The sequence below is a fragment of the Halomonas colorata genome (assembly GCF_014897985.1).
Taxonomy (GTDB): domain Bacteria; phylum Pseudomonadota; class Gammaproteobacteria; order Pseudomonadales; family Halomonadaceae; genus Vreelandella; species Vreelandella colorata.
The window spans coordinates 1-110,875 of sequence record NZ_JABUZA010000001.1 but is presented as its reverse complement, the minus strand read 5'-3'; the positions used below and the strand labels follow the sequence as shown (position 1 = coordinate 110,875).

Below are 110,875 nucleotides of genomic sequence, written 5' to 3'. Positions count from 1 at the left end.
CTTTCCACACAGGAAATGGCTGACCAGGCCAATGAGGCGAACGATATAGCCGAACGGGCACGCGTGGCGATGGAACAGATCGAAGAAGCCAACCAGCAAGTAACGGCGATAGTCGAGGCTATTGATAATATTGCTTTTCAAACCAACATCCTGGCGTTGAATGCCTCAGTAGAGGCGGCGCGCGCTGGCGAGCAAGGCCGTGGGTTCGCGGTAGTGGCCTCAGAAGTGCGTAATCTGGCAAGCCGAAGTGCAGAAGAAGCCAAGCAGATCCGAAAGCTTATCAGCAACAATGTCGACAGCATAAAAGAAGGCGGAAATCTGGTAACGTCCACCAGCGAAACGCTAAAAACTATTGCAAAACGCGCACAGCATACCGCTGCCTTAGTGTCAGAAATATCATCCGCGACCACTGAGCAATCATCGGGTATTGAGCAAATCAACCAAGCGTTGACTCAGTTGGAAGAAGTAACCCAGCAAAACGCGGCGCTGGTCGAGCAAGTGGCCACAGCAAGCCGCTCACTGGATGACCAGGCAGGCGACATGGCCAATATGGTGGGCCGCTTCAAGGTTAGCGAAGAGAATAACTCATTGGCATTAGCCCATTACGGCTACTAGCTCGACGAAAACGTATTCCTAAAGACATAGTAGCTATTCAGCAAGCCTTCAATACGCGATGTAAGCTTTTGAAGTAAGGCGGTAAGCGCTGGTTTCTCAAAACCGGCGCTGAAGCCTCTTCAACATTCTCAGCTTTCCTATTTCAGCCTATAGCTGACAGCGATCAACATAACCGCTAATAAGTTGCATTAACGCAAGCATATTAGCGTTTCATGTGATACCAATGGTTAGGCAACCCACTCTCTGTTAGGGAAGATTTGCCATGTCAGCCACGAACGAGAAAGTCTTCATCAGCCCCGGCCGCTACGTGCAGGGAGAAGGCGTTACCGCACGCGCCGGTCACTACGTCTCGGCACTCGGGAAAACGGCACTGCTGATTGCCGACGATGTGGTTTGGGACATCGCGGGCAAGGAGCTTAGCGCTAGTCTTAAAAGCGAAGGTATCAGTTTCGAGCGCGCAGTGTTTGAGGGCGAAGCCTCTAACCGCGAAATCGACCGCCTCGTTGAGCTTGGCCGCAAGCAGCAGGCAGACGTTGTTATTGGCTTTGGTGGCGGTAAAGCCATCGACACCGCCAAGGGTGTGGCTGAAAAGCTCGAAGCGGCCTGTGCCGTACTGCCCACGACCGCCTCTACCGATGCGCCCACCAGCGCCCTATCGGTCATCTACAGCGATGAAGGCGAGTTTGAGTCCTACCGCTTCTACAGCAAGAACCCCGACCTGGTGCTGGTGGATACCGGCATCATCTGCAAAGCGCCGCCGCGTTTTCTGGCCTCCGGCATTGCCGATGCACTGGCCACCTGGGTCGAGGCACGTGCCGCCATTCGCGCCAACGCCAACAACATGGCGGGAGGCAAAGCCACCCTACTGGGCGCGACCATTGGCGAGAAGTGCGAAGAGATTCTCTTCGAGCACGCCATGCTGGCCTACCAAGCTAACCAGGCGCAGATCGTCACGCCCTCGTTCGAGGCCGTGGTAGAAGCCAACACCTTGCTCAGCGGACTAGGCTTCGAAAGCGGCGGCTTGGCAGGCGCCCACGCCATTCATAACGGTTTCACCGCCCTGCACGGCGAGATTCACGGCCTGACCCACGGCGAGAAAGTGGCCTACGGTACGATGGCCCAACTGGTTCTCGATCAGACGCCCCAGGCGGAATTAGAAGAGTATCTGGACCTCTACCTGGCGCTGGGCCTACCGGTGACCCTGAAAGCGCTGAAGCTTGATCAGGCAAGCGAAGAAGATCTTTATCGTGTAGCCGAAGCGGCGCTGAAGGAAGGCGAATCAAGCCATAACCTAGCGTATGAGCTAACGCCCAAGCAGATTGTTCACGCCATTAAAGCGGTGGATGTGCATGCGCGGGCGTTTATGGAGAAGATGGGGGTGAGCGAGTAAAGTCTATAAGACGGGGCGCTGCGGCGTCTCGTTTTCATAGCCCTTTCCTATATCGGATCAAACCTTTACTACACGTTTAATCATAGCAACAACGCCTGAATCCGCCTTGCCGCTGAACTCAAAACCCAACGAATGATACAGATGGAAAGCAGGCTTATTTGATTCGTAAACCTTGAGCGTAAAAGCGTTTACGGAATGCTTGTTCCGTGTGGAGCCAGCTTAAAACCGTTGTGAGGTCTGCTGACTCTGCTCTTCGTAATATAATGTGGATTATCTTTCAACGTCGCGTCATGCATTATTCGAAAAGCGGGCCATATGGTATGCATTCACGTATTCACCACCCCTAAAAGCAAAAGCCACCGACTCACCTTCAATTTCAAAACCAAATTTCTTGTATAGATTAATGGCGCGCTCATTGTCTGTGTATACGGTGAGTTCGATGCGCTTGAGATTAAGCCAATTATCCGCCAGCTCGACCACCGTAGATAACAGCGCACTGCCAACCCCCTGCCCTTGGGATTTATCCTTCACCCCCATACCGAGCGACCCCACATGCTTGCGCCTTGGGTTTTGACAGACCTCAAAGCCCAAATTGCCCACGATTTCTCCATTAACCAGAGCAACATACCCGTAAACATTCTGTGGTGTATTCGAAAGACGCTGCTCCCAGAGGGCAACAGATGGATGGGGAAGTTGAAGAGTGCCCGAATAGGCATTTGGGCATTCGTAAATTTCTTTTACAGCGCGAGCATCTGACGGCTCGGCTTTTCTGATTTCAACGTCCATATATCTCTATCCCCTTGGTATAGCTTGAGCGATACATGGATGGCATTCCCCTAGTAAGCAGGTAGCGCTTTTCAAGATGGAAAAACCACCACGTCATCCCCCTCTTGCCATGGATGAAACTTGGTCATGGCCTGCAGAAAAAACGCGTGCTCCAACCAGTGCTGTAGCCACCGCTGCAGGTGCGGGTAAGGTAGGCTATAAAAAACATCGCGATCTACATGGGCGAATTGGCGGATAAAAGGCATGATGCCAATATCAGCAATGGTCGCGTTATCTCCCAGAAGATAAGGCTTTTGAGTCAGCTTCTCCTCTAAAACCTGTAAAAAAGCTTCACCCCGTTGCCGGTACTCTGCCTGGGTCATTTCGAGATGTCGGTCGGCGTATTTATAGCGATCCAACCAATGTTTAAATTCATTATCGTTTTGCTCGATAAGGGCATTGGCCTGAGTCCTAACCTTCGCATCTAACAGCCCTTGCGCATCTTGTTGCTCAAGCGCCCACACCATTATTTCTCGGCTCTCTTCGATCACAGTACCATCAAAAAGCTGTAAAACAGGCACAGTGCCTTTCGGGCTAATCGCTAGCATCTGGGCCGGTTTTTTCTTCAATGTGATCTCGCGCAGCTCCACCGGTAACTCAGCAAACAATAAGCCGAGCCGGGCACGCATGGCATAGGGGCAGCGACGAAAAGAGTAAAGGCGATGAAGTGATGACGTCATGGGCATTTTTCACAGTTGAATTGAAGTCAGTAGGCTCGGTGACCACTCTAAGGCGAGACGTTAGCCGTTCACGTTTTCTTCCGCCACCTGACGCAGCGCATCGACCAGCACCTCGGCAGGCTGGGCGCCGGAAATCAGGTAACGTCCGTCGAGGATGTCCCTCGGCACCGCATTCACCCCGGCGTCCATGAACCGCTGCTCTGCCGCTCGAACCTCGTTCGCGTACTGATCAGACCGGGCGATGGCCTCAGCGGTGTCGCCATCAAGCCCTACTTCGATGGCCTTCTCGCGTAACACATGTGGGCCTGAAAGGTTTTCCGCCTTACCGAAGTAGGCGCCACCCGAATAGTGCCAGTTGCAGGGGGCGTTTCCCGGTTCTGCGTGGCCGCCCAGGCAAGCACACGGTGAGCAGCGAAGGTATTGTTCGCCCGACGCTCCAGCGCACCAAGTCAATTCTCAACGCCTTCACTGGGTACCCCCTCATTCGATCAAACTGAAGAAAGTATGGTACGTGTCTATCGGGCGTAACGGCAGTACCGTCATGTAACGAATCAAGACGTTACTCGACGGGGGGTTCCGGTAACACCGGCGGCGTACTGTCCATATAGGTCAGGAAGTCTTGCCAGATGTCGTACGTTCGCTGTTTCGTTAACCGGGTAAGGCACGTAATGCCCATGACGCCGCGAATGGTTCCGTCGCGCCACTGCGTATAGACAGCGCCGCAATGGGCCTCGCTATACGCGTGCCACTGCTTCTGAGCTACCTGAATAGCTTCGACTAGCTCAGGGTCAGCCGCGTTATGTTCAACGCTCGTTTCCAGATAGTGGGTGAGTACGTCCTCGGCGGCCTCTAACTCGATAGCCGCGCACCGATTAGTCTCGAGCGTGTTCCTTATATTATTGCAATCAAGCGCCTCGTCGTCCGCCACGGCTGCAAGCGATAGCGAAGCGAGCACTATGAGTAGCCACTTTTTCATTTTTTCCTCAAACGCACATAAGGTGCTGGCCAAGCATGCACAACCGCCATGTTCTCACATTCGATACCAGGGAGATCATCTTTCGCCCTACTACTGATGGGCAGTGGCTAAGGCTTATAACGCGTCAGCGCAATACCGCAAGCGATCAGGCCAGAAGACACAAACCGCCATACGCCGAAGCCTTCTTTCAAAATGATGGTAGAAATAAGCGCAGCGAACAGCACGCTGGTTTCGCGAAGCGCCGAAACCATGCCGAGAGGCGCGTAGGCCATCGCCCAGATAACGATCCAATACGCACCGACCTGCATTCCACCGCCAGCGATAGCGGGTGCCAGGTTGCCACATACGACTTTCTTTATTTCCTTGGCTTTCCACATAAGCGCAATCGCGAACGTCAGCAAGCCATTGCCGAGCGTCAACAACACCGCAAAGCCGAGCACCGAACCCGCTTGCCGAGCGCCCAATCCGCCCACCAGCGTGTAGGAAGCGATAAAGGCGCCCGTACCGAGCGCAAGAAGGATAGCGCGGGGATTTCTGGTAATACCGGTGCTGGTATCAAATGCCAGCGACATCACGCCAACTCCAAGAAACAGCACACCGAGTAACGGGAGAAAACCCAACATTTCACCCGCGAACGCGGCAGCGCCAAGAGTCACGAGTAACGGCGCTGAGCCACGTGCGATGGGATAGACCTGGCCAAAATCACCATAGTGGTAAGCCATGGGCAAACTGAAGTGATAAGCCGTATGAATCAAGATGGCCAAGCCAAGAAGCGGCCAGCTGGCAGGATCAGGGAGCGCTACAAAAGGCAACGCGAGCGCAGAAACCAAACTGCCCAATAAAGTGATGACCGCCATAACGGCGATCCTGTCACCACTCACTTTAACAATCGCATTCCAGCTGGCGTTAAAGATGGCCGCGAGCAATACGATCATGGTTATTTCTAGGCTCATGTCATCTTATCCTTGAGCGGCAGGATGCAACGTTAAGAAAAAATAGTTTTCCCAGCATAGCGTAAATCCCTATACCCGTATGTTTTGCTACTTTCCGCCCGCATACCGCGTTCCCTTCACCACTGAACCCACACTGTTTTAGCCCCTGCTGCTTTAGCAAGCTAGCAGATGAAATGCGTTCAAAATAGGCGAGCGCTGACTATGCTGATTAGGGCCGCCACCAGCCGCCAATAACAATCACAACCTCTCAGCAAAGGAAGCCCTATGCGTCGCACACAACTATCCTCTTTCATACAACAGTCCTCTTTCATGATAGCGGGCCTTGGCCTGCTCATATCCTCCCCACTATGGGCGTGGGACGGCGTCGTCGAGAAGCAAACCTTTGAGATCGACAGCTTCACGACACAAAACGGCGAGACGATCCCCAACGTGACGGTAGGCTGGGAAGCCTACGGTGAACTCAACGAAGCCCGCGATAACGCCATTCTGATCACCCACTTTTTCTCCGGCACCAGCCACGCAGCAGGCCGCTACAATGCTGACGGTAACCCCACCGGCTACTGGGATGCCATTATCGGCCCCGGCAAAGCATTAGATACCGACGAGTACTACATCATCTCCTCGGATACGCTGGTGAACCTCGGAGCCCATGACCCCAACGTTACCACCACCGGTCCCGCGTCTATTAACCCAGACACCGGCGAACCCTGGGGCATGGATTTCCCGGTAGTCACCATTCGGGACTTCGTCGAAGTTCAGCGCGAACTACTGGAAAGCCAGGGGATTGAATCGCTGCATGCGGTGATGGGTGCTTCCATGGGGGCCCTGCAAGCGATTGAATGGGCCAGCGCCTATCCTGACCGGGTTGAGCGCTTGATTCCCGTTATCGGCGGTGGCATTGCCGACCCGTGGCTGTTGGCAACGCTGAGCTCTTGGGCCGCGCCAATCCGCGTGGACGCCAATTGGAACGAGGGTAACTACTACAACGGCGAACCGCCTACCGATGGATTAAAAGAAGCGCTTAAACTCGTTACGCTCAACGCCAACCACTGGCAGTGGGCCAACGAAACCTTTAACCGTGACTGGGCCGATGAAGAACGCGATCCCGCCCAGGATATCAGCGCCCGCTATGCCATTGAGCAAACGCTGGATGACATTGCCGCCGCCCGTGCGGAGCTTTCCGATGCCAACCACCTGCTCTACCTGGTACGCGCCAACCAAACCTTTATGGCAGGCCACGGCGACTCGTTAGAAGAAGGCCTGGCCGCCATCGAAGCCCCTACCCTAATGCTGTATAGCGAAAACGACCTGGTATTCGCTCCTGAAGGCGTGCGCCGCACCGCCGAGCTGATTGAAGCGGATGGCACTGAAGTGACGCTGGAAACCCTGGAAGGCAATCGCGGCCACTTGGATGGCGTGCTATCCATTGACCAAGCGAGTGATACGTTGCGGGCGTTTTTGCAGTAAGGCGGGAGCGCTGGCTTTGAGTCTTAAAGCCAGCGCTTAAGAAGTTGCGATATGAACCAGCCTAATTAGCCCCAGTTCAGGCCGGGGCTTCTAAAGCATTAGCGGCTAGCGTTTTCTTCAGCCACCTGACGAAGCGCATCGACCAGCACCTCGGCGGGCTGGGCGCCGGAAATCAGGTAGCGCCCATCTAGGATAAACCCCGGTACAGCGCTCACCCCTGCCTCCATGAACTGCTGTTGTGCCGCTCGCACTTCATCTGCGTACTGATCCGACCGGGCGATGGCCTCGGCGATGTCGCCGTCTAGCCCGACCTCAATGGCTTTCTCACGCAGAACCTCTGGGTCTGAAGGGTTTTTCGCCTCACCGAAGTAGGCATCAAATAAGGCCAATTGCAGGGGCGTCTCTCGGTTTGGCGTTGCGGCCCACGCCAGCACGCGGTGGGCAGCGAAGGTATTGTTCGCCCGCCGCTCTTGGGCGCCACGGAAATTCAATCCCAGCTCTTCGGCGACCTGCATGATCTCCCGCTGGGACTGCTCCATAGTGGCCGCGTCCTTGCCGTACTTGCGGCACAGGTGCTCAAGGATCGGCTCGCCCTCGGGCGGCATGTTGCGGTTGAGTTCAAAGGGCTGCCAGTGAAGTTCGATTTCGATCTCGCCCTTCAGGGTTTCCAACGCTTTTTCCAGGCGCCGGTAGCCGATGGCGCACCACGGGCAGGCGACATCGGATACCAGGTCAATTCTCAATTTCTGCATGATGGATCTCCTCGTCAGCTTCGGTCATTAAGGCTAAAACGCCAAGCCCTGGCTTGTATCACGAAAGACATAACCTTGGCTAAGGCTACCATCCCCCTTCCCCTCATATAGAAAGTCAATAAACGGCTTGGTCCGCCAAACCATCTGGGTGTATATTTGTACGGAATACCCGTACATAAAGGTGGCCTTATGGACACTATTAGCGTTAACAAGTTTAGAGACAATCTAAAAAGCGTCGTAGAGCAAGTCATCAGCCGTCACGAACCGCTGAAGGTAACTCGGCGTGCTGGTGAGGCTTTTGTGGTTATCAGCGCGGATGACTGGGAGAGGGAGCAAGAAACGCTCCACGTACTGCAAAGCAATAACCTTATGCAACAAATTGCTGACTCTCTTGAGACAAACCAACGCCGCCAAGGTTATCAACCGACCAAAGAGCAAATGGATGAGATCACTGGTATTTGAGGGGAATACCTGGGATGCGTATGAAGCCATGCGTGAAAAGGACAAACGCCTGCACAAAGCGCTCTGTAAATTGCTCAAGGAAATGCTACGTACTGACGACCCCGCCTCTGGCTTGGGCAAGCCTGAACCGCTCAAACACAACCTGACGGGGCTATGGTCTAAGCGAATCTCGCAAAAAGACCGCTTGATATACCGATTCGACGATACTGCCATTTATATCTTTGCTATCGGCGGTCATTACGATCAACACTAAAAGGGATTAGCTCTGCAGGGAGTCATGAGCTACTCAGCATTGTTATCACCATTCTCCACTCCTAGAAAAAGCCACTTTGCCTCTATCTCAGAAAAATGGCCCGTTTATCCAGGGTGTATTCGCCAAAATCACGCGCCAGATAAAGCGAACCCGAGTAGACGCGTTGGGCCTCATTTCGGATGTCCTCTATGGACGTCGAGGCAAGGGGATGAAGCGAATAACGGGGGCTAAAGTGCGTCAGCACCAGATTGGGAAGCTGTACAGACTCGGCAAACGCGGCGACAAGCTTGGCGTAGCTATGCCCTACATCACCGGCCTTCTGGGCCATCTCTTCGGTGTAGGTGGCTTCATGAACCAATACTTGCGCCCCTTCGCACGCCTTAACCAACAAGTCAGGTTGGTCATTATCCCCGGCAATCAGCACTTTCCTCGGCTTATTTTTGAAGATCAGGTAGTCATGGCTTTTTAACCGCTCACCCTCAAACTCAACATCAACCCCTTGCTTCAACTGCCCCCACAACGGCCCTCTTGGAATCCCCTTTTGCGCTAGTTTATCCACATCCAAGGCGGCGTCGACCTTTGTCTCCGTAAACCCATAAGCATAGGACGGCGCCCGGTGTGAAAACCTGTGAGTGCTAACCGCGATGCTCTCAAACGCAACGCTGGGCAGCTTGTCCGAGTCGATAAACTCCAGAGCAAAGGGCAAGCAAAGCTGCGTGGCCTCACAGGTAGCCTCCAACCATGCCTTGATGCCTGCGGGCGCCACAATGGTCAGCGGCGCTTTCCGGCCTCCCATTCCCGCACTCGCCAGTATGCCCGGCAGCCCATAGCAGTGGTCGCCGTGTACGTGGGTAATAAAGATGGCTTTCAGTGAATGAAACGACAGCTTGGTATGCAAAACCTGATGCTGGGTGCCCTCACCGCAATCGATCAGGTACCAGCCTTTCCCCTTGCTCTCGCGTAAGGCGACACCTGAGACGTTTCTACTTTTGGTGGGTACACCTGCGGAAGTGCCTAGGAACAGTAAATTCATTTCTTACGAAAGCCCTTTTACTCACTTTTTTTCGGAATAAGAAGGTGGACTGCTAGTTCGTTAAATGTAACCAATGTGGTTTTACAATGAATATTAGGCGCATAATTATGCAGTTGAGGCCTACCTAAATCCGCCTAGTTAGACTGACACAACTTGTTATTAAAGGATTAACTATTCGAGCTCAGCGACTAGGGCAAGCGCGAAGCGCTTTGCACTAGTCCGTTTCGAAGCCTTCGTTGAGCTTAGCTGTTGAAACTAATCCCTAACTAATACGCTTGAGAATCTGTTGAGATTGTTAGAATCCACCATCCGGCCCCAGCATCCTACTGCAAATATTCTCCTGCGCCGATTTTATCTTTGATAACTCCTCCCTAATCTGTGATTTTGTTAAGTAATCACCACCATCCGCCACCATATCTTTCAGGTGGGCTTCCATAACCATAGTCATGTCCCACAACTCTTCAGCGCCCATTCCAGGTGTCATCTGCCGAAACTGGCCTACCTCTTCTTCGAGATTATGGACTGCAACTACGACACGAAGAAACCGTTGGTTTTCTCGGTATGGCTTTGTCGCAAACTCATACCATGAAGCGTCGTAACTCGCACTTGCAACCAGCTCATTCATCTTCATGCAACTGCCCAGACGTTCTGAAGCTAAGGCATACTTAGCTGCATCTCGGGACGCTGATTTGGCTTCGAGAGTTTGCCAAACAGCAATGGTGGCGGCAGCGACAGCAGCCGTCACACTCACAATGCTTAAAATCGTCCTGAACTCTAGTCGTTGCTTAAGTGCCTTTCTAAGTGGTTGCTCTTCACTCAATTATCAAAACCTCACTGTCTTGAGACTCTCATTATATTTTAAGGGGCAAGCGTTACTCGCTCTTGACGGCCAAGCTTGGCATACTGTAATGCAGATCTGCCACGCGCCACCTAAGAATTACATATGAGATAGCGATCACGTCAGCCATCAACCAAGCGTTTTAAAAATCTCAGTTATTTTCCTAGAGCCGCGGGAAAACGCACGAAGGGTTGAAAGCACTAACCGCCGCCTATCATATGCACTACGTTGATCTAGATTGGCGACTTTTGTTGTCGAATTAGCTATTTTCCCACCAACTACGGCAGCTAGAGCTATATATAACCACCACCGTTGGTATCGACCTTGCTGATTGCTTGCGATAGCTGCGCTCGAATTTTTCTGACGAGCCCTAGAAACAACCAGCGTTGGTATGATGCATTCACTAGCGAGAGCAACCGAATGCGTCATGATATATTTATCTACTAACCCTTCCGGTGGATCGGGAAAAGAGGTGCAGAATTCAGATGGCACTTGTTGACAGACTCCAGACGGTCTAGCGTATCGCCGAATTCCCTCTCCAAGCTCTTCGACAGGACAAACCGTACGGTTATAACGTTCGATCTCATCACGGATTTCGATGATTTCTTTTTCTGACACTGAGCTTCTGATACCAGCGTAGATTTCAGCACTCTCAGTAGGACCGAAGAGATGAAAAGTGCCCGAACCGTAGGCCGCGTATTCATTCAATGTTTGTTGCACATCAGAAGCCCATATACACGAAGGTGTTTCTTTCAGGTCTTCTCCCTTACAAAAATGATCGTAGCTCCGCACTTGATTCAATAAATACAAGCTAGCTTCTCGACTTACTCGATTTCCTTCCGCAAGGTTTGAAGCATGGCGATTTCCAACAGAATCTGCCACAAAGAATATCCCAGCAAACAGCGCAGTTGCATACCAAAGATGATCATAGTAGCCACGAAATTTATCGTTTAGATTGAGAGTGTCGTAGGCAATTACTATTATGCACCATCCCGTTAACAGACTAATAATCAAGAGAGGAATAAGACCCAACGGACTCCCTAGCGCCCCACCTCCGCCAATAAAAAAGGAATCAGGAAGGTAGTTTATTTGAGGCCACTTCCCAGCAATATTCAATAATCCTGGGAGAGCTAATACAGAAAATACAACCATAACGCCCCGCCACCGGGCAATTACAAATCCTGCAGCTAAAAGCGCACCAATTAGGATAATGGAGTATACCAAAAGAAGGCCGAGAATCGGAGTTACTGCCTCTGCTGGGGACCAGTAACTTCCAACTATAACTTCATCATTATTTAGCTCTAAAAAATTCGAAGATGCTAATCCGACCCCCTCTAAGACCTGCTGAACGCTATACGCTGCACCGTAAAGAAATGCGATGTAAGGAATTAAAAAGACCAAATTCAAAACCACCTTATATTGTTACTCAAAATTATCACATGGATGACTACACAAACTCAAGGTTAAAATTTATTTCACATCCCTTTAAGCCTTCCCAATTAATTGTTTAACAACGGATGAAGTTACAACAATCAAATAAATTTCACCTTAGCTTTATTTTCAAATCATTTAACACTATGCCTTTGCAACAAACTTGTTGTAAAACCATCTGAAAAATGAAAATAACTTGCTATGAAAAATAATATTATCTGAGCGCAACCTAACCCCATAGTTGGCTTTGCAAGCATACCAAAATAAAATGCGACTGCAATCACAACAAATAAAAATCGTTTTGCTGTATATAAACCAAAATACTGCTGACTGGTCTTAATTGAACTGCTTGTGCTTGCTACCGCTTTAGAAACTTTCGATGTTATTTGGCCAAATATTAAACATGATGCCAGAGACCAATCTGGAGATAGAACTATATCTTTCCACGTACCTATATAAAGCCTCACACCAATGAGAAGCATGAAGGGAATAGCTATATAAATAAATTCAGTTTTTAAATCAGCGTATATGGACTTTATTTCAAGCTTAGTTGGCTCATAACTCATATTGATGACCATTATCTCGGTGCACATCTAGAATTTCTTTTATCCGAGCATTTCTTATTTGTGGCTGTCCCTTTCCTTTCGGAGGCGTATAAATGTCATAAGAAATATCTGCTTCGATAACGTCTTTTGGTCCAATTGCTTGTATCAACCCATTTTGATAACTCTCAAGCCACTCCTTATGGGTTATTCGAGCGCAGAACTTTCTGTCTAATGAGTGACTGCGAAAAGACCACACTGAATTGCCTTCATTCACTGAAATTTTCACAGACAGTTTGTCTCTATGTTCTTGGGGCTCTGTATATCCTCTAAACATGTCTCTAGGGTTACCAGTAAACCTCCATTTAGTATTTAAACTGCACTCTTGACCAGGTTCGTGACCAGATATTATTATTACACTTTCTCCCGGGTTTATTTTTTCGTTTGCAGCAGAAAACCCCTTAAGAACATACGCTAAATTCTGTCTATCGATATAAGGATCAGCAATTTTATACTCAAGATCATCCGCTAATACTGATTCAACACTTGCGGCAATAGATTCAACCTGATCTTCACTTTTTGTTTCATTTGTTTCTGTTAGAATTTGAAACAAACTATTCCCTGATGTATAAAATGCTTTTTCCAACATAGCGTCAATACTGTTCGGCAATGCAGAAAGCTTGCTCAATATAGAGCTTTTCTCAATATCATTGAGTTGAAACTGAAAATCTAATTTTAGACCCACAGAATTTGTAAGTAACTGCCCAAAGTCTTTGTATGCATTAATATATAGGGCCATCGCTTCAAAAACTTCAGCAGGGTTACTCCTATTCTCAAGGTATTTTAATTTTATCTGCAATTCTGGCGGCACTTTATCTCCTTATTATTTTCGATGTCGTATAGCAGGCGAAAGTGACTATATGGCTTATCAAAAACTCAGTTACGTTTAGCCGCTGAAGCAATGAAGCCAACTTATCCAACTCTATCCCATTGATTTGCCGCTAGGCAAAGTAAATATTTGCTGCCCATCGAATATTCTTGTTCCCTCACGTCTGACTATTTTCACCATCAGGCTGACGCCACAAATCTCACCTCCCCACCAAACCACTGCTGCTTCAACCCCCGCTGCTTTTCTAGCAGAAGCGTCAGGTAATCGCGCAGTGGATGGGCAACTGGCAGCGCAGCAAGGTGTTTGCGTAGCCTGCGCTGATAAGGAAACTGTTCCGCAGGCACATGCAATGGCGTGGCATTTTGGGTGAGCCATTCGATGGTGGGCAGGAGTAAGTGGGTGGCGTTGCTGTCAAGCGCTAGTGTGACGCCTTTTATATCGAAATCACCAGCGTAGATATGTGTTCGGCGGGTTTTGTGCCAAGCCTCAGCGAGTAAGGCAAAGCCGCCGCCGTAGTGGCTATCGCCGCGGTAGACGACCAGCGGGTTGGCATAGCCGCTTAGTGCTGGTAGTTCCGGCGAGAACTCATAGAAGCTGTCCAGGTTTTCGACCTGAATCAGGGCGCTGAATGCGCTCAGCTTTAGCGTCTGTAAATCCACATCGCGAATAGCTCGTGGTTCGATGGCAAGCCCTGCTATTGGCTGTGGGGGAAAGCTTACGAGTACCCGCCGTGCGCGGGGGCTTTCTCGGGTGGCTTTATCTTCTTCTACGCCCTCTTTTGCCTGGGCGCTACTGGTCAGGCCGCTGAGTGAGCGGCCTAGCGGCGCTATGCGGGCGCTATCTAATACATCGTTTATCTGTGCGAGCAAGGCGGAGTCAAAGCGCAGCGTTTTACTGTTAATTCGCGTGGCCAGGTCAATATCGTGCTGGTGGCACCAGGCGACCACGTCGTTTACCCATTGACCGCGGGGCTTCTCCACCGTGGGCTGGCGGAGCAGTTCGCGGGCCACACCGTTTAGCCCATTGCGGGCGCGGCTGGGTAGGTTCATACGGCCAGCTGTAGTTCAACGTCGTGGATCAGACGCAGGTGATTGAAGGCACTCGCCTGGGTCTCCTGCTGTTTAAGGCGAAACGCGCGCTGGTCGTTGCGCGGCAGGCCCTGGTACTCGGCAATCACCTGGAACAGCCAGATTTCATCGGGCCATTCGAGCGGGCTTTCGTGTAGGTATTTAAGGGCGCTGACCGGCTCCGCCTGGGGCTGGTCAATCACGCTTAAATAGAAGTGTTCAACATCCTGCTTGAGTGCCTGTTGGCGAGCGGCGGCCAGGCTGCTCTCTTGCGCTTGGGCAGGTGCGGCGGCTTCCACCGTTTGCGTGGTGTGGCGCGGCTGAGGCAGTTGATGCAGCAGGTCGGCGAGTACCTGGCACTCCAGATTGCGGTCTAGCGCTGGGGCGGCCGCGGCGTTTAGCGGGGCGGCTTGGTTGACCAGCGCGGGTACCTCGCTGCGCCGGGCATAGTTGCCGGGCACAAAGCCTGGGTGCTCGCGCATAAACGCGGCCATGCCGCTGATCAGGCGGCTGCGCGCCTGCTGCTTGCGAAAGCGCGCCATTAGCTCAATCAAGCGACGCTGCACCTCGCGCAGGCCGGTGTAGTGGTGGCTTAACTGCTGTTGAAGCTGGCTGATCAATAGCTTGCGCAGGCTGCCGTCGCTACCTACCAGCTCTATCAACTCGTCAAAGTTAATCAGTGCCAGGCCATCCAGAAGCCTGGCGATCTGTTTCTGGGCGCGGTCGTTTTCGCGGATTTTATCGTTGAGCTGGCTGACAAAACCAAAGTCGCTATTCAGCCGCTGCCATAAGCTGTCGATGGCATCGGCAAAGCGCCCGTTCAAGTCGTCAACTTCTTGGCGCAGGCGCATTAGCTGCTGTTCCAGCCGCCAGTGCTCGCCCCGGCTGCGCGCCTCGCGGTAGCTGTGTACCAATGAGCGAATCAACTCCAGGGTTTCTGCCACATCAGCGTTTACATGGCGGCGGGTCTCGTCGGCGAGCATTTCGGCGATCAGTTCGCGCACCTTGGGCGAAAGCTTCACACCGCTCTGCTCGTCCGGGCGCCACAGAATGCGCGCTGCCAGCAGCTTGCGTAGCGCGCTATCGCTGAGTGATTCCAGCGGCACTTCATCACGGGTGTAGGCCTGCATCAGCGCTTCAGAATGCTTACCCAATAGCGCCAAGCGCTCAGCGCCTGTTTTGAGCAGACGACTCTCCAGCTCGTTCACAAGAGGGCCTCCTGTGTGCCCTCTTCTCCTTCGGCATCAATCGGCAGGTTCTCTTCATCGCGGATAAAGCGCACCAGGTCCACCAGGTAGTCGATCTTGCCGGTGACCACGAATACCTGACGCTCTGAATGCGGCTGAAGCAGGTAGCCGTGCTCTTTCAGGCGCTTGAAGACCTGCTTTACCTGGGCATCTAGCTGGTCACTTTGCGAGCCAAAAAAGCTGTCGGTGGCCAGGCGTTCCAGGCGCTCGCGCAGGCTTTGGTTGTCTTCACACTTGGCGCTGAATTCGGCCGGTTTGAGCACATCGCCGGGGGCCGCCAGGGTATCGCGGCCCAGCGCTTCTTGAACCAGCTGCAGCCATTCCAGCAGCGGCAGCAGGCTGTTGAGCGTCTCACCCAGTTGGCGCGAGAGCTGATCCCGAGCGCTGTCATTGAGCTGTCGCCAGGCCAGAAAATACACGCTGCCCTCTTCGTTGCTTGCCAGCCGCCGGTTAAGTGGGCGCAGGTAGGTGTCGATCTCCTCGCGGGTTTCTGCGTTGCTCAAGTGGCGATAGCCGGTCTCATCGCTCACCGGGCAGACAAACTCCCCGGCCAGCAATCGCTCAAGCAGTGGGCCATGTTCGATCATACCGTCACCTCCTGCTGACGTTCCTGGAGCCGCTCGGCCAGGCGGCTTAGGCGCGGTTCAATACGTTTTAACACCCGCTTATTGGCGTTAGCGCTATCGCGGTCAATCAGGTAGCGATTGGCAAACAGCAGCAACACGTCGGACTCGGGGTTAGGGAACGCGCCGACGATGTGAATGCGGTTGCTGTCACAGGCGTCGAACAGTTTTTCGACGTTGTGATAGGCCAGCGTGCCAATCTCATCGATGGGCCAATGGATAGCGATTTCTGCATCGCCGCGCAGCAGGCGGGTAAACGCCAGCAGGAACTTGCACAGAATCAGATAGGCCATGCCGTGGCTGGAGGACTCCAGCAGCTGGCGGTCGTTCTTGATCACCAGGTCCGTGCCGCCTTCGTTTAAGTGCAGCTCCAAACGCAGCAGGCTTTCAAAGCTGTACTGCTGGTCGCTGCGCAGCAAGTCGACCACGTCCGCCAGGGTGTTCAGGTAGTCGTCGCTGGGCAGTGTCTGGCCGGATTCGCGCCACTCTTTATAGCGCTGAGCGAACAGCTTCAGCGGCTCCCAGAAGCCCAGCTCATCGATGGTGGACTGAATACGCACTTCGGCTTTGGTGATGCCTTCCAGGCGCAGGTCGTCGGCGACTTCTTCCGAAAGCCGACGGCTCTGGGCGCTGATGCGGCGGTTCAAATCGCGGAATACGGTAAAGAACTTATCCAGGTCGTCGCTCAGGTTGCGGCCTTCCTGAATCAACTGCTGCTGTTGGTCTTCGAGCAGTTTGAGCATGTCGCGCAGTAGCGGCAGCTGTAGGCGCGGGTTGTCGCTTTGCAGCTTGCTGCGCTCGCTCTCTAGCGCTTCGGCAAAGCCGCTGCTGGCGTCCTTGATCAGTTGGCTTTCAACCTCCAGGCAGCCACGGCGCAGCTGTTCGATCAACTGGTGGCGATTGCCCAGCGCCTGGCGGGCGCGCTCAATGCGCTCGTCTACATCGCCAAGCGGTGCCGCCGGGGCCTGGCCGTCGGGCTCAATGGCGAGGCCTTCCAACTGTGTCAGCAGAGGCTTTAAGGCTTCCAGGCTGGCGTGTTCACTCTCGCGCTGCGTTTTAAGCGTACTTACTGTGCTTTGGTGGGTTTTGCGCGCGGCCTGAAAGTCGTTTTTCAAGCGCTCTTTATCGCGCTGAAGCTGCTGTTCAGTTTGCTCCAGCTCGGCCTCTTGGGTGACCAGCTGCGGCTTATGCTGCCCCCACTCCACGCGCATAAAGCGGGTGTATTCGGTAAGTTCATCCTGACGGGCGGCGGTAACGCGGATGCGCTCCTCCTGGCTTGCCAGCCGCGCCTTGGTATCTTTTAGCTTGGCGGGGTCAACGCCCTGTTCGGCCAGTTCCTGGCTGAAGGCCTCTTCCAGCTCCGCCCGTTGGCGCTGGTGTTCTGCGTTGGCGTCGCTTAACTGCTGCTTATACTGGCGCAGCTGAGCATCCAGGCTGTCCAGCTGGCTTTGGCCATCGGCTTTTAGCTCTAACAACTGGCTTTGATGGGTTTCACCCAGCGCGTTAAGGGCTTGCTGTTTTTCTTCACGCAGCTCGGTTTGTGTTTGTTCCAAGCGAGCTAACGCGGTTTGATGGGTGGCGCGACGCTTCTGTTGATGCTTGGCGTGGCGCTCTTGCTGCTGGCGGCGCGCCTCAAGGGCAAACTCAACTTCCTGCTCGGCACGCTTATGGGCCATACGGCCTTGGTCTTGAGCTTCATCGGCTTTTTGGACGCGCTCGTTGTGTTGTTTAAGCGCTTTCTCGGCCGCTTGGCACTCTGCCTGCACGCGCCGTTTGGCGCTATCCGCTTCTTCAATGGCGGCGAGCAGCGTGGCTTCGTCCTGGGCGTAGTCGGGCAAGGCAATGGCCGAGAGATCCAGCGCCAGCCCAAACAGGTCGTCGCTGCCGCCGTCGGCTAGTTGAGGTGCTAAATCGCGCCGCTCCAACAGCTCCGGGGCAATGACTTTGCCTAACTGCTGCTCCCAACCGGGGCGGTGATAGCGCAGAAAATGGCGCAGGCTGCCTTGCTCGGGGTCACGCTGCTGGTAGAGCGCGTAGCTGCGCTGTTCGGCGCGCTCAAGCTGTTGGCGAAGCTGAACCAGTTGCTGCTCGGCGTCGTCCCGGGCGCGGCGGTTGCTTTCAAACTCGCGGCGCAGGCCATCTAGCGTCGCGGCCGATGCGTTACGCTCCTGCTGGGCTTGATCCAGACGCGCCTGGGCAAGCTCAGCATCAGCAGTTTCTTCGGCGGTTTGTGTTGAAAGTGAGAGCTGGGCTTTTAGCTCGGCCAACTGCTCAACGCCCAATTCAAGCTGCGCCTGATACTCGCCTTCCAGGCGCTGACGCTCCTGCTGGTAGCGTTCATTAAGCCGCTGCTCGGCTTCCCACTGCTGTTCACGGCGCAGGGCTTTCTCTTCCACCAGGGCGTCGATCAGTTCCTGGGCTTCGCCGGTCTGGCGGGCCAGCGCCTCGGAAAGTTCGCGCAGGCGCCCATCAAGCCGCGCCTGGCTCTCTTTTACCGCATCCTGCATGACGTTCAGGTGGGCACGCAGCTGATCGCGCTGCTCACGCCATTGGGGCAGCGCATTGATATCGCGCTCCAGGGCGGGCATGTCCGCCTCGAAATAGTGCTCGTACTGGGTTTGCAGATCATTGAGGCGGCGCTGGGTCTGCTGTAAATCGCTGACCACTTCGCTGTGGCGATCGTTGAGTTCGTCCCGCGCCTGGGCGTAATCGCTTTCCCGCTGCTGAAAATCGCGCTGATGGCGGGCAAGCTCGGCGTCCACATCGGCCATGTGCCGCTCGGCCTGCTGGCGGTCATCTTCAAGCTGGGGCTTAAGCTGCCAGAGGGTGGCATCCAAATGGGCAAGCTCTCGATCAATCCCGGCAAGCCGGGCGAGCGACGCCTGCAATGGTTCCAGGCGCATGGATTGGCGCATCTGGGCAATCCATTCACGCGCCTTGGTGTTACGAATCCGCGTGACCGGCAGCTCAACGCCATCCTCTTCGAAAATCGCTGCCAGCATGGTTTTGAGGGTATCCATCTTGCCCTCTTTGGCATGCACCGCCGAGACCAGCTTTTCAATATGGCGAATGCGCCGCTCGGGTTTGACCAGACTGAACTGCGCGGCGATCTGGCGCAGCTTGAGGCCATCGCGGCTATTGCCGTGCAGCTGGGTAAAGTCGTTCTGGATAACCGAGCGGAATTCAGACGTAGCACCGAGCTTGGGCGATACCGGCGTGCCGCTTCGGCGCAGGCCACTGGCCCACTGGGTGTAGTCGAGTGCGGCCACGCCCGCCTCGCTCTCCACCAGATAATCTTCCGGCCGATAGGGCCCACCCACAAAGCGATACTCCACCCCGCCTTCGGCTTTGCGGGTCAGCACCGCTTGGCAGATGTTGCCAGCCTCGCGGCGGTATTCATACACCAAGTAGCTATTGCGATGCGGCAGGTAAAACGCATCAAACTTCATGCGCGTTTTGGGCACCACCTTATTGGGTAGTTCGCCGTAAAACACCGGCACCAGGCGCTGAAGCGTGGTTTTACCCGAAGCATTGGTGCCGCAAATATTGGTGTGGCCGTCCACACTGAGTTCAACCACGCCTTCCAGGTGGCCGTGAATCATCACGATGCGTAGCAGGTGGGCCATGCCGTGTCCTTGATCGATAGAAATTCGAAAGCGACTATCTTGCCAGACACCTGAATGGCTTGTCCTACTCTTCTCACACGTTTAGCGGCGAGCGTTGCTGTGTGCCCAGCAATCCCTCAAAGAAACTTACCGCATTAGCCTCTAATCCTTCTAGGTAGTAGCCGCCCTCCTGTACTACCAGCGTGGGTAGATTCAACCCCGCCATCCGGCGGCCAAGCTCTGCAAACCCTGGAGTGGAGACGGCTACTTTGGCCTGTGGATCGCGCTCGTAAATATCAAACCCCAGCGCCAATACGATCGCGTCAGGCTCAAACAGCCGAATGGCTTGGCAGGCTTCGTCCAAGCGCTCAAAAAATACCGACTCCTTTGATCCATGGGGCATCGGCAAATTGAGGTTATAGCCCAACCCGGCACCCTCGCCGCGTTCGCTCTCAAAGCCGGTGACTGCCGGGTAGAAGTTGGTGGTATCGCCGTGGATCGAGATATACATCACATCGTCACGCGCATAGAAAATCTCCTGAATGCCCTGGCCGTGGTGCATGTCTGGGTCGAGCACGACGATACGCGCAAAGCGCGAGGTAAGATGCTGGGCCGTAATGGCCGCATTGTTGAGGAAGCAGAAGCCACCCGCCGAGTCGATGCCTGCATGATGGCCGGGCGGGCGCGATAGCGCATAGGCAAACCGCTCGCCCGTTAATAACGCCTCGGCACCGGCGACCGCGCTTTGGGCGGACCAGTAGGCGGATTGCCAGGTATCGCGGCCTATTGGCGCGCTGCCGTCTGCCAAGTAGCGCGCGGCCTCCGCCAAAATACCGCGTAGGGCGTTAGGCGAGCGGACGAAGATGTTAGAGATCACCTCTTCGCCCCAGTCTTCTCCCAGAGCGCGCCATCGGGAATAGGCGCTCTCCAGGAAGCGAAGATAAGCCAGCGAGTGCACGGCTCTCAGCGGCGCCACGCCATAATCCACCGGTGGCTGCACATCAAACCCCAGCCGTTTGGCCGCCGCTAGCAGGTGCATAGTGCGCTCAGGCACCTCCTGGGGCGTACGCATTTTCCCCCGCGAGAAGTAGGTCTGCGGATGATGAAGTGCTTGTTCGACGTGGTAAAACGTCTTCATCGTTGACTCTCCTAGCTCCCTGGCTCTCCTGGCTCCCCGACGCCGCGCACCACGAACTTTCGTGCTACACCGATATGGTAATCAATTGCCTCCCGGCAGGCCGCGGGGCTGCCGCTTGCCAGCGCTTCAAGCAGTTTGAAATGGCTGGTGGCAATAGTGTCCGGCGCGTCATGGGTTTTGGTAATCAAGGCGATACACAGGCGCAGCTCGTGGGTTAACCCATCAAATGCCTTTAGCAAACGCTCATTGCCTGCGTAGTGCAGCATTAAGCGATGAAACTGCAGATCTTCCTCGATTCGGCGCGTCTCATCATTGCCAAGAGCGGCTTCACACAATACCTCTACCTGCTGCTCCAGGGCGCGCTGGGCTTCAACGCTATAGCGCTCGGCGAGGTGTTCAATAGCGTGACGTTCAAGGCACAGGCGTAGATCGAAGACATCTTCAAATTCAACGGCGTTCAACGCCCTGACAAAGAAGCCACGGCGTGGTTTGGAGATCAAAAGCCCTCGGCTTTCAAGCAGCCTGGCTGCTTCACGCACCGGGGCGCGGCTCACCCCTAAATCTTTGGAAAGCTGTACTTCCGAAAGGCGTTCACCAGGTAAAAAGTGTTGCTGAATAATCGCTTGGGTCAAATAGTCAGCAACTTGCTCGACCAGGTTCTGATGTTGAATAAAGGCCTTGGGAGCCACGTGTGATAAGGCCATCGACATTACTCATGAAAATTATTGCGTATTTCAGTATGACGCAAAAAAGCATTCTGTCGATGGACGACTGCCGACTGTCGACAGTTTTATAAACCGGTGCTATGGTCAAAAAAGCCACCAATAACCAACACAATCGGGCTTTAGCTCTTAGCTTAAGCAATACGACGCCTCGCTCGCCTAACGATAACGTAAATTTAATTACGTCCTAATAACCGAGGAGCAGGAACAATGAAACACCCTTTGGCTTTGGCAATTTCCGCTGCAGCACTCGCGTTTACGACCACCGCACTAGCCGACGACCCTAAACAGGGCGGCATCGTTAATACCATCGTTCAGCCAGAGCCGCCTGGTTTGGTATTGGGCATGATTCAAAATGCCCCCACCCGGGTCGTGGCCGGTAATATTTATGAAGGCCTGCTGCGCTACACCACCGACTTGGAACCAATCCCCCAATTGGCCGAATCCTGGGATGTCAGCGACGATGGCCGCACTTATACGTTCCACCTGCGCGACAATGTTACCTGGCATGACGGTGAGCCGTTCACCGCTGACGACGTCGTCTTCTCTGCCGATGTTTTCCACCGCGAACTAAACCCCAGTGCGCGGGCTGTTTTGCAGCACGTGGAAAGCATTGAAGCTACCGATGAGCATACGGTGGTGTTTACCCTGGCCGAGCCTTTTGGCCCGTTCCTGCTCTCTTTTGAAGCGGGCACCTTCACCATGGTGCCGGAACACCTTTACGCAGGCACCGACTTCCGCAACAACGAACATAACGACCACCCTATCGGCACAGGCCCGTTTAAGTTTGCCAACTGGGAGCGCGGTACGGTGATTGAGCTGGTTAAAAACGACGACTATTACGAGGAAGGCCTGCCCTACCTTGATGGCGTCAACTGGCACATCATTCCTGACGGCGGTTCACGTGCGGTGGCGTTTGAAAACGGTACGATTGATGTGCTGCCCAGCGGCACAGTTGAAAACTTCGATATTCCGCGCTTATCCGAAATGGATAACGTTTGTGTCACCGAAGAGGGCCATGAGTACTTCAGCCCCTACTCCATGCTCTGGATGAACAACCGCGAAGGCCCCACGGCCGATAAACGCTTCCGCCAGGCGGTGATGTACGCCATGGACCGGGAGTTTGCCCGGAATGTTTTGTGGAATGGTTTAGGCAAGGTGCCTCTGTCGTCGTTCGGCTCTAATGCTCGTTTCCAGGATGACTCGCTGGAACCTTACGACTATAACCCCGAGCGCGCCCGTGAGCTGCTGGAGGAAATGGGTTACGACGGCGAAGAAGTCACTATCCTGCCGCTGCCTTACGGCGAAACCTGGACCCGCTGGGCCGAAGCCGTGCAACAAAACCTGCGTGAAGTAGGCATTAATGTCAGCACGCAAGCCACTGACGTTGGCGGTTGGAACCAGCGCCTGGGGGACTGGGATTACGATCTCGCCTTTACCTACCTGTACCAGTACGGCGATCCGGCACTCGGCATTTCGCGCACCTACCTTTCCGACAATATCGCCAAAGGTTCACCCTGGAATAACGTGGAAGGGTATGAAAATGAGCGCGTTGATGAGCTATTCAACGAAGCCGCTACCGCCTACCCAGACGAAGAACGCGAAGCGCTCTATAAAGAAGTGCAAGAGATCCTGCATGAGGATGTGCCCGTTGGCTGGCTGATGGAACTGGGCTTTCCGACCCTCTACCGCTGTGATGTGAAAGATCTCGTCAACTCTAGCGTAGGGCTGAACGAAGGCTTCAGGGATGCCTGGCTAGACCGCTAAGCCAAGCCCGCCCAGGTAGCGCAAGCTGCCTGGGCGCTCGATTGCTGTCAGGGAAATGCTCATGCTTTATGCCCGCTTAATTATCATGCGGCTTTTCAAAGCCGTGATAGTGCTGTTCTTGATCGTTATTCTTAATTTTCTGCTCATTCAGCTGGCCCCTGGCGACCCCGCTGCCATTCTGGCCGGTGAAGCGGGCGCCGCCGATCAGGAGTTCCTCAACCAGCTGCGCGAGCGCTTCGGGCTCGACCAGCCCATGTACGTTCAGCTGTGGCGCTATGTCTCGGGTATCGCGATGCTCGATTTCGGCTACTCGTATCGGCTTGGCGTGCCGGTTTTTGATCTGATCATGGCGCGGCTACCTGCCACTTTACTGCTCACCGGCACGGCTTTTCTGATCTCGCTGGTATTGGGCATTATCGCGGGCTCGATGGCCGCGGCGCGGGTTAAAAAACCCTCTGGCTCGATCATTATGGCGCTGGCGCTGGTGTTCTACGCCACACCGCTGTTCTGGGTCGCGTTGATGTCGGTGCTGGTGTTTTCCGTCTATCTAGACTGGCTACCGGCCTACGGCTTTTATACGGTGGGCGCTGGCTACACCGGTTTTGCCTTGATTCTGGATGTCGCTAAACATCTGATACTCCCCGCCACGACCCTTGCGCTGTTCTTTATGGCGATCTATACCCGCATGACTCGTACGTCCATGCTGGACGCCGCTCAGCAGGACTACGTTAAAACCGCCCGGGCGAAGGGCTTGAAAACGGGGATTATCCAGCGTCGCCACGTGCTGCGTAATGCGCTGCTGCCCATTATCACTCTGGCAGGCTTGCAGGCGGGGCAAATGGTGGGCGGTGCGATTCTGACGGAAACCGTGTTTGCCTGGCCAGGCATCGGCCGGCTGATGTTCGAGGCGCTTCAACAGCGTGACTACAACCTGCTATTAGGCATTTTCTTCTTCTCGGCCGCCCTGGTCATCGTCTTCAATATTATTACCGACCTGGTGTACCGCTTGGCTGATCCGCGTATCAAGGGGGCCTCATGAGCTTTTTCGCACGCTTTGCGCAGAACCGTGGCGCCCTGGTGGGGCTGATTATCCTGCTGATGATTATCGCTATGGCGATTCTTGCCCCGCTGCTGTTTCCTGAATCGCCCTGGCGCATGGTGCAACGCCCTTTCCTGCCGCCCTTATCTCAGGATGGTTTCCCGCTAGGCACTGATACCATGGGCCGCAACGTGGCCGCAGGCCTGATGCATGGCGCCTGGGTATCGCTGCTGATTGGCCTGGTATCCACCAGCGTGGCGCTGTTGATTGGCGTACCGCTAGGCGCCATTGCAGGCTATTACGGCGGGTTGATTGATGACATTCTAATGCGCTTCACCGAGTTCTTTCAGACCATTCCCAACTTTGCCCTGGCCATTGTGCTGGTCGCCATTATGCAGCCCAGCGTTACCTCTATAGTGCTTGCCATCGCTCTGGTGAGCTGGCCCCCCGTGGCTCGTCTGGTGCGCGCTGAATTTATGTCGCTGCGCCATCGCGAATATGTAGAAGCGGCCCGCCTGGTAGGGCAAACCAACAGCACCATCATATTGCGCCAAATCCTGCCCAATACGCTTTCCCCGATTATTGTGCTGGCATCGCTGATGGTGGCCACCGCCATTTTGCTGGAATCCTCTCTATCGTTTCTTGGGTTGGGCGATCCTAACGTCATGTCCTGGGGTTATATGATTGGGGCGGCGCGCACCGTGATTCGTCAAGCATGGTGGCTAAGCTTCTTCCCCGGCGTGGCCATTCTGCTGACCGTACTGGCGCTTAACCTAGTGGGCGAAGGCTTGGACGATGCCTTAAACCCCAAACTTTCCCGCGAGCGCTAGGAGCTTTTTATGTCTGATACAGCGACACAGACCGTACTAAGTATCCGTCAGCTTAGCGTGGCACTCCCCAAGGGCGCCGACCGGGCTCTCGCGGTTGAAGACGTCAGTTACGACGTTAAGCGCGGCGAAATCATGTGCGTAGTGGGTGAGTCTGGCTCGGGCAAATCCATGGCTGCCAATACGGTCATGGGGCTGCTGCCCAAGGGCGTTCGGCCCGTTCAGGGCGAGGCTATATTCGAGGGGCAGAATCTAATCACCTTGACCGAAAAGCAGCATCGGGCGCTGCGCGGGCTCAAGATCGGCATGATTTTTCAGGAGCCGATGACCGCGCTCAACCCGCTGATGCGCGTTGGGGCGCAAATTGCCGAGGTGTTCGAGGCCCACGGCAAGCTCACGCCTAAACAGCGCCAAGCCCGTGCTCTGGAGCTTTTAATTGAAGTGGGGATTCCCCAGCCCGAGAAAGCCATCCGCGCCTACCCTTTTGAGCTTTCCGGCGGGCAGCGTCAGCGGGTGGTTATTGCCATGGCGCTGGCGCTAGAGCCAGTGCTGTTGATTGCCGATGAGCCAACCACAGCGCTAGATGTCACCACACAGGCGCAGATTCTTGAGCTGATTCGCGATCTGCAACGCCGCCGGGGCATGGCGGTAATGTTTATCACCCACGATTTTGGCGTAGTGGCCGAGATAGCCAACCGTGTTTGCGTGATGCGCCACGGTCAGATTGTCGAAATCGGTGAAGCCAGCGAGGTGCTGGGTAATCCTCAGAACGAGTATACCCAAGCGCTGATTGCCGCAATTCCCAGCAATGCCGTACCGCCCCACCGAGAGGCGAACACCACTGCTCCGCTGCTCGACATCAAACGGCTTAATAAGGTCTTCCGCTCCCGCGGGGGGTGGTTTAAAGCGTCTCGTGAAGTGCGCGCGCTGGATGACGTTTCACTCACCCTGGCCCGGGGTGAAACGGTGGGCATTGTAGGCGAATCCGGCTCGGGTAAATCAACGCTTGGGCGCTGCGTGGTGCGATTGGAACACCCGGATGACGGCGAGCTACTGCTGGATGGTGTTAACCTATCGCAGCTTAAAGGCGATGCCCTGCGCCGTGAACGTCATCGGGTGCAGATGATTTTCCAGGACCCTTACGCCTCGCTTAACCCGCGTACTCGGGTGGGCATGGCGATTGCCCAGGGGCCGATCGCCAACGGTACGCCTAAAGCACAGGCCCTTAAGCAGGCAGGTGAGCTATTAGATATGGTCGGCCTGGGCGCCAGCGCCGTTGAACGCTACCCTCACGAGTTTTCCGGTGGTCAGCGCCAGCGGATAGGCATTGCACGCGCCTTGGCACTCAACCCCGAACTGATCGTTGCCGATGAGGCCGTCTCGGCGCTGGACGTATCGATCCAGGCACAAGTGCTGGAACTGCTTGAAGAACTCAAACAGAGACTGTCGCTATCGCTTTTGTTTATCACCCACGATTTACGTGTCGCCGCGCAGATTTGTGATCGTATCGTAGTGATGCAGCATGGCCGTATTGTTGAGCAGGGAAGCGCCGAGCAGATATTTTTACACCCTCGCGAGGCCTATACTCGCTCGCTGCTGGAGGCGATTCCCGGCCGAGGCGCACCGGTTGCCGCGACCGCGTAGCAGAAAGACCCATTAATTTTTAAGGATGATCAGTGCTAATAAGCCTAGAAACACTGCGCAACATAGTGGGCGCTGCCCATGTGATCACCGGCGATGATGTGACCAATCGCCAGGAAGACTGGATGACCGGTGCGCTTTGCCACGCAGGCGCCATTGTACGCCCCGCCGATACCGACCAGTTGGCGGCCGTCATGCGCGCCTGCTTTGAACTCAAGCAGCCCGTTGTTACTCACGGCGGGCTCACCGGTTTGGTACACGGCGCTGAAACCACCCCTGATGAGCTGGTGATCTCGCTTGAACGCATGACCGCCATTGAGGAGATAGACCGAGTTGGCGGCACGCTGACGGTACAGGCTGGCGCCCCGCTGCAACGGGTACAGGAAGCGGCAAGCGAGGCAGGACTGCAGTTCCCGCTGGACCTTGGCGCACGGGGCAGCTGTACCATCGGCGGCAATATTGCCACCAACGCTGGCGGTGTTCGGGTTATTCGCTACGGCATGATGCGCCAACAGGTGTTGGGTCTTGAAGCCGTAATGGCTGATGGCCGCGTGGTCAGCTCCATGAATCGCATGCTGAAAAACAACGCTGGATTTGATCTTAAGCAGCTGTTTATCGGCAGCGAAGGTACTCTGGGCATTGTGACCCGCGCCGTGTTGCGTTTGCAGCCGCCCATGCCGATTGAGCAAACGGCACTGGTCGCCTGCCCGTCGTTTGATGCCCTTACCGAACTGCTCGGCCATATGGGTAAAACACTGGGCGGCAGCCTCGGTGCCTTTGAAGTCATGTGGCAGAACCACTATCGCCTGCTCACCGAGACAACAGGACGCCACACTCCCCCGATTTCTACTGACCACCCTTTTTACGTGATCATCGAAGGATTAGGCAGTGACGAAGCCCGCCTTGAAGCACAGTTTAGTGAAGCGTTGGAGCAGGCGCTGGAACGTGAACTGATCGTCGATGCCGTGATCGCCCAGTCAGCCACACAGCGCGCTGGCCTTTGGGCTATCCGTGAGGATATTGAAGGATTGGTCAAAGGATTAGCGCCGGTACTGACCTTTGATGTCAGCCTGCCGATTATCGATATGCAGCGCTACACCGATACGCTGGAAGCACAGTTGTTGCAGCGCTGGCCTGACGGCCGCCTGGTCGTGTTTGGCCATTTGGGCGATGGTAATCTGCATATCTCTATCAGCGTCGGTAGCCATGACCCTGACGTGCGCCGCGCCGTCGAAGCGCTGGTGTATGAACCGCTTCAGGCTTTGGGCGGGTCCGTTTCAGCGGAACACGGTATTGGGATTGAAAAACGCGCCTGGCTTAGCACCTGCCGGACCAGCGCTGAAATTGACCTGATGCAGACGCTCAAACAGGCGCTTGACCCCCACTGCCTGCTGAATCGCGGTAAAGTACTTACATAAAGCACTTAAATAAAGTTCTTAGATAAAGTTCTTAAATAAAGCACTTAAATAAAGTTCTTAGATAAAGTTCTTAAATAAAGCACCTCAAGAAAAGTCTTGGCGTAATCATTAGTACTGTTTTTAGAAACTGTTTTTAGGATATCAACATGCCTCGCTACCCCGAGCACCTTACCGGTGAAGGCCCGGTTAACCCCTTTCCGGGTATTAAAGTACTCGAACGTCGCCTTGGCCGAGAGATCCCGCATCAGTTGGGGTCCAACGAAGGCCTGGATATGCCCCACCGGGCGCTGCGCGAGCATTTTGGTGATGCCCTGGCTAAACACGTTTACGGCTACGGCGATGCCGAAGCCCTGGGCGTACGCCAACGGCTGAGCGCGCAGCAGGGCATTCTCCTTGATCATATGCTGGTGGATGCCGGGGCTGACAGCCTGATTGCACTGGCCGTGCGCACGACCTGTGAACCCGGCGCCACGGTCGTGTGTACGGCGGGCACTTACCCCACCTTTGGCTATTTTGCCAAGGGGCAAGGCTGTCGGCTGGTTGAACCTAGCTACCATGAGGCGCCGGGCGTGTTGGCGCCTGACCTGGAAGCATTGGCCACAGCGGCGCATCAGGAAAACGCGCGCCTGGTGTATCTTGCTAATCCGGATAACCCCAGCGGCCATCTGCATAGCGATAGCGCAATTCTCAAACTGCGCGAGGCGCTGCCGGACACCTGCTGGCTACTGTTGGATGAAGCGTATGGGGATTTTCGTGATGATGCGGGGAGCGAGTTTGCGGCCCAAGCACTGCCCGGCGTAATTCGCCTGCGCACGCTCTCAAAAGCCCACGGCTTAGCGGGGCTGCGCATTGGCTATGCGATCGCCGAACCTGCCGTACTTACCATGATGATGAAGGTACGTATTCACTATGCAGTGTCGACACTGACCCTGGCCGCCGCCGAAGTAGTGCTCGACCACCCTGAAGAAGTGAATCAGCACGTCGCTGATGTAAAAGCGCGCCGCGAGCAGTTGGCCGAGCACTTTCGCGCTTTAGGCGCCGATGTGCTGCCGAGTGCCACCAACTTTATCGGCATCCGCCTACCCAGCGCTGACATCGCCGCGACGGTACATCAGCAACTGCTGGCAGAAGGCATTCTGGTTGCACGCCTGGCACACCCAGAACTTGCCAACGTAATACGCATTACCGCCGTGGCGGATGCTCTGACACCTGGGCGGCTGAAGATTCTTGAACAGGCCATTAAACAGCAGGCCTGACCCGCTTAGACCTGCCTAACACCCCGGCTTAAGCCGGGGTCAACCAATGCCTGAACTCCTCCAGCTCACCGCGCACTGCCTGGCGATATAGACGCTGCAGCTGGGCCGTCACGCTGTCTTGGCTAATCGGTTCACTGGCGGGCGGCGCGCCTGCGCGACTACCTATCCGGCGCCCATCAAGCTCTCTAAGTGGGAGTATTTCCGCAGCGGTGCCGGTTAAAAAAGCCTCATCGGCGGTATACAGCTCATCGCGGGTAATTCTGCGTTCACGCACTTCAATACCCAGCATCTGTTGCGCTAGCTGAATCACGCTATCCCGGGTAATTCCCTGCAGGCACGACGTCACCTCGGGCGTGTGCAGTACGCCGTCGCGCAGCAGGAAGACGTTAGCCGCCGAGGCTTCGGCTACATAGCCCTCGGGGTCAAGCATGATGGTTTCATCAAAACCGGCTTTCACGGCGGTATTGAGCGCCAGCATTGAGTTGACGTAGTGGCCGCTGGTCTTGGCGCGGCACAGGCTGATATTGACATGATGGCGTGCCCAGGAAGACGTTAGCGCACGCAGCCCGTGGGTAGCGGCATGGGGCGAAATATATGGGCCTAAATCCCAGGCGGCCACCATCACATGGGTGGTCAGTCCCTGGGCGCGAAGCCCCAGGCCTTCTGCGCCTAAAAACACGGTGGGTTTCAAGTAGGCATTGCTCAAGCCGTTTTTACTCAGGCACTCGCGCTGGGCGGTGATTATTTCCGCTTCGCTAAACGGCAGTGGGACATCCAGCGCATGGGCGCTTTCCGCCAGGCGGCGCGTGTGTTCTGCCACCCGAAAAAGATGCGTACCGGTAGCGCCAGCGTAGGCGCGCACACCTTCAAAACAGCCCATGCCGTAATGTAGGGTATGGGTAAACAAATGCACCTTGGCGTCGCGCCATTCGCTCCATTCACCGTCCTGCCAAATCCAGCCGTCGCGATCATAAAGCGGTGTCATGCATGTTCTCCCATTGTTGGCGCCAGCCATCGATCAGAACCTGCTGGTGCGGCTGCAAGGCCTGATAGCCCCAGGCAGCGATTTCATCATTCTGCGGGTCGGGTACGCCAAGCGCGCTGCCCGCCAGAGTTTGGATAACGGCATGGCCGCATAGCGGAACGTAGCCTTCTGAATAGCCGCCCTCGTGCACAAACACGAGCTTGCCTGCGCAGCAGCGCTCAGCCAGCGCTTTAAGCTGAGCCGTCATGCGTGCGAAAGCGGCGCTGTTGAGCAGCATTTTGCCCAGCGGGTCCTTGGCGCAGGCGTCATAGCCACAGGCCACTACGATCAAATCCGGCGCGAAGGCTTCAAGCGCTGGCAGAATAAGCCTTTCCATCGCGTATTCATAAGCCCCCAGGCCACAGCCGGGAGGCAGTGGCAGGTTGAGGTTGGTACCCACACCGGCCTCTTCGCCCTGCTCCGCAAAGTGCCCGGTTTCCAGCGGATAATTCGCCGCCTGATGCACCGAGACAGTCAACACGTCCGGCTCGGCGTAAAACGCTGCCTGCTGGCCATTGCCGTGATGAACATCCCAGTCAAGAATTGCCACCCGCTTCGCCTGGCCCAGAGCACGCGCGCGCATGACTGCGACAGGAATATTGCCTAACAGACAAAACCCCCGCCCCTGATCTGCTTCCGCGTGATGCCCCGGCGGGCGGCACAGGGCATAGGCATTGTTGACCTGCCCCAGCGCCACGGCTTCTACCGCCGCGATAGCCAGCCCCGCCGAGTGTCGGGCGGCCGCCCAACTGCCCGGCATAAACGGGGCACAGTCGCCGCCGTTACCGCCCTGCGCCTGGTCGCCTGTCTGTAGCGCCTCTAAATAACGCGGGGTGTGAAAACGCAGCAGGTCATCCAGGCTGGCCGCCACCGGTTTGACCACATGGAGTTCGTCGATCAAACCGCTGACTTCCAGAATGTTTTTAAGCCGCCGCTTGCTTTCGGGGCTTTCCGATGCGGCCTGGGGCTGCAAGAACTCGCCGGGGGCAGAAAACACCCCAATCGCGCCCTGGTCATGCCAAAAGCAGCGCTCATGCCAGTAAAAGCCAGTCGTGCTCATGACGCAAAGCCCTGCATAAAGGCAGCCAGGTTGGCGCTGAGATGCTCGGTCGGATAGCCACCTTCCTGAATAATCACCGTGGGCAGCGCCAGCGCCGCCAAACGCTTGCCGACCTCAATAAACGCGTCGGTCTCCACCTTCAGCCCGGCTAGCGGGTCATCCTTATGGGCATCCAGACCTAGCGCGACGACCACGGCTTCGGGCTCATAGCGCTGCAGGTGATCAATCAAGACGGCGAGTGCATCTAGATACACCTCGCCATCGCTGCCCACCGGCAGGGGCAGGTTAACGTTGGCATCGACACCCTCATCGCTGCCCTCTTCATCGGCACCGCCCCAGAAAAATGGATAGAAGTCGCTGGGGTCGGCGTGTAGCGAGCCGGTCCACACATCGCTTCTTGAGTAAAAAATATCCTGGGTACCGTTACCATGGTGGAGATCCACATCAATGATGGCCACTTTGGCATAGCGTTCGCGCAGTACGGTGGCGGCAAGCCCTGCATTGTTTAGTAGACAAAACCCACCGGCACGTTCAGGCCCTGCATGATGGCCCGGCGGGCGACACAGCGCATAGGCGCTGGGCGCGCCATTCAGGACTTCTTCTGCCGCGGCTTCAGCGGTAGCTGCCGAGGCCAGCGCCCCACGAAAGCTGGTCGCGCTGAGCGGGCAGGCCATATCGTGCAAATGCCACCCGGCTTGGCCGATCGGGTGACGTGGGTAGTGATGGCCGCCGCCGCAAGGATGAATATTGGGGGCGACAAACGCTGCGGCATTGGGGAGTTCCTGCCAGCGTGTGTAGATAGTGTCAAGAAACTGCAGATAGCACGGCGTATGGATCTGCTCCAAACGCTTGCGCAGCGTGGGCGAATCGGCCTCTAAAGGTTCGCTCAGCGTAAGTCCCACGCTTGCCAGGCCCTGGGTAAGCAGCTCGGCGCGCACCGGGCCTTCCGGTGAAGGCGCAGGCTGACCGCGCAGCAGAAAGGTCGGCGGCGCGTGGTAGGCCTGATCGGGGTGGTAAAAGCATTTCATAATGAGTTCGCAATCCTTGGCAGCCCGTTAGAGTAAAGAAGGAATCCAGGTGGATAGCGCTGGAAAAGCGGCAAGCAGCACGATCACCACAATAAACGATACGTAAAACGGCAGTGACGCCACAATAGCCCGCTCATAGGGCACTTCGGCTATGCGCGCAGCAGTCATCAGGGTCATGCCGACCGGCGGCGTCACGTTGGAGATATTGAGTACCACAATCATTAGAATGGCGAAGTGCAGTGGGTCAAAACCTAACTGCAGCATGGCAGGTACCAACACCGGAGCAATCACTACCAGCGCGGGCAGCACATCCATTACCGTACCAATTATTAAGAGTAGCAGGCAGACCAGCATCAGCTGCACAAAGGCGACATCGCTAAAGGTAGTAATCATGCTGGCAGCGTCTCGGGCAATCCCCGAGCGGGTGACGAACCAGCCCAGCACGGCGGAGGTCGCGAGTAGAAAAAACACCACGCCGGAGAAGCGCACCGTGGTCACCAGGGCGTCCCATATCTTGCGCCAGGTAAGATTGCGGTAAAACACCACGCCAATCACGATGGCATACACCGCCGCAAAGCCAGAGGCTTCGGTAATTGTGGTGAGTCCCGAAAGAATGCCGCCCAGAATAATCAGCGGCACCACCATCGCCGGTAGCGCGACCAGCAGCGCCATTATCGCGGCCTTAAAGGGGGTGGGCGCCTGTTTAGGGTAGCCGCGTTTCCAGGCCAGGAAAAAGCTCACCCCCAGTAGCGCCAACGCCATCAATAGGCCGGGGATAATACCGCCCGCAAACAGGTCGATCACCGATATATCGCGCAGCAGCGTGGCGTAAACCACCATGACCACACTAGGTGGAATGATCGGCCCAATAATCGATGAGCAGGCGGTAACCGCGGCGGCATACTCAGCGTCGTAGCCCTGTTTCTTCATCTCGGGGATCATGATTTTGCCGATGGCGACGGTATCGGTCACGGCCGCGCCCGTCAGGCCTGCAAAAAACACCGAAACCGAAATATTGACATGGGAAAGCGACCCACGCACCCGACCAAACAGCGCATTGTTAAACGCGATCAGCTTATGGGTTAGCCCGCCCTGGTTCATCAGCTCAGCGGTAAAGATAAAGTACGGCACGGCAATCAGCAGAAAGCCGGAAACGCCGGAGAACATACGGTCAGCAATAATCCCCAGCATGCGCTCGCCACCCAGCGCAAAGCCACCCGCCAGACCCGACATCGCCATGACCACCGCCACCGGCGCCCCAATAAACAACAGCAGTACGAAGACTAAAATTGCAGGGGTCATGAGCGGCTCTCCCCGTCATTGGTTTCAATGAGCTCATCAATCATGTCGCGCTCATCTATAAAGTGCTCCAACAAGGCAAAGCCGTGCACCAGGTGCAAGAGCATAATCACGCCGCTGATAGGCACCACGACGGCGGTGAACTTACTGGGAATGCGAATCTGATCGGAGACCATGTACACCTGGGTCGCGTTGGTGAAGTAACCCCAGCCATACCAGACCAACATCAGCGCAAACAGGCCGATAACGGCCAGACAAAACCCCGCCGCCGTCTGCACCATGATTTTGGGCAAACTACGTACCAGCAGCGTCATTGCCACGTGTTCGCCATAGCGCAGTGAGATGGTCATGGAGAGAAAACCTATCCACGGCAAAAACAGCCGCGCCAGCGAATATGTCCAGCTCAGCGTGCTGCCGGTGAATAGCTTGTAAACAAACGCGGTAAAAGAGATGCCCAGCATGGCGAGAATACAGCCAATGCACAGCACGATCGCCACCTGATTGACGCTATCACTTAGGCGGCGCAACGGGTGTAAAACGCCCATGATGATTCCTCACGCTGGGGCATACCCGCTCCCCAGCGTTTATCCGTCGCTAACCGTTATTGGCCATAAATGCGCATGTCGTCATTCGCCAACTGCTGGCCGACCTGCTCGACTTCATCGAGCAGCCCCTGCACGCGGGCGCTATCCATGCCGAAATCATCAACGATCCATGCCTGCCAAGCCGGGCGGGCAATCTCGGCCATGCGTTCGCGTTCGGCATCGGGCATCAGGTAGCAGGCTTCAAAGCGCTCACAGGATTCAACCCAGCTAGCCGTTGCCAAGGCACCCGACATTCCATGGCTTAGCTGAATCGCTTCGCGGGCAGAGCTGATCAGCGCCTGTTGATGGCTTTCCGGAAGCGTCTGGTACCAGGACTCACTCACCATCCAGGGCGCGCTGTTATACACATGCCCGGTGAGCGTGGTGTAGTCCGTTACGGCATCGAAGTTGAAGGTGGTATTGAGCACAGGCGCGTTGAACTGGCCGTCAGCAAGGCCGGTTTCCAGCGCAGTAATTAGCTCGCCCCAAGGCAACGGCGTTGCGGACGCGCCTAGTGAACGCATGATGGCTACGTGAGCGGGGTTCTCTTCGGTGCGAATATTCAGCCCTTCCAGATCCTCAAGTGTTTCGATCAAATGGACGTTGTTGGTAAACGCAACGAAACCGCCGCCGTCATCAAAGGTTCCCAGATAGCGCATGTTGGCCGCATCGACGGTGCCGGACATGAAGTCGGCAAACCACTCGCTGTCAAAGAAGGTCCATGCCTGGCGCCAGCTGGTAAACAGGAATGGGGCGGTGACCGCTTGATAGTCACCATAAAAAGAGGACATGGCCCCGGCTGACATGATGGTCGATTGAAGCGTGCGGCCAGCCTGCACTTCAGAGCCGTTTTCCACCTCAGAACCCAGCTGCCCACCGCCGAAAATGGTGACTTCCAAATCTCCGTCGGTACGCGCTTCCACGAGGTTTTTGAAGTGCACCAGCGCCGGGTAGATTTCGTTGTTACTCATATCCTCCGGGATCTGGGTGGCAATCACCATTTCATACGATTGGGCCTGAGCGTTGGCACTGGCAATCGCCAACGGAAGTGCTGCCAGAGCAGCAAAGAGAAAAGATTGCTTATCGTTCATAACACACCTCGTTTTGATTATTGGTTGGTCTTCGTTATGAGTGACGTCTTAAGTTATTTTGTAGTGATGGCATGATTGTATTTATTCTCGCCATCTCTGCTTGCCTGCCTGCTTACGTTGTCTTTTTAGCCTGTCTGGCCAGACAGCGATCCCATACCTCAATAGCGGCGGCCAGGTCTTCAAGCGATGCGCCGACCGATTTAAACAGCGTGATGGAGTCATCAGCGGTTCGGCCAGGCTTAGCGCCAGAGAGCACCTCGGCTAACTCAGCCTGAATATCTTCAAAGCGGAAGGCCCCTTCATCAATAGCCTGAAGAATATCGCCCGCTTCGCCCTGGGCACCGGCGTAGGTATCCACAAACACCGCCGCACGGCGCAGGCATTCGGCATCGGTTTCGCGCATTTGCGGCCGGAAGGCGCCAATCAAATCCAGATGCGTGCCGGGGGTTAGCCATGCGCCTTTAATCAGCGGCTGGGTTGAAAGCGTCACGCAGCTGACGATATCGGCTTGCGCTACGGCTACGGCCAAGTCGTCGACCACTTCGGTGGTAAAGCGCGTGGCGTACGCCTGGGCGATCGCTTCTGCCTTGCTGGCGTTACGCCCCCAGATTATTACCCGCTTAATGGGCCTGACGCTGGCGTGGGCTTCGATCACCATGGGCGCCAGCTTGCCCGTGCCTACGACCAGCAGCGTTTCGGCAGACTCTTTGGCTAACGCCTGAGCCGCTAATGCGGAAGCAGCCGCCGTACGCCGCCGCGTGAGCTCACTGCCATCGATACAGGCAAGCGGCTGGCCGTGTTTGCCTTCACTTAGAAGATAAAGCCCTGAAATCGCCGGTACACCATGGTCTGCGTTTTGCGGAAACACATTGACCATTTTGACGCCAATATAGCCAGCGGCTTCCCAGGCGGGCATCAGCAGCATGGTGGCTTCGCCATCGGGCCGGTGCATGGCGTGGTGATGGCGCGGCGGTGACTCAACGCCATTCACAAACGTTGCATGCAGCCGGCTGATCAGCCCTTCCCAAGAGAGGTGGCAAGCCACCTCTTCAGCAGAAACAACCCGCATATCAAGCCTCCGGCAGTGCGGCGACCACCATGATTTCGACTTTCCATTCAGGCTTGGCAAGCTTTGCTTCAAGCGCGGCACGCACGGGTGGGCGTCCTGGCACGACCCAGGCATCCCAGGCAGCGTTCATCTGGTCAAATTCCGCCATGCTGGTGACCCAGACTTGCGCTGAAATAAGGTGCTGCTTGGAAGTACCCGCCTGCTCCAGCAGCTGATCGATACGCGTTAGCACCTGTTCGGTCTGGCCACGCATATCGGCGCTGGCATCGCCCGGCACCTGGCCCGCGAGATACACGGTACCGTTATGAATAGCCACTTGGCTCATACGCGCATTGCTGTCTTGATAGGTAACGCTCATAGAGTTTCTCCAGAAAATAATAGGGTCCATTTGAGACTACGATGTTGCCAGGCAACTCGCTTGCCCCAAACTCCGACAGTTTTGCCCGTAAATCAGGTAAGTCACAAGAAGTGATAAACAAGAGGTAAAAAAAGAACTAAATAAAGAGGAGAAAAGCCTAGCGGTCTGAAGAAGGGGCAATATCAAAGTGGCGGCGATAAGCGCGTGAAAAACTGCCTTGATCACGAAAGCCTACCAGCATCGCGATATGGCCTAGGCTCAAGACACTGTGCCGCGCCAGGGTGCGCGCATGCTCCAAACGCCGCCGCTGCACATAGGCCAAGGGCGTGATGCCGGTCAGTTCGCGAAAGCAGGCATGAAAATGCCCAGGGCTCAGTGCACACAGGGCGGCCAGCTGTTCGACGCGGATATCATCGGCTAGATGCCGATCCAACCAGGCATCAAGGCGCTCCAAATCAAGTCGTTCACTCACACAGCGCGTGCCTAACTGGGCAACCGTTGAGGCGGGCTCATCCTGCAGATACATGGTCAGCGCGCGCAGTAGCAAAATGGCGATTTCATTTTGCAGCCCCGGGCACTGCTCAAGCTGATTTGCAAGCGCGTGGGTCAGCTGGTTTAACGCCGGAGGGATGGTGAAAAAGCGCGGCTTATCAAATAGACGCTCGATGTCATCGCCCTTTTCAAGGCTGACTAACTGGGCAACCGGAATATCCAGCACCAAGGTGCGATTGCTGCCATCGCCTTCATATTCATGATGTCGTGAAGAGGGAATCAAACAGCCACGGCGGGCGGTAACACGCTCCTCCTGCCCTTCCATGGCAAGCTCTGTCACCCCGCTGGTTGCTAGAATCAGCTGATGAAAGTCATGCGAGTGAGCCACATGCTCAGATGCCAGGTTTCGGCTTTGCAGCTCAAAACGGGTCATGGCAATCGCCTTTCTTATTGGAATCTATCTTTGCACTATAAAACGACCCAGAGCGAAAAAGCGAGCCAGCGAAGATGGCGCTAAATGTTTGCTTGGGGTCATTGAGATCGCCTTTACCTAACCGCTAAACCCTACATACCAGATCACGAAAGGCACCGCTGCCAGAAATACGATAGAGATCATGGCAAGCAACCCATCCCGGGTTAAGAGCCCTGCCGCGAAGCAGGCGATGGCGGCCGAAGCTATCGAACCAGAAGTAGGGATGACTTCCATAAACGGCATAAAAGGAGTAACCGCCAAAATAACGGCGAGCGGCAGATACAACCAAGGCGGCTTGACGAAAAACACCCAGCGCGGCTTGAGAAACCGCTCAACGAAATGCACCGGCTTGCGCAGCCAGTTAATCCCTTTGCAGAGCTTGCTGGTCGACAGATTTCTACGTGACATGAAGCCTGGTAGCCAGAGGCAGTCTCGGCCTAGGATCATCTGTGCGACGAGGATAAACTCGATGGCCGCAACAATCGCAGTGATGCCCGGTATCGAACTTGCCGGAGACGTCGAAATAAGAGCAAACATTAGCATTAGTGATGCAAAGGAGTGTGGGCCGAGTTCGTCCACAAGCGACCCAATCGTTACGTTTTGCCCTTGAACCGAGTGTTCAATATGATTAAGCACCTCGCTGAGTGCCCGCGTGGTGTTTTCGGCCATTATTGAGCTCCCTGCTCGCTATAAAGCCTTTCAGGCATTAAATGGGGCACCTGTATCCATGGCATCGAAAGAGCCGTCTAAAACACCTGTGCGATCACTTTCGAGTGTAGTTCAGATTTGTTTAATCAAATGTTAGATGTCGAGCCAGTGATGGTGTGAACCAATGCGGGTATGAGAAATCTTTATTCAAGCTCCATGGCATTTTTTTCTGGAATGCCAAAACCAAAAAAGGGCCTAGCGATAAACGCTAAGCCCTAAAATTTGGTGCCGGTGGCCAGACTCGAACTGGCACACCCGTAAAGGCGGCGGATTTTGAATCCGCTTCGGCAATTTCAGCGGGCCGCGCTTGCACCGTGCTTCGCTGCTAAATCAGTCGGTTAGCCTTTTACTAGGCTTACACACAGCACATTGTTTACACACAGTGTGCGGCCAAACTGCGACCAGCCCCTAGATTTATGTAGCTACCCCTGACTATACTCCGCCCTATAACACTGTATATCTAACCAGCAACTTAGGGAGGCGCTTATGTCAGAAAAATCGTATCAACAGCTAATCCAGCGCGTGCAGCGTAAAATCGGTAGCCCGCGAGCTCAGTCTGAGAATTGTGCGGAGCTTCAGCGCCAGCCCGAAGACAGCACAGACGATTGGGAACGCATGCTTAGCGAGCTGAATACGGTCGAGAACGTCACCATGACCCCGCTTGATGATGCCGGTGAGCTAGTGCGCATCCGCTGGAACCCGCTGGAGTCGATGGCATGAGCATGCATCTTACTGTCCTTGGCCGCGTTGATACGACAGCGCCAGCGCTAAATATTCCGTTAGTTGGCGGGTTTGTACGAACCGGCTTTCCTTCTCCTGCTGATGACTACCTTGAGGCTGAGCTAGATCTAGTTTCCCACCTGGTGCAGCATCCAAGTGCGACATATTTCCTGCGGGCAAAAGGCACATCAATGGAAGGAGACGGCATTTATGACAACGACCTGTTAGTAGTTGATCGCTCCATAGAGCCTAAGCCCGGGCATATCGTGATCATGAGTGTTGACGGCGAGCTGACTTGCAAGAAATACGGCAAAATGGGGAACCGGCCTTACCTGTTCGCATCCAACCCTAATTTTAAGCCGATCCCGCTCACCGGCCGCGACTGCGAAGTCTGGGGCGTCGTCACCCACAATATTCATTCATTGGCGCCTGGGTTCGCCGTATGATCGCTCTCGTCGACTGCAATAATTTTTACGTCAGTTGTGAGCGGGTCTTTCAGCCCCGGCTAGAAGGCAAGCCCGTTGGGGTGATGTCGAATAACGATGGCTGTGTCGTCGCGCGATCAGCTGAAATCAAACAGCTCGGCGTAGCAATGGGTATGCCTGCGCACCAGATCGACCCCCACATTCGCCGCCAGTGCATTCTCCTTTCTAGCAATTACGCTCTCTACGGTGATATGAGCCGCCGGGTTACTGACGTGCTCAGTCAGCACACACCGCACGTTGATGTGTATTCAATCGATGAGTCGTTCCTTTCTTTTGAAGGATTCGAGCCTGAAACGCTGGCCGATCGCTGCCAGTTAATGCGCCGCCAGGTTAAGCGCGATACAGGCATACCCGTTAGCGTCGGATTGAGCACAAGTAAGACGCTGGCAAAGATCGCGAATCACAGAGCCAAAAAGGAAAGCCACTTTAACGGCGTTGCCATCATGGAGCCGGATAGCGACGATACCCGTGCTTTCCTTGAACAGCTGCCGGTGACTGAGATTTGGGGCGTAGCTGGGCGTAGTGCTGTGCGACTGCATACGCTGGGCATAGAGACAGCTTGGCAGCTTAGAGAAGCCAACCCAAAGCATTTGCGCAAACACTTCTCGGTCGTCATGGAGCGGATCGTTTACGAGCTGCAGGGCGTTGACTGTATCCCGCTTGATGATATGCAGCAGCCTAAAAAACAGATCATGGTGTCGCGTTCGTTTGGAAGACTCACACAGAATAAAACCGATTTGCAGGAAGCCGTCAGAGTGCATGCCGCCCGGGCTGGTGAAAAGCTACGCAAGCAAGCGGGCCTGGCTCAAGCGATTATGGTGTTTGTGCGCACGAACAGGTTCCGACAGGACCTACCGAGTTACAGTAAAAGCGTTGTTATTCCCCTGCCTCATGCAACTTGCGACAGCCGCGACCTGATACACGCAGCAAGCGCTGGGCTTGAGCAGATATTCAAAACGGGGATCATGTATCAGAAGTGTGGCGTTATGCTCATGGATCTCTGCGACCATGATAATGAACAGTTAGGCTTGCTGGGTGAGCCTTTGAGCGACGAGAAGCGGGAAAGAAATGAGCGGTTGATGGCTACATTGGATAAGCTGAATCGCGAGCACGGCAAAGGCACTGTTAGACTTGGCATGCCCCGCAAACAGAACGCTTGGGAGCTACGTTGCGAGCATCGCACGCCAAGGTATACGACTAAGTGGAATGAAATACCAGTGGTCAAAACCTAGACTGCAGGCCATCATTGAAAGCGATAATCTATTTTAAAATTGCTAATCATGAGGTCATTGCATGATACCGACGTTTGACGAAATGAGTTACGACGAAGGCTTTGGCGCCGAGCTTCAATGCCCTAATTGTAAAGGAAATTATTTACACCATGATCGCGTCGAAATCTTCGAAAGACAGGAAGATGCTAAAACTGGTATCCATGTAACAGTCGAGAATGGAAGTTCCGTGCAAGATACTTCAATGGCTGGAAACCCAAGCACTCGACGGCACGGGCTAAACATCTTTTTTTGGTGCGAGTTTTGCGATGCTGTACCTGTTTTAACTATTGCACAGCATAAGGGTAATACCCTCGTCGATATGGATTTCACTATCGATAAAAACAAGAAGCGCGATTTACCTTAACCATTTTATAAGCGCCTCCTATGGAGGCGCTACCGCATCATCATACGCATACACCCGCGCATCGTAGTTGAGTGCCTTCAAGCTCACACTATCAAACCCATTCGGGTCCACGTCCTCCACAATAGCCTGATAACACCAGCGCTCAGTCGTGCCCCACAGCAAGTGCGGTGGCTCCATGTCGCTGTAGATCACCGGCACTTCATCCATCTGCGCTATTACGATGTCGTCACTACCGCCGCGCTGTGCCGGATATGGGCCGGAGAGCGTGCCGTCTGGACGGCGCCAGGCAATGACGTAGCTCTTACCCTCTTCCCAGGCGAACGGCTCAGACGAAAGCAAACGGGTATCGCTGCCTATCTGATCAACATCCAGCAGGATTGCAGAGCGGGCATAGCCGGGCACGTCATCGGCCAAGGCGCAGAAGCTTTTGTACTTGGAGTTGAGGCCGTCTAGCTCTGTTTGCCATTCATACTCCCAGCGCTGGTAAGCCATACGTGATCGCTCACGCATACCGATTTGATATGCCTTGTCGCGGTTGCCCACACCGTCGAGCCGTACTTTCTTTGGCCTGATACCTTGATCACCTGGCAAGCGGCACTCCACTACCTCGACCGTCCAGCTGCTTTCTTCCAGGTATTCCACGTCTACGCCGTCAGGATCCTCCGGACGTGGCCCTGTGAATTTCCGGCGCAACTCGCCGGGCATATTCTGCAGGGTGTACATATTGTATCTATGCTCGGGCACGGTGCGTGGCGCTTCACGCACCGGGCGTAAACGGCCATGCTCGATAGTGATTTCTGCCATGCCAGGGCGCAGCGCTGTGTTGAGCGCGTCTTTCATGGTCGTTGACGTGTTTGTTATGAAGTCGTACGTGTCGCGGCGCGCTTTCCATATCGCATGCAGCCGAAGCAGCTCGGGCATATCAATATCGTCGTCGGTGTAGCCCTTTGAGTGGGCGATATAGCGAACGTATGGCGCTATATCACGGGTAGCATGCAGATCGTCGGTCCACCGGGCACCGTCCCAAATGGGCAACTTACGGGTATCAATGATGCTGATCTGGTTTTCAGTTTGCGATGCAATCAGATCGGAGCCGCTGATAACCATCGCTAGTGTGCTAACGCCATCGTAGCTAGTGTTTGTTGGCAGCAGTGAGCGCAAGCCGTACCACTCAATCCGATCAAGCGCCTGGGTACTGGTGTCTTCCAGCGTTAAGCGGCGCTGCCTGACGCTGGGCGATGATGAGGGAATATCCGTTTCGAACGTCCATCCGATTTGATCACGCGTGGCGCCCGTAACGGTTTTTACAATAGAGCCTGATCCACCATTGGGGTCGCTCCACTCCAGCTCCACATCAACCGATCGCTCGCTAATCGTCCCGTCATCTTCGATGTAACCTAGCCCATTGGGGCAAAAAATATCCCACTGAATCCTGGTAGTCTTTTCGCTTGAGGGTGTGGCCGCAAATGGGCCTGTCCATAAGCTGGCGGGTGTAGCGTCACTCGGGCGCACGATGACTTGCGTAAGCTCGATCTCAGGAAAAGCACTCCACGTGCTGTCGATGGCACCGTCAGACAAGTAGCGTTGCATGACTACGCCGCGGCGATCCTCTATACGCTCAGCTACGCCGTAGTTAGCGCCGGTACGGTCGATATATACGCTGTAGTCGCCGGGTGGAAAGTTGCTTAGTAGCGCTCCACTATTACGGTCTTCAAGCAGCATGCCGCCCGAGGTAACAGAGCGAACCCGGTAAATACCCGCAAGGATAGTGCCTTGAAGGGTTACTAGAACCCCTGCTGACAGGTGCCTAAAATCCCCAAAGAAGGAGGTTCGGTTGCTTCCTACCGTTATAGATTGAAGCAAGTTAACGACAAGACGAATGTCACCCATCCAGCTGCTTGGCAACTCACTGTTTATAAACAGCGTGGCGCCTTCTGTTTTACTGGCTCCCTGGTACTCTGCATTTTCAACACTCACGCCACGCAGCCGAAGCCCTGACGACCCAGTAGACGCGCCCACTTCCGGTGCGTTGTACCAGTTCTGCGTTGCCGGGTGATCGCTGACGTCTTCGCCTGGCTCGAAAAACTGGTAGCTCACACCTGGCAGCGAGTTGACCGGCGTGGAGCCAATCATTAGGTCGTCGGTGTTGCGTTCGAAATGCCCCAGCCCCAGGGAGAAAAACAGGTAAAGCGACTGGGAGCGCTGATCGACAAAGCGGCGCACAGGGGCGGTCAGGTAGTCCGGTGTTTTCTTGCAGCGTCCGGCTTGGTCGGGGATTACTTCGCCCAGCTTTGGCTGGTTTCCCTGTGCGCTGGCTTCCAGCAGCCGGGCGCCCTGAGAAGATTCACCACTATTAACCCCAGGGATACTGGGCTTGAGCAGAAATGCCGACGCGGCCGCGACTACGCCCGCAATGACGGCGGCCAGCAGCGCGCCTTCCAGGCCTTGAGGCTGTACACGCAGATCCACATCCAGACCATGGCGTAGCATAAGCTCGCCCCACTCTGCTGGCGGGATCACCTGCCCATTGATCGCTGCGCTGATCGGCCGTGCATCGCCCTTGCCTTCCAGGCAGCCGGGGGCGTTTTCGCGTAGCCACTGCTTGAGCGTAATACCGCTCACCTGATGCCGCTCTATCGGCTCGCCAGGCAGTGTTGAGGGGTAGACATTAACGGTCATGGTAGTAAATCACCTTAAGGTATTGCCGTTCAAAATCCGCTACCGATAGCCAGCGGGGGCCGCTGCCCGGGTTGGTTTCAAGCACGGCTAATATGCCGTCGACTAGCACCACTATGCCGACATGCACGCATAGCCGGTGCCGCCATACCGTTGCGATTGCCCCCGGTGTGGCGGCCACTTCCTGGAAGGCGACTCGCTCTTTGACGCACGCATCGGTAAACGCGCGCTTATCGCCATCAGCAATAGCGCCGTAGCTGGGCAACCACTCCCAGCCAAAGACGTTAGCGCGCACATCGCGTACCTGACCCCAACAATCAAACGCAGTGGGGCCACGCCCGCCGAACTCGTGTCGGCAGTCGAGATAGTGTTCAATCATGGGGTTTTCCTGAAAGAGCTAGCGGCTGATGTACTTCAAGCCACGGGCAAAAGAGGCGGTATAACGACGGCTGACAAACTCTTGCATGATGACAGCCATGTAGCTGGCGATGACCTCGACGTGGGAGCCCTCGAAAACACCATCCACCAGTTTGAAACGCAGCGGCGGTTCTGCCGGCGCGCTCATGTCGGTCGAGAGATATAGCCGGTAGGTCACGTCGATCGGCTGGCCGTGCTCCAAGCCTTCATCAATGAAGCGCTGCGCCACGCCCATGACGTTTTCAACGGCAAACGTCAGGTTCTGTTGACCGCTGTCGCCGCGCTTGGGTATCGCGACGGCCATGCCGGAGGCAGTAAACGTCACTATCTCGCCTGTTTCCAGCCCGGCCTGCTGGTCTTCATAGCCCACACAGGTGCGCAGCGGATCAATGCGATCGGGGCGACTAAGCTCCAGGGTTGGGATTTTGACTACCCCGGCGGGTGCCGAGGCGTTGACGGTGGCTAGGTAGGTCATTAGTTGATGCCATACTTAGTCATCAAGAAACGTTCAATAGAACGGCGGTACCCAGCGTTTTCAGGCGCAGAAAGATCGGCATCCAGCAATCCAGCCATGCCTACCAAACCCGCCATTTGTCGATTCCAGCCTACAGCGCCCGCTTGATAACCAAACGTGAACGGTTGAGTTTCGTTGGGCGCGGCGGCGCCGAGCACGCCATCCTCAAAGATAGCCAGACCGCGCTCCACAGAGAACGTAAACATCAGTAACACGGTACGATTGTTGTAATTCACTGGCGGCGTGTAGCCCAATCGCAGGGTAGCGTCAGAACTGCTTTTATAAATCGAAGCACGGCTATTGGCGGTATTAATACCCATACGCGGTGAGAATTCGTCAGCCGGTGCACTATCGATTGACCGAAGCACCTCTCGCGCCTGAGCCGCATCTGAGTTGGGCCGCTGCACTACAAACACTGTCCAGCGTTCAGGGTTAATATCTGTGCTTGAAAGCGAGCGGAGAAGATTTTCACTACCGCTCGGATAATTGAATGCACGGGCGCCATTGGCGAAACTTGAAAAGGTATAAGTACCCGGATCTTCATTGTTCTGCAAAGTCGCTTTTATTGCCCGGTTTCTGATTTTATTATCAGACACATAGTCAGGATCAAGCAGCGTATTCCAGAACGGGATCGCACCCATCGCCCGTCCTTCCGGGGTAATTTCAATAGATGGAAGGTTGCTGTTAGGAACCTGGACACCTTGTAGCATTTGGTAACGACGCATAGATAAATCCTCTTAATTAATAGTGAAACGTTGGTGAACTGCCCAGTTGTATAGCGGCCTGCCATCCAGTGAACTGACATCCTTCGCGCTATCTCGAATATTGCCCCGAGGTATTGTGTCTACGCTGCGCGTGCCGCTATGCCCTACCAGGGCATAGTCCACCCGCTCGCCCTGACCGCTGGATGAATCAGAAAGTGTTAGCTCAACGATTGCGATGCCGTTAGAACTGCCATCGTCAGTAATGCGCACGTCTGTAACGCCCAACTCTCCAGCATCGTCGTAGACGTTGAAGCCGTGGTTTACTTGAGCGCGCACCGTTGTTGTGTCGATAACAAGGGGAGGAGTGGGAACGGATAGCGACACAGTCGCCACCGTGCCAGCGATGTTAGCTCCGATAATTTCTATAATTCGGCTGGTTTTAGCGGATGACCAAAGCGCCTGCTTGTGGGCACGAGCGACTTGCTCTCCAATCAAGTAATAACCCGGGCCTTTGAAGTGCAGTAGATCCGTAAAATACTCATCGCTAAAGGGATAATCTGGGCCTGTTAGGTGGTGGCGCGGGCTTTCATTGTTAGCCTTCACCATCGCAATAACTGAATCGAACGCGCTATAGAATGAGCTCGGCTGCGCCATTAGGAACGGGACATCACCGGCTTGCCCGGTTATGGCTTTAACATCCGCATCAATATCGTTTTGCCACTCGATGAGGTCGTTAAAGTAATTGGCGTTCGTGTTATCGGCTTCGCCGTGCTTGAGGACGCAGGCATCTACGACCAGCCGCCAGCCTTTTTCGGCGGCTAAATCAACCGCGCGCTGGATGGCTTCAAGCATATTTTCATATACCTGCGAGCCCTTCTTAAGCCCCTGATAGTTCGTCGCGCCCTGTCCAGCGGTAAAGGAAAGGCTACGAAAGCTCGCCCCAAGCTCTCGCGCCTGCCTCGTCAGCTCGTTTGCGCTAGACTCCATAATCGTTTCGCCGCGCGAACCTGGGCCTTGCCCTACCCGAGCAACTAGCGGGGCAAAGCCCGTCAGGGAGCGCGGGTCAAGAACCGGTTGCTCACCCTGAGTTTCTAGGCCCATACGAACATCACTGTTGGCACCTGACTCGAACATCAGCGCTTCATCAGGAAAGATCGGATCAATGCTTACCAGCGTGGGCGCGGCGGTAGCGCCGACTACCAGCGATTGCCCTATCCCAATTCTAGCGTGTAGTGTTCGGTTGCAATCGGGAATTAGAAGACCGCCGCCTGCTGCTACCGTGCGTTTAGCATCGATCATTGGGGAATCAATCACTGCTCGCACATGGCGATCATTGCCGGGCGATAATGCAAACACCTCAAAACCTTCAACGCTGGCCAGTGCCTTTGCAGTGGCTCCCATGCCAAAAATCATATCGTCTGAATGGTAGGGAATAAGAGGTTGCTCGCCGGAAGTCACGCCTTGATTTAAAGGTTCACCGCTCTCATCCCACGCTAAAAGCTGCTTGCCTGACTCATCGACAAACGAGAGCTCAGCAGCCGTTTCGTCAGAGTTGTAAAACTCATAACCCCAGCGATCAACGACACGGCCGTCAAGCGTGGCATAGATAATTTCACCCTCTGCATTGAGCGCCGCAAAGTCCCACTCGAAACCATCAGAGTCGCCATAGAACTCCCCGCCCAAGGCAGCTATTGGGAAACCGTTCTCATCCAAGGCAAATAGTGAATTGCCTTGGCTGTCGGTAATCACAGGAACGAACTCATCATCGCCGTTGTAAAACTCGCCAGATAAAACGTCAGGCTCAGATGCCTTATCGATTGCGACATACTGAGCTGACTCGATACCTGCTATAAACTCCGCGCTAGGGTCATCTGCTATAAAGCGACTAGAACTGCTGTTAACCCGCTGCCAAAGCGTTTTGCTTACGTTTGGATCATCGCTGGCGGCGTAGAAATACTGATCATTACTAACAGCAGCACGTCCCTGAGCCTCGCTATCGAAAATACGCCCACCAGCAATTAGGATGCCATTCAGTCGTCCATCAACTTCATCGCGAAGCCCATCAACCTGCTCCTCGATGTTCTGCTTTGCCTGCGCTGCAGTATCCACAACCTCTTGCGAAGCGATCGATCCAGCGCGTAGCGTTGCTTGCTCCTCGCCAAAGCGATTCACCCACTTCATCTCGCTGCTATTTACGCCACGGTCTAAGTTGCGGGTATTTAAATCCCGAACCCGGGGATCGGCAGTGCCGAGTGGTTCGCTCGCGGGGTCAAAATCGGCCATGTTATTTATCTCCAGGCACAAAAAAACCGCCTTGCGGGCGGTCTGGGGAAAGTGAGGTAGTGGTTAGGTCACGGCTTGGGCCAGTGCTTATTCATCGTTATGTCAAACAAGCTTGAGTACAGAATCTCTTCCGGATACTCCAGATCGGCTGGCGGCAGTACCGGGCGCTTGGCGATTTCCAACGTGGCGGTGAAGCGCCAGAACTTGCCGCCTACCAGCACGGGGCCGCTATACACGTCCGTGAACGAAACGTCCTCATAAACGCGCAGACCTATCGGGGTGCGTAGCTTCGTGTTGAACGGCAGCGTCCCGCCCTGGATGCCGCCTTTATTGGGAGCGTCACGGTTATACGGCGCCCAGTACCAGGCCTCGAAAAGCTGGGCCTGCCCGGCGGGGAACAGCCACTGCACGTTGACGCGGGTCGGGGTGTAGGTGAACTGTTGCCGCGAGCGTGTGCGCCCAGACGCCATTCGCGTGCGCACGTTGGCATCCACATGCTGCAGGCCGTAATCCGCCTGGAGCGGCGTTTTCAACCCGGCGGGGAAGTCTATTTCTGCCATTAGTTAGTCGCCTTGGTTGAGAGCCCATATTTCGCCTGCAGCGCTTTGTGGGCTTTGCCGTCGGCAAAGATATTGGCTACAAACATATCGATGTAGCGGGCACCGTCGGGGCCGGTGCGTTCTTCGAATTGGCCGGCGCGGTTGCGGTCTTCGATCTGGTTGATGGTAATAGCTCCGCCACTATCCCCTGGCCTGTTAATCTGGCTTTCCACCCTGGCCATCATCGCGTCGGTTTGCGCCAGCGTGCTATCCATTTTGGCGCTTGTTTCGGCTGTGCTGACGCGCTCACCTTTCTTCAAATAGTAAGAGCCAGTCTCTGGAATACTGTCCCAGCCGTCATGGGCCTGCCCTATATCGGTGCCTTGAATCGTTGTGACGATGCCCGCCGTGGCAGCAGCTACGCTTGCCATGGCGGGGATATTGGCCGGGAACGGCAGCGAGGCGGCACTTGCGATACCTTGCTGGATGGATACGATCGATGATGCAATAGCGAACGCCTTTTCCACAGCGAACATGGCCCGGTAAATGCCGCTTTGCTCACCGGCGAACGCCTTGGTGATGCTGGCCATGTCGCCAAACAAGCTTTCTGCACCTGCCAACTGGGCGATTTGGCGGGCCTTTTCAATACGCGCTAGCTCGTTTTCGTGCTCTTCTTTCAGCGCCCGCTCTTGTTCGTCCCATTGTTCTGTTAAATCGGCGCGGCTTTTGCGGTACTCGTCGAGCATTTCCAGTTGGGTGCTATACCACTCCTGGAGCTTTTCCTCGGCTTCTGCGATCTTGTTCAGCTCACCGAAGGCGCCGCCTATCGTGGCATCTAGTCCGCCGTATTCCGGGGCGTCGGAAAATCCTGCGGCGGCAATTTTGGCGGCTACCTCTGCATACTCTTCGCCCGCAACGTTAGCGGCATCGAGCACGGCTAGGCGTTCTGCCACCTGAGCCGTCAGCTTTTCCTCGGTGGTGCGCAGCTCTTCCAAGAGGGACTTGTAATCATCTGCGGCTTTTTCGCTAGCCTCATAGGCGGCCACTGCTTCAAGTGCCGTGCGAGCTGCGGCCAGCTGCGCATCTGTCGCGCCATCCTGCGCCAGCTCCCAGAGTTTGGCGGCGTCTTCGGCCATTCCAAGGGTCTTCACCTGGCGTTCCAGCACTGCAATCTGCTTGGCAATAGCATCAGCGTTCTTGTTGATGGCCTTTACCTTGTCATCGTCGTCATCGTCATCATCGGTGCTCGACGTGATGGCTCCCAGCTCAGCGGCGGCTTGGCGGGCCTGCTGAATAAATGCCTCTAATCGCTTCGACGGTGCCGTGCCGCTTTCCAGGGCCAACAGCTCTGCTTGAGCGCTTACTATTGCCGCTTCTAAATTCTCCACTTGCTCGCGCATGTCGAAAGCCAGATCAGGCTGGCCGACAAATTCCAAGCTGACCAACGGCAGCTTATTAGCCTGGGTGATCATGCCGTTGATGGCATTTACTGGCCCTTCAATGATCGCTGTTGCCGCTTGCGCCATGCTTCTGATGACCGTCAGCGCAAACTCACGGGTGCTAACGCCCGCCGTCTGGATCATGCGGTCAATGTCCCAGACAGCATCAAGAAAGCGTCCGGTGTACATTAGCGATGTTTCTACGCCGCGCTGTACCGCTGTTTGCATTCCGCCCATTTCTTTAGCCGCATCATTGATACCCTTGGCCACGGCCAAGATGATCGGCGCCAGCTCTACGGCGAGCGAGTTTCGGGTAGATTCTGCCAGGCGGCCGAAGCGGCTTACTTCATCGTTTGCCGCCTCGATCGCGGCCACTTCGACCATTGATACCGATAAGCCAAACTCGTCTACTTCCTTGCGGGCGTTGCGGATAGCGTCCCCGCCATCCAGGAAAAGCTGTGTAGCTGCCTTCTGCTCGAAGCCGAGCTGCTGCAAGTGGCGCGCTGACTCCTGCGCCGAGCCGCCGTAGTCCTGAATACGGTCGGCCAAGTAAGCGACTTTCTCGTCGACGTCCATGTCGCGCATTTCGCGCAGGTTCAGGTTTAGGCGCTCAACGGTTTTAAGAGCTGGTCCGCCGTTCATTTCTACCGCGCCCAGGCGGCGGTTCATGCGGTTGAGCGATGCCTCTACCCCATCGATACCTGCATCCGATGCGGCGATGTTGAGGGCGCGCAGGCCGTCGATGGTGCCGCCCATGGAGCGCGCTAGTTTCGCCTGGGAATCCAGGGCATCCATTCCAGATTTAGTGAGCGCCGCAATGCCTCCGGCCGCCGCTGTTGCCGCCGCCGCGCCCGTGGCGGCCACGCCTAGGGCCACCTTTTTGAAGTCGGCTACCATGCTCTTAGTGGTGCGCTTCGTCTGGCGGCCGGCCTTGTCCATCGGGCCTAAAAAGTTGCCCGTCTGCAGCACCATATCGAGCGTGAGCCGCCCCAGGGATTTCACGGACATACTTTTCTCCAGGCGTAAAAAAACCCGCCGGAGCGGGTCATTATTTGATTTTAAAATTATCTATCGCAAGATAGCTCAATCATGGCATTTTCAGCATTGAAGCTTTTTGTGTCGCGCCAGATGTATGGCTTCCCTTGCGAGTAGGCAAAAGGAGCAAAGCCAACATACCCGCTATAACTATTTTTTGAATTGAACTCACCACAAACAGTCTCTATAGCGCCAGGGCCTGTAGTTGATGCTCCATATACATTGCGAAACATCGTTGATTCTGGGTCTTTAAGAATCCCTCTTACAGCTTCTTGTGCCTCCTGAATTCTTTCCGGGTCGATTTCGACCCGCACTAATTCTGGACGAGACGGTTTAGCAGCTTCATTAACAGCTGCCTTCTGCGGAGTAGAGCACCCTGCTATCAATATAACCACTGCCAAGCTGCCAGTTATTTTTCTAATCACTAGCCTCACCATTTAGGTTCACGACAAGCTCCCCGTTGAGTTGCCTCAACAGGGAACGTACCGCACTTAGCTAAGTTTGACTAGCGCGTCAGCGGGCGACACTGATCCTTAACGACGGCGCGTAGCTCAACATCCGTTCAATTTCCCGGCGCGTGGAAGCGGCCACTTCGATGTGGTGGCGCATGGCCTGCACTTCGGCCCGGCAGCAAGAGACATCGAAACCGGCTAGCTTGAGTTGCGCCAGCAAATGAAGCGTTGGCGAGGGGGCGCTTTCTCCATACAGGTGTTCTGCCCTTACCCAGCGGCGGTCTTTTTCAAGCGTGGGCAATTCGCTGGCCCAATCGTTGCGCATCCGCGCATTGATGTGCGGCCAATATTCCATTGGGTAGTGAATGGCTGGCTGCGCGGTGACCGGCACCGGCGCGGGCTGTTCCTGGCGGCTGATGTAGTCGCCTTCGATGGCGTAGGCCGCGACGAAGTTGCGGGCGCTGTCCATCTGCTCAACGGGAATGTCTTCGGCACTGACGACGCTGAACGCTTTGTGCACTTGCTGCCATAGGTGGCTTTTGGCACTGCGGCGGATAGCGGCGGGCAGCCGGTTGAGTTTTCCATCGACTACGGCGGCGAGGCAGCGGAAACCGTCTGTACCGATCGTGGTGCCGGAAAGTGTTTCCTGGCGTGCGTTGGTGGCCTCACCTTTTTGCCAGTAGTCGCTGAGCACCTCGAAGCACTCTTCCTGATACTCAATGAGCTTTTCACGGATAGCGGGTTTGACGCGGCTAGCGTCAACGCCAAAAAGCCAGCCATTCAGCTTACTCAGCGGGATAGTCAGGAACTGGCGGCGTTGGGTATCGCCAGGAAGCTGCGAGGTTATGATAACCGCGCAGGTCTTTAATACAGGGTTACGGTTAATCCGCTGACGCTGGCCATGCCACTCAATGCCAATCGCGTCACAAATGGGCCGCATAGCCACACGAACAATTCCAAGAAGATTGAACGTCGGAATAGCAGCGCCATGGAAATCAATAGAAACGGGTGAAGCGGTGATAGTTGTCATGGTTAAACTCCTTGTACTGGGTTTAGGAGTTCGCCACGACTTCGGCCAAAAAGAAGGTGGCGAACTGCGCGGGGTTGGCCGACCGGCGTACAAGGAGACCGGCATACCCGAAGGTATCCCCACGCAGCCCGCCATAACAGGCATAAAAAAAGCGCTGTTAAGCGCTGTTGCTGCGCCCTGTACTCGTTCCGAGCGGCCAAGCCCGAGCCGCTGATTTTGCAGCGGCAAGGGAATGTTGGCCCAAGAAGGCGCAGCCGTCAAGCTGCCTGCGTATTATGGGGGCTGTGGGCTCCGTTTTAAATTGTCTCGTTAGGGGTGTATGGATAATCAGCCCCAATCCTCTTTGGCCTGCTCCATCGTCACTTCAGGCTGATCAGCGTGCGGCATGAGCTCATGTAGCTTTATGGCTGGGGCACCCTGCTTGCGGTGCATGTTGGCTTGCTGGCAGACGATCTGAGCCGCTGCCCGCTCAAGGCGCATGCCCAGGTGCAGGCTCCCCCGTTTCTGGCGGAACGCGACCCAGCCTAGGAACTCTGGGTAGCTGAGGGTGCTTTGCGCTTCCGCGATCGTGTTCCCGCCGATGCCGTTGAGGACGAGCTCGTGCCAGATTTCATCTTCGTCGGTGAGCTCGCCGGGAGCTTTCCCAGGCTGCTCGCTTCACCAATCACACGTAGCAGTTCATTGGTCAGCGGGGCATTGAGCGGGCCGCGTTCTGGATCTGCTTCACCGGTGATGTCTGCCACTGTGAATACGGGCGTGCCGTCGTCGTTAACGATGCAGCAGGCAATGCGCCCCGCGAGCGGGTCACCGTCGATCTGGCGGGCGATGATGTCACTCTTGGCTGTCACGTAGGAGAGCGGCAGCACGTTAACAGTAGCGGTGAACTCCTGGCCTTCGTGCGTCCACTTGATGTTTTTCTCTACGGCCTGGCGGGATACAAAGCCGCCGTGGGCGGCCAGGGCTTCAATGGATAGCTTCATGCGTCTTCACCTGGGGCCGGGGATGTTTTGGGCTGCCAGTGACCACGGCCGCTACGCTGGAGCGCGCCGGCAACCGTGACATTGGCGTTGAGCTGGAAGTCAAACGGGAAGTCAGATGCATAGGCCCGGCAGGTGTACCAGGTGCGCGTGGCGGGCAGCGTGACTTCATCGCCTGATACAGTAGGTTCAATGCTGGGCGCGCCGTCTGACCAGCCGATGAACCAGTCGATGGTGGGCGTTTTGCCGCCTTCGGCCATCTCCTGCAGGATCAGGTGCGATGGCTCGTTGGGGTCAGCGTTGATAGACAAGCTGCCTTGGCCCGGCTGCGCCAGCCCGGCGCTGTACTGCATCGCTTCGGTTTCTTCCAGGTCGGTATCGTCGATCTGGGTTTTCGGGCTTGAGCCAGGATTGAACGCGGTGCAGCGCTTTAGGCGTACGATCGCGCCAGTATCTGGGTGGCGGAAAAATACGCTTGTGCCTTTGGTCAGCATGAGTTGATCCTCTACTGGGTGGTGTATGACCAGCTCACATCAAAGCCGGTGGTTTTAAGCTGGGTACGGGGCTCAGTGCCAGTCCTACCCAGGCGAGTGATATAGCAGTGGGGCTCTAGCGCCCGCCGAAGAGCGCGCAGAACTTCCGTGGCGCTCTTTACGCTGTCGGCGTAGATGTCTACCTGAATATTCCACTCGTCAATGTCAGGCGGTTCATCGAGGTAGTTCTCTGGGAGGCCGTTGAGCACCTGAAAAACGGCGTAGGGTTTAGCGACGTTTTGGGGCGCGTCATCGAACGGGAACAGCCGGGTGGGGCTGACTCCGAGCAATGCGGTAACCCCCGCGTCAGCGGCGCAGACTTTGAACAGGGGCGGCATGGCTAGGCTCCGGCTTCTCTGGCTTGCTTCTTCAGGGCGCGGTCAAGTGACTTGTTGTACTGGTTGATAAATTCATTCGTGGCGTCTTGAATGTTTTCTGAAAGCGCGCGGCGCATGAAGGGCTGCGCCGGAGCTGGGCCAACATCTCCGCCGAAGAACTCGCCACTTTGAGCGTTAGCCAGATTCTCGCCTTCTGGCGCTTTTACTGGACCACGGCCAAATTCGATAAAGCGCCAGTAGTAGGTATCACCGCCAGGGTTTTCCTTACCCTTTCCTTTCACCTCGCCGCTGGCAGCCGCGTAACCTTTAGCGCCACCCAGCACGCCAACTCGGAAAACCAAGTCTCCACGCTGCCTGAAGTCCTTCGGGGAGAACCTCACGACGATGTTGTCGGCGATGCTGTTGGCCGTACTGGGATCATCAATCGCTTGCGCATTCTGCCGGGCGCGATCCCGTATCAGGTTGGCGGCTTTGCGCATGGCAAAGCGGCCCCCTTTCTTGCGTAAGTCGTAGCCGATGTTGTCCATGCGGGCGAGCAGCGGTTCAAGGCCGTCTACGTTTAGGGCAACAGGGTCAGTCATACGGCACTACTTCGACCTTGCCGCGATAGCGCTTTGAGAGAGCTCGCTTGCGGTATTTGTGTAGCTTTACGCGCCCATCTTTGTCAGTCGCAAACGCATCGGCTATGCCCCGTTTCGTATCTGCATGAAAGCAACGCGAAAGCCGCCGACCATTTACATAGACTTTGAAGCGCCCGTGGCCGGGCTTGTAAATATGGCTATCCATCGTTTACGCCCTCGCTATACGGCATGGTTAGGTACTCCCGTCCGCTGTCTTTATCGGGCAGCACGCCTTCGATGTTGTAGATGTACCGGCCCTTGCGCACCCGCATCGTGCTATCAATGCCCATGCGCTCGCCCGCGTTGAAGCGCATCACCAACTGGCCTTTTACTTCTGACTGCGCAGCGTTGGCGGCGATGAAGCCGCGCACGCTGAGGGGTTCGATGGCCATCCAGGCTTTGTCGACCACTTCCCAGCCGTCGACCATTTCGCCGGAGTCTTCGTCCTGGACTTGGGCTGGGCGCTCGACGGTGCAGCGGTGGCGGAGTTTTCCGGCTCTCATACGCCTAGCCTCCGGTATGGCCACAGGATCTCATTCACTGCCGGGGGGAGTGGCTTCTCGCCTTGGCGATCTTCAAACCGGTAGGCGATGTAAACCAGCATGGCGGTAGTGATGTCGTCGTCCAGAACCAGCGGTGCGATAACACCATTGACGATGGCAGCGGCCGCCGCTTCCGGCGTTTCAAACAGCAACCGATCGGTGTAGTTCTCGACGTACCGGCGGGCGGCGTTCGAGTAGGTTTCCAGCAGCGCATCTTCTTCGGATTCGTCCGGCTCGATGCGGCACTGCTGTTTGATGATTTCGAGATCTAGCATGGTGGGCACCGAGCGCGGGGGTTATTTTTTGGCCGGGGCTTTGGTGGCCTTGGCTGCTGCGTCTGCCTTCGCTTTTTCATCGGCGGCGGCTTTAGCGGCGGCATCGGCCTTGGCCTTTTCGTCAGCGGTCTGCTGATCGGCATTGGCGTTGGTAGCAGCGGCAGCTTTGGTTTCAGGCTCAACTGGCTTCGTTACATACTGAGAAGCCAGCCCTAAAAGAATTAGGTCTTTCGCTCGGCTCGGCTCAACGTCATTCATTGGCTGACCCGCTCTAACTAAGCCTTCTTCTTTCGTGCCGTTAAAGGTTTTGAGTGCTGTTATATCCATCGTCGGTCAAGGCGCATTGCCGCGCCTTGCTCCATGGTTACGTGGGTGAAGAACCGTTTAGCCGCCAGTGGTATCTGGGAAGGCGCCAACAACGAAAGACTCAGGGCGGTAAACGCACATCGCCAAGCGCTCTTCGGCACGCACCGTCACCATGTTGCGCACGAAGTTGTCACGGTCTTCGGTGGACACTTCAACGGTAGTGGTTTCGCGGTCGAAGATCTGCGCAGCCATGTTGAAAGCACCGACCATCATTTGCCCTTCAGGCATGGCGGTAGTTTCAACGACCGGCAGGCCCCACAGGCGCGGCTGGGTTTGGGCGATCGGGTTGGCAAAGACATATGCGTTATCGTTCGTCTTCGTTAGCTCGATGGTCTCCCAGTCCTTCGGATGAAGCACGATGCCGCTTGCGCGGTACTCCGCCAAACGCACCTGCAAGATAGCGTGGCGAATTGAATCGATACGCGTATCACCTGCCTTGTTAAGGGCTGTGTTATAGGCTGTCGCCTGGGGAATTAGGCCGAGGATGTTCTGGGCTGTGCCATCGCCGAGCAGAATTTGCTCTTCCTCGACATAGGTTAGCCCGTAACGAAGACGCCCATCGATGTAGCTGGCCAGCTGTGGTGCATCGTCTAGAATCTGCTTGGTAGCGGGGAGCCAGTGAGCGATAGTGCGTACGTTGGCGGTAGCCAGAGCAAACGACAAATCAGACTCAGCCTTGACCGCTCCCTCTACCTGTGGCGCTGCGTTATTGGTAAAGCCGAGCTCTTTCACATACTCAATAGCGTTGGACGTGGTACGCCCTGGCATGATCAGGTCGCGGATAGTCGCGGCGCGATCGGGCTGGGCAATGATGCCCGGCAGACGCTCTGTGACGACCAGATCAGCGGCAGAGTCAGCCGCGCTAGTGATGGCCTTAACATCAATACGACCGGTTCGACCCAGGCGGCCATCAGCCATTGACTTGAAGGACTCGGTATCTACAACCGACTGCCCCCAGGTTTTGGCCTTCGATGTTTGCTTGCCACGGCGCGCTCCCTTCTGCTCAAGCGCAGTCAGCCGCTCTTGCATTTCACTACCGGTTTTAGCTAACAGCTCAAGCGCGGCGTGAGTGTCCTCGGCGACCTTGCCGGTTTCCTTGATCTCTTTCTGGGCGTTTTCACAAAAGCCCTTGATCTCTTTATCGCGCTGGTTGAGCGCTTCAATCAGGCTCTTAATGTCCATCTGGTCCTGATTGTCATCGTCGCTATTGCCGCCGCCATTCTTGCGGCTCAAGCTCAAATTGCGACCATACGGTAATTTCTGATGCATACCCATGTGCGTATTTCCTTAAAATTTCGGGAGTGAGAAGCCTGATAGCGCGCTGTGCAGCGCCTTGAGGTCTTCGGGATTGGATTGCTTCGCCTCGCCCGCGGACTCACTCCGGAGCAGATGGGACAGCCCACGGTTGGCGATCACCGCAGACTGCGATTTCGAGAAGCCGGCCTCACGCAGGAACCGCTCGAAATCTGGAAGTGTTGGCAAGTCGCCATGCGCAATGGCGAACTTAACGGCCTCAACGCGTGCCTCGTCATTGGCTGGAAACGTCACCAGTGATATTTCCATGAGGTCCACCTCTTTCAGGCGGCGGACACGCTCGACCTCGTCGTAGCTGTCATCAATGACGTAATAGCCAATTGATAAGCCGGAAACTGCTTCCGCTTGCATTAGGGCGTGCGCCTCTGCTGCCTGGCGTACTGAGTCTTTAAGCAAGCGTCCTTCGACATAAAGCCCGTGCTCGTCTTCTTCGAGCTTGGTGTAAATGCCGATCGGCTCGCCCTGGCGGTGCTGCCAAAGTACCGGCACCTTGCGGCCAGAGGCGTTGATGCGTTCCAAGGTTTTGGAGAACGCGCCCGGCATGACGACTTCGCCGTAGCTGTCGGCATTGCCAAACACACTGCCGTAGCCACTAAAAAAGCCGTCATCATTGACGGCTTTAATGTTGAGCTCGAAGTCTCGAACCTTTAGCGATGCTTTTTTACGTTTCACGCGGCTGCTCCTCTTCTTTAAGCCACGCGCGAAACGCGGCCTTAGCCTGCTGGTCGTCGGTGTTTTGGCCCAGCGCGTCCAGACTGATCATGTTGGATTGCACCGTCAGAACATCGCCGCCAGGCATTGGGGGCAGGTTCTCTCTGGCCCTGATTTCGTTGCGGGTATTGATGCCGTTTTGTGACATCTGGCTGTAGAGAGCGGCGCGCCCTGCGCTATCTGCCCTCAGCAGGCCTTCAAGGTTGAACTCGGCAAAGTAGCGCTTGCGTTCGGCGGGCGTGAGCAGTTGGCGTTTAACCGCCTGCTCGATGCGCGTTAGGTAAGGGCGCAGCGAGTAGGTAAGAAAGGCAATGTTCTGCTGCTCTAAGCCTGTGCCCCAAGTGGTGCTTTTTTCGGTGTGTCCAATCATCCAGGGCGGCACCCTGAACCAGCGGCAGATTTCTTCAATATTGAACGCCCGGGTTTGTAGCATCTGGGCGTCTTCGGGCTTCATGGTCAGCGGCTGGTAGGTGAATCCGCCTTCTAACAGCAGTGTCTTGCCTGCGTTATTCGAGCCGGTGAAATCCTTCAAGCTCGACCTGAACGTATCACGCTGCTCTTTCGTTAGAACCTTATCCGCCTGAACAAAGCCAGAGCTTTGCATTCCGTTAGCGAACATCTTGCCGGCTGTCTCTTCTGTCGCTATGGCGACGCTGATGGAGTTACGCGCCACCCCAATGACCGACAGCCCTACCCGACCATTCACGCCGAAGCCTTTGACGTGGAATATCTCGTCTTCGCCCAGCTCTTCACGGCCATCAGCGCCGTTGTATACGAACACCAGGTAGCCGTCTTCGTCGTAGTCGGGATCGTTCATAAACTCGGGCCAGAGCGGCTCAAGCGAAACAACGTGACCGGCGCCGTTGCGGGTTATGCGGGAGTAGTGGTTACCCCACATCGCTACATGGCAGACAACCAGCTCCCAATATTCGACCGCGGTTAGGTCGGCGTGGGGCTGGTCATGCAGAAGGGTATAAAGCGAATGATCAGAGACCGCTCGCTTACCACCCTTTGCATCCCGTTCATAAAGCCCAAGCGGGAGAGTTGATACAGTTTCAGACAACAGGCGAACGCAGGACCATACAGCCGATAGCTGCAGCATGGTTTGTGCCGTAACGCTTTTGCCTGCAATTGAGTTGCCGCCATAGTAGGACTGCCAAAATCCGCCGTCGGTCAGGCGTAGCGTTTTGCCAATCCACTGACGCGTGGCTGTTAGGAGTCCCATTAAACGGTCACCATGTTGTTAATGAAGTCGTCGAGATCCTCGACAGATGTTTGCGCGGCGTTCATTGCGCGGCCGATCGCCATGATTAAAGCCACGGCGCCGTCGATCTTGTTGTGTGAGCCCTGTTTGATGGGGCGCACAACGTCGTCATTGCCGGGCAGGTATTTGCCTACTACGTTGCCTACGCACCAGGTCATGATTGGATGGCCGTCGTGATGAAAGCGGCCGTTTATGATGGCGGCCTCGAGCTCTTTCATGGGGTCGGACATGTGGGAGTAGCTTTGCTGAAGCGTCACCGGATTCATGCCCGCGTCGTCCAGTTGGTGCGATAGGTTCGCCGCGCCGTGTGGGTCGATGCCTGACTCTTGCGCCGGGGCTTCTTCGTGGGCTTCGGTCGCCTGCGCTAGCACTTCGCGATAGTCAATCTCCGCGCCTTCGGTACTCTCAAGCTGCTGGGCTTCTACCCAGCCCTGGTAACGGTCAGCGGTGCGCCTGTCATCGTTGTTAAATACCGTGTCTTCCGGTACCCAGAACGTGGGCGCGATGCAGTAGTAGTGCGTCTTTCCGTCGATCTGTTTGACGAACACGCGGACCATGCCGGTTAAATCCAACTTACGGGCAAGGTCGAATCCGTAGTAGCAGTCGATGCCGAGGAACTGCGCGACAGTAAGCGAGCGGTCTTCGCACTTCCGCCAGGCCTCCATGTTGAAGAAGCCTTCTTTCGACGAGACCCAAACGTTCAGGTGCTTTGTCTTGATGCGGTTGGCGGTGCGTGCCCGGGCGACGGCGGTAGCGATCTGGCTCTTGAGCCAGTCCAGGCCCACCGATACATCGGCGTTTGGATTGGCCTTTAGCAGTGCCTCTTCGCTGGTCCAATCGTCGCCTGCATCAATGGTGTAAATCAGCGCGAACAGTTCGTCGTCTGGTTGCCCGCCGGTACCGTCGAGCATTTCAATGCAGCGCTCGCGGTGTGCATAGCAAGGGCCTGCTATATCAAAGCCTGCCGTGGTGATCGCGAGTATCAGCGGCTGAAGGCGCGCGCCCATGCCCGAGATCATCGTGTCGTACAGGTTTGAATCTGGGTGTTCGTGGTACTCGTCGATGATGGCCATCGAAGGGCTGGAGCCGTCGCCGGGGTCACCGATGACCGGCTCGAACTTGCTGCCGTCGGCACGCTCTAGCTTCTTAGCCCAGACCACGACGCCGAAGCGCTTACGCAGAGCGGGCAGCTTCTTTGCCATGGCCAGCGCGGGCTTGAACACTTCCCAGGCTTGTTTCTCGCTGGTCGCGCCGCAGTACACTTCCGCGCCGTATTCTTTATCGGCACAGAAGGCGTAGAGGCCTGATGCGGCGGCGATGATCGACTTACCGTTCTTACGCGGCACCTCGATGTAGGCTTCTCGGAACCGGCGCGTTCCATCCTTCTTGCGTACCCAGCCGAAGATCATCGAGAACAGGAACAGCTGCCAGGGCTCAAGCACTAGGCGTTGCTTTGATCGCGCCCAGCGGTCCTTGGTGTGCGGCATCTTCTGAATGAAGCGGCACACGCGCTCTGCTAAATCGCGGTCGAACTTGTAGGGGTAGCTCTTGGCCTTGCTGGCCTTAACATCGTTGAGGTGTCGGGCGCAGGCTTGCTTAACGTATATGCATGCGGGGATCCGGCCGCCTACAACGTCTCTCGCGTACTTCTGCGCCGCGTTGACGTTGGGGTATGCGGCCATGTTTTAAAACTCGCTAAAGTCGTCGTCCTCGTTGCCGTCGTCGTCGCTATTACTCGCGCCGAGCATGCGCAGCCGCGTTAATGGGTCCAGCCCAAGCAGCGAGCCCAGGCGCGATAGCTGCGCAATGGCATCGTTACGCGCTGCCACATAGGGGCTTTTCTTGATGCTGCCGTCTGACGTGGCCACGACCATGCCGCCGTCATCGGCTGCCCAGTCGGTTATTTTCAGGTCGGCGGTAATCATGTAAGAGAAGCTGTTGCAGTAGGCCAGCAGCAACGGCGCGTCTTCAGGCTCAAAGGTGCCGCGCTCGATAAGAATCTTGCTTTGGCTTTTCCAAAGCCGGACGGCGTTCTCGTCGATCAGCTCGGGCGGCGGCGCAATCCGCGAAATCGAGCTTTGCAGTTTCAAGTCCGTCTTGCGTTTTCGTCCACCGCCAGACGCCCGAACCGGGGCATTGCTATTGGCCATACCGGCTCCAGAAAATTTTCCTTATTTCTCACGCGTAAAAATAAGCCTGAGGGTGCGGTGTCCGCGTACGAGGGCTGTAGAGATTTGACCCGCCCCCCCTGTGTCAGCCGCCGCGCTGGCGGGCCCGCAACGCTTCGGCCTGCGTCTTCGCCGTGTGGCACGGCCCGCACAGTGCCTCAAGGTTAGCGCTCGTTGTGGCGCCTCCCTCAGCCTCTGGGACGATGTGGTCAACAGACTCAAACGGCGTGGCTTTACCCTGGCGCTTGCACTCTTGGCACAGGTAACGGTCACGCGCGGCGACTGCATCACGAATGCGACGCCATGTGCGGCCACCGCGGCCACGGCCTGCCCGGCCTCGCGTCCATGCTTTGGCTTGGTCTGCATGCTCGTCGCAGTAGCCGTGGGCGTGGCGCGTGGTGCGGCGGCACAGCTTGTCGCGGCAGGGTGTTGGTGTACGTGCTGGCATCAGTCGTTAGGGTCCAAGTAGCTGGGGCCTTCAAGATCGGCGCCGGTCTCTTCGGCCTCTTGTGACAGCAGGTAATCAATCACCTGCTGATTGCTCTCTGCCAAGCGGTTGATGGCTGCGGTCTGGGCGTGCATAGCCGCGACAAGATCCGCGGTGCCATGCTCAACCTGTGCGCTCAATCCCTTCTCAATGAACGCAACCTTTATCCCAAGCGACTGCTGCAACTGGTCCGCCATTTCATAAACGCGCCCAATGCTAGCCCGACTCATGTGCTCTTCTTGCTGTATCACCAAGATTGGATTGTCATTGCTCATCGCTTACAGCTCCTCGATCACCACCACCAACGATCTCAACCACACTCACGCGGTCAGCGTTAGCGCGGCGACGTAATGCCTCATACTCAGCCAGCAGCAACAGCAGGCCCTTATTGCTATCCAGTACACGCATGGGCGCGGGTAGCTCACTTGTCAGGTGATCCGGTACCGCTGGGCACTGGTACACCATCGGAATCGCTGGAGCGCTGGAGCTGGCGCACCCAGTCATCAATACCACCAGGCACCCAGCCACCCAGCCAATCCTGCGCTTCTGCATCGGTCTCTCCTAGCCGCTCCAGCGCTGCTGTGCTGGCGCTGATGTCGTTTGCAATGCGGTCCAGCGTGCGGTCACGCTCGGCCAGCGATTCGTTCAGCGTGCGTATCTGCTGGCGCTGCCACCGCTGGTGCTGCTGCATCACGTCGGCGCGGCCCTGCTCATGCTCTACCTGCAGTACAGCCATATCGCGTTCTACCGCCACGCGCTGGGCCTGCTGGAACTGGAAAACCAGCAGCGCTATCAAGGCCGCCAGCAGCCACGGCATGGCGCCACCCAGGATGCGGCTAATCATTTGAGCCACCGACCGATGATGATTTCGTAGAGCGCATCCAGCCGTTCGCGCACCCACTCAACGCCAAGGAAAGCAATCGCAGCACCCGCCGCAACAGCCATGTTCTGAGGCATGCCGAAGTACTCCATTAGCGGCATCAGAGACAGCGTAAGAAAGCCGCACAACACGGCCTCAAGAAAGCTTTTCATGGGTCGGCCTCCTGCATGGATGGCGCGTACCAGAGCAATCAGCATTGCCAGCCCTGCTGCATAAATCTGAGGCCAAAGGCCCAGCAGCAAATCAAGCAGCGCCTGCCAGTTGTTAGGATCTCTGTTGGGCATTGCGTCGTGCTCGGTTGGAGTATTCATGTTGACCACCTCAGCGGTCGGGAAGTGTTAGGCGCTTACTGCGTCTACTTCATCAATCCAGTGGCCATGCCACTCTTCGGGCTGGTCGGCCCACATGTCGTGCAGGCCATCGCGATAAGTCCGCCAGTCGAAGCAGGGGCAACCACGCGACTCATGCCCAGGGAATCCGTTGTGTCCCATGATGAGCGCTTCGGGATAGCGTTCGTGTAGCTCAGTAAGCAGCCGATCAAGCTCGGCCCACTGCGCTGCCGTGAAGTTATCTTCCGGCGTCTTGCCGTCATCCTTCACACCGCCCGCCATACACACGCCGATATTGCCGGTGTTGTAGCCGCCAACGTGGGCGCCTGTCTGGCTTTCTGGGCGCCCGTGCTCAAGCGTTCCATCACGTCGAATCACGTAGTGATAACCCACGTCACGGAAGCCGCGTGCCAGGTGCCACTCACGAATCTCAGACACGCCAATGTCCATGCTGGCCGTGGTGGCCGCACAGTGGATAGTGATGTAACGCATGAGTGCCTCAGGAATAAAAAGCCCCGCACGAATGGGGCAAGGCGCACCAGGTGGCACGCGACAGGGAACAGCGGAAAGCAAAAAGCCCCGCCGGGGTGACCGGCGAGGCTTTATCTTGTGCGGCGGCTAGCGTCAATTAGCGCCAGCCTAGAAACATAGTAGGTCAATCGTGGAGTTAATACAACGTGCAGAAACTCTCTTTAAGTAAAAGTTGGAAATATTCCCACAAAACACTTGCATAGGTATCTAAGATACCCTATAGTTAACTCATCAACGCAGCACACAACCAGCCCAACGGAGTAACGATATGACCACATACAACGTAGCAATCGCAGCCGACCATCACGAAGCCGAAGAATTCGCAGCATGGTTAAACGAGCAAGGCCACACAGCCGAAGTCGGCAGCACTACTCGCACCACTATTGACGGGCAACAAAACGACGTGGTTTCTGAGCAGCTATGGAACGACTACTGCAAGGCATTTTAAAATGATCGACGCGAGACTCCACCATGACCCGGCCAAAGCGCCGGGCCTGATTGAATCTGCCGTTAAAGTTGCGGGTAGCCAGAAAGAGCTTGCTGATCGCCTGGGCGTTACCAGTAAATACCTGCAGCACCTCAAATCTGGCTTTAGAAAAAACATGAGCTACCCGCTACAGGTGGCACTTGAAAGCTTGATCATTGACCAGCCCAGGGACCCCCTGTAATGCGTGAGACGCCATTCGAGACTATCAAGGAGTTAGATGCCTACACAGGCGGGCCTCAAATTCAGTGCCTAGAATGCGGCCAATGGTTTAAATCACTAGCTACTCACCTGCCACGAACTCACGGCATTAGCCACAACGATTATCGCCAGAAATGGGGTATCCCTAAGCGGTTCGCGCTGGCAGGTACGGCAACGCGAGAAAAACTATCCGAGCAGATGCATAGCTATATCGAATCAGGTCGCCTCACTTATGACCACCTCGATACCGCCGTTGATGCGGCGCGCACAGCAGGCCGGAGAGCAAAGACGCCAATTGATAAAAAGCGACAATCCGAAATGGTCGCCTCTATTCGCCCTGGCGATCACTCGAAATTGCCGCCTGGAGCTAAATTAGCCGATGGTAGAGATGCTGAGAAACGCAGAGAGTATCAGCAGCAATACAGAGCAACAAAAAAGCCCCACGATTAGCGGGACCTCGATGTTAAGAGCCTTACAGCTGCGCCAGTAACAGAAGCTGCACCCGCGCATCCCGAGCAGCGTCTTTAAGTGCCTGCCCTTTCTCAAAAATTGGAACGCTCTTATGCTCGTTTCGGGCACGGCGGTATGTCACCTTTTCCGTCACACGCACTACCTCAACTTGGGTTAGCTCCGCCATGGTAGAGAGCGACCCCATTTGCAACATGCGCGAGTAGATAGGCAAGTGCTGCGCTATGAAATCGTACCCTTTCGCCCAGGGCGCCCCCTGCTGGGTAGGCATCGGATGCAGTTTTGCCGCCCGTATCAGCACCGCCAAGCGAGCACGCGGGCGCAGGCGGGCCGACTCCAGCCACTCTTTGGCGAACTCATGACCAGCATGCACACGGCTACCGCGCTCATAAGCAATGGCTAACGGCTCAGCCGCAGCGGTACCGCCTCCGGGCTGCTCACCCATCTTGGCCGCAGAGCTGAACGGCTGATAGCCATTATTCTCATGCAAGTGCCATGTCACGCGCTCGGCTTCCATATCCAGCACACGATCGACAAACACCCGTGCCGCTTCTGGGTCATGCTCTGGGTGTGCACTACGCGCCAACTCACGTAGTGTGCGGATGCTCATTGCCTGGTAGTCGCGCGCCATCGTTCCCGCCTCTTTCCTCAATGCCATGCCCATTAGCCCTTTCTCCAATCTGTGCCGCCAATATTTGCTTTCGTGTAATGGCTATATGAAGGGCCTAAACACGCGTAGTTATCCAGCAGGCGCTTAGCTTCCTCAAGCCCTACAGCCAGCACAGCGCAATAACCGCGCTCCTCTGCCCGCGCCAGCCATTCACGCTGGCTCTCTGCCAGTGCTGCCGTATGCGGGGGCGAGGCTTTGAACTCCATGTACAGGCCATGCCACCCGCCGCGAGCATCCATCACCACCAGATCGCTAACACCGCTCTTCACGCCCTGGCGCTTCATTGCCGCCCCAGTGCTTTTCGAGCGCTGGCCACCGTTGGGCACGTGGTAGGTAGCGTCGTAAAGCTGGCCTGCCGGTTCGCCGCGCATCTTCTCGCCCAGCAGCCAGCGCATGAGCACGGCCTGTTCGTTACCCTCCCAATCGACCGGGCGCTTTCGTGGGGAGCCATCCGCGTTGGTTTTGAGTACTCGGCGGCGTGGCGGTGGCGGCGTGCGGGCCGGTGGAATACTTGAGTTCGTCATACATAACCCCGCTGGCGCCAGCTATCCAGCTCTGTTCGAGGTGGCGGTGGTGGTGGTGTTTTCAAATGTGGGTTTCTCGCTCGGCGCTCTTGAACACGCAGCGAGTCTTGCTCACGCGCTACGGCCAGCTTTTCAAAGTGAAACTCCACTCGAATGTCAGTCTCTACAATCAGCCCATGCTTTTTAGCCATCCGATAGGTAGGCGCGTTTCTATCTAATGCCCCCACATAGCCAGCAAGAACATCGCGCCACTGCTCAATGCTGTAGGTAGCTTTAGATAGGTTGCAGGGAGCGCAGGCTGGCATGAAGTTCTCAATGGTATGGTTCTCAGGTTTATCGGCACCTACAAGCCGAGTCTTGTAGCCTGGTGAGCCATCACGGTATAGCTCATGACGACGACGTACAGCCTTAACATGGTCAGCATGCCAACGCGTGCCTAGGTCTTCGCCGCAATAGGCACAGCACCCATCAAACATGCCGTACAGCTCTGCGCGCTGCGCTTTGGTTAAACGCTTCACACATCACCCCCTACGCTCTGCTGGCGCTCCCATTTGCTGTAGTCGGCCATGATGCGGTCGAGCATGACCCGCGCAGCGTCGTTATGGTCGATCTCGGCGCGGCTCTCAACACCGCACGATTGGCGTATAAAATCCGCGCAATCCTCGGGCGTGTGGGTGCCATCAGGCATGTTCTCGACGGGCACTTGATGCACGCGGCGGCGGCGCTGGTCTAGATACAGCCCAAAGCGCCGATTTTGGCACAGCATGGCTGATTTACGGGCGTAAAGTCCGCCTTTGGGAGCATTATCGGTCATCTAACGAGCCCTCCACATCCTCTGGACCACCCCTTAAAAGCCAGTGCAGAAATGCAAATGAGACGACCAGCCCTATTGTGATACCAACGCCAACACCTACGAAAAAAAGCGTCATGCCTCACCCCCGACCGCCACCAGCTGCTTACCGGTTTCAATAAGCCACGCCAGATCACGCCATGCGTCAGTATCACCCGCAGCGTGGGCCTTCTCAGCTTGCGCCAGCAGTGTCGCGTTCATGGCGGCGCAGCGGTCTAGCAGGTCAGTGCTAATGGATAGATTGAAGAACTGCCTAGTGGGCACGTGATAGCCCTTGGCGATCTCATCCTGTGAAAAGACGCGGTGCGTTAGGTCAAAGCAGCGGGCAGGCGCAACAGACAATCGCTCGATAACCTCGTCTGACAAAACCACATCACCACCATGGCTAACAAAATCAGTTGGCAGCGCTTCCACAGCATCATGATGAATAGGGTCGAGGTCGGCCGGATCAAGCGCCAGCTCGGCATGCCCCTTGGTCGTGGCCATCCAGCCGCGGTTATGCTCACTAGCACCCGTAACTGAAAGCAATTCCTCGCTCTTTAGCGCGTGCAATGCTCCAACGGTTGCTACGGAGGCATAGGGCGCCATCAGACGGATAACCATAGCAGTGGGCACCCCGCCACGGCATTTCTTGCCCTCACGGCACACATGCTCGAGCACCTGGCGTTCAACGTTACTTAGCGGCATCGTTTGCGCCCTCCTCGCTATGCGCGACGACACGCCCCTTATCGGTCAGCTGCAGCAGCTGGCGAGCGGGCTTGTCTTGCGTGGTACCCATCACGGTAATCAGATCTGCATCGAGCAATTCACGGCAGCGGCCACAAACACTTGAAAGCGGAAGCGCGGCACGGCCTGCTAGCTGGTTGCGGGTCATCGGGCCAGCGGTGAGCGCTTCCAGTACCGCGTTTTGGCTGGCGCACAGGCGGCCGCTTTTGCGATGGTCGTGGAAAGCCTCGGCGGATACTTCGCGCCCGGTGGGCTGCATTGCTGCGGTATTCATGATTAACGACCTCCTAAGGCGGCGCGCACTGAGCGCATGCCCTGCTCTGAATTCATGCGATCGGGAAGCCCGGCGGCTTCGGCCTGTTTTTGTGCCGCTTCACGGCTGGCGCGCTCGGCTAGCTCGGCGCGGCTCAACTGGCTGTCGTGGCCGATGAGGGTGCGGGCTTGCAGCTGCTCGCCGTTCATGACGCGGTTAACCAGGGCTGTGTATTCCTTCCGGAAACGGCTTTCTTGACGGCTGGCGCGGGATTCACCACCACCATGGGTCAGTTCCCACCAGCCCACGGCAGCACCGGCAAGGCGTACCGCTTCATGGCTCCATGCGTGCTTGCCGGGCTGGTGGGCGTTGGCGGTGGCTTCTCGCCAGGCATCAGCTTCAGCGGGCAGGCCCATATCTTCCGGCTTGGGCTGGCACAGGGCGGCGAACGCTACAGGCATGGGTGGCCACACCTCGTCGCTCTGGCGCGCGGCGTCTTGGATCTGCTGGCGCACGCGGCGGATGCCGATCGCCAGTTGCCCGGGCGTAACGTGCTGCAGCTCGGCCCACCAAGCGCCGGTCTCATCAAACGCGCCCCACTGGCTGGAGAACTTGTTGCCGAACAGCTCCCCCATAACGTTGAACAGTTCGTCCACGTCACCAGCCGTTAGCGCTGGACCACTCGCCGTCGAGTGTTTGCCCTGGCGGCTCTGGCGCTCGACCTTCGGCGGCTGCTCGCGCTTCCTGAGCGGTAAGACGGCGTTTTGGAGTGCTGTTGCGGCGTGATGCATGATGGCCTCCGGAAGTGGCGACGGTGGTTTGCTGGGCTTGCTGGCGCTTGGCGTTTTCGGCGACCCAGCGCGCAAAGCGGCGGGTCCACTCGGCGTGTGTCATCGTGCGGCTGGATTGAGCGGCGAAATGCTCGCGGAAGTCGGCCAGGGCGTCGAATACGTTCGCGTCCGGCGCCAGCCCGCGCTGGTAGCACGCAATCCAGTAGACTTCCTGATCCGGTTCCCAATCGAGGGTCATCGCGGTTTTGCGTGGCGAGGTCATGGGGTCGGCGGCGGGTTCGCCGTCGTCAGCCTGTCGGGCTGCACGTTCGAAGATCGTCGGCTCAGCCTCGCCCGCAGTGAGAGTGGGTTTTAGTGGTAGAGTCCTATTGGTAGAGTCAAGGGGTGACACGGGTGACACCCTCCCCCTGTCACCGGTGACACCCTTCCCTGTCAAATTGACACCCTCGGTGGGTGTCATATTGTCACCCTCCCCGTTTTGGGCAGATATAGTAGGGGTGTCAGATTGACACCCTACAAACAGACCCCCGACAGCCAGGAAATACCGGTTACTCATCTGCCTGCCGTTCTTCGCTTGGCGGCTTTCAACACGCACCAGACCATGCTGCTCGAGCAGATCAATAGCGCGCTGAACGCTTCGCACTGAACAACCCATTTCAAGGGCCATGGTGTTGATGGACGGCCAACTGGTGTGCTGTTCGTCTGCGTAGTCAGCCAACAGCATGAGCGCCAGCCGCGCAGGGGCTTTAACTTCACTGGGCAACGTCTTGAGAGACTGGCGCGCCCAGTGCATGGCGTGAAGGCTCATAGGCACACCTCACGAAAACCTGTACGCCTAAACACCCCCTGCCTGGGCGATGTTGTTAGCGGGCGAATTGCATAAACTGGATTCATTGCGGCGCTACCTGCATGTCTGCGAACAGATCAGGCCGCAACGTTCGGCGAGTAAGAGCAGCGCCTGTCGCTTCTTCAAGGCGCTTAGCTAGATCGGCGCTTGGCTGGCGCTCATACATCAGCACTTGGCGCAGATACTCGACTGAGGTGTCTGCATTGGCCGCGATTGCTTCGCGTTGTGCGACTGTTAAAGACTTCCAATATTCACGGTTCGAGCTTTCCGTTTTTGAGCTATGGCCCATTTTGCCGCCCTCCTGAGTACCAATTTGGTACATAGTAGCTCGGTTAAACTGTACCGTAAAGGCACTGTACCTATAGAGTACAAATAGCGTTCAATATGAACATGAAAGAAATCACCCAAATACGACTCGAAAACGCGCGCGGGCTTGCTGAGCAAGTAGGCGGAAACACGCAATTTGCACATAAAATTGACCGTGAGCCGACCCAGATAAGCCGCTTAATGGGCGCCAACCCCACCAAGAACATTGGTAATAGGCTCGCGCGCCATATTGAAACGTGCTTTGGGAAGCCGACCGGCTGGCTAGATTACGACTACAGTGATTCAGTTCGGCAGGACGGTGGCGCCTACTACCACGCCAACACAGCGCCTACTGCCCAGCCCATCCGCTATTACCGGTACCCTGTCATATCAGCCATTCAAGCGGGACACTTTGCCGATTGCGTTGTGCCCTATCCTGCAGGCATGGAAGAGCGCCATGAAGCAACCGATTATCAGGCCAAAGGCCAAGCGTTCTGGCTAGAAGTGAAAGGCGATTCCATGACGGCGCCAGCGGGCGCCACGCCTAGCATTCCAGAAGGGTCTTTTGTTCTTGTTGATACAGGCATTGAAGCTACACCAGGTAAGCTGGTGGTAGCCCAGATCGATGAAAGCAACGAAGCCACGTTCAAAAAGCTGATTGAAGATGGCGGACAAAAATACTTAAAAGCTCTAAACCCTGCCTATCCGCTCATTCACTGCAATGGGAAGTGCCGGATCATCGGGGTGGCTGTAGAAGCAAAAACAAAGCTTTAGCGGGGAGGTAGGGATGGATGGATTAAAGGTCATAGCCACCATAGTGGCGGGCGTGTTTATTATTGGCTGGTTTACCAAGGACAATGATTCGCCTAGCGACAGCAGAACGTCCGAACCGAGCGCTGCAAGCTTGGCCGTTGCAGAAGAAGCGCCACCTCCGACAACTGCCGATCCCGAGCCCCAAGAAGACGCCACGCCCGCGCCGCCCCCTAAACCACGGTCACCATGGCGAGTCAGAGAAGAAACATCGCCGATGGATGACAGTAAGAGCGTTTTTCTAAGCACCAAATCTAACGAGCGAATCCCAGGCCGATACGGCAGCCCTTCAGGCAATGCCACGCTTTATGTACGGTGCGTTGAAAACACCACGGCGCTAGTGCTGCAGATGAATGGCAATCACATGACCTCTAGCCAGTATCATGACTGGGGGCATGTGCAGATGCGCATCGATGACAAGCAAGCGTTTACCAAATCTATGAATGCATCCACTAACCATCAGTCTCTTGGTCTATGGCGTGGCGGTCAGTCTATACCCGTTATTCAGCGCATGTTCGATGCAGAGCTGTTAACGATGCGGGCGACGCCTTACAGTGAATCTCCCATCACAATGACTTTCGACATTAGTCAGTTAAAAGATGAGATAGCGCCATTGCGCGAAGCCTGCCACTGGTAACGCCCCAACTTACGAAAAAAAGCCGCCTACACTGGCGGTTTTTTTTGGCCCAATATGTACCAATAAAGAACATTCATACTTGACTATGTACCTTTAAGGTACTTAAATAGATCCCAAGATACATCTACGGGGATCGGAACATGCAAATCACACAAGGCAACTGGCAGGCCAGGGTAAACCCAGAACGAGGAAGCTTAGGCTTTACTCGCACCGAGGCCCAAGACCTCATGCTGCTGGCCGCTGGCAACACCTACAAAGAAATTGCCCGCGCTACCCAGCGCTCACCCGAAAGCGTCAAAGCTTGTTTACATCGCGCCTACCAGAAACTGGGTGTTTACAAGGCCGCTGGCGCCGTAGCCGAAGCTATGCGCCGTGGATGGATTGCCCCGCTACTCCTGGTGCTGATAGTTAGCGCCATTAACCCCGATATGAGCGATGCCCGCCACCGCGCGCCGATGCGTACCCGCACTCGCGTAAGCGCTAGCCGCACCGTCTCACGCCGTGATGTGGGGAGCCTTTACGTATGAACATCATAGAGAGAACCACCGCGCAGCTGGTGCGAAACCGGATTCATGAGCTGACAGACCTGGCCATGGATATAAACGCCAGCATCAAGAATGCCAACACGGCCAATTTCCACGTTTCGGCGAACGGTGCCCACATCGTCATTAAAGGCGCGCCGGGCCTGATACGCGCCAGCGCCTTGCCTCCCCTCGTTACGACTGCCCGAGCGCTCAGGGAAATTGAAGCCATCATCGCGGATGTCCGCGCATTTATCGGGGGTGCCCAGTGAGCATTCAAACATCCAAAACCCTATGGGCTGGCGTCCTGTTCGCTGCCGTCCTGGTAATGGGCCAGTTATCGAAGGGCGAAGCACAGGACCAGCAGGAGTGGCTGACAAGCTACTGCACTGATGCGGCGGTCTGGGCAGCCGAAGAGGCGCGGGGCGTGCCGCTTAACCGGCGCACCGGTCAGCCCGACTACCGGAACATCGCCGCCGAGCAATGCCCAGGCATGCGCCCTGCTCGCCCCGCGATCGACGACGACTACCGAGCGCCAGCACGGCTAGCCATGCCTGATACGGCTCCCATTCAACAGCTTGTTCAGTTTTGAGGTGATGACGATGACGACTCAACAGAAAACACCGCTTGAGCGCTTCCAGGAAACCACTAGCGAGCACCAGCTCACCATCATTCACGATGAAGGCTTTCACCGCCATTTGCATTGCGGGCGTCCGGGTAGTGGCGATCGACATTTCAACATCACCACGTGGCCAGGCTACCTCTGCATCAGTGGCGATATGGGCTGCTACGTATTCCAGCGCGTTGAGGACATGTTCGAGTTCTTCCGCAATGACGATCTGGGCATAAATCCAGCTTATTGGGCTGAGAAAGTGCAGGCAGGGCCTCATACAGCGCCCGATTTAATCACAAAGGAATGGCTGCCTGAGAAGTTCCGATCGGAAATTAAAGAGTGGTTTGACGATGCCACTGAGGATTGGGGAGAAGAGGACAAAGCCGAAGCCTGGGAGGAAGTTAAAAGCGAAGTGCTTAGCGAAGCTGATAACGAATATGCCGCCATTACCGCAGCGCTTGAATTTAGATTCGATGACAAGGAGCTGTTTCAAGACTTCTGGGAAGTCGACTGCAAGAAATGGAAAGGCCACTACATCTGGTGCTGCTTCGCCGTGGTGTGGGCTATCCAGCAGTACGACGCCGCTAAGCAGAAGGAGGCAGCATGAGCACGTTTCGCGTTTACGGCATGACCGAAGCAAAGGCCCGCCAGATGTCGCGCGCCCTGCCCCCCCGGAATCAGGAGCCTATCGAGGACTACGAAAAGCGTGTTCAGGAACGCTTCGAAAAGCTGATGGGCGGCAACCAGGAAGTGCCGCTCAGCGCCTCTTTCGATGCGCCCCAGTTCGCCAAGCAGTTTATCGACATAGCGCGCCGCTCTGGTCGCTGCCGAAACCTGCACATCAAGTACCCAGTGCAAGTTAAGGCAATGCGGAAGAGCAAGCCTGTCATGAAAACCGTATGGACGACCTGCGAGCAATGACCTTCGACGAACAGTTCGACCGAATTTTCAAACAGCCAGCGCCAGCCAAAGGCGACCAGCCCAAACAGGTAGATCAATAACATGAGTATCAGCGATCAATTCAATGAACTAGCCCAGCCTGCTGATGAAGCCCACGGCGGCGATGACATGTATCGCCTTGTGCTGCGCGCCCAGGAACACCATCAGGCTGTGCGGGATCAGATGGAAGGCATCATCGCCATGAAGGACAAAGGCATAAAGCTTGGCGATGCCGTCCAGTTTGAGGCAGGCACCGATCTGCACAAAGGCTTTTTAACCGGCCTTCAAATTGCGCTCCACCTGATAGGGGATTTCCCGCTCAAGGTTGAAGAGTCCAGCGACAGCGAGGGCGAATAACATGTGGTTCAAAAGCCTACACCTCTACCGCCTACACGCCGCCCCTGCTGTCGATGCAATACAGCTGGCTGAGCAAATGGCCTGCTATGCCACCAAACCCCTGGGTAACGCCGACGCTCGCCGTATTGGCTGGGCAGCGCCAGCCGGTCGCCTGGGCGGTGGCCAGCTGATTCACGAACTCCAGGGGCACCGCCTGCTAAGCGCCCTACGCCAGGAGCGCATGCTGCCCGCGTCGGTTGTGAAGGAAGAAGTCGACGAGCAGGTAGCCGACATTGAAGCCCGTGAAGGCCGCAAGGTAACGCGTAAAGAGAAAACCGCGCTCAAGGAGCAGGTCACCGAAGCGCTACTACCCCGCGCCTTTGTGCGCCAGCAGAAAATCGACTTGTGGTGGGACACCGAGCGCAACCTAATTGGCATCAATGCCGCCAGCCGCTCACGCGCTGAGGACGTACTCGATCTGCTACGCGAAACATTGGGCAGCCTGAAAGCCACGCCCCTGTCATCCCAGACGCTTCCAATCCGTGCAATGACCACGTGGCTAGGAGATCCGGTTAGCCGTCCGGCTGACCTTCAGCTCCTCGATGGTGTGGAGCTGAAAGCCAAAGGCGATGACGGCGTAGTGCGCGCCCGACAAGTCGATCTGGATAGCGACGAAATGCAGCAGCTCCTGGAAAGCGGACGCCAAGCCAGCAAGATGGCGCTCGGCATTGAAGGCCAACTGACGTTCATGCTTCACGACGATCTAGCGCTCAAGTCGCTGCGCTTCGGTGATGCGCTCATCGAGGAAGCCGACCACGCCGACGATGGCGACGACGCCCTAGCCCGCCTTGAAACTGACTTCGTTCTAATGGCTGGCAGCCTGCGCGATAACGTTGCCCGGCTGATTGAGTGGCTGGGTGGGGAGAATCAGCAAGAAGTGGCGGCAACTAAGGGCGAGGTACGGTCATGACAGCCATCTACACCACTGACCCCAAACAGGGCGATAGCGTCATGCTCAGCGAGATAGCCAGCCGCTACAACATCAGCCTATCGACCGTGTCCCGGCGCTACGCACAGGGCAAACGCGGCAATGCATTAATCAACGGTGCAGATACAGCTGCCCGCGTTGCCGAGCTAAAAGCCGCCGCACGTGCCTGCAGCGCACGTAAAGAGGACGTAATCAAGGCCAGCAGTTACGCCCTAATGCGCCCGCTTAAACAAATTGCCAGCGCCAGCAGCATGCTTGGAGGTGCGCCGTGAACAAAGAAGCCGTTCAGCTCAAGGCCTATCACGTTCAGGAAGACTGTGAAGGCACCTGCGTGATCGTGTTTGATACAAATAGCGCCTCAGCACGCCGCCGTGGTGCTGGCGAATTAAACGTGGAGTGGGAATCCGTACAGTTTTGCCGACGCGCACCATGGGCAGACCAGTACGCCGCTGCTAGCCGTATTCCTCATCAAGCCATGCTGAATGAGGGATGGTGGCTTAGCTGCGGATGTTGCGGCCAACGAATCAGCGAAGACGTGATTGAAGACCCCGAATCTGACTGTCTCCCCGTCATCGTGGGCGATTGGATTTATTACAACGCGCAACACCATAACGACGAAATGGCCGAGCAAAAGCGCCGGCATGAACAGGAACTAGCTGCGCTTGCTGATGCAAGGGCAAAGTTCCCAGGCGCTGAGGTATCCCATTATCACCGTGATGGCTTCGGCAGAGACGCAGTTTGCGTTCTTGCCCCTGGCACTGAAAAACCAGCCCGTTGGGCAATTGGTGCGGACACGGTGAGCGCCTCTGAGTGCGACAAAGAAGCGTGGGTTGCCTATGTGGCATCGATTAAGGAGGCCAGCCAGTGAACTATCAACGCCCTAACACAGAGCCGTTCATGCACTCGCCCAAAGCCTGCATCAGCTGCCAGCAATACCAGCACGTTGGCTTTGATGAAGATAAGCATTGCCCGTTTACACAGCAGTCATCGCTACAGCAAAAGCCAAGCCGCACACCTTACGGCCGGTGCGATCGCCATGGCGTGCAGGTGTTCGCAACGCAGATATGCAACTCACACGCGCCGGATCCGCATATTGAATGCTTTGCCGTAGTGAACAGGCCGGAACCAAGAGTAGCGATTCAGGAGGGTATGCGGCTATGAGTGCAGCACTTGATGAGCTAATAGAGACAAACGCCCGCTATGTCGCTACGGAACCGGCGCTGGATCCAAGTAAAAAGCAGCAACGAATAGACGCTCTAGCCGCCGAAGATCGAATGACGGATGGCGAGATAGTGCTAAAGCGCTTTTTCAATTCGCCGGTGGGCATTCAGTCGCTGGATCACCTGTTGTCATGCTGGCGACCCGGCAAAGGGCGTGGCTGGACTGACATGCGCGTGCTAACCACGTTAGAAAAGCTACTGGCGGCAACGCTGATACAAGAAGTAAAAGGCGCGCTAGAAAAGAAATACGAGCTGACGGAACTAGCCTACCGCCATTACTCAGAGCACGGGAGGAAGAAAGCGTGAGCATCGATCACAACTACGCGCGTGGAAAGCTAAAGATTTTATTGCGGGATCTGAGCAACTACAACGCCGGTGAGTTCTGGCGGGAAATGAGCCGTATTGCATCAGGCGCTACCGCCTCGATCCACGCGGAGGGATTAAAAGCTGAACGCGATGCGATGGCTGACAGCAACACCCAATTAAGTCAGCAGAATGAAGAGCAAATAAGGATGAACGCTAAGTTGATGCACGAGCGCGACGAATACCACAGCCACCTTAACGCCATCGCGGAAATGACAGGCAATGGTGATGATATTGGCGCAGCTCACGAAGGCGTAAACGCCGTGGTCGAGGATCTGAACAGGCACAAACGCATGTTTGCCGCCGCTTGCGAAACGCTGGGTGAAATTCAGCAAGTGCTGGGCAATGAGATTGTGGGCTGTGAGCCTGTCCTGGTTAAAGAGTTAGTCGAAGAGCGCGACGCGCTGGCGGCGCATGTTGAAGCGCTCTCTTCAAATGCCGTGGCTTTAGCTAATGCTTGTGAAAACAAGACTGACCTGCCGCTGCATAAGTGGGCCGTGAAATGCGCAATGCTGGTAAACCGAGTTTATAAAGCCGCTGAAGAAAAGCCCACCACCACTCTAGCCCGCCACGATGCCAACATTCTAAGAGAATACGCCGATAAGCTTGAAGCGGATGAAGCACCAGATGCAGAAGCTGGCGATATGTGGGATGCGAGCCAGTGTGCCGACTGGATGCGTGAGCAGGCAGATAAAGCAGAGGCCCAGCAATGACCCAGCCCACTCACACCCACCGCATTAGCGGTGGGAAGTATTACGAAGCTGCCCAGCACCAGGGCACCGGTGAACTCGAAAATGAGTGGCTAGTGCTTTATCGGGACCTGGACAAGGGTATTGATAGCATCGCCAAGCTACATGAATGGGAGGCTGGATGGAGACGGTTAGAAAAAGACGACTGCCCCCTGTGCCTGGGTAGCGGCATCGATCCCATCAAAGGCGTTAAGTACAAGCCGTGCGGCCACTGCTACGGACTGGGAAAAGTGAAAGGAGACGGCGAGCAAGCAACTGAACAGTGGGACGTTGCAGACATCGCCTTAACGATCATCACCCCGCTACGGGAAAAGCTGGAAAGCTTGCAGCGCATCGCAGACAACCCAGCAGTTCAGGCGCTTCTCGAGCAGGAGCGCCAGCAGGCCATCATCGAAAGCACGGCGCGTAATGAGCAGGCATGGCGCGAAAGCACTGGCTATGGCCCTGGTGGCCAGCGGCATACAGGAGACTGACATGCAACCACTACTGACTCCACAGGACGTGGCCACCCTGCTTGGCGTGTCATCCAGCTGGGTCTATTCGAACAAGTCGCGCATCGGATTTATTACGATCGGAACAGCGGTTCGCTTTGATAGCGACGATGTAACGCGCTACGCTCTCAGCCGCAAGCGCGGCCCTCAGCACGACGAGGAACGCAAATGGGAATCACAGTCCGATACAGAGAAAGCCGCGACAAATGGATCGTCACGGAAACGCACAACGGTAAGCGACATCAATGCTCGTTTGAAGGCACCAAGGAAGGTAAGCGCCAGGCCGACGAGTACGCAGCGGCACGGCTCGCTGCAATAAACGATGCCCGCTTTAACGGAGAGGTCATGGGGCGCCAGCTACGGCGCACCTTCCTCGAAGGGGTTGAGCGTTGGATAGATGAATACGATGTAACCAGCCAGGTTAAAGCCATTAAGCCCGTGGTGGCATACATGGGCCCTAGCGTGATGTTGGGTATAGAGTCGGTCGACAAAGCCCGGCAGATGGCGAAAGACCTGCGCCAGCGAGGGCGCAGTCAGAGCACAATTAACAACCACGTACAGGTTGTAAAACGGGTGCTCAACCTGGCGTACAGAGAGTGGGAGTGGATAAGTCAGCCGTTGGGAGACAAGCTCAAGAAGCCCAACCCGAAAAACGAGCGGCATGTTTATCTAACTGAGGGGGATTTGCGGAGGTTGTTGCAGGCAATACCCGATAGCCGTGGCGATGATAAGAAAGTCATCGCCCTGGCAGCCGTGACAGGGCTGCGACAGGGCGAGCTGTTATCGCTGGATCCGTCTAACGTCAGCGGCGGCCGCATTATACTGCGACCAAACCAGACGAAAAGCGGCAAGGCCCGAGTGGTACCGGTACCGCTGGATGCGCAAGAGTGGTTGCGAGACCTGCCCTTTAAGAGCGCGCATTACACGATACGGCATACGTTCGAAACTGCAAGGACGGTGATCGGGAGAAAGGATCTACGGTTTCATGACCTACGCCACAGCTACGCGAGCCTGTTAGCCCAGGCAGGCGAGAGCATGACGCGGGTGCGGGATCTGCTGGGGCATTCCAGTTTGCTGGTGACCAGCCGGTATACGCATATGTTTGACCGGGACCTTGATGGAATTGGCGCAAGACTGCCGAAATTAGGTGAAATTGTTAGCGACCAGCCGATTATTGTCAGGCATTAATCGGAAGCTTTAAGCCGCAGCAGGTGCGACCAAAATGCGGCGACATGCGACCAAACTGCGACCAAGCGCTAAGTAAGACCAAACGACAGGCATAAAAAAAGGGGCCTAAGCCCCTGAATATAAAGATGGTGCCGGTGGCCAGACTCGAACTGGCACACCCGTAAAGGCGGCGGATTTTGAATCCGCTGCGTCTACCAATTCCGCCACACCGGCAATGGATGCGCATTATACGGAGATAACCCTTGAGGTCAATCACATTGACTGACTTTATCTAGCGAAGGGGGTATCCTATGCCGCCTGTTTGACCACTGTTAAGAGCCAACCCATGCAGCGCGCGGACTTTTATTTCGAGCTACCCGATGAGCTGATTGCTCGCTACCCTTCTGAACAGCGCAGCGACTGCCGTTTGCTGTGCGTGGATGGTCAGAGCGGCGCGCTTGAGCATCGCCAGTTTACGGATCTTCTTGAGCGCCTAAATCCCGGCGATTTGCTGGTATTTAACGATACCCGCGTGATCCCCGCCCGCCTGCACGGCCATAAAGCCAGCGGCGGCAAGGTAGAGATGCTGCTTGAGCGCCCGCTGGATAGCCATCGGGGCCTGGCGCATATCCGCTCGAGCAAATCGCCCAAGCCCGGCACCGAGCTGATTTTTGAAGGTGATATTCACGCCGTGGTGGAAGGCCGCCGCGATGCGCTGTTTGAGCTGCGCTTTTTGGGTGATACGCCGATGATCGCGCTATTAGAGCAGCATGGCCATATGCCGTTGCCGCCCTATATCACCCGGGAAGACGAACTCAGCGACCGCGAGCGTTACCAAACCGTTTACGCCCGCCGCGATGGCGCCGTGGCCGCCCCCACGGCGGGCCTGCATTTTGATCAGCCGATGCTGGATGCCCTGGCTGAAAAAGGCATCAACAGCGCGTTTGTCACTCTGCACGTGGGCGCGGGCACCTTTCAGCCGGTGCGGGTGGACAATATTCTTGAACACCATATGCACAGCGAGTGGATTGAGGTGTCGGAAGCCGCCTGCCAGCAGGTACGCGAGGCGCAAGCGGCGGGCAACCGGGTGATTGCGGTGGGCACCACCAGCGTGCGCTGTCTGGAAAGCGCCTGCCAGAAAAGCGATGACGGGCAGATAGCGCCCTACAGCGGGGATACGGATATCTTCATCTATCCAGGCTATGAGTGGCGCTGTGTGGATGCGTTGATTACCAACTTCCACCTGCCGGAATCGACGCTTTTGATGCTGGTGTCGGCGTTTGCCGGCTATGACACGATGATGAACGCCTACCGTGAAGCAGTTGCCGAACGCTACGCTTTCTTTAGTTATGGTGATGCGATGCTGCTTACCCGCTAGCGGCTACCCTGTAAAAGCCGCAACACCGCTTTATCGATGATTACTAAACGAGTTACGACAATGCGAAACGAATGCTTTATGCGCTTTGAGCGCCTGGCCGACGATGGCCGCGCTCGGCGCGGTCGCCTTCACTTCCCCCGTGGCACGGTTGAAACCCCCGCGTTTATGCCGGTGGGTACTTACGGCACCGTAAAAGGCATGACGCCGGATTCCATCAAGGAAATCGGCGCTGAAATCATCCTGGGCAATACCTTTCACCTATGGCTGCGCCCGGGCACCGAGGTCATTGAAGCCCACGGCGACCTGCACGACTTCGCCCAGTGGGATAAGCCGATCCTCACCGATTCCGGCGGCTTCCAGGTATTTTCGCTTGGCGAGATGCGTAAAATCACCGAGCAGGGCGTGCATTTCCGCTCGCCGGTAGATGGCAGCAAGGTGTTTATGGGTCCCGAAGAGTCCATGGCCGTGCAGCGCTCGCTGGGCTCTGATGTCGTGATGATCTTTGACGAGTGCACGCCCTACCCGGCCACTTATGAGGAAGCCGAGAAATCCATGGAGCTGTCACTGCGCTGGGCAAAGCGCTCCCGCGATGCCCACGGCGACTCGCCTTCAGCACTTTTCGGCATCATCCAAGGCGGCATGCACCCTGAGCTTCGCGAGCGCTCGCTCAAAGGGCTTTTAGAGATCGGCTTTGACGGTCTGGCGATTGGCGGGCTTTCCGTCGGCGAGCCGAAAGAAGAAATGATCAAGGTGCTCGACTATCTGCCCACCTGGATGCCTGACGATAAACCCCGCTATCTCATGGGCGTAGGCAAGCCTGAGGATCTTGTGGAAGGCGTGCGCCGCGGTGTGGATATGTTTGACTGCGTGATGCCGACCCGCAACGCGCGTAACGGCCACCTGTTTACTGCCGATGGCACGGTCAAGATTCGCAACGCCAAGCATCGCCATGACACCAGTCCCCTTGAAGAAGGTTGTGACTGCTATACCTGCAAGAATTTCTCGCGCGGCTATCTTCACCACCTGGACCGCTGCAACGAAATGCTGGGTTCGATGCTCAATACCATCCACAACCTGCGCTACTACCAGCGTGTAATGGCTGATTTGCGCGCGGCAATCGAAGCGGGTACATTGACGACCTTTGTGGAAGGCTTTTATGCCCGGCGCGGCCTACCGGTGCCTCCCCTAGCCGAATAGAGTTCACCCGCTTTGGCGGGTGAGCAAAGGGGCGCTCATCAACCTAAGCGTTAATCAGCGCCTCTTCTAACCCTTTCACCCATTTAGGGTATTAACCCAGGAGTTCTCTGCAATGCTGGATTTCTTCATCTCACCAGCCCACGCCCAAGAAGCGGCCGCTGGCGGTGGTATCGCGCAAATCGTCATGCTGGTCGGTTTTGTGCTGATTTTCTACTTCCTGTTGTGGCGCCCCCAAGCCAAGCGTGCCAAGCAGCACAAGCAGCTGGTGACTAGCTTGGACAAAGGCGATGAAGTCGTCATTGGCGGTGGTCTGGTAGGCCGCGTCACAAAGGTCAGCGATGAGTTCCTGACCCTTGAAGTGTCTGAAGGCACCGAAGTTAACGTGCAGAAGAATGCCGTTGCCGCCGTACTGCCGAAGGGCACCATTAAGTCCATCTAACGCCCGCAACTCCCCCTGCCGATCCAGTGCCAGCCACCCCGGCAGGGGTGCCATGGTAGGTACGATGGTAAATTTTGCTGTGCATGGAATCCCCATGCACAGCAATTCCGTTTGTAATTGAAGGCAGGGCTTGCATGCTCAACCGTTACCCCCTGTGGAAGTATCTACTGATACTGGTCGTCCTGGTGGTTGGCCTTATCTATTCGCTTCCCAACTTATTCCCCGCAGATCCCGCTATTCAGCTCAGCAGCGCCCAGGGTGACACGCTGGAATTGCGTCAAATCCAACGCGTTGAAAGCGCACTTGAAGAAAACGACATCGTCGTCAAAGCCTCTGAGCAAGAAAACGGCCAGTGGCTGATTCGCTTGCGCAACAATGATGACCAGCTAAGCGCTCGCGATATTGCCGCTGATCTCTTAGGCAGCGATGCAACCGTGGCACTTAACCTTGCAGACGCCACGCCTCCATGGCTGCAGGCGTTTTCCGCCTCCCCCATGACGCTGGGTCTTGATCTGCGCGGTGGCGTTCACTTCCTGCTGGAAGTGGATATGGAAGCGGCACTCACCCAGCGCCTGGAAGTCAATGCCAGCGCCATGCGTGAACTGTTGCGCAGCGAACGTATTCGTTATCGCAACACCGAGGTTGAAGACCGTACGCTGTCGATCGACTTTGCAAGCTCTGAAGACCGCGACAGCGCACGCCGCTTGATTAGCCGTGACTTCCCCAATTTCGAATACAGCACGCAAGGCAGTGGTCGGTCTTCTTCGCTGGTGATGACGCTGAGCGATCAGACCGTCAACGAAATTCAGGACTACGCGATCAACCAAAACTTAACCACCCTGCGTAATCGGGTGAATGAGCTGGGTGTTGCCGAGCCAATGGTTCAACGCCAAGGGCCGAACCAGATTGTGGTCGAGCTACCCGGCGTACAGGACACCGTAGCGGCCAAGCGGATCGTGGGCGCGACGGCGAACCTTGAGTTCCGCCTGGAAGCACGCAACGACACGCCTAATGCAGAAACCGAAACCCTCTCATTCCGTAATGATGCAGCACGCTCGGCCGAGCTGATGCGCGACGTAATCATTACCGGCGACAGCGTTTCCAGCGCCAGCAATAGCTTCGATGAAAACGGTCGTCCGCAGGTAAATATCAATTTGGATGGCACCGGCGGCACGCTGATGAACCGCGCCACGCGCACCAATATCGGCCGCAACATGGCGGTGCTGTTCATCGAGCATAAGAGCGAAGACACGGTGGTCACCGACCCGGATACCGGCGAAGAAACCATTGAGCGCGAGCCTTATGTTGAGCGCGGCCTAATCAGCTTAGCGACCATTCAAAGCGCACTGGGTAACAGCTTCCGGATTACCGGCCTGGACTCGCCGACAGAAGCCGCTGAGCTTGCGCTGCTGCTACGTTCCGGTTCGCTGGCCGCGCCGATTTACTTCGTGCAGGAGCGCACCATTGGCCCAAGCCTGGGTGCGGAAAACATCGATCGCGGCCTGCTGTCGGTGCAAATCGGCTTGCTGCTGCTAGTGCTGTTTATGCTGGCGCGCTACAAAGTGTTCGGTATTTTTGCCAACGTTGCTCTCGCCCTCAACCTGACGATTCTGGTCGCGGTAATGTCGATGCTGGGCGCCACACTCACCCTGCCGGGTATCGCCGGTATCGTACTGACGCTGGGTATGGCGGTGGATGCCAACGTGCTGATCTTTGAGCGCATACGTGAAGAACTGCGTAACGGGCTATCGATTCAGCAGGCCATTCATGCAGGCTACGAGCGCGCCTTTACCTCGATTGTCGATGCCAACATCACCACGCTGTTAGTCGCGGTGATCCTGTTCTCGATTGGTACCGGCCCGGTCAAAGGATTTGCGGTCACGCTCTCTATCGGCATTTTGACGTCCATGTTCACCGCGCTAATGGTGACACGCGCCATGGTCAACCTGACCTACGGCAGCAAACCCGTCAAAAAGCTGTGGATCTGAAGAACATGGATCTGAAGAACATGGATCTGAAGAGCATGGACCTGAAGAGCATGAACCTGAACCACGCGCTCAGCCCAGAATTTAAGAGGTGGTAATGAAACCCCTATCAAACCTGCAAATCGACTTTATGGGACGGCGCAACCTGGCGTTCATCGTCTCTGCTGTAATGCTGATTGTGTCGATTGGCGCCCTGGTGTTCCAACAGCTCAATCTGGGGCTCGACTTCACCGGGGGCACGCTGATTGAGGTTCGCTATGGCGCAGCACCCTCTTTGGATGCTATCCGCCAACTGATGGTGGATAGCGGCTTTAGGGATGTCTCGGTACAAACCTTCGGCGCCTCAACCGAGGTTCTGATCCGTTTGCAGCAAGCGTTTGACCCTGATGTGGGCAGCGATGTCGTCAACCTGCTGCGCACCAGCGGTGAAAACGTCAACCTGGTGCGTGCCGAGTTCGTCGGCGCCCAAGTAGGTGACCAACTGCGTGATCAAAGCGGCCTGGGCCTGCTGGTCGCACTCGGCGTGGTAATGCTGTATGTCGCTTTCCGCTTCCAGTACAAGTTTGCCATCGGGGCGCTTTTAGCCCTGCTTCACGATGTAATGATCGTGGTGGGCATCTTCGCGCTGTTCCAGCTGGAGTTCGACCTGACGGTACTGGCGGCTATTCTGGCGGTTATCGGCTACTCACTAAACGATACGATCGTGGTGTATGACCGCATTCGTGAAACAATCCGCACCTCGCGTATCGATGATATGCCGCAGATCTTTAACGAAGCGATCAATGCCACCCTGTCGCGGACGCTGGCCACCTCCGGCACCACAATGCTGGTGTTGATTGCCCTGCTGATCCTCGGCGGCGATATGATCGAGAACTTTGCGATCGCTCTGCTGATCGGCATCGGCGTGGGTACGTTCTCCTCCATCTACATCTCGGGTGCCCTGCTGCTTCCGCTCAAACTTTCGCGTGAGGACCTGATCCCCACCAAGAAAGCCATTGATGAAGAGGAAGAAGAGCTGCCCTGAAAGAAAGCGGTGTTCCAACACTGATAAGCAGCCAACAAAAAGGCCCTGCCGAAATAACCCGGCAGGGCCTTTTTAGTACGTAAATAATAAATAGCTATTCATTACCCACTATTCACAACTCACAACTCACCATTCACCATTCACCAACTCACTATTCACCATTCACAACTCACCAATTACTATTTACCACTTACCATTCACTACTTAAAAATGCGGCGCCAGCTGCTTGATCAGCGCTTTATACAGACGTGGGCCTGCGGCCATCAGCTGCCCTTCTACCTTGACGCTGGGCTGGCCATCGGGCGTGCCCATCAGCGCACCGGCTTCTTTAAGAATCAGGCTGCCTACCTGCATATCCTGCTCTTCCATACCCAGCACAAACGCGCTATCAACACGACCGCTAGCCAGTTCGCACATATCCAGCAGGCCGCTACCGGTTGCCAACAGCGTTTCTACCTGGGGGGCAAGCTGTTGGGTCACGGAAAGATAGGCAGGGAGATTACGAGGGCGCAGCCAGGCTTCGGGAAGGCTCATGGCCAGGCGCGTGCCGGTAATCGCAGTAGGTTTACTAACCCGCATACGTTTACCATTGTGCTGAGCGCCGCGGCCGCGGCTGGCGATATATTCATCATCACCAAACGGCGAAATGACCACCGCGTGTTCCGGACGGCCTTTAACAAGACACACCACTGAGAGAGCAAAGCCTTTACTCGCCACCGCTAAATTAGAGTAGCCATGCATGGGTTCAATCTTCCAGACGGTATCAGCACCCTCGCCTTCACCTGATTTGTGTGAAGTATAACGGCCAACGTAGCCGTGCAGGGGGTAGCCGCGCTCCAATTGATGCACAATAGTCGCTTCAGCCTTGCGCGCCGTATCTTCTAGCAGGCGGTCAAGATTGGACTCTTCATGGGCGTTTTCGATACGTTCACGGACACGTAAAAATTGTTCAACCGCGCTGCGCGCTGCGCGCAACGTAAATTGGACCATCGGATTCATGATCGGGCCTTGTCGCAGTGATGTTAAAGAACAGTAGGCAGGGGGTTGCCTTTGGCGCGCAATTCTAGCAGACCACTCGCAGGCATGCTATCGACTCGTGCTAAACTGGCCGTTTTCCGCTTTTGATCATCAAGCCCGCTTACCGAGCCCTATCCACCGAGCCCCATCACTATGCTTGAACGTATTCGTATTGTTTTAATCGGCACCAGTCATCCCGGCAATATAGGCGGCGTTGCCCGCGCCATGCACAATATGGGCTTGGCCGATTTAGCTCTGGTCGCTCCTCGCTGTGAAATCATTACCCAAGACAGTATTTCCCGCGCCTCCGGTGCTGACCACCTTTTGCATCAGGCAAGCGTACACGCGACGCTTGAAGAGGCCGTGACCGACTGCACGCTAGCGGTGGGCGCCAGCGCCCGTTCGCGCACCCTCCCCTGGCCCATGCTAACCCCTCGTGAAGTGGCGGATCGTCTGCCTGGCGAGTGCCAAACGCCTGATTCACGCGTAGCGCTGGTCTTTGGTCGTGAAGATAGCGGCCTGACCAACGCCGAGCTTCAGCGCTGCCATGCCCATGTGCATATTCCCACCAACGCAGATTTTAGCTCGCTTAACCTGGCCGCCGCGGTGCAGGTGCTGGCCTATGAGTGCCGCATGGCCTGGCTAAGCCAGCAAGGTGCCGCGCCTGTGCCTGATGCGAATGATGAATTAGCCCTAGTAACTCATGAAGAGTTAGAGCGCTATTTTGAACACCTGGAACGCACGCTGATCACGATTGAGTTTCACGACCCAGCACAACCTCGCCAACTGATGGCGCGGCTGCGCCGGCTCTATTTGCGCGCGCGGCCAGAGAAAATGGAAATGAATATTTTACGCGGCATTTTATCTGCCACTGAAAAAGCGGCAGGCAAGTAATAACCGAACCACTTTAATAGGCAGGGCAGGCGTAAACTTGAAGTTACTGTCAGGTGCCCCAACCTCGCTACCCTGCTAACGGTATTTTAATTGCTTAACTGGCCGTTTTATTGACCGTCGTGCCTGAGCTGACCCAAGGATCCTCCATGTTCCAACGCCTACGTGAAGATATTAACAGCGTATTTGACCGCGACCCGGCGGCCCGTAACTTTTTAGAGGTTCTGACCAACTACCCAGGCCTCCACGCGCTGCTGATTCACCGTTGCGGTCACTGGCTATGGAAAAAAAATCTAAAATGGCTGGCCCGAACGCTCTCCACGTTTTCCCGCTGGCTGACCGGTATTGAAATTCACCCTGGCGCCACCATAGGGCGGCGCTTTTTTATCGATCATGGAATGGGCGTGGTGATCGGTGAAACGGCGCTGGTGGGCGATAACGTCACGCTTTACCAAGGCGTGACGCTTGGCGGCACCAGTTGGAATAAAGGCAAACGTCACCCCACCCTTGAAGACGGCGTGATTGTCGGGGCGGGTGCTAAAATACTCGGCCCCTTTACCGTAGGTGCAGGTGCTAAAATCGGCTCTAACGCAGTGGTCACTAAAGAAGTACCCCCCGGTGCCACCGTTGTCGGCATACCCGGCAAAATCGTTAAGCGCGCCGACCCAGATGTAGAAGAGGCGCTGGATGTGGACCCGATCCGCCGCGAAGCGATTTGCCAGAAATTCGGCTTTGATGCCTACGGGGTAAGTCAGGATATGCCCGACCCTGTCGCCCGCTCCATGCAGGCGATGCTCGATCATATGCACGCCGTGGACGAGCGCATTGAGCGTATGTGCTCAACGCTAAGCAAGCTGGACGCCAACTACCACGATGGGCACCTACCGAAACTACGCGATGAAGACTTTGCTGGCGTGCTGGATGAACACAACACTGGCTGTGCCGCCCCGGAAAAGCCCGCCACACAGCCAGGCAAGCCCGAGATAGGCATTAACGATGATAGCCTGCCGCCGCGTAATGGTTGACCAAACTACTCGGGCTTTCCCATAATGGCAGCACATTTGTCGGGAGCACGCTGAAGGTTCAGCGTCGAGGTGCCTGTCATGCGTTTAACTACCAAAGGCCGTTACGCGGTTACCGCCATGCTTGATCTGGCCCTGAATGATCAATACGGCCCGACCAGCCTGGGGGATATTTCGCAGCGTCAGGAGATATCACTCTCCTACCTTGAGCAGCTGTTTGCCCGGCTTCGCCGCTCAGGGCTTGTGCGTAGCGTTCGCGGTCCAGGCGGTGGTTATCTGCTGAGCAAACCGGCAAGCGATATCAGCGTCTCAGCGGTGATTGACGCCGTGGATGAAACGGTAGACGCCACGCGCTGCCAAGGGTTATCCGACTGCCAACAGGGCAACACGTGCTTAACACATCATCTGTGGTGCGAACTATCCGGCCAGATTCGGCACTTTTTAGATGACATCACGCTTGCCCAATTGATGCAGCGCCCCGATGTACTACGTATTGCCTCGCGGCAAAGAAATCGTGTTGAAGCGGGTATTCTCGCCTCATCACCGTAATGGCCAAGCGGCACACTATCGCTATCTGGCGCTTTTGAATTAAGCGGGTTCCCATGACGACGACAACCACACCTTCGCTACCGATTTATCTGGATTACGCCGCCACCGCGCCGGTAGACGCCCGCGTGGCCGAGGTTATGCAGCGCTACCTGACGGTTGATCAGCTGTTTGCCAACCCCGCTTCGCGCAGCCATATGCTGGGCTGGCAGGCCGAACAGGTAGTCGAGCAGGCACGTCGTCAGGTAGCCGACACGATTGGTGCTGATCCGCGCGAAATCGTCTGGACCAGCGGCGCGACAGAGGCCAATAACCTGGCGCTGATTGGCTACATGCGGGCCAACCGCGAACGCGGCATGCATTTGGTGACCTCGACCATTGAGCATAAAGCAGTCGTGGACACTGCCCTTGCGCTGGAAAGTGAAGGTTTTGAAATCACCTGGCTAACGCCTGGGCAGGATGGCACCGTCACAACCGAGCAGCTACGCGCCGCCATGCGCGATGATACCGCGCTGGTTTCGTTAATGGCGGTGAACAACGAACTGGGCAGCATTAACGACATTGCCGCGCTCGCCGCCATCGCCCACGAATTCGGCGCCGTTTTTCATACCGACGCCGCCCAGGCCGTGGGCCGAATTCCGCTGAATGTAGTTGCTCAGGAAATCGATCTGATGTCGCTTTCCGGGCATAAATCCTACGGACCCAAAGGGGTTGGCGCGCTGTATGTTAAGCGCCACCCCGACATCCGCCTTGAAGCGCTGATCCATGGCGGTGGGCACGAGCGCGGTATGCGCTCAGGCACCCTGCCCACCCATCAAATTGCCGGGATGGGTGAAGCCTTTGCACTCATCCATAAAGAATACGCCGAGGATCAGGCGCATATTGCCAACCTGCAACAGCGCTTTTTGGCTGGGCTTGCCGATCTTGACGGGGTGGTAGCCAATACACCGCTTGACCGGGCGGTACCCAACATCCTGAACCTTGCGTTTGAAGGTATCGATGGTGAGTCGCTGCTGATGGCCCTGCGCGATGTCGCCGTGTCCACCGGCTCGGCCTGCAACTCGGCAAGCATTGACCCGTCTTATGTATTATTGGGGGTAGGCATTCCGCGCGGCCTGGCGCTCTCCTCGCTACGTTTTAGCTTTGGGCGCTTCACCACCCAAAACGATATTGACCATGCGTTAACCCTCATTCGCCATGCGGTGAGCGGTTTACGAACACTGCCACGCTAAGCGGCTGGCGCATTTTTTAGGAGGACGCCCCATGGCAACACTCAACATTACCTCAGCTGCCGCACAACAGATCCGCCATGTGCTTGATGAGCGCGGTCAGGGTTTAGGCCTGCGCGTATCGGTCAAACCCAGCGGCTGCTCGGGCTATAGCTATGTGCTGGATTTTGCTGATGAAGTCGGCGATGACGAAATTCACTTTGAAGATCATGGTGCCAGCGTGTATGTAGCGCCCGATGCGCTTGAGATGCTCGACGGCAGCGAAGTGGACTATGTCAGCGAAGGATTGAACCGCTTTTTCAAGTTCAATAACCCGAATGTAAAAGACGAATGCGGCTGCGGCGAAAGCTTTACGGTGTAATACGCAGGCGCCCATGTCATCATCGGTATTCAATGTTGGCTTGAGGCGCTATAATCGCGCCCACTCGGTAAACGGTGAACACGACCGTACGCTTGCCGAAACGATTTTCCTTCGCCGCCCCGGCTTGCCGAGGCGGCAATTTCTGCTTTATCACTTTTTTTAAAGGCCTCAAGGAGATATTTACATGGCTACTGAACGCACTCTGTCTATCATCAAGCCCGATGCCGTTGCTAAAAATGCGATCGGCGACATCATCGCGCGCTTTGAAAAAGCCGGCCTGCAGGTCGTTGCCGCTAAAATGACCCACCTTTCTGAAGAGAAAGCGGGCGGCTTCTACGCTGAGCACAAAGAGCGTCCGTTCTTTAAAGACCTGGTTGGCTTCATGACGTCAGGCCCGGTGGTTGTTCAAGTACTGGAAGGCGAAGGCGCCATTGCCAAAAACCGTGATCTGATGGGTGCAACCAACCCGAAAGAAGCGGCACCGGGTACTATCCGTGCTGACTTTGCGGAAACAATCGACGCCAACGCTGTCCATGGTTCCGATTCTCCTGAAAGTGCTGAGCGTGAAATTAGTTACTTCTTCGGTAACGATGAAATCTGCCCGCGCTAATTAATTAGCGGCGCCGTTTCAACGTTCGTTGCCGGCCATTTTCGCGGGGGCTTTGCCCCCGCCCCTTTCCAGAACGCTGACCGCCATGACCACCACCGTAGCCCAACATACGCCCGCTCCCCAATCCACGTCTGACAGTGTAACGCCAGCGGAAAAAGCGCCTGAGCGCCAGAACCTGCTGGGGCTGTCGTGCGAACAGATGGAAGCGTTCTTTTTGTCGATTGGCGAGAAGAAGTTTCGCGCCGCCCAACTGATGAAATGGATCCACCAGGAAGGTAGCGACGACTTTACCGCCATGACTAACCTGTCTAAGCCACTGCGGGAAAAGCTGGCGAAGGTGGCAGAGATTCGTGGCCCCAGCGTTATTTATGAAGGCACTTCAAGCGACGGTACGCGCAAGTGGGTGCTTGAAGTCGAAGACGGAAGCTACGTTGAGACAGTCCTAATTCCGGCCGAGAACGGTAAACGCCGCACGCTGTGCGTGTCTTCCCAGGTTGGCTGTTCACTGGACTGTAGCTTTTGCTCTACCGGCAAACAGGGTTTTCAGCGCAATTTAACCGCTGCCGAAATCATTGGCCAGGTATGGGTTGCCCAGCGCAGCGTAGGTCCGCGCCGTGACACCGCCAACCGCCCGGTCACCAACGTGGTCATGATGGGCATGGGTGAACCCCTGCTCAACTTCGACAACGTGCTGCCCGCTATGAAGCTGATGCTGGACGATAACGGCTATGGCTTGTCCAAACGCCGCGTCACGCTGTCTACTTCTGGCGTTGTCCCCATGATCGACAAACTGGGCGACGAAATTGACGTCAGCCTGGCCATTTCTCTACACGCCTCGACCGACGAGCTGCGTAACGAGCTGGTGCCGATCAACCGCAAGTACAACATCCGCATGCTGCTGGATGCTTGTCATCGCTATTTATCCAAATGCCCGGATAATCGCCAAGTCACGATCGAGTACACCTTGATCAAAGACGTGAATGACCAGCAGGAGCACGCCGAACAGCTAGCCGCTCTGCTTAAAGAGCTGCCTTGTAAGATTAATCTGATACCGTTTAACCCGTTCCCCAATTCAGGGTATGAGAAGCCTTCACGCAATCAGGTGATGCGTTTTCAACAGTGGCTTTACGATCTGGAGTACAACGCCACGGTACGTGTCACCCGCGGTGATGATATTGATGCCGCCTGTGGTCAGTTGGTGGGCCGCGTAAAAGACCGCACCAAACGCAGCGCACGCTACATCCAATCCGTGCAGCTTGACGCTGACTAAACGGTGCTTATCTTGACTTCCGACGAGCACGGCGCTTTGATGGACACGTTTTTATGCGTCGTGTCGGCGGTCAGTTGGCGATTTACACCACGAGAGCAGCTATGATTTCTCAAAGGCAATTATGATTGGTCACTGCAGGCATTTTAACCCGTTGCGGGTGCCCATACTTGCTGCTTTGCTCAGCAGTGTGTGGCTAGCTGGCTGTGCCACGTCAAACGATTTGCCTGCCAAGGCCAACACCGACGCCAAGGATGCCTACACCCAACTGGGCGTCGCGTACCTGGAACGTGATAACCTGCCCAGGGCACGTGCCGCTTTAGGGCGGGCTTTGGAAATCGCCCCCAACCACGGCGAAGCGTTGCAGGCTCTGGCGCTGGTTTATCAACAGCAGGGCGACGTTGAACTGGCTAATACGTATTTTCAACAGGCCATTGATGTCGCACCCATGTTTACCCGTGCCCGTAATAACTACGCGGCATTTTTGTATCAGCAGGGGCATATTGCCGCCGCCTGCGAACAGCTGGAACACGCATCCCAAGATGCCCAGTATGCCAATCGCGCCCAGCTTTTCACTAACCTGGGCCAATGTTATCTGGCGCTGGAAGAATTTGATAAAGCGCGCGGACGTTTAGCCCGCGCGCAGCGTATCGACCCGCAAAGTCCGCGGGGATATTTTTTATTAGCCGAATTGGAAGTTTCCCAGGGCAATTACCGTAATGCCTGGTCGCCGCTGCAAACCTACCTGCAGTTGGCCGGACCAGACCAAGCAGCGCTGGAAATGGCGATAGATATCGCCCGCGCCCAAGGCGACCACGCGACGGCAGCTGACTACCAGCGCAGGCTTGGCACTTATTAATTGACGCCCTGATCACCTAATTATTTAAGGATGCTCAGCCATGAGCGACACACAGTTACAAGATAGCGTCACTACTTCCCGCACAGCCGCCTCACCCGGCGAGATTTTGTTACGCCAGCGTGAACAGCTAGGCGTACCGCTGGGCGAAGCTGCCCGAGCGCTCAATTTGCGCCCAGCCGTTGTCGAAGGCCTTGAGCAGGACCGCTATGACGAAATTCCGGTTACCGCCTATCGCCGAGGCTACCTGCGCTCCTACGCTAAATACCTGGGTCTTAACGAGCACCTGGTTTTAGATGCTTATCAGGAGCGCTATGGCGTTGCGGATACCGAACGTAAAGTAGCCCCCGTATCGGTTAGCCGCCCGCCCTCAAAGCTTGGTGCCTGGCTTTTTAGGCTGGTCACGGTACTGGTGATTGCAGGTCTGATCGGCGTGACCGTCATGTGGTGGCAAAGCCGCGGTGGCAGCGAGCCGCCCAGCTTTGGTGATAACCCTCCCGTAGAGGAAGGCGGCGAACCTATGTCCGCAGCCGATGAAGGTGCCGAACCCACACCGCCCACGACGCCTGCTCTATCTTCAGAGCAGGTCAGCCAGCCTGACAGCGCTGGCGATGCGGCGGATGCGACTGAAAGCAATGCTGCAGCGCAGGAAGCTTCAAACGACGAACAAGCCCCCACAGTGAGCGATGTCGCGGCCTTGGATATTGCCGCCTCCACCGAAGCGGATGCCGCTGACGAAGAGGAAACGGCACCTCCGGCGGGCAATGCCAACCGGATGGAGCTTACGTTTAACGAGCAGTCCTGGACCGAAATTTTCGATGCCAATAACCAACGCGTGTTTGTTGGCCTGCAAACGCCCGGCACCACCGCAACCGTTGAAGGTGAGCCGCCGTTTCGCTTAACCGTAGGAAACGCCACTGGCGTCGTGCTGCGCTATCAAGGTGAGCAGGTCGATCTTGCACAGCGCGCCGGCGCCAACAATGTAGCCCGATTTACCCTGGGAGAGTGACCCGTCTTATGCACGCCCCTTCTCCGATAAAACGCCGCCTGTCCCGTCAAATTCACGTCGGCAATGTGGCGGTAGGCGGAAACGCGCCTATTTCAGTACAAAGCATGACCAACACCAACACGCTGGACGTGGCGGCTACCGTTGGTCAAATTCAGCAGCTGGAAAAGGCTGGCGCTGATATCGTGCGCGTCTCGGTACCGGATATGGATGCCGCCGAAGCCTTTGGCAAGATCAAAAAGCTGGTTGACGTACCGCTGGTCGCGGACATTCACTTTGATTACAAGATCGCTCTGCGCGTCGCCGAACTGGGCGTTGACTGTCTGCGCATCAACCCCGGCAATATTGGCCGTGAAGACCGTGTACGCGCCGTGGTGAGTGCGGCGCGCGATAACGGTATTCCTATCCGCATTGGCGTTAACGCCGGTTCGCTGGAAAAAGATCTTCAGAAGAAGTACGGCGAGCCCACGCCTGCCGCGCTGGTGGAATCCGCCATGCGTCATATCGACCACCTGGATCGGCTCGATTTTCAAGAGTTCAAGGTCAGCGTCAAAGCCTCGGATGTATTTATGGCCGTCGCGGCTTACCGTGATCTTGCCAACCGCATCGAGCAGCCGCTTCATTTGGGAATCACCGAAGCTGGCGGGCTACGCTCGGGCACCGTTAAATCATCTATTGGTCTCGGTATGCTGCTGATGGACGGCATCGGCGACACGATTCGTGTGTCACTTGCCGCCGACCCTGTGGAAGAGATCAAGGTCGGCTTTGATATGCTCAAAAGCCTGCGCCTGCGCGCCAAGGGGATCAACTTTATCGCCTGCCCCAGCTGCTCGCGGCAGAACTTTGACGTTATCAGCACTATGAACCAGCTTGAAGAGCGCCTGGAAGACGTAATGACACCGCTTGATGTCTCAGTCATCGGCTGCGTGGTTAACGGCCCGGGTGAAGCAAAAGAGACCGATATCGGCCTGACCGGCGGCAGCCCCGCGAACCTGGTGTATATCGACGGTAAACCGGCCAGCAAGCTGCGTAACGACCACTTAGTGGATGACTTGGAGCGGCTGATCCGCGAAAAAGTGCGCCAAAAACAGCAGCAAGAAGATGACATGATTGCCCGCAGCGTTTAGCGCCGGGCCCATGCATCAGCCAGGATGCAGAATAAGGAGTTTTCATTGAGCAAGTCCGCCGCTAAAAAGATTCAAGCCATCCGTGGTATGAACGACCTGTTGCCCAGCGATAGCCCTCGCTGGCAATTTTTTGAGTCTAAAGTGCGTCATTTGATGCACCGCTATGGCTTCGATGAAATTCGCACGCCCATTGTTGAACAAACCGCCCTGTTCGCTCGCTCTATCGGCGAAGTAACCGATATCGTCGAAAAAGAGATGTACACCTTTGACGATCGCAATGGCGATAGCCTGACGCTGCGTCCAGAAGGTACGGCCAGCTGCGTACGTGCGGCGATGGAGCACGGCCTGTTACACAACCAGACCCAACGGCTCTGGTACCAGGGTCCGATGTTCCGTCATGAACGTCCTCAAAAAGGCCGCTACCGTCAGTTTCACCAGGTGGGTGTTGAAACGTACGGCTTTGAAGGGCCGGATATCGATGCCGAAGTGATTCTGCTCTCGGCGCGCCTATGGAAAGAGCTGGGCCTGTTTGAGCATGTCACGCTTGAGCTTAACTCACTGGGTTCTGCCGAGGCGCGTGTGGCCTACCGTGAAAAGCTGGTGGCCTATTTTGAGCAGCACCGCGAGATTCTTGACGAGGACTCTCAGCGTCGCCTGATCAGCAACCCGCTGCGCATTCTGGATTCCAAAAATCCGGCCATGGCCGACATGCTCAACGGCGCGCCGCAGCTGATGGATCACCTTGATGATGCATCGCGTGAGCATTTCGAGCAGCTCAAAACTATGCTCGATGCGGCAGGCATTCCCTTTGTGATCAACCCTCGCCTAGTGCGTGGTCTCGACTACTACTGCCGCACGGTGTTCGAATGGACCACGAGCGCGCTGGGTAGCCAGGGCACGGTATGTGCTGGCGGACGTTACGATGGCATGGTCGAACAGCTGGGCGGCAAGCCGACCCCGGCGGTGGGTTTCGCAATGGGTATCGAGCGGCTGATTCTGCTGCTTGAGACGCTAAATCTGGTTCCCGATGAAGCGCTGGGTGGCTGTGATGTCTATCTTGTGCCCATGGACGATAGCGCAACGATTGCCGCGCTAACGCTTGCCGAGCAGCTTCGCAGCGACCTCCCCGATTTACGTCTGCAGCTTCATTGCGGCGGCGGCAGCTTCAAAAGTCGTATGAAAAAAGCCGATAAAAGCGCGGCGCCCGTGGCCATTTTGCTCGGCGAGACAGAACTTGCCGAACAGGCGGTCACGCTCAAGTTCTTGCGTGATGATCGCGAGCAGCAGCGCGTGAGTCAGGCAACGCTTTCTTCTGCGCTAGACGAGCTGCTGGTCCGCTAAGCTAAACAGGCACGCGCTGCGTGCTGATAAATAACTAATCGTCGCTATGCTGCGGCGGTTTTAGGTAATAGGAGACCGCCCGTGGCGGATCGAAGCGAAGAAGAACAGCTGGAAGTCGTTAAGCGTTGGTGGAAAGAGAATGGTACTTCGCTGATTGCAGGTGCCGCTCTTGCCGCTGCGGGCGTGTTTGGCTGGCATACCTGGCAAGACTATCAGGAAGGTCAGTCGGAAGCCGCCTCGGTTCGCTACCAGCAGCTGGTCAATATTGCCATGGCAAGCGAACTCGACGAACAGCAAACCGCCAGCGCGCGTGAGCTGATCAGCGAACTCACCGACGATTACGGCAAAACGCTTTATGCCGAACTTGCCCTCCTGATGGATGCCCGTTTAGCCGTTCAGCAGGACAACCTGGACGAGGCCAAAGCGTCGCTTGAGCAGGTAGCCAACGACTCTTCGCGTCGCTATGTGCAAAGTCTGGCCTGGCTGCGCTTGGCGCGTATCGAAGTCGCCAATGGCAACCCTGAAGCAGCACTGAGCCTGCTTGATGAGCCTATCAGCGAAGCGCTGGCTGCTCAGCAAGCCGATGTGCGCGGCGATGCCTACGCAGCCCTTGGCCAAGCCGAACAAGCCCGTAGCGCCTGGCAAAATGCGTTAGAGCTTGCTGAAAATCAGAACCAGACGCTTTACGGCGTGCAATTCAAGCTTGACGATCTTGGCGCCGAGGAGGCGACTCAATGATGAATCTGCGTCTATCCAAACAGCTCATGCGCGTAACGTTCGGAGCAGTTGCCCTTGCCTTGTTGGCCGGTTGCGCCAGCAAGGGTGAGCCCGCCTATACGCCAAAAGAGCTGCAAAGCTTTAATGAATCCGCCACGCTTGAAACCCAGTGGCGCCACAATGTGGGCGACGGCCTGGGCCGGGCACGCAACCCCATTGCACCAGCACGTGAAGGCGACACGGTGTTTGCCGCTGACGCTCAAGGCCTGGTGATGGCGTTTAACGCCGCAAGCGGTGAGCGTGAGTGGCGGGTAGAGCTTAACGCACCGGTTTCCAGCGCACTGAATGCGATTGCCGGTCACGTGTATCTGGGTACGAGCAACGGTGAAGTCATTGCGCTTGACCAGCGTGACGGCAGCGTAAGCTGGCGCTCCAGCGTTTCCAGCGAAGTACTCGCGGCTCCTCAGGCCAACCAGCAGCTGCTGATCGTGCAGAGTGTGGATGGCCAGGTAACGGCGCTTGACCGCCTCAGCGGTGAAGAGCGTTGGGTTTACACCAGCTCCCAGCCAGCCCTTACCCTGCGCGGTACGGGTACGCCCATGGTGATCGAGCCGGTTACGTTTGTCGGCATGGCCAACGGTCGCTTAGCAACGCTTGATAACCGTAACGGTCAACCGCTTTGGGATATGCAGATCGCAACCCCCAGTGGACGTAGCGAAGTAGAGCGCCTGGTCGATCTTTCTGGTCAGCCGCTGATCACCCCTGACGGCCGCCTGTTTGTGACCAGTTATAACGGCCGGGTCGTGGGGCTGGAAGCCACTCGCGGCAATGTACTCTGGGAAAGCAACATCTCTAGCCGCCACACGCCGATCCTGGTGGGCGATTACCTGATCGTGGTTACCGACGACAGCCAAGTGGTTGCCCTTGATGCCAGTAATGGTCAGGAAGTCTGGCGTAATGATAAGTTTGAAGATCGCTGGTTAACCGCCCCGGCCTTTGCCAGTGGCAACATCGTGGTGGGCGATTTTGAAGGTTATCTCCACCTGATCGACGTGCGTGAAGGTAGCGTCGTGGGACGCACCCGGGTTCATAGCTCTGGCATTAGCGTCGTCCCGGTTACCGAAGGCAGCACCATTCATGTCCAGGCCAACAATGGTCGCCTGGAAACCCTGGAAGTTACTCCATGACACCCGTCATTGCTTTGGTCGGCCGCCCCAATGTGGGCAAATCGACTCTGTTTAACCGACTAACGCGCTCGCGTGATGCGTTAGTCGCTGATTTTCCCGGCCTGACCCGCGACCGTAAGTACGGTAACGGCATGCTGGGGGGCAAGACCTACACCGTGATTGATACCGGCGGTATCAGCGGTGATGAAGAAGGCATCGATGCAGCCATGGCCGAACAGTCATTGGCGGCGATTGATGAAGCCGATATTGTCCTGTTCCTGGTCGATGCCCGCGCTGGATTGAACGTGGCCGATGAAGCCATTGCCAACCACCTGCGCGTCAACCAGAAGAAAACCTGGCTGGTGGTCAACAAGATCGACGGCCTGGAAGAGCATTCGGCCATGGCTGACTTCTGGAAGCTGGGGCTGGGCGACCCTTGGCCGATTGCAGCGGCACACGGGCGCAACGTTTCCACGCTGATCGATGTTGTGCTTGAACCGTTTCCCGAGCGGGATGCCAGCATTCCTGCCGACACCGGCAGCAAAGGCATTCGCATTGGCGTCATTGGCCGCCCGAACGTGGGTAAATCCACGCTGGTCAATCGGATGCTCGGCGAAGAACGGGTCGTGGTGTTTGATGAAGCGGGCACCACGCGCGATGCTATCGAAATCCCCTTCGAGCGGCGCGGCAAGCCTTACGTTTTGATCGACACCGCGGGTATTCGGCGGCGTAAGAACGTCAGCGAGATTGCTGAAAAGTTTTCCATTATCAAAACCCTGGATGCGATCAAAGAGTCTCACGTCGCGGTGATGGTACTGGATGCCCGCAGCGGCCTGGTGGAACAGGATTTACACCTACTGGACTACGTATTGACGACCGGGCGCGCGCTGGTGCTTGCCATCAATAAATGGGACGGTGTGGAAAGCGAAGCGAAAGAAAAAATGCGCTCGGATATCAAGCGCCGCCTGGGCTTTGCCGACTACGCCGAAATGCACTTTATTTCGGCCCTGCACGGCACGGCGGTGGGTGATTTGTACCCATCGATTGAGCGGGCGTTTAACGCCGCTAACGCGCACTGGTCCACCAACCGCTTGACCACCTTGCTGCAAGACGCAGTCAGCCAGCATCCACCGCCGATGGTCAATGGGCGGCGTATCAAGCTGCGTATGGCCCACCAGGGCGGCAGCAATCCGCCGATCATCGTGGTGCACGGTAACCAGACCGCGTCGGTGCCCGAAGCGTATCGCCGCTACCTGATCAATACGTTCCGTAAGGTTCTTAAAGTACGCGGCACGCCGATGCGCTTTGAGTTCCGTTCGGGCGATAACCCGTTTGATCATATGGCGGGAGCCAGCGATAAAGAGAAGGCCAAGAAACGCGAGCTTAACCGCACCAAAGAGGCGCGCCAGAAGCGCCGCTAGACGCCTATAGCACTAATCATCAAACGCCTGCTGAATAACTCAGCAGGCGTTTTTTATTACACTCTCTATCCGTTGACTCAACCTATCCGTAGACTCAACGTGGGAGCCGAATTCATTCGGCGATGGCGGCGACAGCCGCCCTTACTCGACGAATGGCAATATCGCGCCACCGCCACGAACCCCAGCAGCGCTTCGCGCTGCATCGCTGGCTAAAGCCTGCTCCCACCAAAGCTTCTTCCAAGGGTTAAAGCAGGGGCCAAATCCCTACTTCTTCCAAAAATCTATTGACAAAAAGCGCCGCCCTACCTCAAATAGCCTCGCTTTGGGCACTTCCGCTCACCTTTCGCCCTTCTTAGGAGGGAACTTATGCGTTATGCGGTTCGTCACTGGCGCTGGCTTGTGACACTTAGTTTGGCCAGCTTACTCACCGGCTGTCTGGCGCTTCCTCAAACGAGCCTGTTTGCGTTTCGTTTGGCAGTCACATCGCTTGGCGTTGAAGACGTGCGCATTGGCCCCTACAGCATCAATGCGGGCCTGGACACCAGCGACCTAACCAGTCTCTTAGCCTCAAGCCTGGGCGCTGGTAGCCTGCCGGTACAGGCAACGCTTGCGTTGGGGCTGGGCCTGCCTGCAGGCATGCCGGCGGTGGCCATGTCAGGTTTTGATTGGACGCTGAACATGCCGGGCGTAGAGCCTGTGCAAGGCGAGTACAACCAGGATGTGTCATTGACCCCGGGCGACGGCGCTAACCTGCGTCTGCCGGTGGCTTTTGATGTTTTAGGCACAGACACCCAGAAGATGGCGCCGATGCTGAACTTAGCCCGGCAGCTCGCCGCTCAGGGTGAGCTCCCGGCGGGCAGTCAACTGGCCATCACGCCAGGCGACCTGCGCGGGCTGGGCATGACGCTGCCTGCCGGGCTGTTAACGCCGACTATCCGCCTGAATGTGGGCGAAGATGGTCAGCTAACGCCTCAGCGTTAACGTTTTTCCTCCAGACGTTTGCGGCCTACCCAGTGGGCCGCAAACTGCCGCATAGCCACCCATGGATATTTCAATGGTTCTTCCGGTGGCAATCATTGACCGACATGATCAAGTAGCTTGGTTAAAGGTTGGCTCAATTCCGCGTCCATACCTATCCTCACAGACCGACCCTCACAGAGCTATCCTCCCATACCTATCCTCAAGTAAAGTCAGTTATGATGGCGGTATTGCTTGACCGCTCTCAATGGTTATCTTGTGAGTAGAGAACCTATTCGTCCAGAAGGAAACTATCTTATGCGTTGGCTTCGTCCATTGGCTGTTACCGCGCTATGCGCTTCGCTCGCGGCTTGTTCTACCTCACCCACCGGGCGCTCGCAATTATTGCTGCTTTCCGACGACCAGCTTAACGAGATGGGCCAGCAGGCATTTGCTCAGTACCAGAAGGATATTCCCACCGCTGACCAGGCCAGCCTGCGCTATGTGCAATGCATCACCGATGCGATTGTTGACGTGCTACCTGGCGATCAGCGCAGCCTGGATTGGCAGGTGCGTGTGTTCAAGGCCGAGCAGCCTAACGCCTTCGCTCTCCCTGGCGGCTACATGGGCGTAAACACCGGCATGTTGAATGTTGCTACCACTCAAGACCAGCTGGCAGCCGTCGTCGGCCATGAGATTGGCCACGTACTCGCCCGCCACGCCAATGAGCGCGCCTCGACCCAAAGCGCTACTTCGCTGGGGCTGTCGGTGATTTCCAGCGCCTCGGGTATGCAGAGCCCCGGTGGACAACAGTTGATGGGCGTACTGGGTATGGGCGCGCAGTACGGCATTGCGCTACCCTTCTCACGCCGCCACGAAAGCGAAGCGGACGTTATTGGCCTGGATCTGATGGCCCAAGCAGGTTTTGATCCACGTCAAAGTGTAACGCTTTGGGAAAATATGCAGGCAGCCTCAGGCGGCAGCGCTCCCCCAGCGTGGATGTCAACCCACCCCAATCAAGGCCAGCGTATTGAAGGCCTGCAGGCCAATATGGATAGAGCGCTTGCGACCTATGAACAGGCACGCAGCAATGGGCAGACGCCTAGCTGCAAGCGCCCTTGAGCAGTTAGGGCGTACGGATGTATTCGCCAAGATGAGACACCGCCCTCATCTTGGCGTAATGATTTAGACGTTAGGCGGCGTTCAGCATCTGGCGTATCATCTGGCGTACCTGGGTCGTATCAGGGCGTACATTGCGCCATAAAAAGAACGCTTCTGCCGCCTGTTCAACCAGCATTCCCAGGCCATCCAATCGCTTAGCACCATGAGTACCCGCCCATTTCAAGAACACCGTTTGTACTGCGCCATACATCATGTCGTAGGCCCAGGCACCTTCTGTAAATAAGTTACCCGGCAGCGGTGGCAACTCACCGTTTAAGCTTGCGCTACTGCCATTGATCACGACATCAAACGGGCCTTTAATCTCCTTGAACCCTCCACTGTGCAGCTCGCCAAGGTCAGCAAAATCATCTGCCAGCTGCTGGGCTTTTTCAGCGGTACGGTTAACCAGGACGACCTCGCCGGGCTGCTCGGCAAGCAGTGGCTCCAGAGCGCCCCGCACGGCGCCACCCGCACCAATCACCAGCACACGTTTATCGGTGAGGGGCACCCGGTGATAGTTCAGATCACGTATCAAGCCCACGCCATCCGTGTTATCACCATACGTCAGCCCATTGCCACCTACCGTTAGTGTATTAACCGCTTTGGCTCGCTGGGCACGTTTACTTAAAGTGTCGCATAGCGCAAAGGCGTCGCCTTTAAAAGGCACGGTTACGTTGGCACCACGCCCGCCTTTCTCAACAAACGATCGCCAAGTTTCGGCAAAGCCATCCAGAGGCGCCCGTTCCTTCGTATATTCAATGTCCTGCTTGGTTTGCTGGGCAAACTCGGTGTGAATCAGTGGCGATTTTGAGTGCTCTATGGGATTACCAAACACGCAGTAACGGTCACTCATTGGCTCGCTCCTATGCATTCTTTCATATTCCAAAGATCCCCTTACGTAGTTATGTGTGCATTGTCAGTAAGCGTTCGTTGGATTGCTTATTTATTACCTGCTAATCCCCAGCCAGTCACGAGGCACCAGATAACTATTAAGCTTGGCTTCGGCGCTGTCGGCGTCGGGTGTGTAAGCATATTCCCAGCGCGCAAGTGGCGGCATGGACATTAAAATCGACTCGGTACGCCCGCCGCTTTGCAGGCCAAATAGCGTGCCCCGGTCCCACACCAGATTAAACTCTACATAGCGGCCACGCCGATAAAGCTGGAATTCACGCTCACGCTCGCCCCAGGCATCGGTTTTACGTCGCTCCACAATAGGCAGATAAGCATCCAAAAAGCTATCGCCTACGGCGCGCTGAAAGGCAAAGCACTCATCAAAGCTGCCCGCATTGAGATCATCAAAAAACAGCCCCCCCACGCCACGAGTTTCGTCGCGATGCTTTAGGTAGAAGTAGTCGTCACACCAGGCCTTATAGCGGGCGTATACGTCATCGCCAAAGGGGTCGCAGGCGGCTTTGGCAACCCGATGCCAATGCACAACATCATCGAGCACCGGGTAGTAGGGGGTTAAATCAAACCCACCGCCAAACCACCACACCGGTGGCTCACCCTCTTTCTCGGCGATAAAGAAGCGCACGTTGCCATGGCTAGTGGGGATATGCGGATTTTCAGGATGCAGCACCCAGGAAACCCCGACCGCATGAAAACTGCGTCCGGCAAGCTCCGGGCGGGCAGCGGTGGCAGAAGGCGGTAGCTTAGCACCGTAGACATGGGAAAAATTGACGCCGCCTTTTTCGAACACGCCGCCCTGCTCAATGACCCGAGAACGACCGCCGCCGCCCTCTTCACGCTGCCAGCTGTCCTCGCGGAATGTACCACGGCCATCGGCGGCGGCCAGGCCCTCGCAGAGCCGCTCCTGCAGGTCCAGCAGGTACGTTTTAACATTATTCAGGTGCTCTTGGGCCACGGTGTCTCCAAGATGGTGTCAAAAGGGTTAATAGTAATGGTAAGGGGTGAAGGGCGAATCGGCAAAAATAGACGAGTTCTAAAGCGTTACGATCGTGATTGGAAACGCGTGAGCGCTCGGCGATAGGCACCGCTTCGCACCGCACGGCTGATCATAGGCATGGCGCTTTTGATCCCGGCCCGTACCAGGCGGCGCTGAATCCGTGGCATGTTCAGTTCAAGCTGATTTGCGGCCCATTCGGGAAGTAGATCGATTCCTGCACGCATGAAAAGCGCACCGGCCGGGCCAAAGATCACATGGCGCGGCGGGGCATCTAGCAATACCTGCACGACTTCCCGGGTGCGCTCGTCACAAATGAGTTCACGCCGTTTAGCGTCCAGGTATGCATCAATCGCAGCGCGACTATCGGGTACGTTGCTTGCGCCCAACGCCTCGGCAATACAGGCGGTCTCGAAAAAGTAACGATCCTGGCTTTCGCGCTCAAGCTGAGGATTACGATAACGCAGATGCGCAGCCATGAAGCGGCTCATCTCAGCGACATGCACCCAGGTAAGAAGATCCGGATCGTCGGCAGAATAAGGACGGCCATCGGCGGCGTGGCCGCGTACCTTGGCATGCACCCGGCGCACCCGGGCAATCGCCTCTTCGGCCTGCTCGAAAGTACCGAAGCTGGTGGTGGCGATAAAGTCGCTGGTGCGTCTTAGCCGCCCGACCATATCATGACGAAAGCTTGAGTGATCCCATACGCCAGCCAGCGCCAGCGGATGCAGCATCTGCAAGAGCAGCGCGCTGATGCCGCCGCACATCATGGGCGTAAAGTCGCCATGAATATTGCGCACCAGGCCATCCAGAGGAAAGGGGCCGGGATTTTGCGCAGCGCGTGCCTCACCCAGGCGCGCCGCCATGGCGTCATACAGAAAAGTGGCCACGGCTAGGCGCGCATCACCTGACCCGTGGCAAGGTCGCGGATAGTGCTGGGCCGCGAGTTACCGCCAAGCTCACCAGCAACCATTGCGGCGATCTCCTGACCAAAAATGCTGACAATTTCGTCACTGCTCATGGCCGGCGGCTCTCCGGCGCGATTGGCCGAGGTAGACACCAGCGGCCCGCCAAACGCTTCGCATAATGCTTTCATCAACGGGTGATCGGTCACCCGCAAGGCTACGCGCTGGTGAGCACCGCGCACCAAGGGATGGCTGCGGCCATTATCCGGCACTAACCAGGTATTGGGGCCGGGCCAGCTGGCAGCCAGCGGTGCGTGTAGTGCGAGCGGCAGTTGGCTTAGCCAGGGTTGGAACTGCTTGATGCTGGCAGCGACCAAAATAACGCCCTTGGCGGGGTCACGTGCCTTCATGCGCATCAGGTGCGTCAGTGCTTCGCCGTTATCCGGGTCGCAGCTAAGCCCCCACACCGCTTCGGTGGGGCAGGCAATCACGCCACCTGCATGTAACGCATTAACGGCAGTTTCGAGGTTGGTGGCCGGTTTCATGGCAACTCCTGCTCTACTAGAGGCGACGGGCGATAATGAGAATACGCATATTTTATCATGGCCTGGGCAAACGCACCCAGCCACCCGCCTGCTGGGCCACCCATCCATCAAGTTCCAGCATCAGTAGCCGCTGCTGACAACCGCTGACGGTTTCGCCGGTATTGTGTACCAGCACATCAAGGGGCACGGGTGTTGCGGATAAAGCGTTAAGCAGCGTATCCGGCAGCGGCTCGCTTTCGCGCGGGGGTAGTGAAGATGGTAGTGAAGATGAAGATGCAGCCGCTAGCTGATCACGCCCTGCTTGTTGATGGCCTGTCTGATCATAGTCTGCCTGGCCATGACTTGCTTGGGGTAGAAAGTGGCCTGCCCACTGCTGCAATTCCTCAACAATATCGTCAACGTGGCGCACCAGCGTTGCCCCGTTACGTAAGAGATGCAGGCAGCCTTGTGCCTGTACGTTATGCAGCGAACCCGGCACCGCAAATAGCTCTTTGCCCTGCTCCAGTGCCAGGCGCGCACTAACCAACGAGCCGCTTTTCTCCGTGGCCTCCACTACTAACGTGCCCAGGGAAAGCCCGGTCACAATCCGGTTGCGGCGCGGGAAGAACGCTGGGCGCGCCGTTGTGCCCGGCGGGTGTTCCGATAACAGCAGCCCTCCGGGGGCGTTACTTAGCTGCTCGTGAAGGTCGCGGTGTCTGGCAGGATAAATAACGTCCACGCCACAGCCCAGTACTGCGATACTGCTACCTCCGGCATTGAGCGCCGCGCGCTGGGCAATGCCGTCGATCCCCAATGCCATACCACTAACGATGCACCACCCCCGACAAGCCAGCTCCCGTGCAAACCCCTGCGCATTGGCGCTGCCTTCGGAAGTAGGTTTGCGCGTCCCCACCATGGCAAGCGTCGGCCCGTTAAGCGCCGCAAGATCCCCCTGCGCCCATAAGATGGCGGGTGGGTCCGGCAACTCGTTTAACAGCTCAGGCCAGGCAGGATGATGACGATGCAAAATATGCCGATGATGTCCACCCTGCTGCCATGCCAAGGCATCGTCTACACACTGCTGAAGCGGGCTGCGCTCTGGATGTTCAAGCCATAGCCTTAACGCGCTGGCGGCATTACTGGGCAGCGCGGCAAGCCAGCCTTCCGGCCAGCGTGGCTTGCGGGCCACCAGTTGGCTAATCCGCAAGGCGCCCATTCCCGGCAAGGCGTTAACGACTAACCACTCGCTGGCATCCATTGGCTCTCCTTAAAGTGCATGTCCGATTTAAAAGTATCCTATTGATTCGGGAACACTACCTGATCCCCGACTTCCAGCACGTTGGATGTCTGCATCACCAGCGCGAAGCTCACCTGCTGATAAGGCTTAATGACCATTAATTTGCCCGAGGGCGTCGGCGGCAGCTGGGTCACTGGCGGGTCATCAAACGTTTCGCCTGGCTGGTTAACCTGAAGGACATGCCCGGCTTGCAAGCCATCCTGAGTACCCAGATCGATGCTCACGATCTGCAGGCGGCCTATAAAACGCAGCCCGTCTGGCACATCAAGAATACGTCCACTCACGTTGCGGGGAGGCAGTTGCGGCTGTAGCGCAGAGGGCGGCGGGTGCTGTTCCCGAACAAGGATAAGATCATTACGCCGCACCTCCTGATGGGCGCGGAGTATTTCCAGTGCCAGCATATCGCCAGCGGTGCGCAAGTGGCGCGCCTCGCCAATGTTAGTGAGCGCTTGGCCCAGCGGCGTGCCGTCGTCAGCGGTATAGGTTTGCGTCGGGCGGTAAATACCTAGCGTGGCACTCTTCTGCGCAATATCCTGTGCATTCTTTTGTACATTCTCCTGTACGTTGCCTCGCGCAAAAATCGTATCGCCCGGCGCATGGAGCAGGCGCTGATTCTCGCCGCCAATGACGTAAGCTGGCGCTTGCACAGCTTCGCCCGGCTCCACTACGCGGTATTCACGCCAGAAGGCATCCAGGCTTTCAGGCGATAGCGGGTTTAATTCGTTAAGCCGCGCATCATTCTGATCACTACCTGCCGCGGACATGCTTACCCACAGCGATAGGCTGATTAGCGCGGCGCTTTTCAGGCCCAATGCTAAGTAGAGTGACCGTTTACGCAGTACGCGTGGGGCGCGCTGCATGGCCGTGACATCGCTAAAGGCTAGTATCGTCATCCCACGCTCCTTGAGGATGTTGCGATCGACTTTCACCGCGCTGCTGGCCCTGCGCCCATGCCCAGGAGTGCTGTCAGCGTGATATAATAGTTATTAGAACAGTGTGAGGCCGCAACGACCCGGCCTGATTATCAAAGATTCAGCATAACGGTGATTGTAAACTCATGGCCAAACTTCCTATTCTCGAATTCCCCGATGAGCGCCTGCGCACCAAGGCGGTACCGGTGGAAACCGTTGACGATGAGATCCGCCAACTTGTCGACGATATGTTAGAGACCATGTACGACGCTCGCGGCATTGGTCTTGCGGCCACCCAGATCGATGTCCATCGGCGCGTCGTCGTCATGGATGTCAGCGAAGACAATTCGCAGCCGCTTGTCTTGATCAACCCCCGCTACACGCCTATCGGCGAAGAGCAGGAACCGCTTTCAGAAGGCTGCCTATCGATTCCTGAGCACTACGCCGAAGTGCCGCGTTACCTGAAGGTCCAACTCAACGCCCTTGACCGCAACGGCGATGCTTACGAAATTGAGGCTGACGGCCTGCTGGCACACTGTATTCAGCACGAGTACGACCACCTGGAAGGCGTACTGTTTGTTGATTACCTGTCGCCGCTTAAACGTGATCGCATTATGAAAAAAATGCAGAAACGCCATAAGCTGATGCAGGACAACGGCTAGCTCTGTTTTATTACAGCTACGTTTTGCATAGCCTCGTTTTATCATAGTTTACTTCGGTTTTCGCAAGAAAGTTTTGCTGAAACGTTTGCGACAAGCGTGATGACAACGCTTAAGGCCGAGAAGCCCGGTGATCACAACAGTTGTTGTATGCCTTCGCTTCTCGGCCTTTATTGTTGGTCTGGGCTTTCTCTTTTTCCCTGTTATTAGGTAGCTATTGTCATGTCACAGTTGCGCGTTGTTTTTGCTGGCACGCCTGATTTCGCAGCCTCAAGCCTTGCGGCTCTACTGGATGGCAACCATGAAGTGGTGGCGGTGTATACCCAGCCTGACCGCCCAGCGGGGCGCGGACGCAAACTCACGCCCAGCCCTGTGAAAAAGCTTGCCCTTGAACACGATCTGCCGGTTTACCAGCCCCAGACGTTTAAAGATACCGACGCCCAGGCCGAATTGGCGGCACTTAACGCGGATATCATGGTGGTCGTTGCTTACGGATTATTGCTCCCCCAAGTAGTGCTCGATACGCCGCGCCTGGGCTGCATTAACGTGCATGCATCGCTACTGCCCCGCTGGCGCGGCGCGGCACCCATTCAGCGCGCAATTGAGGCGGGCGACTCCGCCTCGGGCGTAACCATCATGCAAATGGATGCGGGGCTGGATACTGGGGCGATGCTGCACGAAGTACGCACGCCGATTACTGAGCGCACCACCGGCGGTGACCTTCACGACCGCCTGGCTATTCAAGGCGCCGGTGCGTTAATGAGCGTGTTGGACGATATCGCCCAAGGCAAGGCGAGCGCCACACCTCAGCCTGCCGAAGGCGTCACCTACGCCACCAAACTCAGCAAGGCCGAAGCCGAGCTGGACTTTACCCGGCCCGCTGAGGAGCTTGCGCGTAAAATTCGCGCCTTCAACCCCTGGCCGGTTGCCTGGTGCCAATTGGGCGATGACCGCCTGCGCCTGCTGATGGCAAGCATTGAGAGCGGCGAGCACGCCCCGCAGCTTCCCGGCATGCTTTTGGAGCATGGCGAAGATCATCTGCGCATCGCCTGCGGCGCTGAAGGCCGCGAGGTCCTCTGCATCAGCAGCGCCCAACTGCCGGGCGGCAAAGCCATGGCGGTGCGCGACTTACTCAATGCCCGCCACGCACGCCTTACCACCGGCACCCGCCTTGGTCAGCAACCCCAGCAAGGAGACTCTTTATGAGCCAACAACGTTCAGCGCAACGCGGGCGCCCGTCAGCCAATAGCGGCCAAGACGTTCGCGCCGCCGCCGCTCGCGCTCTGGCACCGGTGATTAGCCAGCAAGGCTCACTTTCAAGTCTGGATGAACACAGCGTAGTTGCCCGCGATCGAGGGCTTTTAAAAGAGCTCTGCTTTGGCACCTGCCGCCGTCTTCCACGCCTGGAAGCTCTTGCCGCCACGTTGCTGAAACAGCCTTTTAAAAAGCGTGACAGCGATATCCATGCCCTGCTGTTGGTGGGTATTTATCAGCTGCTGTATATGCGCATTCCTGCCCACGCGGCGGTAGGTGAAACGGCGGGCGCCGCGCGTTTGCTGGGCAAGGAGTGGGCAACCCGCGTGTTAAATGGCTGCCTGCGCCGCCTGCAGCGAGAATCCGATGCGCTCCAGGAAGCGGTCGACCGCGATGAAAGCGTTGCGCTGTCACATCCTCGCTGGTTGCTGGATACGCTGCGCAACGCCTGGCCCGAGCAGTGGCGTGCCATCGTCGAGGCCAATAATGAGCCCGGCCCCATGACTCTGCGGGTTAACCAGCGCTATAACGACCGTGAAGCGTACCTGGAAAAGCTCGTTGAGGCCGGCTTAAACGGCGAGCTATGCACCCACTCGCCGGATGGCATTACGCTGCATACCCCGTGTGACGTGACGGCCCTGCCTGGGTTTGCCGAAGGCCACGTCAGCGTGCAGGATGAGGCGGCTCAGCTTAGCGCCGCACTGCTGGGCCCAGCGCTTGCTCCCCGAGCAGGCGCCCATGTGCTGGATGCGTGTAGCGCGCCCGGCGGTAAAACCGCTCACTTGCTTGAGCAGTTCGATATTGCCCTGACCGCTCTGGATAGCGACAACCACCGTCTATCGCGCGTTGAAGACACCCTCAACCGGTTAGGCTTATCCGCTGAATTGCAGCATGCCGATGCCGCCGAGCGTGACTGGTGGAACGGCACGCCGTTTGAAGCTATTCTGCTGGATGCCCCTTGCTCCGGTACCGGGGTTATCCGGCGCCATCCAGATATCAAGGCGCTGCGCCGTAAAGAGGACATCCGCCAGTTAGCCAAGCTGCAACAGCAGCTACTGGATAACTTGTGGCCTCTGCTACGCGAAGGCGGCACGCTGCTCTACGCCACCTGTTCAGTACTGCCTGAAGAGAACGCCAAGCAGATCGATGCGTTTTTAGCCCGGACACCGGATGCCAAGGTGACCACGCCCAATGACGTTGCCTGGGGAGTGCCGAGCGGCCAAGGTCGTCAGCTGTTTCCCGAACAGGGACGTCACGATGGCTTTTTTTATGCCAGACTAGAGAAGCATACTGCTTAAACGTAAGTAGTGAATTCATGACTAAGGATGGAGATAACATGACGCAACATACCTACAAGCACGTAGAAATCACCGGCTCTTCCGAAAAAGGTATCGAGGACGCCGTGCAGAACGCACTTGCTAAAGCCTCAGAATCCATTCAGCACATGCGCTGGTTGGAAGTGACCGATACCCGTGGTCATATTGAAGATGGTCGCGTTGCTCACTGGCAGGTCACTGTCAAAGTTGGCTTCACGCTGGAATAAATCCTACCTGCTTTTCGACGGCGGCTGGTTTACACTGGCCGCCGTCTTTGTTGCAGCGCATTACGTTAGAACTGTATATAAGAACTGTATATAAGAATTGTGTATAAGAACTGTGTATAAGCACTTTATATCAGGACTTTATATCAGAACTTTATATCAGAACTTTATATTAGGACTTCACGTTAGACATTGCGCTGGCGCTTTTAATGGAACCGATGCTCAGTAATGAAAATCATCATTCTCGGCGCCGGCCAGGTCGGCGGTACCCTGGCGGAGCACCTCGCCCGCGAGGAAAACGACAT

Annotated in this window: 130 protein-coding genes, 1 tRNA gene and 1 pseudogene (1 of these 132 cut by a window edge); 59 read left to right on the top strand and 73 right to left on the bottom strand. The window is 56.2% G+C overall.

Annotated features, from left to right (window positions below):
• On the top strand, positions 1-615 hold the end of the coding sequence (locus INT33_RS00660) for a methyl-accepting chemotaxis protein (protein ID WP_193090912.1). Its footprint begins 1,335 nt before the window's first position; 615 of the gene's 1,950 nt are visible here — the last part of the coding sequence; the start codon falls outside the window, past its left edge; it ends in the stop codon at positions 613-615.
• Between the two features lie 262 nt (positions 616-877).
• Positions 878-2,005, top strand: coding sequence for a glycerol dehydrogenase (locus INT33_RS00655; protein ID WP_193090911.1), 1,128 nt, complete (start codon positions 878-880; stop codon positions 2,003-2,005).
• 288 nt (positions 2,006-2,293) lie between these two features.
• Here INT33_RS00655 and INT33_RS00650 read toward each other — a convergent pair whose 3' ends face one another.
• From INT33_RS00650 to INT33_RS00630, 5 genes and pseudogenes are all read right to left on the bottom strand, one after another.
• Positions 2,294-2,791, bottom strand: a complete 498-nt coding sequence (locus INT33_RS00650) for a GNAT family N-acetyltransferase (protein WP_193090910.1) — start codon at positions 2,789-2,791, stop codon at positions 2,294-2,296.
• 71 nt (positions 2,792-2,862) lie between these two features.
• Positions 2,863-3,510: a glutathione S-transferase gene (locus INT33_RS00645; protein ID WP_193090909.1), complete on the bottom strand. Its 648-nt coding sequence runs from the start codon at positions 3,508-3,510 to the stop codon at positions 2,863-2,865.
• Positions 3,511-3,570: 60 nt separating this feature from the next.
• Positions 3,571-3,956 (bottom strand): annotated as a pseudogene (locus INT33_RS00640) (DsbA family oxidoreductase); the annotation flags it as partial.
• A 113-nt stretch (positions 3,957-4,069) separates the two neighbouring features.
• On the bottom strand, positions 4,070-4,486 hold the full coding sequence (locus tag INT33_RS00635) for a lysozyme inhibitor LprI family protein (protein ID WP_192539600.1): 417 nt from the start codon (positions 4,484-4,486) through the stop codon (positions 4,070-4,072).
• Between the two features lie 107 nt (positions 4,487-4,593).
• Entirely contained in the window at positions 4,594-5,439 is an 846-nt protein-coding gene (locus INT33_RS00630) for an EamA family transporter (protein ID WP_193090908.1), read from the bottom strand.
• A 264-nt stretch (positions 5,440-5,703) separates the two neighbouring features.
• Here INT33_RS00630 and INT33_RS00625 point away from each other — a divergent pair, with 264 nt between their 5' ends.
• Positions 5,704-6,906 carry an E22 family MetX-like putative esterase gene (locus tag INT33_RS00625; RefSeq protein WP_193090907.1) on the top strand — a complete coding sequence of 401 codons (1,203 nt, stop codon included), beginning with the start codon at positions 5,704-5,706 and terminating at the stop codon, positions 6,904-6,906.
• 98 nt (positions 6,907-7,004) lie between these two features.
• Here the strand turns inward: INT33_RS00625 and INT33_RS00620 are convergent, their stop codons facing one another.
• Positions 7,005-7,658 carry a DsbA family oxidoreductase gene (locus INT33_RS00620; protein ID WP_193090906.1) on the bottom strand — a complete coding sequence of 218 codons (654 nt, stop codon included), beginning with the start codon at positions 7,656-7,658 and terminating at the stop codon, positions 7,005-7,007.
• A gap of 189 nt (positions 7,659-7,847) precedes the next feature.
• Between INT33_RS00620 and INT33_RS00615 the strand changes: the two genes are divergently transcribed.
• Positions 7,848-8,120, top strand: a complete 273-nt coding sequence (locus tag INT33_RS00615) for a type II toxin-antitoxin system Phd/YefM family antitoxin (protein WP_193090905.1) — start codon at positions 7,848-7,850, stop codon at positions 8,118-8,120.
• Positions 8,101-8,373, top strand: a complete 273-nt coding sequence (locus INT33_RS00610; RefSeq protein ID WP_193090904.1) for a Txe/YoeB family addiction module toxin — start codon at positions 8,101-8,103, stop codon at positions 8,371-8,373. Before INT33_RS00615 ends, INT33_RS00610 begins: the two co-directional genes overlap by 20 nt.
• An 82-nt stretch (positions 8,374-8,455) precedes the next feature.
• Here INT33_RS00610 and INT33_RS00605 read toward each other — a convergent pair whose 3' ends face one another.
• The 11 genes from INT33_RS00605 to INT33_RS00555 form a co-directional block, all read right to left on the bottom strand.
• Positions 8,456-9,406: a ribonuclease Z gene (locus INT33_RS00605; protein WP_193090903.1), complete on the bottom strand. Its 951-nt coding sequence runs from the start codon at positions 9,404-9,406 to the stop codon at positions 8,456-8,458.
• A gap of 295 nt (positions 9,407-9,701) precedes the next feature.
• On the bottom strand, positions 9,702-10,226 hold the full coding sequence (locus INT33_RS00600) for a hypothetical protein (RefSeq protein WP_193090902.1): 525 nt from the start codon (positions 10,224-10,226) through the stop codon (positions 9,702-9,704).
• A gap of 147 nt (positions 10,227-10,373) precedes the next feature.
• Positions 10,374-11,645: a hypothetical protein gene (locus INT33_RS00595; RefSeq protein WP_193090901.1), complete on the bottom strand. Its 1,272-nt coding sequence runs from the start codon at positions 11,643-11,645 to the stop codon at positions 10,374-10,376.
• A 164-nt stretch (positions 11,646-11,809) separates the two neighbouring features.
• Positions 11,810-12,241: a hypothetical protein gene (locus tag INT33_RS00590; RefSeq protein WP_193090900.1), complete on the bottom strand. Its 432-nt coding sequence runs from the start codon at positions 12,239-12,241 to the stop codon at positions 11,810-11,812.
• Positions 12,231-13,088 carry a hypothetical protein gene (locus tag INT33_RS00585; RefSeq protein ID WP_193090899.1) on the bottom strand — a complete coding sequence of 286 codons (858 nt, stop codon included), beginning with the start codon at positions 13,086-13,088 and terminating at the stop codon, positions 12,231-12,233. Before INT33_RS00585 ends, INT33_RS00590 begins: the two co-directional genes overlap by 11 nt.
• A gap of 197 nt (positions 13,089-13,285) precedes the next feature.
• Positions 13,286-14,155, bottom strand: a complete 870-nt coding sequence (locus INT33_RS00580) for a DUF7281 domain-containing protein (protein WP_193090898.1) — start codon at positions 14,153-14,155, stop codon at positions 13,286-13,288.
• Positions 14,152-15,381 carry a hypothetical protein gene (locus INT33_RS00575; protein ID WP_193090897.1) on the bottom strand — a complete coding sequence of 410 codons (1,230 nt, stop codon included), beginning with the start codon at positions 15,379-15,381 and terminating at the stop codon, positions 14,152-14,154. The genes INT33_RS00580 and INT33_RS00575 overlap by 4 nt, the downstream gene beginning before the upstream one ends.
• Positions 15,378-16,007 carry a hypothetical protein gene (locus INT33_RS00570; protein WP_193090896.1) on the bottom strand — a complete coding sequence of 210 codons (630 nt, stop codon included), beginning with the start codon at positions 16,005-16,007 and terminating at the stop codon, positions 15,378-15,380. The genes INT33_RS00575 and INT33_RS00570 overlap by 4 nt, the downstream gene beginning before the upstream one ends.
• Positions 16,004-19,669: an ATP-binding protein gene (locus INT33_RS00565; protein WP_193090895.1), complete on the bottom strand. Its 3,666-nt coding sequence runs from the start codon at positions 19,667-19,669 to the stop codon at positions 16,004-16,006. Before INT33_RS00565 ends, INT33_RS00570 begins: the two co-directional genes overlap by 4 nt.
• A gap of 73 nt (positions 19,670-19,742) precedes the next feature.
• The gene (locus tag INT33_RS00560) at positions 19,743-20,786 is read right to left on the bottom strand and encodes a histone deacetylase family protein (protein WP_193090894.1); all 1,044 of its coding nucleotides are present in this window, start codon (positions 20,784-20,786) and stop codon (positions 19,743-19,745) included.
• An 11-nt stretch (positions 20,787-20,797) separates the two neighbouring features.
• Positions 20,798-21,490, bottom strand: a complete 693-nt coding sequence (locus tag INT33_RS00555) for a GntR family transcriptional regulator (RefSeq protein WP_193090893.1) — start codon at positions 21,488-21,490, stop codon at positions 20,798-20,800.
• Between the two features lie 228 nt (positions 21,491-21,718).
• On the opposite strand from INT33_RS00555, the gene INT33_RS00550 reads away from it, so the two are divergent.
• The 6 genes from INT33_RS00550 (at position 21,719) to INT33_RS00525 (ending at position 29,456) form a co-directional block, all read left to right on the top strand.
• Positions 21,719-23,275, top strand: a complete 1,557-nt coding sequence (locus INT33_RS00550) for an ABC transporter substrate-binding protein (RefSeq protein WP_193090892.1) — start codon at positions 21,719-21,721, stop codon at positions 23,273-23,275.
• A gap of 61 nt (positions 23,276-23,336) precedes the next feature.
• Entirely contained in the window at positions 23,337-24,314 is a 978-nt protein-coding gene (locus INT33_RS00545; protein WP_193090891.1) for an ABC transporter permease, read from the top strand.
• The gene (locus tag INT33_RS00540) at positions 24,311-25,144 is read left to right on the top strand and encodes an ABC transporter permease (RefSeq protein ID WP_193090890.1); all 834 of its coding nucleotides are present in this window, start codon (positions 24,311-24,313) and stop codon (positions 25,142-25,144) included. The genes INT33_RS00545 and INT33_RS00540 overlap by 4 nt, the downstream gene beginning before the upstream one ends.
• A 9-nt stretch (positions 25,145-25,153) precedes the next feature.
• Positions 25,154-26,785, top strand: a complete 1,632-nt coding sequence (locus INT33_RS00535; protein ID WP_193090889.1) for an ABC transporter ATP-binding protein — start codon at positions 25,154-25,156, stop codon at positions 26,783-26,785.
• Positions 26,786-26,817: 32 nt separating this feature from the next.
• Positions 26,818-28,200, top strand: coding sequence for an FAD-binding oxidoreductase (locus INT33_RS00530; protein ID WP_193090888.1), 1,383 nt, complete (start codon positions 26,818-26,820; stop codon positions 28,198-28,200).
• A 146-nt stretch (positions 28,201-28,346) separates the two neighbouring features.
• Positions 28,347-29,456 (top strand): pyridoxal phosphate-dependent aminotransferase, encoded by a 1,110-nt coding sequence (locus INT33_RS00525; protein ID WP_193090887.1) that lies wholly within the window; start codon positions 28,347-28,349, stop codon positions 29,454-29,456.
• Positions 29,457-29,484: 28 nt separating this feature from the next.
• Here INT33_RS00525 and INT33_RS00520 read toward each other — a convergent pair whose 3' ends face one another.
• The 10 genes from INT33_RS00520 to INT33_RS00475 all read right to left on the bottom strand — a co-directional run bounded on the left by INT33_RS00520 (position 29,485) and on the right by INT33_RS00475 (position 38,602).
• A complete protein-coding gene (locus INT33_RS00520; protein WP_193090886.1) occupies positions 29,485-30,441 on the bottom strand; it encodes a branched-chain amino acid transaminase in 957 nt (318 codons plus the stop codon).
• Entirely contained in the window at positions 30,425-31,540 is a 1,116-nt protein-coding gene (locus tag INT33_RS00515) for a class II histone deacetylase (protein WP_193090885.1), read from the bottom strand. The genes INT33_RS00520 and INT33_RS00515 overlap by 17 nt, the downstream gene beginning before the upstream one ends.
• A complete protein-coding gene (locus INT33_RS00510) occupies positions 31,537-32,568 on the bottom strand; it encodes a histone deacetylase family protein (protein ID WP_193090884.1) in 1,032 nt (343 codons plus the stop codon). Before INT33_RS00510 ends, INT33_RS00515 begins: the two co-directional genes overlap by 4 nt.
• Positions 32,569-32,595: 27 nt before the next feature.
• On the bottom strand, positions 32,596-33,870 hold the full coding sequence (locus tag INT33_RS00505; RefSeq protein WP_018918112.1) for a TRAP transporter large permease: 1,275 nt from the start codon (positions 33,868-33,870) through the stop codon (positions 32,596-32,598).
• A complete protein-coding gene (locus tag INT33_RS00500) occupies positions 33,867-34,412 on the bottom strand; it encodes a TRAP transporter small permease (RefSeq protein WP_193090883.1) in 546 nt (181 codons plus the stop codon). Before INT33_RS00500 ends, INT33_RS00505 begins: the two co-directional genes overlap by 4 nt.
• 56 nt (positions 34,413-34,468) lie before the next feature.
• Entirely contained in the window at positions 34,469-35,542 is a 1,074-nt protein-coding gene (gene dctP / locus INT33_RS00495; protein WP_193090882.1) for a TRAP transporter substrate-binding protein DctP, read from the bottom strand.
• A 112-nt stretch (positions 35,543-35,654) separates the two neighbouring features.
• Positions 35,655-36,611: a bifunctional Delta(1)-pyrroline-2-carboxylate/Delta(1)-piperideine-2-carboxylate reductase gene (gene lhpI / locus INT33_RS00490; protein ID WP_193090881.1), complete on the bottom strand. Its 957-nt coding sequence runs from the start codon at positions 36,609-36,611 to the stop codon at positions 35,655-35,657.
• 1 nt (position 36,612) lies between these two features.
• On the bottom strand, positions 36,613-36,969 hold the full coding sequence (locus INT33_RS00485) for a RidA family protein (protein WP_018918116.1): 357 nt from the start codon (positions 36,967-36,969) through the stop codon (positions 36,613-36,615).
• Positions 36,970-37,126: 157 nt separating this feature from the next.
• Positions 37,127-37,894, bottom strand: coding sequence for a helix-turn-helix transcriptional regulator (locus INT33_RS00480; RefSeq protein ID WP_193090880.1), 768 nt, complete (start codon positions 37,892-37,894; stop codon positions 37,127-37,129).
• Positions 37,895-38,011: 117 nt separating this feature from the next.
• Positions 38,012-38,602 (bottom strand): exopolysaccharide biosynthesis protein, encoded by a 591-nt coding sequence (locus INT33_RS00475; protein ID WP_193090879.1) that lies wholly within the window; start codon positions 38,600-38,602, stop codon positions 38,012-38,014.
• Positions 38,603-39,127: 525 nt separating this feature from the next.
• On the opposite strand from INT33_RS00475, the gene INT33_RS00470 reads away from it, so the two are divergent.
• The 4 genes from INT33_RS00470 (at position 39,128) to INT33_RS00455 (ending at position 41,481) form a co-directional block, all read left to right on the top strand.
• Positions 39,128-39,361, top strand: coding sequence for a DUF1654 domain-containing protein (locus INT33_RS00470; RefSeq protein WP_193090878.1), 234 nt, complete (start codon positions 39,128-39,130; stop codon positions 39,359-39,361).
• Complete coding sequence (locus INT33_RS00465; protein WP_193090877.1) at positions 39,358-39,807, top strand: LexA family protein; 450 nt, start codon at positions 39,358-39,360, stop codon at positions 39,805-39,807. The genes INT33_RS00470 and INT33_RS00465 overlap by 4 nt, the downstream gene beginning before the upstream one ends.
• Positions 39,804-41,078 (top strand): Y-family DNA polymerase, encoded by a 1,275-nt coding sequence (locus tag INT33_RS00460; RefSeq protein WP_193090876.1) that lies wholly within the window; start codon positions 39,804-39,806, stop codon positions 41,076-41,078. The genes INT33_RS00465 and INT33_RS00460 overlap by 4 nt, the downstream gene beginning before the upstream one ends.
• 61 nt (positions 41,079-41,139) lie before the next feature.
• Positions 41,140-41,481 carry a hypothetical protein gene (locus INT33_RS00455; protein ID WP_193090875.1) on the top strand — a complete coding sequence of 114 codons (342 nt, stop codon included), beginning with the start codon at positions 41,140-41,142 and terminating at the stop codon, positions 41,479-41,481.
• A gap of 18 nt (positions 41,482-41,499) precedes the next feature.
• Here INT33_RS00455 and INT33_RS00450 read toward each other — a convergent pair whose 3' ends face one another.
• From INT33_RS00450 to INT33_RS00410, 9 genes are all read right to left on the bottom strand, one after another.
• Entirely contained in the window at positions 41,500-44,160 is a 2,661-nt protein-coding gene (locus INT33_RS00450) for a host specificity factor TipJ family phage tail protein (protein ID WP_193090874.1), read from the bottom strand.
• Positions 44,150-44,536 (bottom strand): hypothetical protein, encoded by a 387-nt coding sequence (locus INT33_RS00445; protein WP_193090873.1) that lies wholly within the window; start codon positions 44,534-44,536, stop codon positions 44,150-44,152. The genes INT33_RS00450 and INT33_RS00445 overlap by 11 nt, the downstream gene beginning before the upstream one ends.
• Positions 44,537-44,554: 18 nt before the next feature.
• Positions 44,555-45,049, bottom strand: a complete 495-nt coding sequence (locus tag INT33_RS00440) for a DUF1833 family protein (RefSeq protein ID WP_193090872.1) — start codon at positions 45,047-45,049, stop codon at positions 44,555-44,557.
• A complete protein-coding gene (locus INT33_RS00435; protein WP_193090871.1) occupies positions 45,049-45,813 on the bottom strand; it encodes a hypothetical protein in 765 nt (254 codons plus the stop codon). The genes INT33_RS00440 and INT33_RS00435 overlap by 1 nt, the downstream gene beginning before the upstream one ends.
• A 12-nt stretch (positions 45,814-45,825) precedes the next feature.
• Positions 45,826-48,075, bottom strand: a complete 2,250-nt coding sequence (locus INT33_RS00430) for a hypothetical protein (RefSeq protein WP_193090870.1) — start codon at positions 48,073-48,075, stop codon at positions 45,826-45,828.
• A gap of 68 nt (positions 48,076-48,143) precedes the next feature.
• Entirely contained in the window at positions 48,144-48,635 is a 492-nt protein-coding gene (locus INT33_RS00425) for a hypothetical protein (protein WP_193090869.1), read from the bottom strand.
• Positions 48,635-51,061 (bottom strand): hypothetical protein, encoded by a 2,427-nt coding sequence (locus tag INT33_RS00420; protein WP_193090868.1) that lies wholly within the window; start codon positions 51,059-51,061, stop codon positions 48,635-48,637. The genes INT33_RS00425 and INT33_RS00420 overlap by 1 nt, the downstream gene beginning before the upstream one ends.
• 56 nt (positions 51,062-51,117) lie before the next feature.
• Positions 51,118-51,513 (bottom strand): hypothetical protein, encoded by a 396-nt coding sequence (locus INT33_RS00415; RefSeq protein ID WP_193090867.1) that lies wholly within the window; start codon positions 51,511-51,513, stop codon positions 51,118-51,120.
• 88 nt (positions 51,514-51,601) lie between these two features.
• Entirely contained in the window at positions 51,602-52,570 is a 969-nt protein-coding gene (locus INT33_RS00410) for a phage antirepressor N-terminal domain-containing protein (protein ID WP_193090866.1), read from the bottom strand.
• Between INT33_RS00410 and INT33_RS00405 the strand changes: the two genes are divergently transcribed.
• Positions 52,569-52,784 (top strand): hypothetical protein, encoded by a 216-nt coding sequence (locus INT33_RS00405; protein WP_193090865.1) that lies wholly within the window; start codon positions 52,569-52,571, stop codon positions 52,782-52,784. The genes INT33_RS00410 and INT33_RS00405 overlap by 2 nt on opposite strands.
• 113 nt (positions 52,785-52,897) lie before the next feature.
• On the opposite strand, the gene INT33_RS21065 is transcribed toward INT33_RS00405, so the two are convergent.
• The 19 genes from INT33_RS21065 to INT33_RS00310 all read right to left on the bottom strand — a co-directional run bounded on the left by INT33_RS21065 (position 52,898) and on the right by INT33_RS00310 (position 63,866).
• Positions 52,898-53,056: a hypothetical protein gene (locus INT33_RS21065; RefSeq protein ID WP_456064848.1), complete on the bottom strand. Its 159-nt coding sequence runs from the start codon at positions 53,054-53,056 to the stop codon at positions 52,898-52,900.
• A 38-nt stretch (positions 53,057-53,094) separates the two neighbouring features.
• Complete coding sequence (locus tag INT33_RS00395; protein WP_193090864.1) at positions 53,095-53,550, bottom strand: phage tail assembly chaperone family protein, TAC; 456 nt, start codon at positions 53,548-53,550, stop codon at positions 53,095-53,097.
• On the bottom strand, positions 53,547-54,041 hold the full coding sequence (locus INT33_RS00390; RefSeq protein ID WP_193090863.1) for a phage tail tube protein: 495 nt from the start codon (positions 54,039-54,041) through the stop codon (positions 53,547-53,549). Before INT33_RS00390 ends, INT33_RS00395 begins: the two co-directional genes overlap by 4 nt.
• Before the next feature lie 11 nt (positions 54,042-54,052).
• The gene (locus INT33_RS00385; protein ID WP_193090862.1) at positions 54,053-54,418 is read right to left on the bottom strand and encodes a DUF3168 domain-containing protein; all 366 of its coding nucleotides are present in this window, start codon (positions 54,416-54,418) and stop codon (positions 54,053-54,055) included.
• Between the two features lie 2 nt (positions 54,419-54,420).
• Positions 54,421-54,999 (bottom strand): HK97-gp10 family putative phage morphogenesis protein, encoded by a 579-nt coding sequence (locus INT33_RS00380; RefSeq protein ID WP_193090861.1) that lies wholly within the window; start codon positions 54,997-54,999, stop codon positions 54,421-54,423.
• Between the two features lie 197 nt (positions 55,000-55,196).
• A complete protein-coding gene (locus tag INT33_RS00375; protein WP_193090860.1) occupies positions 55,197-55,541 on the bottom strand; it encodes a phage head closure protein in 345 nt (114 codons plus the stop codon).
• Positions 55,538-55,855 (bottom strand): head-tail connector protein, encoded by a 318-nt coding sequence (locus INT33_RS00370; RefSeq protein ID WP_193090859.1) that lies wholly within the window; start codon positions 55,853-55,855, stop codon positions 55,538-55,540. The genes INT33_RS00375 and INT33_RS00370 overlap by 4 nt, the downstream gene beginning before the upstream one ends.
• Before the next feature lie 21 nt (positions 55,856-55,876).
• Positions 55,877-56,182 (bottom strand): hypothetical protein, encoded by a 306-nt coding sequence (locus INT33_RS00365; protein WP_193090858.1) that lies wholly within the window; start codon positions 56,180-56,182, stop codon positions 55,877-55,879.
• Positions 56,183-56,239: 57 nt separating this feature from the next.
• A complete protein-coding gene (locus tag INT33_RS00360; protein ID WP_193090857.1) occupies positions 56,240-57,496 on the bottom strand; it encodes a phage major capsid protein in 1,257 nt (418 codons plus the stop codon).
• A 12-nt stretch (positions 57,497-57,508) separates the two neighbouring features.
• A complete protein-coding gene (locus tag INT33_RS00355; protein WP_193090856.1) occupies positions 57,509-58,207 on the bottom strand; it encodes an HK97 family phage prohead protease in 699 nt (232 codons plus the stop codon).
• Complete coding sequence (locus INT33_RS00350) at positions 58,197-59,471, bottom strand: phage portal protein (RefSeq protein WP_193090855.1); 1,275 nt, start codon at positions 59,469-59,471, stop codon at positions 58,197-58,199. Before INT33_RS00350 ends, INT33_RS00355 begins: the two co-directional genes overlap by 11 nt.
• A complete protein-coding gene (locus tag INT33_RS00345; protein WP_193090854.1) occupies positions 59,471-61,192 on the bottom strand; it encodes a terminase large subunit in 1,722 nt (573 codons plus the stop codon). The genes INT33_RS00350 and INT33_RS00345 overlap by 1 nt, the downstream gene beginning before the upstream one ends.
• Positions 61,193-61,195: 3 nt before the next feature.
• Positions 61,196-61,660, bottom strand: a complete 465-nt coding sequence (locus INT33_RS00340; protein ID WP_193090853.1) for a phage terminase small subunit P27 family — start codon at positions 61,658-61,660, stop codon at positions 61,196-61,198.
• Between the two features lie 103 nt (positions 61,661-61,763).
• Positions 61,764-62,126 carry an HNH endonuclease gene (locus INT33_RS00335; protein ID WP_193090852.1) on the bottom strand — a complete coding sequence of 121 codons (363 nt, stop codon included), beginning with the start codon at positions 62,124-62,126 and terminating at the stop codon, positions 61,764-61,766.
• Entirely contained in the window at positions 62,126-62,440 is a 315-nt protein-coding gene (locus INT33_RS00330; protein WP_193090941.1) for a hypothetical protein, read from the bottom strand. Before INT33_RS00330 ends, INT33_RS00335 begins: the two co-directional genes overlap by 1 nt.
• Positions 62,430-62,573, bottom strand: coding sequence for a hypothetical protein (locus INT33_RS00325; protein ID WP_193090851.1), 144 nt, complete (start codon positions 62,571-62,573; stop codon positions 62,430-62,432). Before INT33_RS00325 ends, INT33_RS00330 begins: the two co-directional genes overlap by 11 nt.
• Positions 62,574-62,586: 13 nt before the next feature.
• The gene (locus INT33_RS00320; RefSeq protein ID WP_193090850.1) at positions 62,587-63,009 is read right to left on the bottom strand and encodes a hypothetical protein; all 423 of its coding nucleotides are present in this window, start codon (positions 63,007-63,009) and stop codon (positions 62,587-62,589) included.
• The gene (locus INT33_RS00315; protein WP_226940017.1) at positions 63,006-63,356 is read right to left on the bottom strand and encodes a phage holin, lambda family; all 351 of its coding nucleotides are present in this window, start codon (positions 63,354-63,356) and stop codon (positions 63,006-63,008) included. Before INT33_RS00315 ends, INT33_RS00320 begins: the two co-directional genes overlap by 4 nt.
• A gap of 27 nt (positions 63,357-63,383) precedes the next feature.
• The gene (locus INT33_RS00310) at positions 63,384-63,866 is read right to left on the bottom strand and encodes an N-acetylmuramoyl-L-alanine amidase (RefSeq protein ID WP_193090849.1); all 483 of its coding nucleotides are present in this window, start codon (positions 63,864-63,866) and stop codon (positions 63,384-63,386) included.
• Between the two features lie 307 nt (positions 63,867-64,173).
• On the opposite strand from INT33_RS00310, the gene INT33_RS00305 reads away from it, so the two are divergent.
• From INT33_RS00305 to INT33_RS00295, 3 genes are read left to right on the top strand one after another with little or no spacing between them, the layout of a single operon-like run.
• On the top strand, positions 64,174-64,353 hold the full coding sequence (locus INT33_RS00305; protein ID WP_193090848.1) for a hypothetical protein: 180 nt from the start codon (positions 64,174-64,176) through the stop codon (positions 64,351-64,353).
• 1 nt (position 64,354) lies between these two features.
• A complete protein-coding gene (locus tag INT33_RS00300; RefSeq protein ID WP_193090847.1) occupies positions 64,355-64,573 on the top strand; it encodes a helix-turn-helix domain-containing protein in 219 nt (72 codons plus the stop codon).
• Positions 64,573-65,040, top strand: coding sequence for a MucR family transcriptional regulator (locus INT33_RS00295; RefSeq protein ID WP_193090846.1), 468 nt, complete (start codon positions 64,573-64,575; stop codon positions 65,038-65,040). The genes INT33_RS00300 and INT33_RS00295 overlap by 1 nt, the downstream gene beginning before the upstream one ends.
• A 22-nt stretch (positions 65,041-65,062) precedes the next feature.
• Here the strand turns inward: INT33_RS00295 and INT33_RS00290 are convergent, their stop codons facing one another.
• The 9 genes from INT33_RS00290 to INT33_RS00250 form a co-directional block, all read right to left on the bottom strand.
• Positions 65,063-65,716, bottom strand: a complete 654-nt coding sequence (locus INT33_RS00290; protein WP_193090845.1) for a hypothetical protein — start codon at positions 65,714-65,716, stop codon at positions 65,063-65,065.
• A gap of 5 nt (positions 65,717-65,721) precedes the next feature.
• The gene (locus tag INT33_RS00285) at positions 65,722-66,252 is read right to left on the bottom strand and encodes a VRR-NUC domain-containing protein (protein WP_193090844.1); all 531 of its coding nucleotides are present in this window, start codon (positions 66,250-66,252) and stop codon (positions 65,722-65,724) included.
• Complete coding sequence (locus INT33_RS00280; protein ID WP_226940016.1) at positions 66,249-66,770, bottom strand: HNH endonuclease; 522 nt, start codon at positions 66,768-66,770, stop codon at positions 66,249-66,251. Before INT33_RS00280 ends, INT33_RS00285 begins: the two co-directional genes overlap by 4 nt.
• Positions 66,767-67,066, bottom strand: a complete 300-nt coding sequence (locus tag INT33_RS00275) for a hypothetical protein (RefSeq protein WP_193090843.1) — start codon at positions 67,064-67,066, stop codon at positions 66,767-66,769. Before INT33_RS00275 ends, INT33_RS00280 begins: the two co-directional genes overlap by 4 nt.
• Positions 67,067-67,177: 111 nt before the next feature.
• Positions 67,178-67,789: a hypothetical protein gene (locus INT33_RS00270; protein WP_193090842.1), complete on the bottom strand. Its 612-nt coding sequence runs from the start codon at positions 67,787-67,789 to the stop codon at positions 67,178-67,180.
• Complete coding sequence (locus INT33_RS00265) at positions 67,776-68,102, bottom strand: helix-turn-helix domain-containing protein (protein ID WP_193090841.1); 327 nt, start codon at positions 68,100-68,102, stop codon at positions 67,776-67,778. The genes INT33_RS00270 and INT33_RS00265 overlap by 14 nt, the downstream gene beginning before the upstream one ends.
• Positions 68,103-68,104: 2 nt before the next feature.
• On the bottom strand, positions 68,105-68,737 hold the full coding sequence (locus tag INT33_RS00260) for a replication protein P (RefSeq protein WP_193090840.1): 633 nt from the start codon (positions 68,735-68,737) through the stop codon (positions 68,105-68,107).
• A gap of 1 nt (position 68,738) precedes the next feature.
• A complete protein-coding gene (locus tag INT33_RS00255; protein ID WP_193090839.1) occupies positions 68,739-69,680 on the bottom strand; it encodes a helix-turn-helix domain-containing protein in 942 nt (313 codons plus the stop codon).
• 82 nt (positions 69,681-69,762) lie between these two features.
• A complete protein-coding gene (locus tag INT33_RS00250; protein WP_193090838.1) occupies positions 69,763-70,041 on the bottom strand; it encodes a helix-turn-helix domain-containing protein in 279 nt (92 codons plus the stop codon).
• A 62-nt stretch (positions 70,042-70,103) separates the two neighbouring features.
• On the opposite strand from INT33_RS00250, the gene INT33_RS00245 reads away from it, so the two are divergent.
• From INT33_RS00245 to INT33_RS00235, 3 genes are all read left to right on the top strand, one after another.
• Positions 70,104-70,799 (top strand): LexA family protein, encoded by a 696-nt coding sequence (locus INT33_RS00245; RefSeq protein WP_193090837.1) that lies wholly within the window; start codon positions 70,104-70,106, stop codon positions 70,797-70,799.
• A gap of 13 nt (positions 70,800-70,812) precedes the next feature.
• A complete protein-coding gene (locus tag INT33_RS00240) occupies positions 70,813-71,472 on the top strand; it encodes a type VI secretion system-associated protein TagO (protein WP_193090836.1) in 660 nt (219 codons plus the stop codon).
• Between the two features lie 140 nt (positions 71,473-71,612).
• Positions 71,613-71,999 (top strand): response regulator transcription factor, encoded by a 387-nt coding sequence (locus INT33_RS00235; RefSeq protein ID WP_193090835.1) that lies wholly within the window; start codon positions 71,613-71,615, stop codon positions 71,997-71,999.
• Here the strand turns inward: INT33_RS00235 and INT33_RS00230 are convergent.
• The gene (locus tag INT33_RS00230; protein ID WP_193090834.1) at positions 71,990-72,277 is read right to left on the bottom strand and encodes a hypothetical protein; all 288 of its coding nucleotides are present in this window, start codon (positions 72,275-72,277) and stop codon (positions 71,990-71,992) included. The two genes, INT33_RS00235 and INT33_RS00230, sit on opposite strands and share 10 nt — an antisense overlap.
• On the opposite strand from INT33_RS00230, the gene INT33_RS00225 reads away from it, so the two are divergent.
• The 12 genes from INT33_RS00225 to INT33_RS00170 all read left to right on the top strand — a co-directional run bounded on the left by INT33_RS00225 (position 72,262) and on the right by INT33_RS00170 (position 78,880).
• Positions 72,262-72,585: a hypothetical protein gene (locus INT33_RS00225; protein ID WP_193090833.1), complete on the top strand. Its 324-nt coding sequence runs from the start codon at positions 72,262-72,264 to the stop codon at positions 72,583-72,585. The genes INT33_RS00230 and INT33_RS00225 overlap by 16 nt on opposite strands.
• A gap of 10 nt (positions 72,586-72,595) precedes the next feature.
• Positions 72,596-73,213: a hypothetical protein gene (locus INT33_RS00220; protein WP_193090832.1), complete on the top strand. Its 618-nt coding sequence runs from the start codon at positions 72,596-72,598 to the stop codon at positions 73,211-73,213.
• On the top strand, positions 73,210-73,527 hold the full coding sequence (locus tag INT33_RS00215) for a hypothetical protein (protein ID WP_193090831.1): 318 nt from the start codon (positions 73,210-73,212) through the stop codon (positions 73,525-73,527). The genes INT33_RS00220 and INT33_RS00215 overlap by 4 nt, the downstream gene beginning before the upstream one ends.
• 81 nt (positions 73,528-73,608) lie before the next feature.
• A complete protein-coding gene (locus INT33_RS00210; protein ID WP_193090830.1) occupies positions 73,609-73,902 on the top strand; it encodes a hypothetical protein in 294 nt (97 codons plus the stop codon).
• 1 nt (position 73,903) lies between these two features.
• Positions 73,904-74,851, top strand: coding sequence for a recombination-associated protein RdgC (locus tag INT33_RS00205; protein WP_193090829.1), 948 nt, complete (start codon positions 73,904-73,906; stop codon positions 74,849-74,851).
• Complete coding sequence (locus INT33_RS00200) at positions 74,848-75,141, top strand: hypothetical protein (protein WP_193090828.1); 294 nt, start codon at positions 74,848-74,850, stop codon at positions 75,139-75,141. Before INT33_RS00205 ends, INT33_RS00200 begins: the two co-directional genes overlap by 4 nt.
• On the top strand, positions 75,138-75,737 hold the full coding sequence (locus INT33_RS00195; RefSeq protein WP_193090827.1) for a hypothetical protein: 600 nt from the start codon (positions 75,138-75,140) through the stop codon (positions 75,735-75,737). Before INT33_RS00200 ends, INT33_RS00195 begins: the two co-directional genes overlap by 4 nt.
• Entirely contained in the window at positions 75,734-76,030 is a 297-nt protein-coding gene (locus tag INT33_RS00190; RefSeq protein ID WP_193090826.1) for a hypothetical protein, read from the top strand. Before INT33_RS00195 ends, INT33_RS00190 begins: the two co-directional genes overlap by 4 nt.
• A complete protein-coding gene (locus INT33_RS00185; protein ID WP_193090825.1) occupies positions 76,027-76,395 on the top strand; it encodes a hypothetical protein in 369 nt (122 codons plus the stop codon). The genes INT33_RS00190 and INT33_RS00185 overlap by 4 nt, the downstream gene beginning before the upstream one ends.
• Complete coding sequence (locus tag INT33_RS00180; protein WP_193090824.1) at positions 76,392-77,165, top strand: Mce/MlaD family protein; 774 nt, start codon at positions 76,392-76,394, stop codon at positions 77,163-77,165. Before INT33_RS00185 ends, INT33_RS00180 begins: the two co-directional genes overlap by 4 nt.
• A complete protein-coding gene (locus INT33_RS00175) occupies positions 77,162-77,674 on the top strand; it encodes a hypothetical protein (RefSeq protein WP_193090823.1) in 513 nt (170 codons plus the stop codon). Before INT33_RS00180 ends, INT33_RS00175 begins: the two co-directional genes overlap by 4 nt.
• A 186-nt stretch (positions 77,675-77,860) precedes the next feature.
• The gene (locus INT33_RS00170; RefSeq protein WP_193090822.1) at positions 77,861-78,880 is read left to right on the top strand and encodes a tyrosine-type recombinase/integrase; all 1,020 of its coding nucleotides are present in this window, start codon (positions 77,861-77,863) and stop codon (positions 78,878-78,880) included.
• Positions 78,881-79,006: 126 nt separating this feature from the next.
• Here INT33_RS00170 and INT33_RS00165 read toward each other — a convergent pair.
• Positions 79,007-79,093 (bottom strand) — tRNA-Leu (locus tag INT33_RS00165).
• 112 nt (positions 79,094-79,205) lie between these two features.
• On the opposite strand from INT33_RS00165, the gene queA reads away from it, so the two are divergent.
• From queA to secF, 5 genes are all read left to right on the top strand, one after another.
• Entirely contained in the window at positions 79,206-80,237 is a 1,032-nt protein-coding gene (gene queA / locus INT33_RS00160; protein ID WP_193090821.1) for a tRNA preQ1(34) S-adenosylmethionine ribosyltransferase-isomerase QueA, read from the top strand.
• A gap of 78 nt (positions 80,238-80,315) precedes the next feature.
• On the top strand, positions 80,316-81,434 hold the full coding sequence (tgt, locus tag INT33_RS00155) for a tRNA guanosine(34) transglycosylase Tgt (RefSeq protein WP_456064846.1): 1,119 nt from the start codon (positions 80,316-80,318) through the stop codon (positions 81,432-81,434).
• Between the two features lie 112 nt (positions 81,435-81,546).
• Positions 81,547-81,873 (top strand): preprotein translocase subunit YajC, encoded by a 327-nt coding sequence (gene yajC / locus INT33_RS00150; RefSeq protein WP_018918121.1) that lies wholly within the window; start codon positions 81,547-81,549, stop codon positions 81,871-81,873.
• Between the two features lie 134 nt (positions 81,874-82,007).
• Positions 82,008-83,861 (top strand): protein translocase subunit SecD, encoded by a 1,854-nt coding sequence (gene secD, locus INT33_RS00145; RefSeq protein ID WP_193090819.1) that lies wholly within the window; start codon positions 82,008-82,010, stop codon positions 83,859-83,861.
• Between the two features lie 94 nt (positions 83,862-83,955).
• A complete protein-coding gene (gene secF, locus INT33_RS00140) occupies positions 83,956-84,882 on the top strand; it encodes a protein translocase subunit SecF (protein WP_192538612.1) in 927 nt (308 codons plus the stop codon).
• A 204-nt stretch (positions 84,883-85,086) separates the two neighbouring features.
• Here secF and INT33_RS00135 read toward each other — a convergent pair whose 3' ends face one another.
• Entirely contained in the window at positions 85,087-85,881 is a 795-nt protein-coding gene (locus INT33_RS00135; RefSeq protein WP_193090818.1) for an inositol monophosphatase family protein, read from the bottom strand.
• Positions 85,882-86,052: 171 nt separating this feature from the next.
• On the opposite strand from INT33_RS00135, the gene INT33_RS00130 reads away from it, so the two are divergent.
• The 16 genes from INT33_RS00130 to INT33_RS00055 all read left to right on the top strand — a co-directional run bounded on the left by INT33_RS00130 (position 86,053) and on the right by INT33_RS00055 (position 101,538).
• Complete coding sequence (locus INT33_RS00130) at positions 86,053-86,793, top strand: RNA methyltransferase (RefSeq protein WP_193090817.1); 741 nt, start codon at positions 86,053-86,055, stop codon at positions 86,791-86,793.
• Positions 86,794-86,939: 146 nt separating this feature from the next.
• A complete protein-coding gene (gene cysE / locus INT33_RS00125; protein ID WP_193090816.1) occupies positions 86,940-87,815 on the top strand; it encodes a serine O-acetyltransferase in 876 nt (291 codons plus the stop codon).
• Positions 87,816-87,893: 78 nt separating this feature from the next.
• On the top strand, positions 87,894-88,361 hold the full coding sequence (gene iscR / locus INT33_RS00120) for a Fe-S cluster assembly transcriptional regulator IscR (protein ID WP_192538608.1): 468 nt from the start codon (positions 87,894-87,896) through the stop codon (positions 88,359-88,361).
• A gap of 53 nt (positions 88,362-88,414) precedes the next feature.
• Positions 88,415-89,590, top strand: coding sequence for an aminotransferase class V-fold PLP-dependent enzyme (locus INT33_RS00115; protein WP_193090815.1), 1,176 nt, complete (start codon positions 88,415-88,417; stop codon positions 89,588-89,590).
• A 31-nt stretch (positions 89,591-89,621) separates the two neighbouring features.
• Positions 89,622-89,948 (top strand): HesB/IscA family protein, encoded by a 327-nt coding sequence (locus INT33_RS00110; RefSeq protein ID WP_192538606.1) that lies wholly within the window; start codon positions 89,622-89,624, stop codon positions 89,946-89,948.
• Between the two features lie 184 nt (positions 89,949-90,132).
• Positions 90,133-90,558 carry a nucleoside-diphosphate kinase gene (gene ndk / locus INT33_RS00105; RefSeq protein ID WP_018918130.1) on the top strand — a complete coding sequence of 142 codons (426 nt, stop codon included), beginning with the start codon at positions 90,133-90,135 and terminating at the stop codon, positions 90,556-90,558.
• Between the two features lie 85 nt (positions 90,559-90,643).
• Positions 90,644-91,828 carry a 23S rRNA (adenine(2503)-C(2))-methyltransferase RlmN gene (gene rlmN, locus INT33_RS00100; protein ID WP_192538604.1) on the top strand — a complete coding sequence of 395 codons (1,185 nt, stop codon included), beginning with the start codon at positions 90,644-90,646 and terminating at the stop codon, positions 91,826-91,828.
• A gap of 121 nt (positions 91,829-91,949) precedes the next feature.
• A complete protein-coding gene (gene pilW / locus INT33_RS00095; RefSeq protein ID WP_193090814.1) occupies positions 91,950-92,684 on the top strand; it encodes a type IV pilus biogenesis/stability protein PilW in 735 nt (244 codons plus the stop codon).
• 40 nt (positions 92,685-92,724) lie between these two features.
• A complete protein-coding gene (locus tag INT33_RS00090) occupies positions 92,725-93,690 on the top strand; it encodes a RodZ domain-containing protein (RefSeq protein ID WP_193090813.1) in 966 nt (321 codons plus the stop codon).
• Between the two features lie 8 nt (positions 93,691-93,698).
• On the top strand, positions 93,699-94,814 hold the full coding sequence (gene ispG / locus INT33_RS00085; RefSeq protein WP_193090812.1) for a flavodoxin-dependent (E)-4-hydroxy-3-methylbut-2-enyl-diphosphate synthase: 1,116 nt from the start codon (positions 93,699-93,701) through the stop codon (positions 94,812-94,814).
• Positions 94,815-94,859: 45 nt separating this feature from the next.
• Positions 94,860-96,155 carry a histidine--tRNA ligase gene (hisS, locus tag INT33_RS00080; protein WP_192538600.1) on the top strand — a complete coding sequence of 432 codons (1,296 nt, stop codon included), beginning with the start codon at positions 94,860-94,862 and terminating at the stop codon, positions 96,153-96,155.
• Positions 96,156-96,236: 81 nt separating this feature from the next.
• Positions 96,237-96,893 carry a YfgM family protein gene (locus tag INT33_RS00075; protein WP_192538599.1) on the top strand — a complete coding sequence of 219 codons (657 nt, stop codon included), beginning with the start codon at positions 96,237-96,239 and terminating at the stop codon, positions 96,891-96,893.
• A complete protein-coding gene (gene bamB / locus INT33_RS00070) occupies positions 96,890-98,059 on the top strand; it encodes an outer membrane protein assembly factor BamB (RefSeq protein ID WP_192538598.1) in 1,170 nt (389 codons plus the stop codon). Before INT33_RS00075 ends, bamB begins: the two co-directional genes overlap by 4 nt.
• Complete coding sequence (gene der / locus INT33_RS00065; RefSeq protein WP_018918138.1) at positions 98,056-99,459, top strand: ribosome biogenesis GTPase Der; 1,404 nt, start codon at positions 98,056-98,058, stop codon at positions 99,457-99,459. Before bamB ends, der begins: the two co-directional genes overlap by 4 nt.
• A 366-nt stretch (positions 99,460-99,825) precedes the next feature.
• Positions 99,826-100,440 (top strand): hypothetical protein, encoded by a 615-nt coding sequence (locus INT33_RS00060; RefSeq protein WP_193090811.1) that lies wholly within the window; start codon positions 99,826-99,828, stop codon positions 100,438-100,440.
• 294 nt (positions 100,441-100,734) lie between these two features.
• On the top strand, positions 100,735-101,538 hold the full coding sequence (locus tag INT33_RS00055) for a M48 family metallopeptidase (protein ID WP_192538596.1): 804 nt from the start codon (positions 100,735-100,737) through the stop codon (positions 101,536-101,538).
• A 70-nt stretch (positions 101,539-101,608) separates the two neighbouring features.
• Here INT33_RS00055 and aroE read toward each other — a convergent pair whose 3' ends face one another.
• From aroE to INT33_RS00025, 6 genes are all read right to left on the bottom strand, one after another.
• Positions 101,609-102,430, bottom strand: coding sequence for a shikimate dehydrogenase (gene aroE / locus INT33_RS00050; protein WP_192538595.1), 822 nt, complete (start codon positions 102,428-102,430; stop codon positions 101,609-101,611).
• A 93-nt stretch (positions 102,431-102,523) separates the two neighbouring features.
• The gene (hemF, locus tag INT33_RS00045; protein ID WP_192538594.1) at positions 102,524-103,441 is read right to left on the bottom strand and encodes an oxygen-dependent coproporphyrinogen oxidase; all 918 of its coding nucleotides are present in this window, start codon (positions 103,439-103,441) and stop codon (positions 102,524-102,526) included.
• 86 nt (positions 103,442-103,527) lie between these two features.
• Complete coding sequence (locus INT33_RS00040) at positions 103,528-104,370, bottom strand: oxygenase MpaB family protein (RefSeq protein WP_192538593.1); 843 nt, start codon at positions 104,368-104,370, stop codon at positions 103,528-103,530.
• A 2-nt stretch (positions 104,371-104,372) separates the two neighbouring features.
• Positions 104,373-104,930, bottom strand: a complete 558-nt coding sequence (locus INT33_RS00035; RefSeq protein WP_192538592.1) for an L-threonylcarbamoyladenylate synthase — start codon at positions 104,928-104,930, stop codon at positions 104,373-104,375.
• A gap of 55 nt (positions 104,931-104,985) precedes the next feature.
• Positions 104,986-106,167 (bottom strand): DNA-processing protein DprA, encoded by a 1,182-nt coding sequence (gene dprA, locus INT33_RS00030; protein ID WP_192538591.1) that lies wholly within the window; start codon positions 106,165-106,167, stop codon positions 104,986-104,988.
• 38 nt (positions 106,168-106,205) lie between these two features.
• Positions 106,206-107,099 (bottom strand): peptidoglycan-binding protein, encoded by an 894-nt coding sequence (locus INT33_RS00025; RefSeq protein WP_192538590.1) that lies wholly within the window; start codon positions 107,097-107,099, stop codon positions 106,206-106,208.
• Between the two features lie 164 nt (positions 107,100-107,263).
• On the opposite strand from INT33_RS00025, the gene def reads away from it, so the two are divergent.
• From def to INT33_RS00005, 4 genes are all read left to right on the top strand, one after another.
• Positions 107,264-107,779, top strand: coding sequence for a peptide deformylase (gene def / locus INT33_RS00020; RefSeq protein WP_018918148.1), 516 nt, complete (start codon positions 107,264-107,266; stop codon positions 107,777-107,779).
• 219 nt (positions 107,780-107,998) lie between these two features.
• A complete protein-coding gene (gene fmt, locus INT33_RS00015) occupies positions 107,999-108,982 on the top strand; it encodes a methionyl-tRNA formyltransferase (RefSeq protein WP_193090810.1) in 984 nt (327 codons plus the stop codon).
• Complete coding sequence (rsmB, locus tag INT33_RS00010; RefSeq protein WP_193090809.1) at positions 108,979-110,328, top strand: 16S rRNA (cytosine(967)-C(5))-methyltransferase RsmB; 1,350 nt, start codon at positions 108,979-108,981, stop codon at positions 110,326-110,328. The genes fmt and rsmB overlap by 4 nt, the downstream gene beginning before the upstream one ends.
• 38 nt (positions 110,329-110,366) lie before the next feature.
• Entirely contained in the window at positions 110,367-110,573 is a 207-nt protein-coding gene (locus INT33_RS00005) for a dodecin (protein ID WP_192538587.1), read from the top strand.
• The last annotated feature ends 302 nt before the right edge of the window (positions 110,574-110,875 follow it).

Coding starts and splice junctions, on each gene's coding strand:
- rsmB (WP_193090809.1), top strand. CDS start 108,979: ATGAGCCAACAACGTTCAGCGCAACGCGGGCGCCCGTCAGCCAATAGC.
- INT33_RS00220 (WP_193090832.1), top strand. CDS start 72,596: ATGACGACTCAACAGAAAACACCGCTTGAGCGCTTCCAGGAAACCACT.
- yajC (WP_018918121.1), top strand. CDS start 81,547: ATGCTGGATTTCTTCATCTCACCAGCCCACGCCCAAGAAGCGGCCGCT.
- INT33_RS00340 (WP_193090853.1), bottom strand. CDS start 61,660: ATGGCCAATAGCAATGCCCCGGTTCGGGCGTCTGGCGGTGGACGAAAA.
- lhpI (WP_193090881.1), bottom strand. CDS start 36,611: ATGCGGGTTGTTTCTGCTGAAGAGGTGGCTTGCCACCTCTCTTGGGAA.
- INT33_RS00485 (WP_018918116.1), bottom strand. CDS start 36,969: ATGAGCGTTACCTATCAAGACAGCAATGCGCGTATGAGCCAAGTGGCT.
- INT33_RS00605 (WP_193090903.1), bottom strand. CDS start 9,406: ATGAATTTACTGTTCCTAGGCACTTCCGCAGGTGTACCCACCAAAAGT.
- INT33_RS00215 (WP_193090831.1), top strand. CDS start 73,210: ATGAGCACGTTTCGCGTTTACGGCATGACCGAAGCAAAGGCCCGCCAG.
- ispG (WP_193090812.1), top strand. CDS start 93,699: ATGCACGCCCCTTCTCCGATAAAACGCCGCCTGTCCCGTCAAATTCAC.
- INT33_RS00625 (WP_193090907.1), top strand. CDS start 5,704: ATGCGTCGCACACAACTATCCTCTTTCATACAACAGTCCTCTTTCATG.
- bamB (WP_192538598.1), top strand. CDS start 96,890: ATGATGAATCTGCGTCTATCCAAACAGCTCATGCGCGTAACGTTCGGA.
- INT33_RS00535 (WP_193090889.1), top strand. CDS start 25,154: ATGTCTGATACAGCGACACAGACCGTACTAAGTATCCGTCAGCTTAGC.
- INT33_RS00255 (WP_193090839.1), bottom strand. CDS start 69,680: ATGAGCCTTCACGCCATGCACTGGGCGCGCCAGTCTCTCAAGACGTTG.
- INT33_RS00420 (WP_193090868.1), bottom strand. CDS start 51,061: ATGTCCGTGAAATCCCTGGGGCGGCTCACGCTCGATATGGTGCTGCAG.
- INT33_RS00570 (WP_193090896.1), bottom strand. CDS start 16,007: ATGATCGAACATGGCCCACTGCTTGAGCGATTGCTGGCCGGGGAGTTT.
- INT33_RS00305 (WP_193090848.1), top strand. CDS start 64,174: ATGACCACATACAACGTAGCAATCGCAGCCGACCATCACGAAGCCGAA.
- def (WP_018918148.1), top strand. CDS start 107,264: ATGGCCAAACTTCCTATTCTCGAATTCCCCGATGAGCGCCTGCGCACC.
- INT33_RS00435 (WP_193090871.1), bottom strand. CDS start 45,813: ATGCGTCGTTACCAAATGCTACAAGGTGTCCAGGTTCCTAACAGCAAC.
- INT33_RS00230 (WP_193090834.1), bottom strand. CDS start 72,277: ATGTTTGAATGCTCACTGGGCACCCCCGATAAATGCGCGGACATCCGC.
- ndk (WP_018918130.1), top strand. CDS start 90,133: ATGGCTACTGAACGCACTCTGTCTATCATCAAGCCCGATGCCGTTGCT.
- INT33_RS00515 (WP_193090885.1), bottom strand. CDS start 31,540: ATGAGCACGACTGGCTTTTACTGGCATGAGCGCTGCTTTTGGCATGAC.
- INT33_RS00325 (WP_193090851.1), bottom strand. CDS start 62,573: ATGCGTGTACTGGATAGCAATAAGGGCCTGCTGTTGCTGCTGGCTGAG.
- INT33_RS00545 (WP_193090891.1), top strand. CDS start 23,337: ATGCTTTATGCCCGCTTAATTATCATGCGGCTTTTCAAAGCCGTGATA.
- INT33_RS00455 (WP_193090875.1), top strand. CDS start 41,140: ATGATACCGACGTTTGACGAAATGAGTTACGACGAAGGCTTTGGCGCC.
- INT33_RS00395 (WP_193090864.1), bottom strand. CDS start 53,550: ATGAAGCTATCCATTGAAGCCCTGGCCGCCCACGGCGGCTTTGTATCC.
- INT33_RS00365 (WP_193090858.1), bottom strand. CDS start 56,182: ATGGATATAACAGCACTCAAAACCTTTAACGGCACGAAAGAAGAAGGC.
- INT33_RS00645 (WP_193090909.1), bottom strand. CDS start 3,510: ATGACGTCATCACTTCATCGCCTTTACTCTTTTCGTCGCTGCCCCTAT.
- aroE (WP_192538595.1), bottom strand. CDS start 102,430: ATGAGTGACCGTTACTGCGTGTTTGGTAATCCCATAGAGCACTCAAAA.
- INT33_RS00550 (WP_193090892.1), top strand. CDS start 21,719: ATGAAACACCCTTTGGCTTTGGCAATTTCCGCTGCAGCACTCGCGTTT.
- INT33_RS00480 (WP_193090880.1), bottom strand. CDS start 37,894: ATGACCCGTTTTGAGCTGCAAAGCCGAAACCTGGCATCTGAGCATGTG.
- dctP (WP_193090882.1), bottom strand. CDS start 35,542: ATGAACGATAAGCAATCTTTTCTCTTTGCTGCTCTGGCAGCACTTCCG.
- INT33_RS00410 (WP_193090866.1), bottom strand. CDS start 52,570: ATGACAACTATCACCGCTTCACCCGTTTCTATTGATTTCCATGGCGCT.
- INT33_RS00630 (WP_193090908.1), bottom strand. CDS start 5,439: ATGAGCCTAGAAATAACCATGATCGTATTGCTCGCGGCCATCTTTAAC.
- INT33_RS00500 (WP_193090883.1), bottom strand. CDS start 34,412: ATGGGCGTTTTACACCCGTTGCGCCGCCTAAGTGATAGCGTCAATCAG.
- INT33_RS00615 (WP_193090905.1), top strand. CDS start 7,848: ATGGACACTATTAGCGTTAACAAGTTTAGAGACAATCTAAAAAGCGTC.
- INT33_RS00610 (WP_193090904.1), top strand. CDS start 8,101: ATGAGATCACTGGTATTTGAGGGGAATACCTGGGATGCGTATGAAGCC.
- INT33_RS00210 (WP_193090830.1), top strand. CDS start 73,609: ATGAGTATCAGCGATCAATTCAATGAACTAGCCCAGCCTGCTGATGAA.
- INT33_RS00060 (WP_193090811.1), top strand. CDS start 99,826: ATGCGTTATGCGGTTCGTCACTGGCGCTGGCTTGTGACACTTAGTTTG.
- INT33_RS00555 (WP_193090893.1), bottom strand. CDS start 21,490: ATGGCCTTATCACACGTGGCTCCCAAGGCCTTTATTCAACATCAGAAC.
- INT33_RS00405 (WP_193090865.1), top strand. CDS start 52,569: ATGGTTAAACTCCTTGTACTGGGTTTAGGAGTTCGCCACGACTTCGGC.
- INT33_RS00345 (WP_193090854.1), bottom strand. CDS start 61,192: ATGGCCGCATACCCCAACGTCAACGCGGCGCAGAAGTACGCGAGAGAC.
- INT33_RS00370 (WP_193090859.1), bottom strand. CDS start 55,855: ATGCTAGATCTCGAAATCATCAAACAGCAGTGCCGCATCGAGCCGGAC.
- INT33_RS00320 (WP_193090850.1), bottom strand. CDS start 63,009: ATGATTAGCCGCATCCTGGGTGGCGCCATGCCGTGGCTGCTGGCGGCC.
- INT33_RS00135 (WP_193090818.1), bottom strand. CDS start 85,881: ATGAATCCGATGGTCCAATTTACGTTGCGCGCAGCGCGCAGCGCGGTT.
- INT33_RS00310 (WP_193090849.1), bottom strand. CDS start 63,866: ATGCGTTACATCACTATCCACTGTGCGGCCACCACGGCCAGCATGGAC.
- secD (WP_193090819.1), top strand. CDS start 82,008: ATGCTCAACCGTTACCCCCTGTGGAAGTATCTACTGATACTGGTCGTC.
- INT33_RS00565 (WP_193090895.1), bottom strand. CDS start 19,669: ATGGCCCACCTGCTACGCATCGTGATGATTCACGGCCACCTGGAAGGC.
- tgt (WP_456064846.1), top strand. CDS start 80,316: ATGCGCTTTGAGCGCCTGGCCGACGATGGCCGCGCTCGGCGCGGTCGC.
- INT33_RS00620 (WP_193090906.1), bottom strand. CDS start 7,658: ATGCAGAAATTGAGAATTGACCTGGTATCCGATGTCGCCTGCCCGTGG.
- INT33_RS00590 (WP_193090900.1), bottom strand. CDS start 12,241: ATGAGTTATGAGCCAACTAAGCTTGAAATAAAGTCCATATACGCTGAT.
- INT33_RS00540 (WP_193090890.1), top strand. CDS start 24,311: ATGAGCTTTTTCGCACGCTTTGCGCAGAACCGTGGCGCCCTGGTGGGG.
- INT33_RS00005 (WP_192538587.1), top strand. CDS start 110,367: ATGACGCAACATACCTACAAGCACGTAGAAATCACCGGCTCTTCCGAA.
- INT33_RS00510 (WP_193090884.1), bottom strand. CDS start 32,568: ATGAAATGCTTTTACCACCCCGATCAGGCCTACCACGCGCCGCCGACC.
- INT33_RS00290 (WP_193090845.1), bottom strand. CDS start 65,716: ATGGCATTGAGGAAAGAGGCGGGAACGATGGCGCGCGACTACCAGGCA.
- der (WP_018918138.1), top strand. CDS start 98,056: ATGACACCCGTCATTGCTTTGGTCGGCCGCCCCAATGTGGGCAAATCG.
- INT33_RS00375 (WP_193090860.1), bottom strand. CDS start 55,541: ATGAGAGCCGGAAAACTCCGCCACCGCTGCACCGTCGAGCGCCCAGCC.
- INT33_RS00205 (WP_193090829.1), top strand. CDS start 73,904: ATGTGGTTCAAAAGCCTACACCTCTACCGCCTACACGCCGCCCCTGCT.
- INT33_RS00300 (WP_193090847.1), top strand. CDS start 64,355: ATGATCGACGCGAGACTCCACCATGACCCGGCCAAAGCGCCGGGCCTG.
- INT33_RS00265 (WP_193090841.1), bottom strand. CDS start 68,102: ATGAATACCGCAGCAATGCAGCCCACCGGGCGCGAAGTATCCGCCGAG.
- INT33_RS00465 (WP_193090877.1), top strand. CDS start 39,358: ATGAGCATGCATCTTACTGTCCTTGGCCGCGTTGATACGACAGCGCCA.
- INT33_RS00525 (WP_193090887.1), top strand. CDS start 28,347: ATGCCTCGCTACCCCGAGCACCTTACCGGTGAAGGCCCGGTTAACCCC.
- INT33_RS00390 (WP_193090863.1), bottom strand. CDS start 54,041: ATGCTGACCAAAGGCACAAGCGTATTTTTCCGCCACCCAGATACTGGC.
- INT33_RS00270 (WP_193090842.1), bottom strand. CDS start 67,789: ATGCCGCTAAGTAACGTTGAACGCCAGGTGCTCGAGCATGTGTGCCGT.
- INT33_RS00350 (WP_193090855.1), bottom strand. CDS start 59,471: ATGGGACTCCTAACAGCCACGCGTCAGTGGATTGGCAAAACGCTACGC.
- INT33_RS00035 (WP_192538592.1), bottom strand. CDS start 104,930: ATGAAACCGGCCACCAACCTCGAAACTGCCGTTAATGCGTTACATGCA.
- INT33_RS00475 (WP_193090879.1), bottom strand. CDS start 38,602: ATGGCCGAAAACACCACGCGGGCACTCAGCGAGGTGCTTAATCATATT.
- INT33_RS00055 (WP_192538596.1), top strand. CDS start 100,735: ATGCGTTGGCTTCGTCCATTGGCTGTTACCGCGCTATGCGCTTCGCTC.
- INT33_RS00275 (WP_193090843.1), bottom strand. CDS start 67,066: ATGACCGATAATGCTCCCAAAGGCGGACTTTACGCCCGTAAATCAGCC.
- INT33_RS00440 (WP_193090872.1), bottom strand. CDS start 45,049: ATGACCTACCTAGCCACCGTCAACGCCTCGGCACCCGCCGGGGTAGTC.
- INT33_RS00170 (WP_193090822.1), top strand. CDS start 77,861: ATGGGAATCACAGTCCGATACAGAGAAAGCCGCGACAAATGGATCGTC.
- INT33_RS00445 (WP_193090873.1), bottom strand. CDS start 44,536: ATGATTGAACACTATCTCGACTGCCGACACGAGTTCGGCGGGCGTGGC.
- INT33_RS00175 (WP_193090823.1), top strand. CDS start 77,162: ATGACCCAGCCCACTCACACCCACCGCATTAGCGGTGGGAAGTATTAC.
- INT33_RS00360 (WP_193090857.1), bottom strand. CDS start 57,496: ATGGGTATGCATCAGAAATTACCGTATGGTCGCAATTTGAGCTTGAGC.
- INT33_RS00235 (WP_193090835.1), top strand. CDS start 71,613: ATGCAAATCACACAAGGCAACTGGCAGGCCAGGGTAAACCCAGAACGA.
- INT33_RS00110 (WP_192538606.1), top strand. CDS start 89,622: ATGGCAACACTCAACATTACCTCAGCTGCCGCACAACAGATCCGCCAT.
- INT33_RS00130 (WP_193090817.1), top strand. CDS start 86,053: ATGCTTGAACGTATTCGTATTGTTTTAATCGGCACCAGTCATCCCGGC.
- INT33_RS00295 (WP_193090846.1), top strand. CDS start 64,573: ATGCGTGAGACGCCATTCGAGACTATCAAGGAGTTAGATGCCTACACA.
- INT33_RS00460 (WP_193090876.1), top strand. CDS start 39,804: ATGATCGCTCTCGTCGACTGCAATAATTTTTACGTCAGTTGTGAGCGG.
- INT33_RS00505 (WP_018918112.1), bottom strand. CDS start 33,870: ATGACCCCTGCAATTTTAGTCTTCGTACTGCTGTTGTTTATTGGGGCG.
- INT33_RS00470 (WP_193090878.1), top strand. CDS start 39,128: ATGTCAGAAAAATCGTATCAACAGCTAATCCAGCGCGTGCAGCGTAAA.
- INT33_RS00520 (WP_193090886.1), bottom strand. CDS start 30,441: ATGACACCGCTTTATGATCGCGACGGCTGGATTTGGCAGGACGGTGAA.
- INT33_RS00450 (WP_193090874.1), bottom strand. CDS start 44,160: ATGACCGTTAATGTCTACCCCTCAACACTGCCTGGCGAGCCGATAGAG.
- INT33_RS00200 (WP_193090828.1), top strand. CDS start 74,848: ATGACAGCCATCTACACCACTGACCCCAAACAGGGCGATAGCGTCATG.
- INT33_RS00650 (WP_193090910.1), bottom strand. CDS start 2,791: ATGGACGTTGAAATCAGAAAAGCCGAGCCGTCAGATGCTCGCGCTGTA.
- INT33_RS00245 (WP_193090837.1), top strand. CDS start 70,104: ATGAACATGAAAGAAATCACCCAAATACGACTCGAAAACGCGCGCGGG.
- pilW (WP_193090814.1), top strand. CDS start 91,950: ATGATTGGTCACTGCAGGCATTTTAACCCGTTGCGGGTGCCCATACTT.
- INT33_RS00655 (WP_193090911.1), top strand. CDS start 878: ATGTCAGCCACGAACGAGAAAGTCTTCATCAGCCCCGGCCGCTACGTG.
- INT33_RS00025 (WP_192538590.1), bottom strand. CDS start 107,099: ATGACGATACTAGCCTTTAGCGATGTCACGGCCATGCAGCGCGCCCCA.
- rlmN (WP_192538604.1), top strand. CDS start 90,644: ATGACCACCACCGTAGCCCAACATACGCCCGCTCCCCAATCCACGTCT.
- fmt (WP_193090810.1), top strand. CDS start 107,999: ATGTCACAGTTGCGCGTTGTTTTTGCTGGCACGCCTGATTTCGCAGCC.
- INT33_RS00285 (WP_193090844.1), bottom strand. CDS start 66,252: ATGACGAACTCAAGTATTCCACCGGCCCGCACGCCGCCACCGCCACGC.
- INT33_RS00240 (WP_193090836.1), top strand. CDS start 70,813: ATGGATGGATTAAAGGTCATAGCCACCATAGTGGCGGGCGTGTTTATT.
- dprA (WP_192538591.1), bottom strand. CDS start 106,167: ATGGATGCCAGCGAGTGGTTAGTCGTTAACGCCTTGCCGGGAATGGGC.
- INT33_RS00250 (WP_193090838.1), bottom strand. CDS start 70,041: ATGTACCAAATTGGTACTCAGGAGGGCGGCAAAATGGGCCATAGCTCA.
- INT33_RS00330 (WP_193090941.1), bottom strand. CDS start 62,440: ATGAGCAATGACAATCCAATCTTGGTGATACAGCAAGAAGAGCACATG.
- INT33_RS00380 (WP_193090861.1), bottom strand. CDS start 54,999: ATGACTGACCCTGTTGCCCTAAACGTAGACGGCCTTGAACCGCTGCTC.
- INT33_RS00385 (WP_193090862.1), bottom strand. CDS start 54,418: ATGCCGCCCCTGTTCAAAGTCTGCGCCGCTGACGCGGGGGTTACCGCA.
- INT33_RS00090 (WP_193090813.1), top strand. CDS start 92,725: ATGAGCGACACACAGTTACAAGATAGCGTCACTACTTCCCGCACAGCC.
- INT33_RS00185 (WP_193090825.1), top strand. CDS start 76,027: ATGAGTGCAGCACTTGATGAGCTAATAGAGACAAACGCCCGCTATGTC.
- INT33_RS00635 (WP_192539600.1), bottom strand. CDS start 4,486: ATGAAAAAGTGGCTACTCATAGTGCTCGCTTCGCTATCGCTTGCAGCC.
- INT33_RS00425 (WP_193090869.1), bottom strand. CDS start 48,635: ATGGCAGAAATAGACTTCCCCGCCGGGTTGAAAACGCCGCTCCAGGCG.
- INT33_RS00335 (WP_193090852.1), bottom strand. CDS start 62,126: ATGCCAGCACGTACACCAACACCCTGCCGCGACAAGCTGTGCCGCCGC.
- iscR (WP_192538608.1), top strand. CDS start 87,894: ATGCGTTTAACTACCAAAGGCCGTTACGCGGTTACCGCCATGCTTGAT.
- INT33_RS00580 (WP_193090898.1), bottom strand. CDS start 14,155: ATGAACCTACCCAGCCGCGCCCGCAATGGGCTAAACGGTGTGGCCCGC.
- secF (WP_192538612.1), top strand. CDS start 83,956: ATGAAACCCCTATCAAACCTGCAAATCGACTTTATGGGACGGCGCAAC.
- cysE (WP_193090816.1), top strand. CDS start 86,940: ATGTTCCAACGCCTACGTGAAGATATTAACAGCGTATTTGACCGCGAC.
- queA (WP_193090821.1), top strand. CDS start 79,206: ATGCAGCGCGCGGACTTTTATTTCGAGCTACCCGATGAGCTGATTGCT.
- INT33_RS00560 (WP_193090894.1), bottom strand. CDS start 20,786: ATGAAGACGTTTTACCACGTCGAACAAGCACTTCATCATCCGCAGACC.
- INT33_RS00315 (WP_226940017.1), bottom strand. CDS start 63,356: ATGAATACTCCAACCGAGCACGACGCAATGCCCAACAGAGATCCTAAC.
- INT33_RS00115 (WP_193090815.1), top strand. CDS start 88,415: ATGACGACGACAACCACACCTTCGCTACCGATTTATCTGGATTACGCC.
- INT33_RS00430 (WP_193090870.1), bottom strand. CDS start 48,075: ATGGCCGATTTTGACCCCGCGAGCGAACCACTCGGCACTGCCGATCCC.